A 115343-nucleotide genomic window follows, 5' to 3' on the forward strand; every position below is an offset into this window, starting at 1 on the left:
GCGTCCTTGACCACGAACCCGGCCGCGCCCGCGTCCATCGCCCGGCGCAGGTAGCCCGCGCGGCCGAACGTCGTGAGCATGACGACGCGGCAGTCCGGCACCTGCGCGGCGAGCACCGCCGCGGCGGCGAGCCCGTCCAGGCCCGGCATCTCGATGTCCAGCAGGGCGACGTCGGGCCGGTGCTCGCGCGCCGCGTCGACGACTTCGTCGCCGCGGCCCACGGAGGCGACCACCTCGAAGTCGTCCTCGAGCGCGAGCAGCGCGCACAGCGCCTGGCGGACCAGCTCCTGGTCGTCGGCGAGCAGCAGGCGGATGGTCACACCGTCACCCGCAACCGCCAGCCGCGCGGCCGCACCGGCCCGGCCCGGAACTGCCCGCCGGCGGCGCGGACGCGTTCGCGCAGCCCGGCCAGCCCCGAGCCTTCGTCGGGAGAGCCGCCGACGCCGTCATCCACGACCTCCACAGTGGACTCCGAGAGGGTGACCGTGCAGCGGGTCGCGCGCGCGTGCCGGGCCACGTTGGTCAGGCCCTCCCGCACGACCCAGCCGAACAGCTCCTGGTGGGCCGGGCCCACGACGTCGGCCGCGGTCGGGAGGTCGGCGGCGACGCCGCACGCGCGCAGCAGCTCGCGGCCGCGGGCCAGCTCACCGGCCAGGGTGACTTCGCGGTAGCCGGACACCGCCGCGCGGACGTCGGTCAGCGCCTGGCGGGCGAGGGTCTCGACGGCGGTCATCTCCTCGCCCGCGCGGGCGGTGTCGGCGTCCACGAGCCGCCGGGCCAGGGTGCTCTTGACGGTGATCGCGGTCAGCGAGTGGCCCAGCAGGTCGTGCAGGTCCCGGGCGATGCGGGTGCGTTCGGCCTCCGACGCCAGCCGCGCGACCTCGGCGCGCGCCTCGACGAGGGCGGCGTTGGCGCGGACGGCCTCGGCGAAGGCGTAGACGACCAGCACGGTGAAGACGAGCGCGACGGCCTGCGTCCAGCCCGGGCCGTCCCACAGCACCCACGGGACGACCAGCGCCGCGACCGCTGCGACGACGACGAGCGCGCCGGAGTGGCGCGGCAGCCGCGGCACGGCCAGCGACACGACGACCGTGGCGAGGAAGAACGCTTCGGCGTGGGCGAAGGGGAGCGCGGCGGCGAACAGGACGGCCAATACCCCCAGGAGTGGCCAGAACCGGCGTGCCGCCCGCCGCGCCGCGGCCCGCGCCGCGAGGACGTAGCAGCCGGCGAAAACCAGGACGAGCACGCAGCCGGCGACCGCGGCGCGGCCCGTCGAGTGCTCCAGCACCCCGGGCACGGTCACGGCCGGGTAGACGAGCATGCCCGCGTCGAGCACCATCACCCGCCAGCCGCGCACCCAGCGCTGCACGTCGGCCGGTTCCGTCCTGTCCACGACCGGCACGCTACCGGGCCCGCGCGCGCCGGCCGTTGACGAGCACCGTGACACCGAGCAGCAGCAGCCCGCAGACGGCCTGCTCGATCCGCAGCCATACCGGGAACAACCCCGGCAGGGCGACGATGACGACGATCGCCACGAGCATCACCGCGGCGACGATCCGCAGTCTCAGCAGTCCCTTCCGCGACCCGCGGGCCGCGCTGCGGGCGAAGGCGAACGTCAGCAGCGAACTGGCGACGACGAGGGTGGCGCGCACCCAGACCGCGTCGGTCACCATCGCGTGGTCGTTCCGGAACAGCACGATCACGACGAGCGTGAGGACGCTGAGCGCGGCGTAGCCGCCGGTGAGCAGGAGGACGGGCCGGAAGCCGGTCTCGGTTCGAGAGGTGGTGGTCATGCCGGAAATGCTCGTCTCGCGGGGGTATCCGGGGGCAGTGCCGTCCCACACCGGCCGTCCATGACATTTGTCATCGGCGCGGGACTGGGAGAGCGCTCTCACAGCGTGCTACAAAGAAGGGGTGACGACGCACCCGCCCTCGGCGCCGCCGACCCTGGAGGACGTCGCGCGGGTCGCCGGCGTCTCGCGGGCCACGGTGTCCCGCGTGGTCAACAGCGTGCGCAACGTCGACCCGAAGCTGCGGGAGACCGTCGAACGCGCGATCGCCGCCACCGGGTACGTGCCCAACCGCGCGGCCCGGTCGCTGGTCACGCGCCGCACGGGCGGGGTCGCGCTGGTGGTGTCCGAGCCGGAACGGCACATCGAAGCCTTCGGCGGGGTGTTCGGCGACCCGTTCTTCGGCCGGGTGGTCGAAGGGGTGGTCGCGCACCTGCGCCCGCAGGGGCTGCACCCGCTGCTGATGCTCGTCGACAGCGACGAAGAGCGGGAGAAGCTCGTCCCGAAGCTGCGGCAGGAGCAGGTGAGCGGAGTGCTGCTGATCTCGCTGCACCCGGCGGAGGACCCGCTGCCGCGGATGCTGACCGACGCGGGCGTCCCGACGGCGTTGTTCGCGCGGCCGGGCCGGCCGGCGCCGGTGAGCTACGTCGACGTCGCCCACCAGGACGGCGCCCGCTTGGCCGCGGACCGCCTGGTGTCCCGCGGGTGCCACCGCGTCGCGACGATCGCGGGCCCGGCGGGGACACCGGCGGGCCAGGACCGGCTGGCGGGGTTCCGCGACGCGATGGCCCGCCACGGCCACGCGTACGTGGCGGTCGCCGAGGGCGACTTCACCGAGCACGGCGGCGAGCGCGCGATGGAGCGGCTGCTGGCCGAGGAACCGGGGCTGGACGGGCTGTTCGTGGCCAACGACCTGATGGCGTACGGCGCGTTGACGGTGCTGCGCGAAGCGGGCCGGCGGGTGCCGGACGACGTGGCGGTGATCGGCTTCGACGACAGCAGGGTGGCGCTGAGCTGCCGGCCGAGGCTGACGACGGTCCGCCAGCCGGTCGAGGAGATGGGCGCGGCGATGGCCCGGATGGTCCTGGAGCGCATGGCCGACCCGGCGCGGCGCGCGGAGTCGGTGATCTTCGACCCGGAGCTGGTGATCCGCGACTCGGCCTGAGCCAGCGCGATCCACCCAGTACCACCCCGGTTACCGGTTCGCTCCGCTGCTCCGCCCGCGTGGCCTGCCGGGCACCGACTCCGGCCTGTCCGGACAGTTCCGCTCACCGGTCTGGACACGCGACCGCTCGTTGTGCTCAGATCGAACCGCCTTTTCCAACGTTGTAAAACTGGCTGGGTCCCTCTGACCGGAACGGAGTTCCGCCGTGCGGACGAGAGCAGTGCAAATCCTCCACCTAGCGAGCGCGCTGGCGGTGGCGGCGGCGGTCGTCACCGTCGCGGCACCCGCCGATGCCGGGCCGGCCGCGCGCCAGACCGTCACGGCCGGGAACGCGCGCTTCCAGGTGCTGTCCCCGACCCTGATCCGCACGGAGTACGCGGGCGACGGCCGGTTCACCGACGCCGCCACCTTCAACGCGGTCGGCCGCGGCTCGTTCACGCCGCCGCCGTTCACCTCAACGACGTCGAACGGCGTGCTGACCATCCGCACGAGCGCGACGACCCTGACCTACAAGCTGGACTCCGGCCCGTTCGACTCCGGCAACCTCCAGATCCGCACCACGGCCGGCGCGGCGGTGACCGCGGCGCCCTGGCACCACCTGACCTGCGCGACCGGCGCGCTCTGCGAGGCCGAAGACCTGACGGCCGACGGCCTGGGCGTCGCCACCGACCACACCGGCTACACCGGCGAGGGCTTCCTGGCCGGCTTCGAAAGCACCGGCACCTCGGCCACCGCCGACGTCTCGGCCGCCGCGGCCGGGACGTACAACCTCACCGCCCGCTACGCCAACGGCACCGGCGGGGACGGCCAGCACGTCACGCGCACGCTGAGCGTGTCCGTCGACGGCGGGGCAGCGCAGAAGCTCACCCTCCCCACGACGGCCGACTGGAACAGCTGGGCCACCGCTTCGGTGCCGCTGACGCTCAGCGCCGGGCGCCACAGCGTCCGCCTCGAGCGGACCGCGACCGACTCCGGCAACGTCAACCTCGACGCCGTCGCGGTGCTGTCCGCCGGGGCGCCGTTCCCGCCGTCGTCGGCCCGCGCGTTCACCGGCTGCGCCCTGGACGTCAGCTGTGAAGCCGAATCCGGCCTCCGCACCGGCTCGGCCGTCGTCGCGACCGACCACGCCGGGTACGCCGGACGCGGGTTCGTCGCCGAGCTGAACCGCGGCTCGTCGCTGACCCACCGCGTCGTCGAGGTCCCCACCGCCGGCACGTACCAGCTGGACGTCCGGTACGCCAACGGCGTCGGCGGCGACGGCCTGCACCAGACGCGGACCGCGACCGTCGGCTCGGCCGGTGTGACGCGCACCCTGTCGATGCCGGCCACCGCGAACTGGGACACCTGGGGGACCGCGTCGGTCCCGGTCGACCTGCGCGCGGGCACGAACGACGTCGTCCTCGGCTGCCCGGACGACGCGAGCTGCCACGTCAACCTCGACACCATCGCGGTGACGCGCACCGGAGCCGCCATCCCGCAGCCGCACCTCACCCTCGGCGGTTACCGGCGCGGCCTCGACGGCGTCAACGGCGACAACGGCACGCCGTCGCTCACCGAAGGCCTCCTGCACACCGACGGCTGGTACCTGCTCGACGACAGCCCGTCCGCGCTGTACGAAACCGCCACCGAGAAGGTGACGCCGCGGCCGTCGCACGGCGGGAACCCCTACCAGGACGGCTACGCCTTCACCTTCGGCCACGACTACAAGGCCGGGCTGCGGGACCTGGCGACCCTGACCGGGCCGTCGGAACTGCTGCCGCGCTGGGCGTACGGCATCTGGTACTCCGAGTACATCGACCGCACCGCGGCCGACTACCGCGACAAGATCCTGCCGCGCTTCCGCAGCGAGGGCGTCCCGCTGGACGTCCTGGTGACCGACACCGACTTCAAGGCGCCGGACACGTGGAACGGCTGGCAGTTCGACACGAACAAGTTCCCCGACCCGACGGCGTTCTTCGCCTGGTCGCACTCGCAGGGCCTGCACAACACGCTGAACATCCACCCGAGCATCATGGGTTCGGACCCGCAGTTCGCCCGCGCGCAGGCGACGGCGAAGGGCAAGCTGGCGAAGTCCAACTGCGGCACGGACTGCTACACCTTCGACTGGGGCGACCCCGACCAGCTGAAGGCGTACCTGGACCTGCACGGCCAGATGATGAGCCAGGGCAACGACTTCTGGTGGCTCGACTGGTGCTGCGACGGCTCGAAGTCCAGCCTGCAGGGCGTCACGCCGGACTCCTACATCAACCAGAAGTACGCCGACCTGTCCGCACCGGCGATCGAGCGGGGCTTCGCGACTTCGCGGGCGTACGGCTCGCTGCAGGCCGGCGGCTACGGCGGCCCGGTCGGGCTGTCGACGGGACCGTGGGCCGACAAGCGCAGCACCGTCCACTTCACCGGGGACACCTCGTCGACGTGGGGCACGCTGCGGATGGAGGTCGGGATCACCCCGGCCGAGTCGGCCGCGACGGGCCTGTCGCCGATCAGCCACGACATCGGCGGCCACAACGACACGACCGGGTTGCGCGGCAGCGAGACCTACACCTCGGGCGGGCAGCAGCACCAGACGTTCAAGCTGCCCGACGACCTGTACGCGCGCTGGGTCCAGCTCGGCACGTTCCAGCCGATCGACCGGCTGCACAGCAACCACAGCGACCGGCTGCCGTGGCAGTACGGCGACGCGGCGAAGGCGTCGGCGACGAAGTTCCTGAACCTGCGCGAGAACCTGGTGCCCTACACCTACACGCTGGCCCAGCAGGCGGCGACGACGGGCGTCCCGGTCGTGCGGCCGACGTACGTGGAGTACCCGGACGACCCGGCGGCGTACGCGGCGGCGTCGAGCGAGTACTTCTACGGGCCGGACATGCTGGTGGCGCCGGTGACGTCGCCGGGCACCTCGGCGACGACGTCGGTCTGGTTCCCGCCGGGGCAGTGGACGGACTACTTCAGCGGCCAGGTCTACCAGGGCGGGAGCACCCAGCAGGTGACCTCCGACCTCGGGACGATGCCGGTCTTCGTCCGCGCGGGCGGCATCACGGTGACCCGCACGGCGGACGTGACCAACGACGTCCAGAACCCGCTGGACCGCGCGACGGTCACGGTGGCGCCCGGGGCGTCGGGTTCGTTCTCGCTGTACGAGGACGACGGGAGCTCGTCGAAGCACAGCTCGACGACCTGCATCACGTACACGGAGCGGCGCGGCACCCACACGGTGACCGTCGAGCCGTCCCGGGGCCGGTCGCAGGTCGCTTCGCGCGAGTGGACGGTGAAGTTCCTCGGCGTGACGTCGGCGCCGTCGCGGGTCCGGGTCGGCGAGGGCTGGGCGCCTTCGCAGAGCTGGAAGTGGGACGCGGCGACGCAGACGTTGACGGTCACGGCCCAGGGCGGGAAGGGCCCGGTGACGGTCACGTACTGAGAGCTGCCGGCGGGCGGAGCCGGTGAATGCCGTCGGGGTCACCACGTGGGGTGGTGACCCCGACGGCGCCGGCTCGGCCACCCTGTGGGGAGGTGGCCCCCACGGCCCGGGCTTCGGCTCGGGCCGAGTCGTGTTCCCCGCGTCGGTTCGCCGGTCGTCGCCCGCGTTCCGCCGGCTCAGTCCAGGCCGGTCAGCACCTTCTCCTGCCGCGCCCCTTCGGTGCCGACCTCACCGGCCAGCTCCCGGGTGGCCGCGTCGCCACCGGAGGTCTGTTCACCTTTCGCCAGCACGACCAGCTGCGCCGCGTGGGCCCGCAGCAACGCGACCAGGCGCCGGTCGAACTCCGGGCCGTTCCCGGTCCGCAGGGCCACCAGGTCGGCCGCCGTGACCATCCCCGGCATCCGGTGTCCACTGTGGACATCGGCGGCCGGGAGGCCCGCCCGGTCGCGGGCCGCCGTCAAGCGCGTCAGCAAGGTCTCCGACGGTGCCGCGACCGAGTCCGCGGCCGCGCGCACAGCCGGGCTGCCCGCGTGCGACGGCGCCAGCCGGGCGGCCGCCAGCGCGTTCTCGGTCATCGGCACCACCAGCTGCAGCCACGCCACATCGGTCGGGTTGAAGGGCGAGGCGGCGGGGGTGGGGGCGGGGCCGGTGGTGGCGCAACCGCCCATGATCAGCGCCACCACCGCCGCCCCCAGGAACGGCCGTCTCAAGGACGGCCGGGCAGCCGGTAGTTCGGCCCGAGCACCGTGCCGCGGTCCGGCTTGTAGAGGTCGAACCCGCGCGGGTCGCACTGCAGGCCGCCGTTGATGCAGTGCGTCACCAGCGCCGCCAGCGTCTCGGGGTCCCACGCGTTGAAGAAGTCGTAGTGCCACGAGTACCCGCGCCCGCTGGCCAGGTGCACGCCGGACATGTCCCCGCTGACGGGGAACGCCATCTTGAACTCGAGCATCGGCACCGCCACCGGGTGGTCGGCCGGGCACGTCAGCGTCGCCCGGTCCGGGTACGCCATGTGGCTCTTGTGGTCGGCCGAGTCCAGGTGGACGCCGTCCCAGCAGCTCGGCGCCTGGTAGCGGATGTTGAGCTGGCTGCCGGCCACGCACTGGACGGGGATGTCCCAGTTGTGGAAGCTGTCCCCGCACTCCCAGCCCTCGATCGCGCCGGGCGCGTGCTGGAAGTCGTCCTGCGTCGCCGTGACGCTCCCGGCGACGTACCGCAGGCCGGGTGGGAACGGCACGACCTTCGTGTAGTCGAGGATGCCGGACTTGTAGTAGACGACCTGCGCGAAGTTCGGCAGCACCACCTGGTTCCCGTTGTAGACCGTCGGGAACCAGTACGCCGAAAGGTCGTCCGGCGCCAGGCACGTCGTGTTGCCGACGCCCGCGCCCTGCAGCGACTGCAGGGTGGTCGCCGCGTTGGTGGTCTTGTTGCCGAGGAACGTGTGGTCGTGCGACGCGCCGGGGAGTCCGGGGAAGACGATCGGGTCGTCCGGCTGGTGGTGGCTGGGGGAGCAGTTGACCTGGAACTCGTGGTGGGTCACCAGGTCGTCCGCTCCGGCGGGCGACCAGGTGGCCGTGGTCAGGAAGGCGCCTGCCAGCACGGTGGCGGCGGTGCAGGCGAGGAGCGCGATTTTCGGTGCCAAGGGTCCTCCACGGTGAGGTGCCAAGGATGGGAGAGCGCTCTCCCACAGCATGCGCACCCGGCCGCGGCCCTGTCAAGGAGCACCCGGATCGCCCGTCGGACAGTCATTGTCGGGTTCGCGGGCGAATCTTGACAACGCGGGGGCGCGTGCCGAACCATCGAGCGCGGCGGAGAGCGCTCTCCAATCTCTGTTCCCCTGTCGTACGGGAGTCATCGTGGACCGACCGTCGTTCCTCCGTGCCGTCCCGGCGCTGGTGGCCCTGCTCTTGCTGGGGCTGCTCGCCGGCCCCGCCCCGGCGCACGCCGCCACGCTGCTTTCCCAGGGCAGACCCGCGACGGCGTCGAGCAGCGAAGGCGCGGGAACCCCCGCGTCGGCGGCCGTCGACGGCGATGCCGGCACCCGCTGGGCGAGCGCCTGGAGCGACCCGCAGTGGCTGCAGGTCGACCTCGGCGCGCCCGCCGACATCAGCCAGGTCACCCTGAACTGGGAAGCCGCCTACGCGACCGCGTACGAAATCCAGGTTTCGGACAACGCCGCGACTTGGCAGACTGTATACAGTACGACGACCGCAACCGGCGGCGTCCAGAACCTCGCCGTCACCGGCCACGGCCGTTACGTCCGCTTCTACGGCACCCACCGCGTCGGCGGCTACGGCTACTCGCTCTGGGAGTTCCAGGTCAGCGGCACCCCGGGCACGTCGTCCCCGGGCGGCCCCGGCGTCACGAAGGTGACCGGCAGCCAGGGCAACTGGCAGCTGAGCGTCGACGGCCAGCCGTGGATCGTGAAGGGGCTGACCTGGGGCCCGCCGGTCGGCGAAGCGGCGTCCCGGATGCCCGAGCTGCATTCGATCGGCGTCAACACCGTCCGCACCTGGGGCACCGACGGCAGCAGCCAGCCGCTGTTCGACGCCGCCGCGGCCAACGGGATCAAGGTGGTCGCCGGCTTCTGGCTGCAACCCGGCGGCGGCCCGGGCAGCGGCGGCTGCGTCGACTACACGACCGACACGAACTACAAGAACACCATGCTCGCCGAGATCCAGAAGTGGGTCACCGCGTACAAGGCGAACGCCGGCGTGCTGATGTGGAACGTCGGCAACGAGTCGATCCTCGGGATGCAGAACTGCTACTCCGGCACGCTGCTGGAGCAGAACCGGATCGCCTACACGCGCTTCGTCGACCAGGCCGCGCAGGCGATCCACGCGATCGATGCGAACCACCCGGTCACCTCGACCGACGCGTGGACCGGCGCGTGGCCGTACTACAAGGCGTACGCGCCGAACCTCGACCTCTACTCCGTGAACTCCTACGCCCAGGTCTGCCAGGTGAAGCAGGACTGGCTCGCGGGCGGCTACACGAAGCCGTACATCATCACCGAGACCGGCCCGGCCGGCGAGTGGGAAGTCCCGAACGACGTCAACGGCGTGCCGACGGAACCGACCGACCAGCAGAAGCGCGACGGCTACGTCAACGCCTGGAACTGCGTGCTGGCCCACCCGGGCGTGGCGCTCGGCGCGACGCTGTTCCACTACGGCACCGAGGGCGACTTCGGCGGCGTCTGGTTCAACATCACCACGGGCAACGAGAAGCGGCTCTCCTGGTACGCCGTCCGCAAGCTCTACAGTGGACAGACGGGCGGGAACACGCCGCCGGTGATCTCGTCGATGAACCTCAGCCGCGTCACCGACGTCCCGGCCGGCTCGACGTTCACCGTCACGGCGAACGTGTCCGATCCGGACGGTGACCCGATCACCTACACCATGGGCTACAACAGCAAGTACATCAACGGCGCCGCCGGCCTGATCCCGGCGCAGTTCACCGGGACCGGCCCGTTCACCGTGACCGCGCCGCAGCAGCTGGGCGTCTGGAAGATCTACCTCTACGCCCGGGACGGCCACGGCAACGTCGGCATCGAGACGCGGTCGCTGCGCGTGGTCGCCCCGCCGGTGCCGGGCACGAACCTGGCCCGCGGCAAGGCGACCACGGCGTCGACCTACCAGGCCGACGGCCCCGGCGCGCCCTACCCGCCTCAGGCCGCCACGGACGGCGACACCGCGACGCGCTGGGCGAGCGCGTGGGCCGATCCGCAGTGGCTGCAGGTGGACCTGGGCAGCCGGCAGGCGTTCGACCACGTCCAGCTGATCTGGGAAGCCGCCTTCGGGAAGGCCTACGAGATCCAGGTCAGCGACGACGCGGCGAACTGGCGGACGGTGTACGCGACGACGTCCGGCGACGGCGGCGCCGACGACCTCGCGATCGCCGACACCGCCCGGTACGTCCGGATGTCCGCGACCCAGCGCGGCAGCGCGTACGGCTATTCGCTGTACGAGTTCGGCGTCTACCGCCGGTGAGTCACGCCGGGATCAGGCAGAAGAGGTGACCTTCGGGGTCGGCGAGCACCACCCAGTCGGCGCCACCGGGCTGGAAGCCCGGCTTGGTGGCGCCGAGCGCCTCGAACTCCGCGACGGCGCTTTCGAGGTCGCCGACGCGGAGGTCGAGGTGGGCGTGCTTGGCGTCGTCCGGCCAGGAGGGTCCCCGGTAGCCGGCGACGCGCTGGAAGCCGAGGACGCCGAGCTGGACGGTGTCGTCGTCCTCGTAGGTCACCTCCAGGCCGAGGGCTTTGGCGTAGAACGCGGCGAGCGCGGCCGGGTCGGCGCAGTCGAGGACGATGGTGGTGAGTTCCGCGGGCATTTCCCGACTCCTTTCGTTCGGTGGTCACCCTTCCGGGTGCGCCGGGCCGCGGTCTTGAAGATCCTTGCGGAAACTGTCGGACCCCCGGCGTAGCGTCGGCGATCGTGTTGGAAGCGGTGGAAGTCGCGGCCCGCCCGGGGTACGCGGTGAGCGTGGTGAAGTGCGCGGAGGACCATGTCGGCTGGTCTCCGCCGGAGGTGGCGGACGGCCACCGGATGGTGCTCGTCCGCCGCGGCCGCTTCCACCGCGACGCGCGCGGGATCGTGGCGGACACCGACTCGGCGGTGGGATACCTGGCCGCACCGGGGGACGAGGAGCGGTTCGCCCACCCGGCGGGCGGGGACGTGTGCACGTCGGTGACGTTCGGGGAGGCCGCCTGGGACCGGTTGGCGGGCTCTGCGGCCATCCGCCCGACGGTGTACGTCGACGGCCGGCTCGACCTGGCCCACCGCCGGGTGGTGACGTCGGCGGCGGACCCGGACTACGCGCTGGCGGAGGGTCTGCTGGAACTGGTGGGCCGCGCGATCACCCAGGCGGCATCGGCGCCGACCCCCGCCTCCGGCGGCCGGGGTGACGACGGCACGTTGGTATCGCGCGCCCGTGAGGCGATCGCTTCGGACGATCCTTGCGCGGTGGGATTGTTTCCGCTGGCCGAATCGCTGGGGGTTTCGCCGTATCGGTTGAGCCGGGCGTTTCCGCGTGAGGTCGGGGTTTCGCTGACGCGCTACCGGAATCGGGTGCGCGTCGGCCGGGCGCTCGATCGCTTGGAGGCGGGGGAGGGGGAGCTGGCCAGGTTGGCGGCGGAGCTGGGTTTCGCGGACCAGGCCCATTTGACGAGGACGGTCCGCGACCACACAGGAGCGACACCAGCCGCCCTGCGGCGGTTGCTGGCGGGGGAGCGGAAAGGAGATGCCCAGCCGGTTTGATGGCCCGCCCGCTTATGTGAGAGGTGGCCGCGCGAGTCGCCGGTGACGCGCGATGGCTGCGCGGCCATGTGCCACGCCAGGTGAGGCTGCCCGGCGGCCCAGGCGAGTCGCGCAGGTCGCCCTGCAGCTCGCGCGCAATGGCTCTCCAGCCGCGCGAAGGGCTCGGCGGCCTCTCGCGATGTCTCCTGCGCGGCCCGGCCGATTCCCTCTCCCGCGTCCGGCCGCCGTCGGCCGAAGTCCCTTGCCACGGCGGTACTTTTACCGGGCCACCCCACCTTCGCGGCCCCCTACGCTCCCGGCCATGGCGGACACGACGACCCGAGTGGTCCCGCTCTCCCGCGCCCGCCGTTGGACCTGGGTCCTTGTCGCAGTCGCGCTGGCCTTCGCCGCCTGGCACGGCGACGGCATCACCGTCGCTCCCGAACGGCTTCTTCTGGATCGGGGTGGCGCTCGACCTCCTCGTCGCCGTCGTCGCCTGGCTGCTCGGGCGCACCTGGCCACCCGAAGCGACCTTCGGCCCCGATGGCCTCGCCTTCGACCGGACCCCGGTCCCGTACGCCGCGATCACCGACGTCCGGCGCGGGAGCGTGTCGGCCAAGCCGTTCTGGCTCGCCTTCTGGCTCCCGACCTCGCTGATCGGTGGGCTGATCGTCGCGCTGCGGCCGTCCGGCGACTTCGATCGCGAGGTCGTCGAATTCCGCGCCGGGCAAGACCGGGTGCGGGCCCGGTGGCGCGACTACCGGACCGCCGAAACCTTCCTCGCCGCCCTGCACGACAAGCGACCCGACCTCGAAGTCCGGCACGGCGTCGATCCCGCCGCCTACGCGCGCGACCACTCGCCCCGCCTCGGCGTCGGCGGCGGATTCCTGGCCTTCGGGCTCGGGATCTGGCTGTTCTTCGGCACCTGGTTCGGCCTCCAGCTGCTCGACCAGTCCCTCGACCGCGGCCCCTACCCATCCGGGCCGACGTCGGCGGCGATCAAGCAGCTCACCGCCGGCCGGTCCGGCTTCGCGCCGCTCCCCGGTGTCGCCCGCGACTTCAGCGAATGGCCCTGCGACCGCGCCAACGACCTCATCCTCGGCCCGGACCCCGGCGCCGCCGACCTGCACCTCAAGCTGCAAGGCCGGACCGCGCAGGCGGGCGCCGTGGAAGCGCGGCTGCGGCAGGCGGCCGGAATGGACCCGGACCAGTACCTCCAGCGGGTCGGCCCGGACGACGTCGACTTCGAGGTCGACATCCCCGAGGACGACGACCTCTACATCGAGTTCTCCACCGGCTGCGTCGCCGACGACGCCGTGCCGGGACTGCGCGACGACCTCGCGAAGCTGGCCACGGCCATGGGCGCCGGCTGAGGCGGGGTGGCGCGACGGGAACAGGGTGGGGCGCGTGGCCACCCCCAGCGACCACGTGACGGCACCCCGCGGCCGCTGCGCCACCCCGGGGTCCGGTGTCCTGTTTTCGAAACACCGAACGGGAGTATCGTAGTCTTTCCGGGACAGGCTGTGTCAAGTTTTCGGAACAGCTAGGCTGACGGTTGTCACGTTTCCTGGCCGAAGGTGGTGTGTGGTGAGCGACGAGCGCAGTTTCGCGGAACGGCTGGGGCACCTGATCGCGACCGTGCACCCGCCGGACCGCAAGCCGTACTCCTACCGGGAGATCGCGCACGGCGTCGCGGAGCAGACCGGCGTGACGATGTCGGCGACGCACGTCCAGCAGCTCGCCGTCGGCGCGCGCAAGGACCCGAAGCGCTCGCACATCCAGGCTCTCGCGCAGTTCTTCGGCGTGCCGGTGACGTACTTCTTCGACGACGAGGTCGCCGGGCAGGTCGACCGCCAGGTCGAAGACGTCGTGGCGTGGCGCGACAGCGAGGCCCGCAACCTGGCGCAGCGCGCGATGCGGCTCTCGCCGCGCGACCGCGAAACCGTGACGGCGCTGCTCGACCAGCTGGCCGGCTACGACGAAACCCGGCATCGCGAGGGCCGGCGCCGGAAGCCGGAGTGACCGCGCGCGGTCGGCTACGATGACCTCGTCCGTGATCGCGCCCCGGTGCACCCGGCTGGCGCCCGGTGACCGGGGAGGGCACATCGACGAGCGCGGCTTGACGGACCTCCGGGCCGCCGCCCGCGAGCGGGTGCGCGCGCTGCTCGCCGCCGTTCCGGTGCCGCGCCCGTGGTCGATGAACGCCTGGGTCGACCGCCTCGAGACGTGGCGTGGGCGCGAGATCGACCTCGTCGCAATCGAATACCGGCCCGGCCGCCCGTCCGGCGCGTGGCAGGCCCGCCCGGACTACGACCTGATCGCGTACGTCGAGCACACGTCGGCGCTGCACCAGGACCACATCATCGCCCACGAGCTCGCCCACATGCTGTGCGCGCACACGGGCACCTGCCAGATGTCGGAGTCCGAAGCGGCGCAGCTGGCCCCGGACCTCGCGCCACAGGCGCTGTCCCACCTGCTCACCCGCGTGACGACCGGCACCGACGAGTACGAGGCCGAGCTGATCGCCGTCCTGCTGATGAGCGCCGCGACGAGCGAGCCGCCCGCCGTTCAGCCGGGCGCGTCCGGCCGGGCGGCGGATCAGGCTAGGCGGCTGGCGGCACTCCTGGGATAGTGCCGTCTCGTGATCGACATTCTGTTCGTCGGGGTCGGGCTCTTCGCGTTGGCGGTCGGGATCTGGCGCGCGGTCCGCGCCCGGCGCACCGGCGCGGGGACCGGGCTGGCCGTCTCGCTCATCGCGCTGGGGGCGGCGTTCTGCTTCCTGTCCAACCGGGCGCAGCTGGTCGAGAGCGAGCTCTACCCGAGCCTCGGCCGGCTGCTGTCGAACCTCGCGACGATGGTCGCGGCGTACGGCATCGGCCTGACGGTCGCGGAGATCAGCGGCACCCGCGACCGCGGCGGCCGGCTCCGGCTGGGCGCGCTGGGCGTCGCGCTGGTCCTGCTGACGGCGATGTTCTTCAGCACGGCGGGGCTGCCACGCGGCATCGGCGTGTTCGACGAGCTGTACCGCACGCACCCGACACTGGTCGTCTACGTCTTCGTGTACACGGTCTACCTCGGGTTCGCGGTGCTCGACATCGGCGTGGTGTCGGCGGTGACGATCCGCGCGAGCGGCGGCGCGCTGCGCGCGGGGTTGACGTTGTTGCTGCTGGCGTCGGCGTTCGCGGTCGCCTACCTCGCGGGCAAGGTCGTCGCGACGATCGGTGCTCTTCAGGCGGAGCACCCAGTGAAGGCGTTGTGCCGCGGGCCGTTTTCGACGCTGCCGTGCACGCTCGACGTGGGTTTCCCGGCGGTGTCGGTGCTGCTGATCGTGGTGGGGCTGACGATCCCGTCGGTGCCGGGGTTGGTGGCCGGTCGTCGCGACGCGAAGACGCTTCGCCTGCTTCGGCCGCTGCGGACGCATCTGACGCGGCGGTTCCCGGAGATCGTCCGCATCGACCCGGGCGGGCCGTCGCGCCGGGAGCGGTTGTTGACGGCGATGAGCGAGACGAACGACGGGTTGATCCTGGCGGGGGTGACGCCGGAGCTGCCGGCCGCCGCGGCCGCGCGGTTGGTGCGTGACCTTCCGGACGAGCCGGGGGAGGGGGAGCCGCCGTCGGCCGCGGAGGCGGAGCCGTTCGCCGCTGACGTCGCGCGGTTGCGGGCGATCGCGCAGGCGTACCGGAAGCTGGACGGCACCGCGGTCGGCGAGGTGTCCAGCCCGGCGAGGTGAGCGGGGCTACGCCGCGCCGCTCAACCGCCGAACGGCGCTTCCAGCCGCGGCTCCCACCCACGCTCGGTCAACGCGACCAGCTGCAGCGCTTCGACCCGGCCGGTCACCGGCAACAGCGGCCGGACGTCGGTGGCCACTCGCGAGAGGGTCTCGTCGTCACCGCCCATCGCCACGGTGACGTGGGCGGGCGGCCGAGGTCCGAACCGGCCACCGTAGGGCGGAACGTCCGGCCAGCGGTCACAAACCGCATCGGTGATCCCCTGGAGCGACGGAGCCGGAAGCGCCAGGAAACCCGGCGCCACGAGAACCTCGGACAGTTCGACGGAGGCAGGCGAAACGCCGGCGGCAAGCGACCGAACGGCGGCCAAGACCTCATCGCTCAACGAGGCGTCGGGAAGGAAGGGGTACAACGCGGTGACGTGAGCGGGCAACCCGGGCCGGACCAGGCCGGGATCGACCCGTCGGGCCGCGGTAAGCGCGGGCTCGGCGGCGGGCAGCAGGATTACCAGCGCGGTGGTTCCGGTTTCGGGCACCCCAGCATCATGGCAGCGACGCGGCGGCAGTCAGCCGCGGCCTGGCAGCTCTCGCGGGGCCGACTATCCCCGGCAAGGCGGCGGTCACGCGACCGTGGGATCCGGCAACCGTCGTGCCGCGGCAATCACGCCGCAGCGGACTCCGGGAACCGCCCCGAGCGGGCCAACGCCAAACTCCGCCGGCACAACTCCACCAACTCCAGGTTCGCCCGGCTCCGCGGACTGCGCCCGCACAGTCCGCAGTGGATCGCCACCTCGCCGGTCAGCTCGTCGACCGCCACCAGCGCCTGGTGGTCGCAGCGGCGGCACCAGCGGTACCCGATCGCCGGGTTCGTGTGGACCGGCGACGCCACGCAGTCGTGCAGCCAGCGGCGGTGCGTGCGGCACGTGACCCGGTCGGTCGGGTCGAGGCGGCCCGTGTCTTCGTCGCGGTCCTCACCGGCCAGCGTCGACGCCAGCAGCGGCTGTCTCGCCGCCGCCGGGCGGTCGTCGGGATTCGGGCTGGCCCACGCGTGGTGGTCGCCGCATCGGCACTTCTCGGACATGTCGCCCCCAGTGGTCGGGTGAATCGATCCGTCGAGTGTGACCGGGGCAACAGCGCGGCGACAACCGGGAAAACGCTCAGTTTCGTCCAGCGGCAGGGGTTCCGCGGCGGACGGAACAGCGGACTTCAGCCCCCGCGTATGCGAACATATGTTCTATGACCGTCCCCGAGGGGCCCATCCTGCACGCCGACCTCGACTCGTTCTACGCGTCGGTCGAGCAGCGCGACGACCCGGCGCTGAAGGGGCGCCCGGTGATCGTCGGCGGCGGGGTCGTCCTGGCCGCGAGTTACGAGGCCAAGGCCTATGGCGTGCGCACCGCGATGGGCGGCGCGCAGGCCCGGCGGCTGTGCCCGCACGCCGTCGTCGTGCCGCCGCGGATGTCGGCGTACTCGGCCGCGAGCAAGGTCGTCTTCGACGTCTTCCACGACACCACGCCGTGGGTGGAAGGCCTCTCGATCGACGAAGCCTTCCTCGACGTCGGGGGGTTGACGAGGATCGGCGGGCGGCCCAGTCACATCGCCGAACGGCTGCGCGCCGCCGTCGCCGAGCGCGCCGGGCTGCCGATCACGGTAGGGGTTGCGCGGACGAAGTTCCTCGCCAAGGTCGCCAGCCGCGTCGCCAAGCCGGACGGCCTGCTCGTCGTCCCGCACGACGCGGAGCTCGAGTTCCTGCACCCGCTGCCGGTCGGCGCGCTGTGGGGCGTCGGCAAGGTCACCACCGAGAAGCTGCGCGCGCGGGGCATCACGACGGTCGGCCAGCTGGCCGCGTCCGAGCCGGTCGACCTGGTGAGCATGCTCGGCCGGGCCGCCGGCGGGCACCTGCACGACCTGGCGCACAACCGGGACCCGCGCCGCGTCGAGGTCGGCCGGCGGCGCCGGTCGATCGGCGCCCAGCGGGCTCTCGGCCGCGGCAGGCGGACGCCGGCGGAGCTCGACGTCGTGCTCGTGGCGCTCATCGACCGGATCGCCCGCCGGCTGCGCGCCGCCCGCCGCGTCTGCCGGACGGTGACGATCCGCCTGCGCTTCGCCGATTTCACCAGGGTCACCCGCTCGCACACGCTCAACGACCCGACCGCGGGCACCGGCGAGCTGCTCGCCGCGGCGCGCGAGCTGCTCGTGGCGGCGTTGCCGATGATCTCCGACCGCGGCCTGACGCTGCTCGGCGCCGCGCTGTCCAACTTGGCCGACGAAGACCCGTTCCAGCTGGCGCTGCCGTTCGAGCGGCAGCGGGCGACCCAGCTCGACACGGCGCTGGACGCGGTGCGCGACCGCTTCGGCAAGGCGGCGGTCACCCGGGCGATCCTGCTCGGCCGCCCGGACGACCTCGAAGTGCCACTGCTGCCGGATTGACGGGCGAAATCCCGTCAGCTTCCGGCGGCGGTTTTTCCGGGCGGCCCGGGAATGCGGCCGTGGGCGAGTGCGGAAAGCGCGGCGGGGCGCAGCGCGTCCGTGCGGTTCCACAGCTCGGCGGGGACGCTGTCGCGCTGGCCGGCCTGTTCGACGACTTCGAACCCGGCCTCGCGCAGGAGATCGGCCACGGCCGCGGGGGAGAGGAACGTGCGCCACGGCTCGCCCTGTTCCGCCGCCACCGGGGCGACGGCTTCGGCGTAGCCGTTTCCGGCCGCGTCCCGCAGTTCCGCCGGAAGCAGGTGATCGGTCACGATTTCCGATCCGGGTGCGAAACCGCCGAGATCCGTCAATGTGGTGAGAATCGCCTTCCGGGTCAGGTACATGGTGACACCGAGCCAGCTGACGAACACGGGGCGAAACGGGTCCAGTCCACTCTGGACGAGCCGTTCCCGGAGCGGATCGGCTTCGAAGTCGACCGGGACGAAGGTGACCGACGCGGGCACGGCGACGCCGGCGCGCTCGAGCAGTTCCCGTTTGCCGGCCTGGGTCGCCGGCCGGTCGACCTCGAACACCCGGAATCGGCCGGGTACGCTCCGATACGCGAACGAATCCAGCCCGGCGCCGAGAATCACATACTGGTCTATACCGGAATTGTCGCGGAGGAGCCGGTCTTCGGTGAACCGGCTGCGGCACGCCGCTTGGGCGCGGGCGCCGGCCAGCACGGGATGCGTGCCGTGGAGGTGGTGATAGGCCAGGAGTTCTTCGGCGTGCCGGCCGAGGAGCGGCGCGGCGAGGGGGTCGGAGAAGATGACGGGCGCGGCGTCGACGAGCAAATGTGCGGCACGTGCGGCGGCCGCGGTGAAGGCGGTCCGGCTGATGCCGGGAGCAATACCGGGAAAGTCGGCGGTGGACATGCGGCTACGGTACCGATTCGATTCCAAGCATATCACAAATACAAATCTTCGACAAGATGGCGCGCATTTCAGCTCGGTTGCGGTCACTCTGGACGAGGGCGACGCGGTCGCCCGGGCGGCCATTGTGGACGCTTCACGGGTGTCGCGCGTGCCGGACGGGATTCGACAGGTTAGGGTCTGTCCGACCGTGTTCTGGAGAAGATGAGGAACGACGAACCATGGCGCAACGGGTGCACGTCGAGATGGTGGACGACCTCGACGGGAGCGAGGCTTCGCAGACCGTCCCCTTCAGCCTCGACGGGGTGACGTACGAAATCGACCTGTCCGAGGGCAACGCTTCCGCGCTCCGTGACGAACTCGCCCGCTACGTCGCCGCGGCGCGGCGGACCGGCGGCCGCAAGGTGCGCCTCGCGACCGGTCAGTCGCTGTCGGGCCCGTCGGGCTCGGGCACCGACCGCGAGCGCAACCGGCAGATCCGCGAGTGGGCGCAGGCGAACGGCTACGAGGTCGCCGAGCGCGGCCGCCTGTCGAGCGAGATCATCGCGGGCTTCGAGGCCGACCAGGCCGCGGCGGCCGAGCCGGCGGAGGCCAAGCCGGCGCGCAAGCGCGCGACGCGCAAGAAGGCCTGACGCCGGAACCGGTTGCCGGGGAGGGAATGCCCCTCGCCCGGATCGGGCTGCCGGACGACAGGCCGGTTTCGCGCGCCCGGAGCAGGGGAGCTCCCGGCGCGCGAAATGGGGCCGGCGGGCCGGAGTTCTTGGCCTGCGCGGCCGAATCGGCGCGCCACGGCTGAGCCTTCGCCGGGCGGGCTGTGTTTGTCGGGCACGCCGGGTCGGCCACGGCTGGGATCTCGCGTGCCAGATGGTGTTCGCGGGCAGGCTGAGTCGGACCGACCGTCCGCGGCTCGCTCTTCGCATGCCGTGCGGTGTTCGCCAATCGGGCCGCCGCGCGTTGTCCCCACCCGGCTGAACGCATGTCCCGCCGCTGACCGTGTTCGTCGACAGAGGTGACCTGACCCTCGTCCGTGACTGTCCCAGCCGTTCTGTCCCACCGCGGCGCATTCTCTCCGTCGCATGTGGATCTTCGCGAAACCCGGTCCTATGAGTAGTCGGCGGTCACGCGCCGTCGACCTGGCGCGACGAAGCCGCGGCGCGCGGACATTTCCCGGCCGGTAAAGCTTGTCGGAGGGTGGCTCCGATCGCCAGACTGTCAGTGCTCCGGGCGGCCGGTACCGCGCCGGAGCACGGTCCGGTGGCCGCCTCCTCCCTCGATGGCCACCGGGCCGCCTAACTTCTCGCCCCCTCGGGCCTCTCGGTCGCGAAGCGCTTTCCCCTGGACATTCGATCCCCTCGAGCGCACACTCAGACTACTCCATACTGCATACAATCTTCAGTCGAGGACGAGGTGGTCACGATGGCCGAGGTCCGCGAGCTCCGGGACGTCTACGGACGGCGGTACCGCGTCGGCGAGTCCGACCGGGAGCTGCTCGGGCGGCCGCGGACGTGGATCACCTGGCTGGCCGCGGCGGCGATGCTGGCCGCCGGCGTGCAGCAGTACGGCTTCGGCGCGCTCGTCCCCGCGCTGACCCGGGCGCACGGCTGGACGTTCGGGACCATCGCGCTCTCGCTCGCGGTCTGGGCGATCTGCCAGGCCGGGGCCGCCTTTCCAACAGCGTGGCTGCGCGAACGCGGCCTGCTCCCCGCACCCGCGGCGATGGCGGCCGGCGCCGTGCTCTGCGCCGCCGGGCTCGTGACGCTCGGCCACGCGAGCAGCCTGCTCACCGTCTTCCTCGGCTACTCCGTCCTCGGCGGGCTCGGCACCGGCCTCGTCTACGCGACCTGCGTCGGCGCGGTGCTGGCCTGGTTCCCGGACCGCACCGCGCCCAGCGCGGGCGTCGTGAGCGGCGCGTTCGCCTACGGCAGCGTGCCGTTCGTCGTGCTCGCCGCCGCCCTGCCGGCCGCGCGGCCGGTGCTCCTCGACGTCACCGCGGCCGTCGTCCTCGTCGTGATCGCCGGGTGCGCCTGGCTGCTGCGGTACCCGCCGCGGCACTGGTGGCCCGCGACGCCCGAGCCGCGTGCGTGGGCTCTCGACCGTGCGCACAACCGGCGCCCGGCCGTCCGCCACTACCGGCCGGCCGAGCTGTTCCGGTGCGGGACGACCCTCGCGCTGTACCTGGTCGTCGTGCTCGCGGCCGCCGTGCTGCTGTTCGACCTCGCCTACCTCGCGACGTTCGTCGCCGAGCGCAGCGGGCCCGGGCTCGCCGCGGCGGCGCTGGCGCTGCTCGCCGCGGCGACCGGCAGCGGGCGGGTGCTCATCGGACGGCTCGCCGACCGGCTCGGGCGGCACCGGATCCTGCGGTTCGCGCTGCTCGCGGGCGGGGTCGCCCAGTTCGTCCTCTTCTACTCGGGCGAGCACCGGCACGCCGTCGGGCTGCTGCTGGGTGTCGCGCTCGCCGGGCTCGGCAACGGCTGCTGCTACACGCTGCTGGTCGGCCTGGTGCGCGAGTACTTCGGTGAGGAATCGGCCGCGCAGAACTTCGGGATCCTCTACTCCGCCAAGGCCGTCGGCGCGGTGGTCGGGATCGGGCTCGCCGCGCTCGTCGTGACGTCGCACGGGTTCGTCGGCGCCTTCGCCGCGGCGGGCGTGCTGAGCCTGGCCGGTGCGGTGCTCTCCGGACGGCTGACCCAGCCGGGCCGCCCCAAGTCGCTGCTGCCGGCGGCCTGACGTGGGGCGGATGACGAGCCGGCGCCGCGTGCTGCGCGTCCACGACGGCGTGCCCACCGCGCGGCCGGACACGCTGACCGTCGAAGAACCCCTCGAGATCCGGGTGGCCGGGAAAGCGCTGTCCATCACGATGCGCACGCCGGGCGACGACTTCGACCTCGCCGCCGGCTTCCTGGTCGGCGAGGGCGTGGTGCGGGCGGCCGCGGACATCCACTCGATCCGCTACTGCGCCGGCGCCACGGCCGACGGCGGCAACACCTACAACATCCTCGACGTCGTGCTCGCGCCCGGCGTCGCCCCGCCGGACGCGTCAGTGGAGCGGAACTTCTACACGACGTCCTCGTGCGGGCTGTGCGGCAAGGCGAGCTTGGACGCCGTCCGGACGACGGTGACGTGGCCGGTGGCCGCGGACCCCTTCCGCACCGAGCCGGCGACGCTGGCCGGGCTGCCCGACGAACTCCGCGCGGCGCAACGGGTGTTCGACCGGACGGGCGGCCTGCACGCGGCGGGGCTGTTCGACGCCGACGGCAAGCTGCTGTGCCTGCGCGAGGACGTCGGCCGGCACAACGCGGTGGACAAGGTGGTCGGCTGGGCGACCCGCGACGGCCGGCTGCCGCTCTCGGGGACGGCGCTGATGGTGAGCGGGCGGGCGTCGTTCGAGCTGGTGCAGAAGGCGGTGATGGCCGGGATCCCGTTGCTGGCGGCGGTTTCCGCGCCGTCGTCGCTGGCGGTGGACCTGGCGGCCGAACTGGGGCTGACTCTGGTGGGGTTCCTGCGGGGCACGTCGATGAACGTCTACACGCGACCCGACCGGCTGGGCCTTCAGCCGAGCTGACCGAGCACGGCGGCGACGGCGGGGGAGACGTCGGCCCGGTGCACGGCACCGAGCTGCCAGGGCGGCGGCCGGTCGAACCGCCGGACAGTGAGATCGGGGAACCGCGCGGCGGCCGAGGAGGGCAGCACGCAGGCGGCGAGCCCGGCCCGCAGCAACCCGGCGGCCACGCCCAGATCGTCGACCTCGAGCGAAAGTCGGCGGCCGGGGAAGGCGCGGTCGACGGCCTCCCGGACGGCCCAGCCGGGCGGGAAGTCCACAAGGGACAGCTCGGACAGATCGGCGGGGGCCGACGGCGACCCGCCGGGCGCGGTGGCGAGGACGAGTTCCTCGCACGCGAGGAGAGTGGTGGCCAGCCCGGACACGGCTGATTCGTCATCCCGCGAACCGCCGGACGGTCCGAGAGCCGCGACCACTGTCAGCACGACGTCCACTGTGGACTTCGCCACCGCCCTGAGCCCATCGCAAGCCGGGACCTGCCGGACCTCCACCGCCAGTCCCGGGTGCACGTGCCGCAACGCGGCCAGCGCCCGGTGCCAGTCCGCCAGCAACCCCGGGCACACGCCCAGCCGCACCCGGCCGCTCACCGGCGACACGGCCGCCCGCGCTCGGGCGGCCGCCTCCAGGGCCGCCCGGGCGGCGGGCAGGAACGCCTCGCCGGCGGGCGTCAGCTCCACCCGGTGCGTCGTGCGGCGGAACAACGGTGTCCCCAGGTCGCGCTCCAGCGCGCGGACCACGGTGGACACCGTCGACTGGACCGTCCGCAGCCGGTGCGCAGCCGCCGTGAAGCCGCCCTCCTCGGCGACCGCCACCACCACCGCCAGCTGGCGCAGCTCCATCAGCCGAGCACTTCGCGGACCAGTGCCGCCGTCTCGCTCGGGGTGCGGCCGACCCGGATGCCCGCCGCTTCCAGCGCCTCCTTCTTCGCCGCCGCCGTCCCCGCCGAGCCCGAGACGATCGCACCCGCGTGCCCCATCGTCTTGCCCTCCGGTGCCGTGAAACCCGCGACGTACCCGACGACCGGCTTCGACACGTTGGCCCGCACGAACTCCGCCGCCCGCTCCTCCGCGTCGCCGCCGATCTCGCCGATCAGCACGATCAGGTCCGTCTCCGGGTCCTTTTCGAACGCTTCGACGGCGTCGATGTGCGTCGTGCCGATGATCGGGTCGCCGCCGATGCCGACGCACGTGGAGAACCCGATGTCGCGCAGCTCGTGCATGAGCTGGTAGGTCAGCGTGCCGGACTTGGACACCAGCCCGATCCGGCCCGGGCCGGTGATGTCGGCCGGGATGATGCCCGCGTTGGACTTGCCGGGGGAGATGATGCCCGGGCAGTTCGGCCCGATGATGCGGGTCCGCCCGCCCGCCGCGACGGCGTGGGACCACAGCCGGGCGCTGTCGTGCACCGGGACGCCCTCGGTGATCACCACCGCGAGCCCGATCCCCGCGTCGACGGCTTCGATCACCGCGTCGGCGACGAACGGCGGCGGCACGAACAGCACGCAGACGTCGGCGCCGGTCGACGCCATCAACTCTGCGACGCTGCCGAACACGGGCAGCGAACGACCGGAGAGCTCCACCTGCTGCCCGGCTTTGCGCGGGTTCACGCCGCCGACGACGTTCGTGCCGGCGGCCAGCATCCGCCGGGTGTGCTTGGCGCCTTCGGAACCGGTGATGCCGGAGACGACGATCCGGCTGGTCTCGTCCAGGAAGATGGCCACGGCTCAGACCTCCGCGATCGCGAGCTTCGCCGCCTCGCGGGCGGCGTCGTCCATGGTGGCCACCACAGTGACCAGGGGGTGGGCGGCGTCGGCGAGGATCCGCCGGCCTTCGGTGACGTTGTTGCCGTCGAGCCGGACCACCAGGGGCTTGGTGGCGCGGGAGCCCAGGATCTCCAGCGACCGGACGATCCCGGTCGCGACGGCGTCGCACGCGGTGATGCCGCCGAAGACGTTGACGAACACGCTGCGCACCTGCGGGTCGCCGAGGATCACGGTCAGCCCGTCGACCATCACCTGCGCCGACGCGCCGCCGCCGATGTCGAGGAAGTTCGCCGGGCCGCGCGCGCCCGCCTCCGCGGCGGCCGCCGCGACGACGTCCAAAGTGGACATGACCAGGCCGGCACCGTTGCCGATCACGCCGATGTCGCCGTCGAGCTTGACGTAGTTGAGGTTCTTCGACCGCGCTTCCCGTTCCAGGGGATCGCCGTCGGCGGTGTCGTCGAACGCCGCGGAACGGCGGAAGAACGCGTTGTCGTCCAGGGTGATCTTGCCGTCCAGGGCGACGATCCCGGTCGACGTGCTGGCGAGGGGGTTCACTTCGACGAGGGTGCAGTCCTCGGCGACGAACACGTCCCACAGCTTTTCGACGACACCGGCGACTTCCCCGCGGACGTCGGCGGGGAACGCGGCGGCCACCGCGGCCGCGTCGACGCCCGCGACCGGGTCGACCGGAACGCGGACCAGGGCGTCCGGCCGGGTCGCCGCGACCTCCTCGATCTCCATCCCGCCTTCGGTCGACGCCATGGCGAGGAACGTGCGCCCGGCGCGGTCCAGCAAGAAGGACAGGTAGTACTCCTCGGCGATCTCGCTGGCCTCGGTCACCAGCACGCGGTGCACGGTGTGACCCTTGATGTCCATGCCGAGGATGTCGTCGGCGGCCTGTTCGGCGTCGTCGGCCGTGGACACGACCCGGACGCCGCCCGCCTTCCCGCGGCCGCCCGTCTTCACCTGGGCCTTGACGACCACCGGGCCGCCGAGGGCCGCGGCGGCGGCCCGGGCGGCGGCGGGATCGGCGGCGACCCGGCCGCGGGGGACGGGTACGCCGTGCTTCTCGAAGAGATCACGCGCTTCGTGTTCGAAGAGGTCCATGCGGGGGCGTCCTTTCCGTGGCGGGACAGGGCAAGGGCGTGGAGTGGTGGTCCGCGGGGCGGGATCGAGGCCCGGGAAAAACCCTGCGGATGGCCCTGGACACGGGCTGCTTGAAGAGTGACTATATGCCTACCCCATACGGTATGCAATCTACAGTCTGCCGCGAAGAGGCCGCTGACCTCGACGGACGCCGACAGCGGCGGCGAGCGGACCGGAGTACGCACCGCCGGACAAGAGAGATCCGGCGGCGGACCAGAGGAGTTGAGCAATGGCGCTGACAACGACCGGCACCACCGCGGGGGAGAGTGCCGCGGCGACGAACGGCGCCGAGCCCGCGCCCGCCGAAATCTCGGGCGGCCACCTCGTGGCGAAGGCGCTGAAGGCCGAAGGGGTCGACACGATCTTCACCCTCTGCGGTGGCCACATCATCGACATCTACGACGGCTGCGTCGACGAAGGCATCCAGGTCATCGACGTCCGCCACGAGCAGGTCGCGGCGCACGCGGCCGACGGCTACGCGCGGATCACCGGCAAGCCCGGCTGCGCGGTGGTCACCGCCGGGCCCGGCACGACCGACGCCGTCACCGGCGTCGCGAACGCATTGCGCGCGGAGAGCCCGATGCTGCTGATCGGCGGCCAGGGCGCGCTCACCCAGCACAAGATGGGGTCCCTGCAGGACCTCCCGCACGTGGACATGATGACGCCGATCACCAAGTTCGCCGCCACCGTGCCGCACACCGCGCGCGTCGCGGACTTGGTGAGCATGGCCTTCCGCGAGGCCTACGCCGGCGCGCCCGGACCGTCGTTCCTGGAGATCCCGCGCGACGTCCTCGACGCGCGCGTACCCCTGGAGCAGGCCCGCATCCCCGAAGCGGGCCGCTACCGCGCGTCGACGAAGAACGCCGGCGACCCCGCCGACATCGAGAAGCTCGCCGACCTGCTGGTGCACGCGAAGAAGCCCGCGATCCTGCTCGGCAGCCAGGTCTGGACCACGCGGGCCACCGAGCCGGCCGTCGACCTGGTGCGCACGCTCAACATCCCGGCGTACATGAACGGCGCGGGCCGCGGCACGCTGCCGCCGGGCGACCCGCACCACTTCCAGCTCTCACGGCGCTACGCCTTCGACAACGCCGACGTCATCGTCATCGTCGGGACCCCGTTCGACTTCCGGATGGGCTACGGCAAGCGGCTGTCGAAGGACGCCACCGTCGTCCAGATCGACCTCGACTACCGCACGGTCGGCAAGAACCGCGACATCGACCTCGGCATCGTCGGCGACGCCGGTCAGGTCCTCGCCGCCGTCGCGCAGGCCGCGTCCGGTCGCGGCGACAACGGCGCCGTCGCGCGCAAGACCTGGCTCGAAGAGCTCCAGGCCGTGGAGGAGAAGGCGAAGCAGAAGCGGCTGCCGCTGCAGCACTCCGACGCGAGCCCCATCCACCCGTACCGGCTGGTCCACGAGATCAACGAGTTCCTCACCGAGGACTCGATCTACATCGGCGACGGCGGCGACATCGTCACCTTCTCCGGCCAGGTCGTCCAGCCGAAGTCGCCCGGCCACTGGATGGACCCCGGTCCACTCGGGACGCTCGGCGTCGGCATCCCCTTCGTCCTGGCCGCCAAGCACGCGCGCCCGGACAAGGAGGTCGTCGCCCTCTTCGGCGACGGTGCCTTCAGCCTCACCGGCTGGGACTTCGAGACGCTCGTGCGGTTCGACCTGCCGTTCGTCGGGATCGTCGGCAACAACTCCTCGATGAACCAGATCCGCTACGGCCAGGCCGCGAAGTACGGCCTGCCGCGCGAGCGCGTCGGCAACACCCTCGGTGACGTCCGCTACGACGAGTTCGCGCGGATGCTCGGCGGGTACGGCGAAGAGGTCCGCGACCCGGCCGACATCGGGCCGGCGCTGCTGCGCGCGCGGGAGTCCGGGAAGCCGTCGCTGATCAACGTCTGGGTCGATCCCGACGTGTACGCCCCCGGAACCATGAACCAGACCATGTACAAGTGAGCGGAGGCCAAGGCATGGGTAAGGCACTGGAGGGCGTGCGCGTCCTCGACATGACGCACGTGCAGTCCGGTCCGTCGTCGACGCAGCTGCTCGCCTGGCTCGGCGCGGACGTGATCAAGCTCGAGACGCCCGGCCGGGGCGACATCACCCGCGGCCAGCTGCGCGACCTGCCCGGGGTCGACAGCCTCTACTTCACGATGCTGAACGCCAACAAGCGCAGCATCACGCTCAACATGAAGAGCGACGAGGGCAAGGAAGTCTTCGAGAAGCTCGTGTCCGGAGTGGACATCCTCGTGGAGAACTTCGGCCCGGGGGTCGTCGACCGGTTCGGCTACCCGTGGGACAAGCTCTCGGCGCTCAACCCGCGGCTGATCTACGCCTCCATCAAGGGCTTCGGCCCGGGTCGCTACGCCGACTTCAAGGCGTACGAGGTCATCGCGCAGGCCATGGGCGGCGCGATGAGCACGACCGGCTTCGAGGACGGGCCGCCGACCGCGACCGGCGCGCAGATCGGCGACTCCGGCACCGGCATCCACCTGGTGGCCGCCATCCTCGCCGCGCTGTACCAGCGGACGTCCTCCGGCCGCGGCCAGCGCGTCCAGGTCGCGATGCAGGACGCCGTGCTCAACCTGTGCCGCGTGAAGCTGCGCGACCAGCAGCGCCTGGCGCACGGGCCGCTCGGCGAGTACCCGAACGACCAGTTCGGCGACGAGGTGCCGCGGTCGGGCAACGCCTCCGGCGGCGGTCAGCCCGGCTGGGCGGTCAAGTGCGCGCCCGGCGGGCCCAACGACTTCATCTACGTGATCGTCCAGCCACCCGGGTGGGCACCGCTCGCGCGGCTGATCGGCAAGGAGGAGCTGGCCGAGGACCCGGCGTGGGCCACACCCGAGGTGCGGCTGTCCAAACTGGACAAGATGTTCGCCCTCGTCGAGGAGTGGACCGAGAAGCACACCAAGTGGGAAGTGATGGAGAAGCTCAACGCCCACAACATCCCGTGCGGCCCGATCCTGTCCACCAAGGAACTGATCGAGGACGAGACCCTCGAAGAGCTCGGCTCGGTCGTCGAGGTGGCGCACCCGGAGCGCGGCAGTTTCAAGACCGTCGGCTGCCCGCTGAAGCTGTCCGACTCGCCGGTCGAGATCGAACGGTCGCCGCTGCTCGGCGAGCACAACGACGAGGTACTGACCGAGCTCGGCTACAGCGAAGCGGAGCTCGAGAAGTTCCGCGCGGCGGGGGTGATCTGACGTGGGGGATCGCGCGGCGGTCGAAAAGGTCCTCGCCGAGGCGGCGGCCGAAGGACGGTCCTCGCTGACCGCGCCCGAGGGGCGTGCGGTCTGCGAGGCGTACGGCATCCCGACGCCCGCCGAACGGCTGGCGACCACGGCCGAGGAAGCCGTGACGCACGCGGAAGCCATCGGGTTGCCGGTGGTGCTCAAGATCGTCTCGCCGGACATCCTGCACAAGACCGAGGCCGGCGGCGTGCTCGTCGGCCTGCGGGACGCCGACGCGGTGAAGGCGGGCTTCACGAAGATCGTCGAGAACGCGAAGGCGTACGACGCCGGCGCGCGGATCGTCGGCGTCCAGGTGCAGCAGATGCTCACCGAGGGGCAGGAGGTGATCATCGGCTCGGTCACCGACCCGACGTTCGGCAAGGTGGTCGCGTTCGGCCTGGGCGGCGTCCTGGTGGAGGTGCTCAAGGACGTCACCTTCCGGCTCGCGCCGACGACCACCGGGGAAGCGCTGTCCATGATCGACGGTATCCAGGCGGCGGAGATCCTGCGCGGGGTCCGCGGGTCGGATCCGGTCGACCGGGACGCGCTCGCCGCCGTGATCACCGGGCTCGGGCAGCTGGTCGCCGACTTCCCCCAGCTGTCCGAAGTGGACCTCAACCCCGTGCTCGCGACCGCGACCGGGGCCACCGCGGTCGACGTCCGGATCCTGGTCGACCCGGACGCGGCGAAGACCCCGCACCGGTTCACCCAGGAGGAGATCCTCGCCTCGATGAACCGGATCATGAAACCGGCGTCGGTCGCGGTGATCGGCGCGTCCGCCGAAGCCGGCAAGATCGGCAACTCGGTGATGAAGAACCTGGTCAACGGCGGTTACGCGGGGGAGATCCACCCGATCAACCCCAAAGCCGCCGAGATCCTCGACCGCAAGGCCTACGCCAGCATCACCGACGTGCCCGGCGATGTCGACGTCGCGGTCTTCGCCATCCCGGCGAAGTTCGTCCCCGCGGCGCTGGAGGAGGCCGGCCGCAAGGGCGTGGCGGGCGCGATCCTCATCCCGTCCGGCTTCGGCGAGACGGGCAACATCGAGCTGCAGGACGAGGTCGTCGCGATCGCGCGCAAGCACGGCGTGCGGATTCTCGGGCCGAACATCTACGGCTACTACTACACGCCGGAGAACCTGTCGGCGACATTTTGTACACCGTATGACGTCAAGGGCGGCGTGGCGCTGTCGTCGCAGAGCGGCGGCATCGGGATGGCGATCCTCGGCTTCAGCCGCTCGGCGAAGATGGGCGTGTCCTCGATCGTCGGCGTGGGCAACAAGGCCGACATCGACGAGGACGACCTGCTCACCTTCTTCGAACAGGACGACAACACCCAGCTCGTCGCGATGCACCTCGAAGACCTGAAGGACGGCCGCTCGTTCGCGGAGACGGCCAAGCGGGTCTCGCAGCGCAAGCCGGTCGTCGTGCTGAAGGCCGGCCGGACCTCGCAGGGCGCCAAGGCGGCCAGTTCGCACACGGGCGCGCTGGCCGGCGACGACAAGGTCTACGACGACATCCTCCGCCAGAGCGGGGTCATCCGGGCGCCCGGGCTGAACGACATGCTCGAGTACGCCCGCGGCATCCCGCTGCTGCCGACGCCGAAGGGCGAGAACGTCGTCATCATCACCGGCGCCGGCGGTTCGGGCGTGCTGCTGTCGGACGCCTGCGTCGACAACGGGCTGAGCCTGATGGAGATCCCGCCGGACCTCGACACGGCGTTCCGGGAGTTCATCCCGCCGTTCGGCGCGGCCGGCAACCCCGTCGACATCACCGGCGGCGAGCCGCCCTCGACCTACCGCAACACCATCGCGCTGGGTCTCGAGGACGACCGCATCCACGCCCTGATCCTGGGCTACTGGCACACCATCGTCACCCCGCCGATGGTGTTCGCCGAACTGGTGTCCGAAGTGGTCGAGGAGTACCGCGCGAAAGGGATATACAAGCCTGTTGTCGCGTCGCTGTCCGGCGACGTCGAAGTCGAGGAGGCGAGCGACTACTTGTACGACCGCGGCGTCGTCGCGTACCCGTACACGACCGAGAAGCCGGTGGCAGTGCTCGGCGCGAAGTACCGCTGGGCGCGGGCCGCGGGCCTGCTTTGAACCTGAGTCAACGGTGACGAAGGAGAACTCACATGACCGCAGCCACGTATCAGGAGATCACTGACCAGAACGGAAGAGTTTACCGGGTAGGCGAGTCCCCGCAGGACATCATGGGGCGCTCACGCAGCTGGATGGTCTGGCTGCCCTGGATCGCCATGATGGCGGTCAGCGTGTTCGAGTACGGCTGGGGCGCCGTCGAAGGCACGCTGGAAGAGAAGTACGGCTGGACGCTGTCGGACGCGTTCTGGCTGGCCAGCATCTGGGCGGTGTTCCAGGCCGGCGTGGCCTTCCCGGCCGGGCGGCTCCGGGAACGCAACGTCGTCTCGGCGAAGACGGCGATGCTGTTCGGTGCCCTGTTCAGCGGTATCGGCTACTTCACCATCGCGCACAGCGGGAACCTCACGCTGGCGTTCATCGGGTACTCGGTCCTCGGCGGCACCGGCGCCGGGCTCGTGTACGCGACCTGCATCAACATGGTCGGCAAGTGGTACCCGGAGAAGCGCGGCGCGCGGACCGGGTTCGTGAACGGCGGGTTCGCCTACGGCTCGGTGCCGTTCATCTACCTGTTCAGCGCGTTCCTCGGGCACGAGAACGTCACGGGGGTGCTCGACGGCATCGGCCTGTACATGCTGGTCGTCGTCGGCGTCTGCGGGTTCCTGTTCAAGGACCCGCCGAAGAGCTGGTGGCCGAAGGAGGTCGACCCGCTCACGTGGGCCAAGGGCAAGGCCGGGGTGACGACCCTCGCGAAGAACCCGCCGGCGGTCCGCCAGTTCACGCCGATGGAGGCGATCCGGACCGGCATGCTCCCGCTGATGTGGGTGTGCCTGGTGATCATCGGCGGCGTCTCGCTGTTCGGCATCAACTTCCAGGTGCCGTTCGCCAAGGAAAGCCACTTCGGCGCGTTCGTCGCGGCTTCCTCGGCCGGCGTGCTGGCCATCGTGAACGGCACCGGCCGCGCGGTCGTCGGCTGGGCGTCGGACAAGCTCGGGCGCAAGCAGACGCTCACGCTGGTGCTGGTGATCGCGGCCGGCGCGCAGTTCGGCGTGCTGTACGCCGGGAACACGCACAACCTGGTGCTGTTCATGGTGTTCGCGTTCCTGACCGGGTTCGGCGGCGGCGCGTTCTACCCGCTGTTCGCGGCGCTGGTGCCGGACTACTTCGGCGAGAACAACAACGCGTCGAACTACGGCCTGGTCTACAGCGCGAAACTGGTCGGTGGCGTCGGCGGCGGCGGGCTCGCCGCGGGGGTCATCAGCGCGTGGGGCTACACCGGCGCGTACATCCTCGCCGGGTGCATCGCGCTCCTGTCCGCGGTGCTGACGCTGTTCCTGCGCCAGCCCGGCCGGACACGCCACCAGCTCGCCGAAACCGAGCTGGTGGCGCGGCCATCCGCCGCGGCGGGCGGCTAGTCCGGTATCCCGCTCCCCGGTCCTGCCGAAATCAGGATCGGGGAGCTTCCGGACGTTCGTGGTAGGCCTGGCGGGTCCGTTCGGTGTGCTTGGCCATGATCGCCTCGGCGTCGTCGGCGTTCTGGGCGGCGATGGCCTGGATCAGCTCCTCGTGCTCGTTCCACGCGTCGCGCCCGCGGGGCCGGGCGATCGGCGTGTAGTACCAGCGGACCCGGCGGTCGACCAGGCCGATCAGCTCCGCGAGCACGGCGTTCCCGGACAGCTCCGTGATGAACGCGTGGAGCTCGGCGTTGGCGCTCACCAGGCCTTCGGTGTCCTGCTCGGCGAGCGCCCGGACGCCCGCCTTCTGCAGTTCCCACAGGCGGAACACGTCGGCGGGGGTGGCCCGGCCGGCGGCGAGCTTCGCGGAATGCGCTTCCAGCACGCCGCGGACGCTCAGCAGCTGGTCGGCCTCTTCGTCGGTGGGCAGGTGCACGAACGCGCCCTGGGCGGGCCGGAGGTCGACCCAGCCTTCGCTCTGCAGCCGCTGCAGGGCTTCGCGGACGGGCTGCCGGCTGACGCCCAGGTACTCGGCCAGGTCGGCCTCGACCAGGTGCTGCCCGGGTTCGAGGGTGCGGTTGATGATCAGCTCGGCGAGGGCCTCGTAGACGACCTGCCGCAGCGGCGCGGGCCGTTCGACGCGCTTGGCGGCGGTCGAGCTGAGCGAGCCCTTGGCCGTGCGGCGGCCGGTCGGGCCGCGGTCGGGGAGGGGCGAAGCGGGCTGGCTCACGGGACACCTCGGAAGGGGAGAGGAACGCGATGATCTCTGCTCAGGATACAGGTTTTGGTATGCAAAATCCCAGAATCTCACCCTGTCGGAGTTTCTCGCGCTCTCCCGACCACGAAAACCTGGTTTCCTCAGTGGATCCAGGATACTGTATGCAATCGAGCGACCAGGGAGGCACATCATGAAGGTGGCTGTTCTCGGGGCCGGGGCGATCGGTGCCTACGTCGGGGCCGCGCTGCACCGCGGCGGGACCGAGGTGCACCTGATCGCCCGGCGCGCCCACCTCGCCGCGATGCGCGAGCACGGCGTCCGCGTGCTCAGCCCGCGCGGTGACTTCACCGCCCATCCCCACGTGACGGACGACCCGGCCGAAGTCGGCGAAGTGGACTTCGTGTTCCTGGGCCTCAAAGCCAACTCCTACGCTTCCTGCGGACCCCTGCTCGCCCCGCTGCTCGGCCCGGAGACGGCGATCGTGGCGGCGCAGAACGGCATCCCGTGGTGGTACTTCCACGGCCTGAAGGGACATCCGCTCGAAGGCCGGCGGGTCGAGACCGTCGACCCGGGCGGCTCGGTGACCGCCGTGCTCGAACTGCGGCGCGCGATCGGCTGCGTCGTCTACTGCTCGACCGTCATCGAGGAACCGGGCGTGATCCGGCACCTGGAAGGCACCCGCTTCTCCCTCGGCGAGCCCGACGGCGAGATCTCCGCGCGCTGCAAGGTGCTCAGCGCGGCCATGATCGCCGGCGGGCTCAAGGCGCCGGTCGAACCGCGCCTGCGCGACGACATCTGGATCAAGCTGATGGGCAACGTCGCCTTCAACCCGCTCTCGGCGCTGACCCGGGCGACCATGGCCCAGATGTGCGAGCACGACGACACGCGCGCGCTCGTCGCCACGATGATGACCGAAACCCTCGCGATCGCCCGCGCGGCGGGCAGCGACCCCGGTGTCTCGGTCGAGAAGCGCATCGACGGCGCCTGGCGCGTCGGGCACCACAAGACGTCGATGCTGCAGGACCTCGAAGCGGGCAAGCCCCTGGAGATCGACGCGATCATCGGCGCGGTCGTGGAGCTGGCCGGCCTCACCGGCGTGCCCGCGCCGGCGCTGCGGCACGTCCACGCCGCCATCTCGCTGCTCGACCACACCAGCAACCCGCCCGTCCCCGTCGGGGCGCACTGAACCGGAGGTGCCCGTGAAGCGCAGGAACCCCGAGCCGTACGTGCGGCTCACCCAGCCCCTGGTGCGCGACTCCGGCGTGTTGCGGCCGGCCACCTGGGAAGAGGCCCTCGACCGGGCCGCCGCCGGGATCCGCCGGACCCTCGGAAGCAAGGGCCCCGAGGCGTTCGGGATGTTCTCGTGCGCCCGCGCGACCAACGAGATGAACTTCGTCGCCCAGAAGTTCACCCGCGCGGTGATCGGCACGAACAACGTCGACTCGTGCAACCGCACGTGCCACGCGCCGAGCGTCGCCGGGCTGGCCCGGGTGTTCGACAGCGGCGGCGGGACGTCGTCGTACCAGGAGATCGAGGACGCCGACGTCATCGTCATCTGGGGCGGCAACCCCCGCGAGGCGCACCCGATCTTCTTCCAGCACGTGCTCAAGGCCGTCCACAAGGGAGCGAAGCTCTTCGTCGTCGACCCGCGGCGGACGAGCACCGCGAGCTGGGCGCACCGGCAACTGCAGCTGGAGGTCGGCACCGACATCCCGCTGGCCCACGCGATCGCCCGCGAGATCATCCACTCCGGACTCGCCAACACGACGTTCATCGAGCGCGCCACCGAAGGCTTCGCCGAGTTCGCCGCGTCGGTCGAACCGTGGACCTTGGAGGTCGCCGAGAAGACCACCGGCGTGCCGGCCGAGCTGATCCGCGAACTCGCCCACACCTATGCCCGCGCCGACCGCGGGCAGCTGTCGTGGACGCTCGGCATCACCGAGCACCACAACGGGACCGACAACGTCCTCGCGCTGATCAACCTCGCGCTGCTGGCCGGGCAGGTCGGCCGCTACGGCGCCGGGCTGAACCCGCTGCGCGGCCAGAACAACGTCCAGGGCGGCGGCGACATGGGCGCCATCCCGGACCGGCTGCCGGGCTTCCAGGACGTCCTCGACGCCGGCGTCCGGGCGAAGTTCGACGCCGCGTGGGGCTCGTCGATCCCGCCGCACAAGGGCCTCAACCTCACCCAGATGCTCGACGCGATGGAACGCGGGGACCTGACCTGCGTGTACATCATCGGCGAGAACCCGGTCCAGTCCGAAGCGGACTGTGAACACACGATCAAGCGGCTGTCCAATGTGGACCACCTGATCGTGCAGGACATCTTCCTCACCAAGACCGCGCAGCTGGCCGACGTCGTGCTGCCGGCGTCGGCCGCCTGGTGCGAGAGCGACGGCACCTTCACCAACTCCGAACGCCGCGTCCAGCGCGTCCGCAAGGCCCTCGACCCGCCGGACGGCGCGCGCGACGACATCGAACTGCTGTCGGAGCTGGCGCGCCGGCTCGGCCACGATTGGCACTACACCGGCGGCGAAGAGGTCTGGGACGAGCTGCGTTCGCTGTCCCCGATGCACGCCGGGATGTCGTACGCGCGGCTGGAAGAGCTGGGTGGCATCCAGTGGCCGTGCTACTCCGAGGACACCCTCGAGCCGACGTTCCTGCACGGCCGCTTGTGGGCGGAGGACCCGGCCGAGCGCGGCCGCCCGGCGCCGTTCACGGTGCTCGAGCACAGCCCGCCGGTCGACCTGCTCACCGAGGAGTTCCCCATCCGGCTCACCACCGGCCGGCGGCTGGACTCCTACAACACCGGCGTCCAGTCCGGCGGGTTCCCCTCGCCGCTGCGGCAGGGCGAGACCCTCGACCTCTGCCCGGAGGACGCTCGTTCGCTCGGCGTCGAACCCGATGAGCTGGTCCGGATCTCGTCGCGCCGCGGCGAGATCGTCGCGCCGGTACGGCTCGACAAGGGCCTGAAGCCCGGGCTGGCGTTCATGACCTTCCACTTCCCGGACGAAGTCGACGTCAACGTCATCACCATCGAAGCGACCTGCCCGATCGCCGGCACCGCCGAGTACAAGGCCGCGGCCATCCGCGTCGACAAGCTGGCGGTGTGACGATGGACCTCAAGCTCCTCGACGCCGTCGCCTCCCGGGAGGAACGGGAGGCGGTCGCGGCGTTCGCCGGCGGCGGTCGCGACCAGCTGCTGCCCGCGCTGCACGCGGTCAACGACCGGGTCGGCTGGATCAGCCAGGGCGCGCTCAACCTCATCTGCGAGGCGCTGCACGTCCCGCCCGCCGACGCGTACGGCGTGGCGAGCTTCTACTCGCTGTTCGCGCTGGAGGAGCGCCCCGAACGCGTGGTGCACGTGTGCACCGACCTGGCTTGCCGGCTCAAGGGCGCGGACACCGTGTGCGACGTCCTCACCGAGCACGTCGGCGCCGCGGGGAAGGCGCGCGGCGGGGTCACGTGGCTGCGCAGCCCGTGCCTCGGCGTCTGCGAACGGGCCCCCGCGGCGCTGACGTTCCAGGCCGGCGACCCGGCCACCACCGAACTGCTCGCCCCGGCGACCGGCGCGTCGGCCGTGCTGGGGGCGGGGCGCGGGCCGTCCGCTTCGGACGGTGCGCCACCGGTCATCCACCAGCAGGACGGACTGCGGCTGCTGCGCCGGGTCGGCGTGGTCGATCCGTCCAGTTTGGACGACTACCGGGCGGCCGGCGGTTACGCCGCGCTGCGCAACGCCCTGCGCATGGGCGAGGCCGCGGTGATCCGCGAAGTCACCGACTCCGGCTTGCTCGGCCGCGGTGGCGCGGCGTTCCCGACCGGGCGCAAGTGGGCGGCCACGGCCGCGCAACCCGCCGGGCCGCACTACCTCGTGTGCAACGCCGACGAGAGCGAACCCGGCACGTTCAAGGACCGCGTACTGCTCGAAGGCGACCCGTTCGCGCTGGTCGAGGCGATGACGATCGCCGCGTTCGCGATCGGCGCCCGGCAGGGCTACGTCTACCTGCGTGGTGAGTACCCGCGGGCGCTGCGGTTGCTGCGCAACGCCTTGGCGGTCTGCCGGGAACGGGGGTTCCTCGGCGTGGACATCATGGGCCACAAGGGGTTCTCGTTCGACATCGAGATCCGGCGCGGCGCGGGTGCCTACATCTGCGGCGAGGAGACCGCGATCTTCAACTCGATCGAGGGCTTCCGCGGCGAACCGCGCACGAAGCCGCCGTTCCCGGTCGAGAAGGGCCTGTTCGGCAAGCCGACGGTGGTCAACAACGTCGAGACCCTGGTCAACGTGCCGCTGATCCTCACCGAAGGCGCGGTCGCGTACCGGTCGATCGGGACCGAAGCCTCGGCCGGGCCGAAGCTGTTCTGCTTGTGCGGCAACGTTGAACGGCCGGGCGTCTACGAGGTGCCGTTCGGCACGACGCTGCGCTCGCTCCTGGCCTTGGCCGGGGGAGTACCGGAAGGGCGCTCGCTGCGGGCGATCCTCCTCGGCGGCGCCGCGGGCGGGTTCGTCCGGCCGGACGAGCTGGACCTGCCGCTCACGTTCGAGGACGCGCGGGCGGCGAAGACGACCCTCGGCTCCGGTGTCGTCCTGGTGCTCGACGACCTGGCCGACCTCGGCGGGTTCCTGCTGCGGATCGCGGAGTTCTTCCGCGACGAGTCGTGCGGGCAGTGCGTCCCGTGCCGGATCGGGACCGTGCGGCAGGAGGAGGCGATCCGGCGGGTCCTCGCCGCCGGTTCGGAGGAGCGGCCGTTGCTGCGCGAGGTGGGCGGGGTGATGCGGGACTCGTCGATCTGCGGGCTGGGCCAGACGGCGTGGAACGCCATCGAGTCCGCCATCGACCGGTTGGGAGCGCTGCAATGACCCTTGTGGACATCGGAATTCCCCGTCGGCTGGTCGAGTTCACCGTGGACGGCTCGACCGTGCGCGTTCCCGAGGGATCGACGATCCTCGACGCGTGCACGGCGGCGGGCAAGGAGATCCCGACGCTGTGCTACGGCGACACCCTCGAACCGGCGAACGCCTGCCGCGTCTGCATGGTCGAGGTCGAGGGCTCCCGGACACTGGTGCCGTCGTGCTCGCGCAAGGCGGAGCCGGGCATGGTGGTGCGCACCGATTCCGAGCGGACGCGCACGAGCCGCAAGGTCGTTCTGGAGCTGCTGGCGTCGGCGACGGACCTATCGACCACGCCGGGCGTCGCCGAGTGGATGGATGCGACGGGTGCCGACCCGTCGCGGTTCGGTCCGGACGCGGCGACCGTGGCGCAACCGGCCATTGTGGACAACGAGCTGTACGTCCGGGACTACGGGAAGTGCATCCTCTGCTACAAGTGCGTCGACGCGTGCGGCGACCAGTGGCAGAACTCGTTCGCGATCAGCGTGGCCGGCCGCGGGTTCGACGCGCGGATCTCGACGGAGTTCTCGAACCCGTTGCCGGACAGCGCGTGCGTGTACTGCGGCAACTGCGTCGAGGTCTGCCCGACGGGGGCGCTGAGCTTCAAACGCGAGTACGACAAGCGCGCCGACGGTTCCTGGGACGAGTCGCGGCAGCAGGAGACGACGACGGTGTGCACGTTCTGCGGCGTCGGCTGCAACCTGACGCTGCACGTCCAGGACAACGAGATCGTCAAGGTGACCTCGCCGCACGACAGCTCGGTGACCCACGGGAACCTCTGCATCAAGGGACGCTTCGGCTGGCAGCACGTCCAGAACCGGTAGCGGCAACTGTTCGCTCGAAGGCGCCGTGGCTCGTGGAGCCGCGGCGCCTTCGGCGTTCGGTCGCGGCTCAGGCGGTCTGGCCGGCGCTGAGGTTCCGGCCGTAGTGGGCCGTAGGCGAGCGGTTCGGCTAGCCGCTCGTGCAGGTCTCGCTCACTTCCCGTCGCAGTCGGACCTGCCGCAGTGGCGGCCGCTCGCCGTTGACCGCGAGCCAGCGGACCAGCTATTCTCGATATGCGAAAGAAAAATTCCGCAGAGTGAAATTCGAGGTCGCGATGCCACAAGAAGGGCACTCCCTGCCGTACGTCGCCAACCTGTCGATCCTGTTCAAGGAGGTACCGCTGCTCGAGCGGGCCGCCGCCGCGCGGGAGGCCGGGTTCACCGACGTCGAGTACTGGTGGCCGTTCGACACCGCGGTCCCCGCGCGCGACGAGGTCGACGCCTTCGTCGGGAGCCTGGACGGCGTCCGGTTGCGCGGGCTGAACTTCTACGCCGGGGACATGGCGGCGGGGGAGCGCGGGCTGGTGTCGTGGATCGGCCGGGAGGCCGAGTTCGCCGACAGCCTCGTCGTCGCGCTCGGCATCGCCGAACGCACCGGGTGCCGCAGCTTCAACGCGCTCTACGGCAACCGGCTCGACGGTGAAGACCCCGTCAAGCAGGACGAACTCGCCCGCGTCCACCTCGCGACGGCCGCCGAGGCCGCCGCGAAGATCGGCGCGCAACTGGTCCTCGAACCGCTCTCCGGCGCGGACCGCTACCCGCTCAAGACCGCCGCGGACGCCGTGGCCGTGCTCGACGACCTCGGGCGCGACAACGTGCGGCTGCTGGCCGACCTGTACCACCTGGCAGTCAACGGGGACGACCTGGACGCACTGGCGACGAAGCACATCTCCCGGATCGGGCACGTGCAGATCGCCGACGCACCCGGCCGGCACCAGCCCGGCACCGGCTCCCTGGACATCGACCGGCACCTCGCGAACCTGCAGAACGCCGGCTACGCAGGGTTCGTCGGGATCGAGTACGTCCCGGAACCCGACACCGCCACGTCGCTGGACTGGCTGCCGAAGACCCGAAGGGGACGAGCATGAAACTGGGATTCATCGGACTGGGCGTGATGGGCGCCCCGATGGCCGCGCACCTGGTCGCGGCCGGGCACGACGTCAGCGGCTTCGACGTGCACGCCGCGGCCGGCGAGAAGCTGGCGGCCGCCGGCGGGCGCGCCGCGACGAGCGTCGCGGACGCCGTCGCCGGCGCGGACGTCGTCATCACGATGCTGCCGAACCACCCGCAGGTCGAGGAGGTCGTGCTGGCCGTGGGCGGCGTCCTGGACACCGCCGAGCCCGGCGCGCTCCTGATCGACATGAGCACCATCCGGCCCGAGACGTCGATCGCCGTCGCGGAAGCCGCGCGGGACAAGAAGATCCGCGTGCTCGACGCGCCCGTGTCCGGCGGGCAGGCCGGGGCCGAGCAGGCGTCGCTGTCCATCATGGTCGGTGGCGACGAGGCCGACTTCGAGGCGGCCAAGCCGGTGCTCGACGCGCTCGGCAAGACGATCGTGCACGTCGGCCCGCACGGCGCCGGCCAGGTCGTCAAGGCCGCGAACCAGCTCGTCGTGGGCGGGATCTACGGCCTGGTCGCCGAGGCGATCGTGCTGCTCGAAGCGTCCGGTGTGGACGCCGCCACGGGTCTCGACGTGCTCGCCGGCGGCCTCGCGGGCAGCCGGATCCTCGAGCTCAAGCGCAAGTCCATGGTGGACCGCCAGTTCGCGCCCGGGTTCCGGATCGACCTGCACCACAAGGACATGGGGATCGCGCTGGCCGCCGCCCGGCAGGCCGACGTCGCGCTCCCGCTCACCGGGCTGGTCGCCCAGCTCGTCGCCGCCGGCCGCGCCATGGGCCACGGCTCCCTGGACCACTCGGCCTTGCTGAAGGTCGTCGAACAGTTGTCGGGCCGCGTCCCGGCGGAGGTGTGACATGCCCAGAATCCCCGCGATGCAGGCGGTCGTCGACGTCCTGGAGAGCGAAGGCGTCGACACCGTCTTCGGCTGCCCGGGCGCCGCGATCCTCCCGCTGTATAACGCCCTACAAGGCCGGGCGATTCAGCACCTGATCGTCCGCCACGAAGAGGGCGCGACGCACATGGCCGACGGCTGGGCGAGGACGAACGGCAACGTCGGCGTCGCCATCGGCACGTCCGGCCCGGCCGGGACCAACATGATCACCGGGCTCTACACCGCGCACGCGGACTCGATCCCGATGATCTGCATCACCGGCCAGGCGGCGTCGAACAAGCTGCACACCGAGGCGTTCCAGGCCGTCGACATCGTCGAGATCGCCAAGCCCGTGACGAAGTGGGCGGTGCAGGTCAAGGAGGCCGCGCAGCTGCCGTGGATCTTCCGCGAGGCCTTCCGGATCGCCCGCTCGGGCCGCCCCGGCCCGGTGCTCATCGACCTGCCGATCGACGTCCAGAAGCAGGACATCGAGTGGGACTCGTCGATCGACTCGCCGCTGCCGGTGACGGTCGTGAAGCCCGCGCAGGCCCGGGTCGAACGCGCGCTGGACCTGCTGCTGGCGGCCGAGCGCCCGATCATCCTGGCCGGCGGCGGGGTCGTCCTCGGCGAGGCGAGCGAGCAGCTGCGCGCCGCCGCGGAACGGCTCGACGTCCCGGTCCAGGTGACGCTCATGGGCAAGGGGTCGTTCCCCGAGGACCACGAGCTGTTCGCCGGGATGGCCGGGATCCAGACGTCGCAGCGGTGGGCGAACGCGGCGTTCCTGGAGTCGGACCTGGTGCTGGCGCTGGGCGCGCGGTTCGGCGACCGGCACACCGGCGAGCTGTCGGTGTACCGCGGCGACCGGAAGTTCATCCACGTCGACATCGAGCCCACCCAGCTGGGCAAGGTCTTCGGGCCCGACCTCGGGATCGTCTCGGACACGCGGGAGTTCCTCGACGCGCTGCTGGCGGCGCTGGACGCACGCGAGACGAAGCCGCGCCGGGAGTGGGTCGGGCGCATCGCGGAGCTGAAGGAAGCGCTTCCCCGCCGCGACGACTTCGACACCCTGCCGATCAAGGCGCCGCGGGTCTTCAAGGAGATCAACGAAACCTTCGGCGAGGACACGTACTTCGTCACCGCGATCGGGCTGTACCAGATCTGGTCGGGCCAGTTCCAGACGGCGCACAAGCCGCGGCACTACCAGGTCTGCGGCCAGGCCGGCCCGCTCGGCTGGGAGATCCCCGCCGCGATCGGGGTGAAGAAGGCGCGGCCCGAAGCCGAGGTCGTCGGCGTGGTCGGCGACTACTCGTTCCAGTTCCTCGTCGAGGAGCTGGCGGTGGCCGCCCAGTACGACGTCGGGTTCGTGCTGATCATGCTCAACAACGAGTACCTCGGGCTGATCCGCCAGGCCGAGACCGGCTACGACATGAACTTCGAGGTCGACATCCACTACGACTCGAACGGCACGGACAACGTCAAGATCATGGAGGCCTACGGCTGCTCCGGCACCCGCGTGCTCGAGCCCGGGGAGATCCGGACGTCCCTGGAATGGGCCCGCAAGGAGGCCGAGCGCACCAGCCGCCCGGTCCTGGTGGAGATCATGATCGAACGCGAGGGCAACGCCGCCATGGGCGCCGCGCTCGACGCCGTCAAGGAGTTCGAACCCGCGTAACACCCGCGTGACCACGGCCGCCGCACGAGACCCTGACCTCGTGCGGCGGCCTTTCCGCGCGCCCGCGAAGGCGGTTGTCGGAAAGTACAAACCAGGACCGTAAATTCACCCGTCTTTCAGGGGTTTTGCCGTGGTCCCGGCCACACCCGAGCGTGTGTACTTCTTCACGAAGCAGCCCCGAAAGGACGTCCACAGTGGAATTCCTCCGACCCGCCTCGCTGGCCGACGCGCTCGCCGCGCGTGCCGCGAACCCCGGTGCGGTCCCGATCGCCGGCGGCACGGACGTGATGGTCGAGCTCAACTTCGACCACCGCCGTCCCGGCGCCCTGCTCGACCTCGGCCGCGTCGCCGAGCTCCACGAGCACGGCACCGACGGCGGCCGGATCCGGATCGGCGCGGCCGTGCCGTACACCCGGATCATCGCCGAGCTGGGCACGCGGCTGCCCGGCCTCGCGATGGCCGCGCGGACCGTCGGGTCCCCGCAGATCCGCAACCGCGGTTCCGTGGGCGGCAACCTCGGCGCGGCTTCGCCGGCGGGTGACTCGCACCCGGCGCTGCTGGCCGCCGACGCGGAGGTCGAGATCGCGTCGGTACGCGGAACCCGGACCGTCGCCGCGAAGGACTTCTACGTCGGGGTCAAGCGCAACGTCCTCGAACCGGACGAACTGATCACCGGCGTCCTGCTGGCGCCGGCCACCGGGCCGCAGCAGTTCAGCAAGATCGGCACCCGCAACGCCATGGTCATCGCCGTCGCCGCCTTCGGCCTGGCGCTGCACCCGGAGGAACGCCGCGTCGGCACCGGCGTCGGCTCGGCCGCGCCCACGCCGCGGCGGGCGCTCGAAGCCGAGGAGTTCCTGGCCGGCGAGCTGGACTGGGACGCCCCGAAGGCGCTGAACGACTCGGTCAAGCGCCGCTTCGGCGACCTGGTGGCCGGGGCCGCGTCGCCGATCGACGACGTCCGGGGGAGCGCGGCCTACCGGCGCCATGCCCTGGGGGTCATGGCGCGGCGGACCCTGACCTGGGCCTGGGGCGAATACTGCGAAGGGAGCGCGAAGTGCGCGTGAACGTCACCGTCAACGGCGAGCACCGCCGGGCGGACAACGTCTGGGAAGGCGAAAGCCTGCTCTACGTGCTGCGCGAGCGGCTCGGCCTGCCGGGCTCGAAGAACGCCTGTGAGCAGGGCGAATGCGGGTCGTGCACGGTCTACCTCGACGGCGTCCCGGCCTGCGCGTGCCTGGTCGCGGCCGGGCAGGCCGAGGGCCGCGACGTCGTCACCGTGGAGGGGCTGGCCGACGGGGACGCCCTGGACCCGGTGCAGGAGGCGTTCGTCGAGCGCGGCGCCGTCCAGTGCGGCTTCTGCACGCCCGGTCTGCTGGTCGCGGCCCACGACCTGATCGAGCGCGTCCCGGACCCCAGCGACGTCGAGATCCGCGAGGCCCTGGCGGGGAACCTCTGCCGTTGCACGGGCTACGAGAAGATCCTCGACGCCGTCCGGGACGCGGCCGCGAAGAAGGCCGTCCGATGAGCGCGCCGGCCCGCTCCCCGCAGGAGCTGCACGACACGATTGCGGGCGGTATCGGCGAGAGCCCGTTGCGCCCGGACGGCACGCTCAAGGTGCGCGGCGAGTTCGCCTACTCCTCGGACCTCTGGCACGAGGACATGCTGTGGGGCGCCACGCTGCGCAGCCCGCACCCGCACGCCCGGATCGTCCGGCTCGACGTCTCCCGTGCGCTCGCCCAGCCGGGTGTGCACGCGGTGCTGACCCACGAGGACGTACCCGGTGAGAACGTCTACGGCCTGAAGTACCAGGACACCCCGGCGCTGGCCGCGGACCTGGTCCGCTACCAGGGTGAACCGATCGCCATCCTCGCGGCCGACCACCCGGAGATCGCGCGGCAGGCGCTCAAGGAGATCGTCGTCGAGTACGACGTCCTCGAGCCCATCACCGACCCCGAGCGGGCCGCGCACGACGACACCCTGCCGAAGCTGCACCCGGGCGGCAACCTCGTCCGCCACCAGCGGATCGTCAAGGGCGACCCGGCGGCCACCGCGGACGTCGTCGTGTCCGGCGTCTACGAGATCGGCATGCAGGACCAGGCGTTCCTCGGCCCGGAGTCCGGGCTCGCGGTGCCTGCCGAGGACGGCGGCGTCGACCTCTACCTGGCCACCCAGTGGCTGCACGTCGACCAGCGCCAGACGGCGAAGGCCCTCGGCCTGCCGCTGGAGAAGGTGCGGCTGACGCTCTCCGGCGTCGGCGGCGCGTTCGGCGGCCGCGAGGACCTGTCCATGCAGATCCACTCGTGCATGCTCGCCCTGCGCACCGGCCGCCCGGTGAAGATGAGCTACAACCGCCTGGAGTCGTTCTTCGGGCACGTCCACCGCCACCCGGCGAAGATGTACTACGAGCACGGCGCCACCCGCGACGGGAAGCTCGTCTACGTCCGGGCGAAGATGTACTTCGACGGCGGCGCGTACGCGTCGAAGACGCCGGTCGTGGTCGGCAACGGCACCACGCTCAGCGTCGGTCCGTACGACGTGCCGAACGCGCACATCGAAGGCTGGGGCGTCTACACGAACAACCCGACCTGCGGCGCGATGCGCGGCCTGGGCGCGGTCCAGCCGACGTACGCCTACGAGTCCCAAATGGACAAGCTCGCGTCCGCTTTGGACATGGACCCGGCGGAACTGCGGATCCGGAACGCCCTGAGCGAAGGGTCCACTGTGGTCACCGGCCAGGTGGTCGACTTCCCGGCGCCCGTGGCCGAGCTGGTCCAGCGCGTCCGGGACCTGCCGCTGCCGCCGGAACCGACCGGCGAACGCGACATCCGCGAGCTGCCGGGCGGCGCGTCCAACACCACGCACGGCGAGGGTGTCGTGCGCGGCATCGGCTACGGCGTCACCATCAAGAACATCTCCTACGCCGAAGGCCTCGACGACTACTCGACCGCCCGCGTCCGCCTGGAGGTGCTCGGCGGCGAAGCGGTGGCGATGGTGCACACGGCGGCGGCCGAGGTCGGCCAGGGACTGGTCACCCTGCAGCAGCAGATCGCTCGCACCGAACTGGGCCTGACGCGGGTGAGCGTGCACCCGGCCGACACGAGCGTCGGCGACGCCGGCTCCAGCTCGGCGTCGCGCCAGACCTACGTCACCGGCGGCGCGGTCCGCAACGCCTGCCGCGCGGTCGCCGAGGCCGTCTACGCCCGGCTCGGGGTGCCCGCCGAAGGCATGTCCCTGGTGGGCGGGAAGGTCGTCGCCGCCGACGGCGAAGTCGTCGCGGACCTGGCCGAGCTGCTCGGCGACACCGCGATCGAGGAGACCCGCGAGTTCCACCACCGCAAGACCTACCCCCTCGACCCGGAGACCGGCCAGGGCGACGCCCACGTGCAGTACGGCTTCTCGGCCCACCGCGCGGTCGTCGACGTCGACCTGGACCTCGGCCTGGTCAAGGTCGTCCAGCTCGACTGCGCCCAGGACGTCGGCAAGGCGATGAACCCCGACGCCGTCGTCGCCCAGATCCAGGGCGGCTCGGCGCAGGGCCTCGGCCTCGCCGTGATGGAGGAGATCCTGGTCAAGGACGGGAAGGTCCGGAACCCGTCGTTCACCGACTACCTCATCCCGACCATCCTCGACATGCCGCCGATGCGCGTCGACGTCCTCGAACGCCCCGACCCGCACGCCCCCTACGGCGTCCGCGGCGTCGGCGAACCACCCACGATCTCCGCCACGCCGGCGATCGCCAACGCCATCCGCGCGGCCACCGGCCTCGAGCTGCCGCGCGTCCCGATCCGCCCCGAGCACATCACCGGAGTCTGACCATGACCACATCGTTGTCCGTCGAGCAGGAATGGCTCGACGAAGCCGTCCGCATCGCGGAGACCAACGTCGCGCACGGCGGCGGCCCGTTCGGCGCGCTGATCGTGAAGGACGGCGAGATCGTCGCGACCGGCGTCAACCGCGTCACCGCGAACCTCGACCCGACCGCGCACGCCGAGGTCGTCGCGATCCGCGCGGCCTGCCAGGCGCTCGGCACCTTCAAGCTCGACGGCTGCGTGCTCGTGTCCAGCTGCGAGCCGTGCCCGATGTGCCTGTCCTCGGCGCTGTGGGCACGCGTCGACAAGGTCCTCTTCGCCGCCGACCGCGACGACGCGGCCAAGGCCGGCTTCGACGACCGCGCCTTCTACGAGCTCTTCGACCGTCCGCGCGAAACGTGGACGGTCCCCGTCACCCGACTGTCCGCAAAGGACGGTTTCGCCCCGTTCGCGGCTTGGCTCGACAAGAGCGACCGCACCGACTACTGACCCGCCGACCTCTGACCCACAAGGCCAGCTGACCGGAGCACAACCGAATCGAACGTCCCGCTCGCCAGGCACGGCGTTGTGCCTAGGCCTGGCCGAGCACACCCACCGGCAAGGGCAGGACGCATGACCCAGGTAGAGATCCACGAACCCGAGATCGGCGAAGTACCCGAACCACCCGCGCGCCGATCGCTGCTCGACAAGCTGTTCGAGCTGCGCGCGCGGCAGAGCACGATCGGCCGCGAAGTCCGCGGCGGCGTCACGACGTTCGTCGCGATGGCCTACATCGTGCTGCTCAACCCGCTCATCCTCGGCGCTTCCGCCGACATCACCGGCGCCCGGCTCTCCGCCGCGCAGGTGACCACGGCGACCGCGCTCGCCGCCGCCGTGATGACCGTCCTCATGGGACTCGTCGGCAACGCGCCCCTCGCGCTGGCCGCCGGCCTCGGCATCAACGGGATCGTCGCCTTCCAGATGGCCCCCTCGATGACGTGGGCGCAGGCGTTCGGGCTGGTCGTGCTCGAAGGCGTGTGCATCGTGCTGATGGCGGTCAGCGGCGTCCGCGAGCGGATCATGAACGCCATCCCGCGGCCGCTCAAGATGGCGATCACCGTCGGGATCGGGCTCTACATCGCCCTGGTCGGGCTGGTCAGCGCCGGGTTCGTGACCCGGATGCCGGACGCGGCGCAGACCACGGTCCCGGTCCGCCTCGGGGCGAGCGGGCACCTGCACGGCTGGCCGATCGTCGTGTTCTGCTTCGGTCTGCTGCTGATGATCGTGCTGATGGCCCGCAAGGTCCCGGGCGCGGTGCTGATCAGCATCGGCGTGGCCACCGTGCTCGCGGTCGTGCTGCACGAGGCGTTCGGCGTCGGCGGCTGGGGCCTCACCACCCCGGCGCTGCCCGACCACGTCGTCGCCGCACCGGACTTCGGGCTCTTCGGCCACATCGACCTGTTCGGCGGCTTCGCCTCGGCGGGCGCGCTCGCGGCGACCGTCTTCCTGTTCACGCTGGTGCTGTCCGGGTTCTTCGACGCGATGGGCACGATCACGAGCGTCTCCGACGAGGCCGGACTGTCGAAGAACGGCAAGGTCCCGCGGATGGGCCGGATCCTGCTGGTCGACGGCGCGGGCGCGATCGCCGGCGGCGTGGCCGGCTCGTCGCCGAACACGGTGTTCCTGGAGTCCGCCGCAGGGGTCGGCGAAGGCGCCCGGACGGGGCTCGCGAGCGTCGTCACCGGCCTGCTGTTCGCCGGGACGCTGCTGTTCACCCCGCTCGCCGGGGTCGTCCCGGCGCAGGCCGCGGCGCCCGCGCTGGTCGTCATCGGCGGCATGATGGTCGCCCAGTGCCGCAACATCCCCTGGAACGACCCGGACTACACGATCCCGGTGTTCCTGACCGCGGCGCTGATCCCGTTCACCTACTCGATCACCAACGGCGTCGGCGCGGGCCTGATCGCGTTCGTGCTGATCAAGATCGGCCGCGGCAAGTGGCGCGAGGCCGGCTGGCTGCTTTCGTTCCTGGCGCTGGTGTTCGCGGTGTACTTCGCCGTCGACGGCGTCGAAGCCCTCTTCCGCTAAGGAGATCCCCGTGGCCTTGATGTTCTTCAACGGCGGCGCCATGCGCGGCGAGCCGCTGCACCACCTGCTGGCCGGAGCACCTTTCGTGACCGAGGCGAAGACCGCGCCGAAGTACCGGTTCTACGCCGTCGGCGACCAGTGCCCGGCGCTGTACCCGGTGTCGCACGGCGGTGCCGAGGTGACCGGCGAGGTGTACGACGTCTCGCTGGACGACCTGCGGGACAAGGTGCTGCCGTCCGAGCCGCACGAGCTGGAGCTGGGTGTGGTGGAGCTGGCGGACGGCAGTTCGGCGTTCGCGATGCTGCTGCGGCGGCCGTACACCTCGCACGTCGCCCTGCGGGACATCACCGAGGTGGGCGACTGGCGGGCGTACAAGGCGAGCGCGTGAAGGTCCTGGTCGCGCCGGACAAGTTCAAGGGGTCGCTGACCGCGGCCGAGGTGGCGTCGGCGGTGGCTTCGGGCCTCGCCGACGTCCACCCCGGCGTCGAGGTGCAGGAGCTCCCGGTGGCGGACGGCGGCGACGGCACGGTCGACGCCGCCGTCGCCGCCGGCTTCCGCCGGGTGCGCGTCCCGGCACGCGGTCCGACCGGGGCGCTGGTGACGGCGTCCTACGCGGTCGGCGGGGAGACGGCGGTGGTGGAACTGGCCGAGGCGTCGGGGTTGCACCGGCTGCCCGGCGCCCCGGCCCCGCTCACGGCGACGAGCGCGGGCACGGGCGACGTGATCGCGGCGGCGATGCGGGCGGGGTGCCGCCGCATCGTGCTCGGGGTGGGCGGAAGCGCGTGCACCGACGGCGGCGCGGGCATGCTGGCCGCTCTGGGCGCCCGGCTCCTCGACGGCGAAGGCCGGGAGCTTCCCTTCGGCGGCGCGGCGCTTTCGGAACTCGCGTCGCTGGACGTGTCCGGTCTGTCCGAAGTGGACATCGAGCTGGCGAGCGACGTCGACAACCCGCTCTACGGCCCGAGCGGGGCAGCGTTCGTCTACGGGCCGCAGAAAGGAGCATCGCCCGAGGACGTCGAGACGCTGGACGCGGCGTTGCGGCACTGGGCGATGTTCGCCGGCCCGGAGTTCGCTTCCCGTCCGGGCGCGGGAGCGGCCGGGGGAGTGGGGTTCGCGGCGATGGCAGTATTGGGCGCCCGGATGCGGCCGGGCATCGAGCTGCTGCTGGACTTGCTCGGGTTCGACGCGGCCCTGTCCGGCGCGTCCCTGGTCATCACCGGCGAAGGGTCCTTGGACGAGCAGACGTTGTCCGGCAAGGCCCCGGCGGGGGTGGCCCGGGCAGCGGCGGCGAAGAGCATCCCGTGCATCGCGGTGTCCGGCCGGTGCCAGCTGTCTCCGGCAGAGCTGGCGGAGGCGGGCATCACGGCGGCGTACGCACTGACGGACGTCGAACCGGACCCGGCGCGCTGCATGACGGAGGCGGCACCGATGCTGCGCCGCCTGGCCCACCGCATCGCGGTGGACCACCTGAACCCTTGACGAAGAACGACCGCTACTAACGATTTGTTACCATCGTAACCATGGCAACGAAGACGGCGGTCGACACCCGGGAACGCATCCTCGAAGCGGCGGCGGCACTGCTGGCGGCCGAGGGACGCGACGGTCTGTCGACGCGAGCGGTGAGCGCGGCGGCAGGCGTCCAGCCCCCGGCGTTGTACCGCCTCTTCGGCGACAAGGACGGCCTGCTGGACGCGGTGGCGGCGTACGGGTTCGACGAGTACCTGACGAGCAAGAAGGCATTGGGCACCACGGGCGACGCGGTAGAGGACCTCCGCCGAGGCTGGGACTTGCACATCGAGTTCGGGTTGTCCCGCCCGGAGTTCTACGTACTGATGTACGGCGACGCCCGCCCAGGCCGCACGTCACCGGCAGCACGCGAGGCAGAGGCAATGCTGCGAAGCATGGTCGAGCGGGTAGCGGCAGCAGGCAGGCTGAGGGTGAGCGTCGAGCGAGCGGCACGACTGGTGCACGCAACAGGAATGGGCGTAGTGCTGTCGTTGATCGCGACCCGAGTGGCAGACCGCGACCCAGAGCTGTCAGAGACGGCCCGCGAGACGGTGTTGACGAGGATCCTCACGGGCAGCGAGGAGCCGTCAGGCTCGAAGCTGCCCGAGAGAGCGATAGCGCTCCAAGCGGGCCTGGAAGGTGCGACAGCACTGACAGAGGCAGAGCGAGTGCTGATGCGAGAGTGGCTGAACCGCATAGCCAACGCATAAAAGCGACGGTCCCCGGCAAACACAACCCAACGACAACCCAGACCCCCCGGGCAACCCCGATCCGAAGCCAGAACACGGCCGGCAGCGCCGGGTCAAGGCATCTTTCCCGCCTTGACGCGGTGTTGCCGGCCGTAGTCACAATCACGGCTTCGGGGTTGGCGAAGAAGCAAGCCGAAAGCACGAGGGCTGTATCGATAAAGTCCCATCGGACATTGCTTGTCACCGCCCAGAGGCCCAATATGTTGCCGCCCACAACATATCCACGACACCGCCGTCGGAGGCCCCGAATGATCAGGTGGAAAGCCGCCCTGGCCTGCGCAGGAACAGCAATCCTGCTAACCGGAGCACTCCCGGCACCAGCCCAGGCCACCGGAACGGCAACCGACTGCTGCGGTGGAGGAGCCTCCTGGGCCACAGGCAACAAGTCCGCCCTGGGGACGTCGACCACAACGGCAAGCCCAGTCTGGTTCACCGTCGCGAACGGAGTCACCTCGGAGGTCTTCTACCCCCGAGCCGACGTCCCGAACATGCAGGACATGCAGTACGTGATCACCGACGGCACCACGTTCGTGGACCTCGAGCGAGACGCGACGAACCACGTCGTGACGATGCCCGACGAGAAGGCACTCCAGTACACGGTGACGAACACGGCCAAGAGCGGCAAGTACCGGATAACAACGGACTACGCGACGGACCCGGCCCGAGCCACCCTGGTCACGAACACCCGCTTCCAATCCCTGGACGGCGGAACCTACCGCCTCTACCTCCTGGCCAACCCCTCGATGGCCGGCGGCGGAGCGAACGACAACGCGTGGTGGGACGGCACCGGCCTGGTAGCCGGCGGAACCGAAACGCTGTTCGGCGGCACGGCGACAACGGTCGTCCAAGCCCTGCGCGTCTCGACCGGCTTCACCGCGCACGACAACGGCTACACGGGCGCTAACAGCGACTGCCTCGTCGACCTACGCGCCGACAGAACCCTGAACAACCAGTTCGACAACATCTCCGGCACGGGCAACGTGGTCCAGTGTGGACAGATCCCGGTCGGCACCGACACGACGTTCACGGTCGCACTGGGCTACGGCGACACCGCAGCAGCGGCGACGTCCAACGCGAGCAGCTCGCTGGGCACCGGGTTCACCGCCGTCTCGAGCTCCTACCGCAGCGGCTGGAACTCCTACGTGGGCGGTCTGAAACCCGCCCCGGCCAGCGTCTCCGGCGACACCCAACGCCGTCGCGCCTACTACGTCGCGGCAATGGCGCTCAAGACCGCCGAGGACAAGCAGCACCCCGGCGCGAGTGTCGCGGGCCTGGCGACCCCGTGGGGCGACTACACGAACGGCGACCACCTCAACGACGGCTACCACCGCGTCTGGGGCCGTGACCTCTACCAGCAGGCGACCGGCCTCCTCGCCGCCGGCGACAGCGCGCAGGCCAAGCGGATGGCCCAGTTCCTCTGGAGTTCCCAGTGGATCGGCAGCCCCACGGCCGGCGACGGCACGACGTACCCGGCGGGGTCGTTCCCGCGCTACAGCCCGGTTTCCGGGGTGAGCGGCGCCAGTGCCCAGCAGCTCGGCTGCTGCGAACAGCTCGACCAGGACGCCGACGCGATCCTGCTCGCCTGGCTGACCGGCCTCACCGACGCCTCGACGTACGCCAAAGTCAAGACGACGGCGAACCACATCGTCTCGACCGGCCCGGACACCACCGAGCGGTGGGAGGAGCAGTACGGCAAGTCGCCGTCGTCGGTGGCCGCCGAGATCGCCGGCCTGATCGCGGCGGGCGCCATCGCGCGCGCCAACGGCGACACCGCGAGCGCGACGACGTGGGAGTCCACCGCGGACTCCTGGCGCAACTCGTTGGCCGGCTGGACGGTCACGACGTCCGGCTACTGGGGCGGCCACACCTACTACGAACGCCTCGACCGCTCCGGGAACCCCAACGACGGCGCGACGATCTGCTTCGACGAAGGCTGCTTCTACGAGCACGACGTCACCGACTTCGGGTTCCTCGACCTCGTCCGGCTCGGCATCCGCCCGGCGAACGACCCGACGATCGCGAACTCGGTCGCCCCCACGGCGGCCGCGTCCGACGGCAACTCGGCGGTGCAGGTGACCTTGCCCAACGGTGACGTCTACTTTCACCGCTACCCGCACGACAACTACGGCGAGAGCACGTCGGCCTGCACCGGCTGGCCCGCCGGGGGAAGCCAGCGGTTCGGACGGCTGTGGCCGGTGCTGTCGGGGGAGCGGGGGCAGTACGAGCTCGCCAACGGCCGCTCGGCGGCGGTCTACCTGAAGTCCATGGCGGACTCGGCCAACGACGGCTACTTCGTGCCCGAGCAGGTCTGGGACCGCGCGGACGTCGGTTGCTTCGGCCTCGGGCGCCCGACGGGCAGCGCGGGTCCGCTGATGTGGGCCGAGGGCCAGTACCTGCGGCTCGCGCAGAGCATGGACGCGGGCTACAACCTCGACACACCGTCGATCGTGAAGTCCCGCTATCCCTTCTGAGTGCTCAGCTTCCGGGCCCGGGTCAGCAGCTTCTCGACCCGGGCCCGCAGCTGCGGGGTCTCCTGGCCGAGGTCCGGCAGCAGCTTGGTGTAGTCCGTCACGAGACTCCGGTACCCCTGGGCGAACTTGCTCCGGCCCTTCTGCCGGGCGTACCGCTGGTCCAGGTCGATGATCCGCTGGGCCAGCACGGCCGCGGCCGCCGCCAGCTCGGTCCGCTCGTCGGCTTCGGTCTCGCGGCGGTCCTTCCGCGCCACCGCGACCCGGCCGGTCCGGCGCGCGGCGAGGTAGAGCCCCGACGACCCCAGGAGCACCGCCGCGACCGCGGCCGTGGCGATCAGGTACCGCGGCAGCGAGGGGCTGACCGTCCGGCCGCCGTCCGGGATCGACCCGGTCCGCACCAGCAGGTCGTAGTTGACGACCATAACCTTCAGCGCGTCCACCGGCCGGGCGGCGAAGCCGTCGATGCCGGTGCCGATCATCGACTCGGCGACGAACGCCTTGCCGAAGTTCTCGTCGTCCACGCCGGGCAACCGGGAACAGCTGTACTTCTTGTAGTCGTCACCGTCGCGGCTGAGCATCACGGCGAGGGTGCCGTCGACCGCGCTGCCCAGGCTGTCGCACGCGTCGCCCAGGTCCGCGCCCGGTTCGAGGAAGGCCACGACCAGCCGCCGGTTGCCGATCACGCGTTCCGCGGCCGGCTGGTCGAGCGTGACCCCGGGCGCGACGTACACCGACGCGGACCGCAGCTGCCGGGCCACGGGTGTGTCGAAGACCCCCGCCGACCACACCGCCCAGCCCGCCAGCACCAGGCAGCCGAGCACCGCGACCCCGAACGCGGAGCCGAAGAACCGCTTCACGTGAGCCTCCCGCGCAGGTATTCGGCCGGCCGGTACTCCGGGCGGCGCAGCAGATCGGCCGTGGTGCCGAGCTCCGCCTCGGCCGCGTCGAGCAAGCCGTGGACGTGGTGGTCGGGCAGCTTCCCGGTGAACGCCTCCCTGGCCGCCGTCAGCTGCGTGATCCCGCGGGTCAGGGCCGCGGCCGAAGGGCCGTCGGTGAGGCCCGAGACCTCGACGGCGAGCGCGGTCAGGCCGGCCAGGCGGGTCGGCACGCCAGCACCGGTCGGACGGTCCGGCCGGACCAGCCGGCGGGCCGAGAGCACGAGGAACCCGACCGCGCAGGCGGCGAACAGCCACGGCAGCACGGGCAGGGCGACCCGCAGCGGGTCGAACGGGGTGTAGGGGAGCGGGCGGTCGAACAGCCCGGCGTAGCGGATGGCCGTGACCCGGTCGAGCCACGCGCCCAGCACGTTGCGCTGCGGGTAGGCGTACGTGCTGAGGCGGTCGGCGAATTGGCCGTAGAAGCTGGCCGTCGCGACGTCGGAGAAGTCGGCGGCGAACGGGCCGTCGTACTCCACCCACTGGCCGTACATCGCCACGATCGGCCGGCCGGGGAACTCCTTCGCCAGCGCCGGTCCGAAGTGGACGAGCGGCTGACCGGCCGGCTGCTGCGGGAGAGCCACGTACAACGGCTGCGCGCCGGGGAACGCGGCGGTGGTGGCGGGCGCGTCCTTGAGCGTCGCGCCCGGAGCGATGAACCGGCCGGTGCCGCGCAGCTGCGCCGTGACCTCGGCCAGTTCGGCGGCGGTCGGGTCGCGGCGGGCGAGTGCGGGCTGGTCCGGGGCGTCCGGCTGGTGGTTGAGGTGCGCGGCCAGGGTGGTCAGCGACTCCGTGACGTCGCCGGTGGCGAACTCGTGCATCCACTCGGACGCGCGGTCGGGCGAGGCCTGCAGCATCCCGCCGGTGACCTCGGTCCCGATCACCTGGATGGTCGCGTCCTCGACCTTCGTCACCCGGTCGCGGGCGTCCTTCGGGAGCCCGGGCGGGGCCACGATCACGCGGACCCCCGCCTTGCCGGCCGCGGCCCGCACGGCTTGGTCGTCCCAGGTCGCGATCGCGCCCGGCAGCCGGACCACGGGGGAGTCCTTGACCATCGCCGTCAGCTGCTCGGCCGAGGGGACGGTCGCGCCGCTCAGCTCGCCCGCCGAGCCCTCCGGGATCGGGTCCGCGGCCGCGGGCGCCTGGCCGTAGCTGACGTCGGTGCTCTGCTTCTGCACCAGGAGGAACGTCACCAGCACGGCGACGGCCACGGCCAGCAGAGCCCAGCGAATCCGGTCAACCACGGGCGGCCGCCCGCCAGAGCGCGTCGGCGCGGCGCGCGTGGTCCTCGGCCGACCGGGCCGCTCGCTCGCCGCCGTGGCCGGCCGCGATGGTCTCCGCCCGGGTCAGCAGCTGCTCGGCTTCGAGCAGGGGAGCGGCGGCCGCGTCCCGGCTCACCGCCGCGCTGTCGATCGCGGCGCGCGCGGCCGACCAGGCGGTCCGCCGGCGCAGATCCCGGTCCCGCCACCAGGGCACGGCGACGACCCCGAACCCGGCGGCGGCGATCACCACCGCGCCGAGCACCCACACAAGCCACGTCATCCGGCCACCTTCGCACTTCGATCTTCGGCGAGGAGGTCATTCTGACGGCCGAAGCCCGGCGAGGTGACGACGTTGCCGCATTGTGTCCCGGTCGCTCACCGGACCAACCGGACGGTCTTCGCGGCCGGGACGAACGTCGCCGTCTGGCCGCGGGTGAGCGCGACGCTGTCCGTCTCGAGGCCGTCGCCGAACGCGACCAGGCGGTCGGATTCGACCTCGACCGTCAGCGGCGCCCGCGTCAGGTCCCCTTCGGTGCACGTGGTCCCGGTCGTCGGCGACGGCCAGGCCTCGCGCACGAACCAGACGAGCCGGGCCTCGCCGGGCGCGGGCAACCGCAGTGCGCTCCCGCGTTCGCGCCACACCGAGCCGCACCAGCCGGTGGCGCCGGTGCCCGTCCCGACGAGGATCCCCGACGACGCCTGGCGTTCCGCCGGCCCGCCACCGACCCCCAGCCGGTAGCGGGCCGTCTGGTGCCCGGCGTGCCCCAGGTAGATCTCGTTGAGCGCGAGCAGCCGCTGCCCGTCGTCGGCGGTGAGCTCGGCCATCGTCCGGTGCTCGACGTCGCCGGTGGCCCGCACCAGGTCCGCGACCGCCGCCGGTGGGTGCCGCACGAGCACCCCGGGCGCGCCCGGCGCGATCCCGACCACCGGCTGGCCGTCGAGGTACTTGGCGACGTTCGCGACGAGCCCGTCCTGGCCGACCACGACGACGACGTCCTCCGGGGTGAACAGGAACCGGTCGAGGTCCGCCCGTTCGACCTCGCCGCGGCGCCAGTCGAGCGGGATCGCCGCCGACGCCGCGGCGAGCGCCGCACGCACGGCGGCGTCCGCCTCGGTCACCTCGGCCAGGTCGCGTCCGCGCGTGCGCAGGAAGAACTCGGCCTGGCCGCGCGTGCCGTGCCGGGCGAGCAGCTCGGCCAGCTCGGTGCGCCGGTGCACCAGCACGACGCGCGGGGCGAGGCTCACGACCGCACGCCCAGCTTCGTCAGCAGCGGCGCGAGCAGGTCCGGGGTGACCGTCAGGCTGTCGATCTGCGGCAGGTTTCCGGCCAGTTCCTTCAACGCCAGTCCGGTCAGGACGCCCTCGGGCAGGTCGCGGTACGCGGCCAGCCGGGCGGCTTCCCCGGCCGCCTCCGCCTCGCCGAGCGCGCGCTTGCCTTCGGCTTCCACGAGCGTCAGGCGTTCCTTGCGCGAGGCCTGCGCCTCGGTCTCGATCCGGCTCGCCGCCGCGGCCTCTTCGGCCTGGCGGCGGGCGTTGGCGCCGCGCTGGGAGACCAGCTGCTCTTCGCGCCGGGCCAGCTCGATCTGGTTCTGCAGCTCGTTTTCCCCGATCGCGCGTTCGCGTTCGACGGCCAGCGCGCGCCGCTCGAAGGTCGCCCGGTCGGCCTCCTGCTGGACCTTCTCCCGCGCGGTCGTCTGCAGGGCCTTCTCGACCTCCGGCTCGGCCCGGATCGCGACGACGCGGACGTCGACGACGGCCGAGCCGGTCTGCGCGAGGCGGGTGTCCTCCTCGGCGAGCCCGGCGCGGATCCGGTCGCGGACCGCGCGCACGCCGTCGACCAGCGCGGTCGCCAGGTCGGTGCGGGTCAGCACCTCCACGGCGTACTGCTGGACGTTTTCGGTGAGCAGCCCGCTGATCTGCGCCAAGGGGTCGCTTCTCCAGCGGCCCGTGTCCGGGTCGATGGAGAAGTCGATGCGCTGCGCGGCCAGGGCCGGGTCTTCGATCCGGAACGTCAGCGCGAGCTGCACGGTGACGTCCTGGAAGTCGGCCGTGCGGGCGTGGAACAGCAGCGGCAGCTCGCGGTCGTCGACCGGGACCTCCGAGACGACCGCCGTCAGCGGCCGGTACCAGAACGACAGCCCGACGCCGTCGTGCGCGAGCTTGCCGCGGCGGTAGTGGCGGATGTGCACGGTGGGTGCGCCGCGCAGGTGCCGGAACCCGAAGCGGCGGTCGATGTCGGCCATGAGCCCTCCTCTTATCGTCGAGGTGACGATATGCGGACGGCGGCCTAATCGTCAAGCTGACGATTAGAAGGTAGGGTGGTGGCATGGGTCACCCGCCGTTCGCCGTCACCGTCGACCTCGTCGTGCTCACCCTGACCGGGGACGAGCTGTGCGCCTTGGTCGTGCGCCGGGGGGTCGAGCCGTACCGGGGGGAGTGGGCGCTGCCCGGCGGGTTCGTCCGCGAGGACGAGGACCTCTCGGACGCGGCGCGCCGCGAGCTGGCGGAGGAGACCGGGCTGGCGCCGGGGACCGTCCACGTCGAACAGCTCGCCGGCTACGGCGCCCCGGACCGCGACCCGCGGATGCGCGTGGTCACCGTCGCCTACCTGGCGCTGGCCCCGGACCTGCCGACGCCGAGCGCGGGCACGGACGCCGCGGAGGCGCGCTGGACGCCGGTCCGGTCGCTGACCCGCGAGCACCTGGCGTTCGACCACGACCGGATCCTGGCGGACGGGGTGGAACGCGCCCGCGCGAAACTGGAGTATTCGCCGCTGGCGACGGCGTTCTGCGCACCGGAGTTCACGGTCGCGGAGCTGCGGCGGGTGTACGAGCTGGTCTGGGACACGCGGCTGGACCCGCGCAACTTCCACCGCAAGGTCACCGGCGCCGAGGGCCTGCTGGAACCGACTGGCCGCACGACCACCCGCGACGGCGGCCGGCCGGCGCAGCTGTACCGGCGCGGGAAGGCGGAACTGCTGTACCCGCCGATGTTGCGAGCGTGACGCTCAGGCCGCGCACGTCCGCCGTGCGGCCAGGTGGGAGCGCGGCCACTCGGCGCTCGCGCCCCTACCTCGCGGGCCCGTGCAGCTAGGCGGCGCGGGCCGCCGCGCGCCCGCAACGCACCCGGCGGCTGCGCCTCCGGTCTCGGGGGCCGGTGCAGCTAGGCGGCGCGGGTGGGGGCCAGCCGTCGTGCTGCCACAGTGCACTCGGCGCCTGTGCCCTGACCTCGCGGCTCGTGCAGCTAGGCGGCGCGAGTCGCCTAGCGGCCGCAACGTACTCGGCGCCCGTGCCCCCGACCTCGCGGGCCCGTGCAGCTACGCAGCGCGGGCGGGCGCGAGCCGCCGCGCGGCCGAAACCAGCGGCAGCAGGCGTGTGCCGAAGTTGCGGGCCGCCAGGCCGCCGCGAGTGGCCGGGATCAGGAGCGCCGCCGCCGTGGACACGTTGCGCTGCTTGGGTTCCACCAGCTTTCGATGCTCTGCCTCGTACCGGCGGAACGCCGCGGCCGCGTCACCCGGCGTGCGGCCCAGCTCCTCCGCCAGCGTGTACGCGCCGGCCATCGCCAGTGTCGAGCCGTCGCCGAACAGGGACACGCACGACGCCGCGTCGCCGGCCAGCGCGATCCGCCCGGACGCCCAGGCGGCCATCCGCACCCGGCTCACCGAGTCCAGGTAGAGGTCGTCGGCCTCGCGCACGCGCTCCAGCAGCTCCGGCACCCGCCAGCCCGCACCCTCGTACGCCTCGGCGAGCATTCGCTTGTGCAGCACCGTGTCCCGGTGGTCGAACCCCGGGACGGCGGCACCGCGGAACATGAACGCGGCGATCCCGTGGCCGCGCGACGGGTGCACGGCCACCGCCCGGCCCGGCGAGTTGTACATCACCAGCTCGGTGCGGTCGGCGGGCGGCTCGGCCAGCGGGAGCGTCGCGATGTAGACGCCCATGTGCTCGACGAACGCGTGCTCCGGCCCGAACGCCAGCCGCCGCACGCCCGAGTGCAGGCCGTCGGCGCCGATCACCAGGTCGAACCGCCGGGGAGCGCCGCGCTCGAACGTCACGTCGACGCCGCCGTCGTCCTGGTGCAGTTCGGTGATCGAGTCGTGGAAGACGATCTCCGCGTCCTCGCGCGCGGCTTCGTGCAGGATCGCCGCGAGGTCGGTGCGCGGCAGCTCGATGCCGCCGTCGCCGCCCATCGTGACGCGGCCGGTGCGGCGTCCGGCGTCGTCGACGAACTTCAGCGACGTCACGGCGGTGCTCGCCTCGCGCAGCTTCCCCGTGATGCCCATCCGGTCGGCGACGCGCGCGGCCGGCCCGCGCACGTCGACCGGGCTGCCGCTCGAGCGCAGCCCGGCCGCGCGCTCGACGACGGTCGGCCGGAAGCCGGCGCGGGCCAGCCAGTACGCCAGCGTCGGCCCGGCGACGCCCGCGCCGGAGATCAGTACGGTCTGCTCGGTCATGGTGAAACCCCCATCGAAGTCCTGACCATCGGTCAGCCATGACCGTACGCTCCTGTCCAACGGTCAGGCAAGCGGCTAGGCTCGGGCGATGACCGACGACACCCGCGCCCGGATCCTGCGGGCCGCGCTCGAGGAGTTCTCCGAGCGCGGCTTCCACGCGGTGTCGGTGCGGGAGCTGGCCGAACGCGTCGGCGTCACCAAGACCGCGGTGCTGTACCACTTCCCGGGCAAGGCGGACATCGTGACGGCGCTGGCCGAGCCGCTCCTCGACGACCTCGACACCGCCATGACGAAGGCCGCGGCCGCCGCCGACCCGCGCGCGGCGGCGATAGAGGGACTGCTCGGCGTGTGGCTGAGCCACCGCTACCTGCTCCGGATGAACCTGCGCGACCTCGGGCTCACCGCGTCGAAGCCGGTGTTCGACCGCTTCCGCGACGGCATGCTCAAGGCGAACCACCTGGTCGCGGGCCCGGACGCGGACCTGGCGGGCCGGGTCCGCGCGGCGCAGGCGATCGCGATGCTCAGCGACCCGGTGGTCCTGTTCGCCGACGCCCCGGTGGACGAGCTGCGCGCGGCGGTCCTCGACGGCGTCGACCGGTTGTACACCGCGCCGGAGCCCGAGCCCAGACCGCGTACCCGCCGCGGCCGGCCACCGGTGATGAGCCCGGAGACGATCGAGGCGGCCCGCCGGCTCTACGACGCCGGCCACGCCCCGGCCGACATCGCGACGGCGCTGGGCGTCTCCCGCGCCACGATCTACCGCCACCTGCCCGGCGTCGAATAATGAGACGCATTAATGAGACTTATTGAGACGCGACTTCGATCTCCGGCAACGCCGCCAGCTGGGCGGACGTCAGCTTCGACGCCGCCGCGAACACCTTCTGCTGGTGTTCCTTGATCCGCTCGTCCACCAGCCGGCTCAGCTCGAAGGCCAGCCGCCCGGTCTGCTTCACCGTGACCTCGTCCACCAGCGGCCGCGCGGCCGACGTGATGACCACGCCCGAAGCCTCGCCGGTCAGGGATTGTGAGACGCCGACCGAGTAGGCCTCGCGCGGGTTGGCCGGCCCGTCGATCGAGAAGTCGCGGATCCGGCCCAGCAGCGCGTGCCACTCGGCGACCTCACCCGGCACGCCGGTGGCCTTGACGTCGTCGACCGTCAGGTGCAGGCCGCGGTCGCCGGTGCGGAAGCAGCGGGCGTAGCAGTTGAGCGCGGACACCCACAATGCCTCGACGAGCACCGCGTCGACGCGCGGGCGGGCCAGTTCGGCCACCAGCCGTTCGCAGCACTCGAGGGTGAACTGCAGGTCGTCGAAGAGCGCGACGAGATCGGCGAGGCCCAGTGCGCCCGGCGTGCTGAGCTGCCGGGCGCTCGTGGGGGTCGTCGTGGAAGGGGTCATCCGGGACGCTCCTGTCGGCGGTCGAACCTCAACGAGACCGCATCCGGGCGCGTCCCGGGGTCTCAATTTGCGACACCACCCGCCACGGGCCGGAAGGACAGGGCGAACGACGTCTTCCGCGGCACCAGCCGGTACGCCGGCAGCACGCCGGGGCCGCAGGCCGCCGTCCCGAGGCCGTGGTGGGCCACGTCCAGCGTCACGTGGACCAGCGAACCCGACTCCAGCTCGTCGGTGTGCCGCGCCGCCTCCAGGGCCGCCGACGTCCAGCGGCGGGCCGTGAAGTCGAACGCCGGGTCGCCGTCGATGCGCAGCCCCGTTCCGTCCGGGTTCGTCAAGCGGGCCCAGCGCACGTCCGTCCGGTTGCCGTTCTCCTGCGGGTACACGTACGGCGTCTGGAGGCCGTCGACGCTGCTCGAGAACCGCCCGATCCGCGCCGCCTGGCGGCTGTCCGGGTACGCCTCACCGGGACCACGCCCGAACCACTCGGCCGAGCCGAACGTGCCCGGGAGCGCCATCGCCAGGCCGAGCCGGGGGAGTGTGCCCGGGAACTCGCCGTCGGGGGTCACGTCGACCCGCAGCCGCAGGCCGCCGTCGAAGGCCGTCCAGGTGTAGTCCGCGAACAGGCCGAACGGCTGCGCCGGCGGGGCGACGCGGGTGCGTACCAGCAGCTCGTCGCCGTCGGCGTCCACCGCGATCACCCGGTGCTGCATCCGGTGCAGGCCCGCCGCCAGCCACTGCGACGCCTCGGACGGCCCCGGCGACGAACCGCGGTCGTTGTCCGTCGTCGCGCGCCAGACGCCCAGCCGCGGCCCCCGCACCGGGTGGCCGCCGAGGGTCGTCAGCGTGCCCGTCGCCGGGTCGAACTCGCCGGCACCGAGGATGAGCCCGCCGGACGTGCGGAACACCGGACCCCGCGGCGAAGGCAGAGCACGGGCCGGTGCGGGCGAAACCGGCAGCTGGCCCCACCCGACGACGTGCCCGGCCGGCGCCCAGGCCGTCCCGGACGTCAGCGAAGCGGAGACCGTCAACCACGACTCGCCGCTCGTCACCGGCAACGACGGCAGGGGAACCGACACGCTCTGTCCGGATTGGACGGTGGGTACGTCGAGAACGCCTTGGGTGACAGCGATTCCTTCCTCCTCGAGCACCCAGGTGAACGTCAGGTGCCCGGTGTCCGCGAAGTCGTAGTGGTTCGAAACCCGGATACCGGACGAATCCGCGTCGATCCGGACCGGCTCGATGATCTTCGCGAACTCCGTGAGTCCCGGCGACGGCGTCCGGTCCGGGAAGAGCAGGCCGTCGATGACGAAGTTGCCGTCGTGGAGGAGCTCGCCGAAGTCGCCGCCGTAGGCGAAGTGGCCCGGCGCGGCGAGGCCGTGGTCGATCCACTCCCAGACGAACCCGCCCTGGCAGTTCGGGTACCGCTCGAACAGCTCGCGGTACTCCAGCAGGCCGCCCGGCCCGTTGCCCATCGCGTGCGCGTACTCGCAGAGGATGAACGGCAGGTCGCGGCGACGCTCGTTGTCGTCGTCGCGGCGGCCGATCCGCTCCACTTCGGACGGTGTCGCGTACATGCGGCTGTGGACGTCCACATAGGAGCAGTCGTGGTCGCCTTCGTAGTGCACCGGCCGGCTCGGGTCGCGGTCGCGCACCCACGCCGCCATCCGCGCCAGGTTGTCGCCGGTGTGACTCTCGTTGCCCAGCGACCAGAGGATCACGCTGGGCCGGTTCTTGTCCCGCTCCACCGTGCGTCGCATCCGGTCGAGGTAGGCGTCCGTCCACATCGGCTCGGAGCTCGGGTTGCGGTCCCACCCGAGCGGCCCGAAGCCGTGGGTTTCCAGGTCGCATTCATCGATGACCCACAGGCCGTACTCGTCGCACAGCTCGAGGAACACGGGATCCGGCGGGTAGTGGCTGGTCCGGACGGCGTTGACGTGGTGCCGCTTCATCAGCAGGACGTCGGCCAGCGCGGTCTCCCGCGACACGACGCGCCCGGTCCGCGGGTCGTGCTCGTGCCGGTTGACCCCGCGCAGCAGGATGCGTCGCCCGTTGACCTCGAGCTGCCCGTTCTCGATGCACACCGTGCGGAACCCGATCCGGACGGGCACGCGTTCGGCCACAGTGGACAGCGTGCCCTCGTACAACGTCGGCGTCTCGGCGCTCCACGGCTCGACGGGCAGCTCCAGGGGCTCTCCGGCCGGGTGCCCGGCGACGCCCAGCGACGGGATGTCGAGCACGGCGTCCGGGACGGTCTCGACCCGGACCGTGCCCAGCCCGGTCGTGTGGTCGTATCCGGCATGGATCCAGTGGTCGCCGATGCCGCCGTCCGGCCGCGCCAGCAGCTTCACCGCCCGGAAGATCCCGGACAGCCACCACATGTCCTGGTCTTCGAGGTAGCTGCCGGCCGACCACTGGTGCACGCGCACGACGAGGACGTTGCCGCGCGGCTTCAGCAGCGGCCCGACCTCGAACTCCGCCGGCAGCCTGCTGCCCTTCGTGACGCCGAGCTCGGTGCCGTTGAGCCAGATCCGGCCGCACGAGTCGATCCCGTCGAAGCGCAGCAAAGACGACCCGGCCGGCCAGCCGGCGGGCAGGTCGAACCGCAGCCGGTGGTCGCCGGTCGGGTTCTCCGACGGCACGTGCGGCGGGTCGACCGGGAACGGGTAGTGCACGTTCGTGTAGGCGGGCTTGCCGTGCCCGTGCAGCTGCCACAGCGACGGCACCGGCAGCTCGTCCCACGAGGAGTCGTCGAACCCGGGATCGGCGACGTCCGGGGGAGCGGCGGTGAGGCTCGGCGACAGGTGGAACCGCCAGGTGCCGGCCAGCGACAGCGACGGCGCGTCGGAGCCGAAGGCCGCGCGCGGGGCCACCGAGCCGTAGCCCGGGCCCGGGTCTTCGACGTACCCCATGGCACCTCCCGTGAGCGTTCCCGTGAACGTTCACGGGCGTAGCCGCAGTGTGCTGACCGCCGCCGCGGCGTGTCAAGCGATCAGGCGGATTCACGCAGGTGGAGCCGGGCGCGGACGATCAGCTCACCGGGCTCGAGGGGCGCGGCACCGGTCACGAGCCGCGCCGCTTGGTCGACGGCCAGCGCGCCGAGCGCGCGGGTGTCGATGGCAACGCTGGAGAGCTCCGGGTCGACGAGGGTGCCGAGGGCGAGCCCGTCGAAGCCGATCACCGCGAGGTCGGCCGGGACGCGCAGGCCGAACCGGCGGGCTTCGCGCAGGGCACCGATGGCGATCACGTCGTTGAAGGCGAACACGGCGGTGACGTCGGGGTGAGCGGCGAGCAGGCTCGCGAGAGCCGCGCCGCCGCCGTCGACGGACTGGGCGGCGCGCGCGATCCAGCCGGGCGCGACCGCGATGCCGTGCGCGGCGGCGGCCCGCCGGAACCACAGCTGCCGGACGCTGGGTTCGGGCCCGTCGTCGTCGAGCATCGCGATCCGCCGGTGCCCGCGCCCGACGAGGTGGGCGAGGGCCTCGCGGACGCCGTCCTCGCCGTCGATCGAGATGCCGCTGAACCGCGGCAGGCGCGGCTCGCGGCCGATCAGCACGACCGGGACGCCGGGGGTGAACCGGTCGAGGTCCTCTTCGGACCGGCTGAAGTACCCGACGACGGCGTCGACCTGGGTGCCGATGACCCGCAGCGTGGCGAGCTCCTGCTCGGCGTCGCCGGCGGTGTCGTAGACGACGACGTGCCGGCCGCGCGCCCGGGCGGCCGCCAGCGCCCCGGAGGCGACCTCGGTGAAGAAGGGGTTGAGCAGGTCCGGCACGACCAGGCCGATGGTGGTGGTGTCCGGCCGGACCAGGCCGCGGGCGAACCGGCTCGGCCGGTACCCGAGTTCCCGGGCGGCGTCCAGGACGCGCTGCTTGGTCGAGCCGTCGATCTCGGCCTTGTCGTTCAGCGCACGCGACACGGTCTGCCGCGACACCCCGGCCGAGCGGGCGACGTCGTGGATCGTCACCCGCCGGGGTTCCGTGCTGCTCGAAGACATCCGTCGAGTATGCCCGCCTCGGCCGGGCGCGCCAGCCGCGGAGGCTAGAAGATCGACCAGCCGGTCAGCGTCGTGAACCGGTCCAGCGCCGCCACGCCCGCCACCGAGTTGCCGCGAGCGTCCAGGCCGGGGCTCCACACGCAGACCGCGCACCGGCCCGGGACGATCGCCAGGATGCCGCCGCCGACGCCGCTCTTGCCCGGCAGCCCGACCCGGTAGGCGAACTCGCCGGCCGCGTCGTAGGTGCCGCACGTCAGCATCACCGCGTTGATCCGCTTCGCCGCGCTGAGGTCCAGCAGCCGGGTGCCGTCGTTGCGGATGCCGTGGCGGGCCAGGAACAGCGCCGAGCTTGCGACGTCCGCGCAGCTCATCGCGATCGAGCACTGGCGGACGTACTGGTCGAGCACCGACGGCACCGGGTGGCGCATGTTGCCGTAGGACGCCATGAAGTAGGCGAGCGCGCGGTTGCGGTCGGCGTGCCCCGCCTCGGACGCGGCCACTTCGGGATCGACGTCGATGCCCGGCCGGCCGCTCTCCTCGCGCAGGAAGGCGAGCAGCGCGTCGGCCGCGTCGCCCTGGCGGGCCAGCTCGTCGGTAACCACCAGCGCGCCCGCGTTGATGAACGGGTTGCGGGGGATGCCGTCCTCGTGCTCGAGCTGCACCAGCGAGTTGAACGGGTCGCCGGACGGCTCGCGCCCGACCCGCGTCCACACGCCGTCGCCGCGGGACAGGACCAGTGCGAGGGTGAACACCTTCGACATGCTCTGCACCGAGAACGGCCGCCGCCAGTCGCCGATGCCGTACAGCCCACCGTCCACTTCGGCCACCGCCATGCCGAACGCGCTGGGCTCGATCCGCGCGAGGGCGGGGATGTAGTCCGCGACGGCGCCGCGGCCGACCTCGGGCGCGACGTCGCCGGCGATCCGGTCCAGCAGCGCCGCGAGGTCCACGGCCGCAGCTTAGAAGCCGCGGCCTGCGGGTCGTGCGGCGGCCCTGTCAAATCAGAACGGGGCAGTACCACCGAAAGCGGGTGGTGATCTCCCGCACACCTTAAGTTTTCCTTAGTGTGCTTGGTGACCTGCCGCACAGCCTCTAGCGTCTGGCAACCATGGATTCCTCGCTCCTCACCGAAAAAGGTGAAAGCTACTCGAAAGCGCTGGGCAACCGCCAAGTGCAGATGATCGCCATCGGCGGCGCGATCGGCGTCGGGCTCTTCCTCGGCGCCGGCGGCAAGCTGCACCAGGTCGGCCCGTCGCTGGTCCTCTCCTACGCGATCTGCGGGGTGGCCGCCTACTTCGTGATGCGCGCGCTCGGCGAGCTCGTCCTGCACGAGCCCAGCTCCGGCAGCTTCGTCACCTACGCGCGGAAGTTCATCGGCCCGTGGGCCGGATTCGTCTCGGGATGGATGTACTGGGTCAACTGGGCGATGACCGGGATCGCGGAGATCACCGCGGTCGCGATCTACGTCCACAAGTGGCTGCCGGACGTGCCGCAGTGGTGCACCGCGCTGGTCGCCCTCGGCGTGCTGCTCGCGGTGAACCTGCTGAGCGTCAAGCTGTTCGGGGAGCTGGAGTTCTGGTTCTCGGTGGTCAAGGTGCTGGCCATCGTGGTCTTCCTGGTCACCGCGCTCGGCCTGGTGTTCACCAGCGCGGACATCGGCGGCACGCCGGCCGGCGTGCACAACCTGACCGACCACAGTGGATTCTTCCCGGCGGGCATCGGCATCGCGCTGATGACGCTGCAGGCGGTCATCTTCGCCTACTCGGCCATCGAGGTCGTCGGCATCGCGGCGGGCGAGACGAAGGACGCCCGCAAGGTGCTGCCGAAGGCGATCAACGGCGTCGTGTGGCGGATCGGCGTCTTCTACGTCGGTTCGGTGCTGATGCTGGCGATGCTGCTGCCGTGGCCGTTCTACAACGGTGACGAGAGCCCGTTCGTGACGGTGTTCAGCCGGCTCGGCATCCCGGGCATCGGCGACGTCATGAACGCGGTCGTGCTGACCGCGGCGCTCTCCAGCGTCAACTCCGGCCTCTACTCCACCGGCCGGATCCTGCGCTCGCTGGCCGAAAAGGGCGAGGCGCCGTCGTTCGTCAGCCGGATGAGCAGCCGACACGTGCCCTACGGCGGCATCCTGTTCACCTCGGTCGCCTACCTGCTCGGCGTGGTGCTGAACTACCTGGTGCCCAAGGACGCGTTCGACATCGCCATCGCGATCGCCTCCCTCGGCGTGATCACGACGTGGGCGACGCTCGTGTTCTGCCAGCTGCGCCTGCGCCAGGCCGCGCTGCGCGGCGAGCTCGAGCGCCCGTCCTACCGGATGCCGTGGGCGCCGTACTCGGGCTGGGCGACGCTCGCCTTCCTGGCGCTGGTGGTCGTCCTGATGGGCTTCTCCGACGGCGCGGAGAAGGTCGCGTTCTACTCGATCCCGGTGCTGGCCGTGGTCCTCGCGGTGGGCTGGCGGTTCGTGGCGAAGCGGCGGGAACCCGCCGCTCAGCGCAGGTAGTTGTAGACGCTGGCCCGGGAGATCCCGAGCAGGTCGGTCAGCGCCGGCACCGCGTTCTTCAGCTCGAGGAACCCGCGTTCCTTGAGCGTCCGGACTAGGTCCTTCTTCGCGGCCGCGGGCAGACCGCGCGGGGTGTGCCCGCGCTCGGTCGCGTAGTCCTCGACCAGCGCGCGCAGCTCGTCGCCGGTGCGGGCCCGCAGCGACTCGGTCAGCGGGGCCGGTTCGTCGGTGCGGGCCAAGCGCGTCAAGGCGCGGGCCGCGGAACCCAGCAGGGAGACGTCGAGGTTGAGGCACAGGGCCGCGACGTACTCCCCGCCGGAGTTGCGGATGCCGATCGACGTGCTCTTCGCGGGCCGTCCATCGGGGAAGCGGTTCGGGTAGTTCTGGAGCACGTCCGGGAACTCCGGGTCGGCGATCCGGGCCAGGCCGAGCTCGGTCGCCGGGTCGCCGACGGCGCGCCCGGACAAGCCGCCCTCGATCGCGCGCACGGCGTGGGCCGGGTCGCGCAGGTCGTGCAGCACGACCTCGCACAGTCCCGGGAACATCCGGCCCACGGCGTGGGCGATCTTCTCGGCCTCGCGCAGCAGGAGCTCGTCCTCGGTCATCCGATCAGCTCCCGCAGCCGGTCGCCGGCCTTCAGCCCGGACCCGGTGAGGACGACGACGGTCGTCTCGCCGGGCCGGATGGCGCCCCGCGCGCGGAAGACGTCGACGGCCGCGGCGGCGGTCGCGCTGGTCGGTTCCGCGTACAGGCCGAGGGACGCCAGCCGGCGGGCCGCGGCGGCGATGGCGTCCTCCTCGATCGCGGCGGTGTCGCCGCCCGACCGGCGGATCGCCGCGACGACCTCGGGGAGGCGGACCGGGTGCCGGATGGCGGTCCCCTCGGCGACGGTCGGGGCGAACGGCGGCGGCTGCCGGTCGTGGAAGGCGGCGTCGACGGGGGAGCAGTTGCGCGGCTGGGCGACCAGCAGACGCGGGCGCCGGGTGATCGACCCGGCGGCCAGCAACTCGCCGAAGCCCAGGTCGCAGCCCAGCACGATGCTGCCGGCGCCGGCCACCGTGACGACGGCGTCCGGCGCGCGGAACCCCAGGTCCTCCCACAGTTCGTAGGCCAGCGTCTTCGTGCCCTGCAGGAAGAAGGGGTGCCAGTTGTGGCTGGCGTAGGTCGTGCGCGCCGAGCGGCGGACGGCCTCGGCGGCGGTGTCGTCGCGCGTGCCGGGGACCAGTTCGACGGCCGCGCCGTACGCGCGGGTCTGCAGGACCTTCGCCGGTGACGTCCCCTCGGGGGCGAGCACGGTGGCCGCGATCCCGGCCGCGGCGCTGTAGGCCGCGACCGACGAGCCGCCGTTGCCGGAGCTGTCCTCCAGCAGTTCGGTGACCCCGGCGCCGGCCAGCGCGGAGATCATGACGCTGGACCCGCGGTCCTTGAAGCTGCCGGTCGGGCTGAACCACTCGAGCTTGAACCGCACGTCGCCGTCACCCCACGGCCGCGGGACCAGCGGGGTGCAGCCTTCGCCGAGCGAGACCGGGCGCAGGTCGCCGGGCAGGGCGGCCCGGTAGCGCCACAGCGACCGGACGCCGGTGTCGACGTCGCCCGGGGTGAGGCCGGGCAGCGGACCGACGGTCAGGGGCGCGCCGTCGTCGCCGCGCCACCGCAGCGGGTCGCCGGGGTAGCGCGTCCCCGACCGCTCGTCGGCGTACCAGTACTCCACGACCACCTCCACGCTCTGGACAGAAGGTCCAAGCCTAGACGATGTGTCCATCGTTACCGGCGAGTATGCGAATCGCTTTCAGCTTCTTCTAAGGAAAATCTGTCACCGGAGAGTGGAAAATTCTTGTCGGCGAGCGTCGGACGGGCGACTGGAGGTACCGATGGTGTCCGGCTGAATACCCGGAGTCGTGCTGGTCGGAGCGGTGTCCCCGGCTTGCGGCGCGTCCGGAACCGGAGTGCGCGAGGTCGCGTGAGCACGACGAACCCGGGACATTCGGGAATCCACAGTGGACTTCCGGGTTCCGGTGCCGTGAATCGGGCCGGCCCCGGGCGCTACTTTCGACTGTGGGTAAAAATGCCGGGAGAATAGCGGCCATTCACTCCGGAATTCCGTGGATTGCGCATTGCGGGACCGTTCGTTCGTCGTGGCGCTTTTTACCGGCACGGCGCTTTGCGGGCTGCGCGGAAATCGGCAGGACCGCCGGACGTCGTGGTCCGGTGTGGTCAGTCGCACTGCGTCCGCCGGGTGAGAAGGCTTGCCCCATCTGGTGGTGTGTGCCAGGCGGGCCGCAGGTCCGGGCCACCCTGCCCGGCTCCGGCACGCCTTCCCGACCGGCGGAACGTGACGGCGACGTTAAATTCTTGCGTCTTCCGGCTGGTCCATCCCGAATTTTCTGAACCAGCACGACGAAATCGCGGTGGGTTGTTGACGGCGGCGGTGTGAACCCGCTTAAGTACTCCCCGTTGCCATCACCCTTTCGTGCGTAGCGGGAGTTCCCATGCGTGTCCCGAAAGCCGACCGCGGATCGGCCGGCCTGATCGTCGCCGTCTCCCCGGTGCGGTGGCCGTCGGCGCGCGCGGTCGCCGCCGCGGCGCGCGGCGGCGGGTTCGGCGTCCTCGACCTGACCGGCGGCGGCGCCGCCGCGGACGAGCTCGCGCTCCTCGCCGAGTGGGGCGTTCCGGCCTTCGGCGTCCGGCTGACCGGCCCGGTCGCCGAGCTGCCCGAAGGCGTGACCACCGTCCTGCTGACCGAAGACTCCCCGTGCACCGCGCGGGACTTCCCGGACCGCCGGGTGCTGGCCGAGGTGACCAGCCGGGCGTCGGCCGCGCGAGCCGTCGACGGCGGAGCCCACGGCCTGGTCGCGCGCGGCCACGAATGCGGTGGCCGGACCGGCGAACTGAGCACGTTCGTCCTGCTCCAGGCCCTTCTCGAGCACTTCGACGTCCCGGTCTGGGCCGCGGGCGGGATCGGCCCGCACACGGCGGCCGCCGCGGTCGTCGGCGGTGCCGCCGGGGTCGTCGTCGACACCCAGCTCGCCTTGCTGCCGGAAGCCGAACTGCCGTCGGCGCTCACCCGTGCGCTCACCGGGCTGGACGGCTCCGAAACCACGGTCGTCGACGGCGTCCGCCGCCTCGCGCGGCACGGTTCAGAACCGGTCGAAGCCGGCCAAGACGTCTTCCTTGCCACGCGGTTCCGCGACCGGTGGGGCACGGTGACCGCGGCCGTGCGCGGCTTGGCCGAAGCCATCGGCGACGCTTTGCGCGTCGAGGTTCCGGTGCTCGGTCCTGGCAGCGCGGGCAGCCGCGCGTTCGGCACGGCGCTGCCGATCGCCCAGGGACCGATGACCCGCGTCAGCGACCAGCCCGCGTTCGCCGCCGCGGTCGCCGCGGGCGGGGCGCTGCCGTTCATCGCGCTGGCCCTGTCCGGTCCGGACCAGACTCGCGATGTCCTGGAACGGACGCGCGAAGCCGTCGGTGCCGCGCCCTGGGGCGTCGGCGTCCTCGGCTTCGCCGCGGAAGACGTCAAGACCGCGCAGCTCGAAGTCATCCGCGAGCTGCGACCCACGCACGCCATCATCGCCGGTGGCCGCCCCGCGCAGGCCGCGGCCCTGGAAGACGCCGGGATCTCGACGTTCCTGCACGTGCCGTCGCCGGGACTGCTGAAGCAGTTCCTCGAAGCGGGGGCCCGCAAGTTCGTCTTCGAGGGCTCGGAGTGCGGAGGCCACGTCGGGCCGCGCACGAGTTTTCCGTTGTGGGAAGCGCAGCTCGGCGTCCTCGCCGACTTCGTCGCCGCCACCCCGGCCGCGGCCGGTGACCTGCAGCTGCTGTTCGCGGGTGGGATCCACGACGAGCGCTCGGCCGCGATGGTCGCCGCCCTCGCCGCGCCGGTGGCCGCGCGCGGCGCCGCGATCGGCGTGCTGATGGGCACCGCCTACCTCTTCACCCGCGAGGCCGTCGACGCCGGTGCCGTGCTCCCGCTGTTCCAGCGCAGCCTGCTCGGCGCCGAGCACACCGACCTCCTGGAGACCGCGCCGGGCCACGCCACCCGCTGCGTCCGCAGCCCGTTCACCGAGGAGTACGCGGCGATCAAGGCCGGGCTCGCCGAGCAAGGCGTGCCGAGCCGGGACGCCTGGGAACGGCTGGAGCAGCTGAACGTCGGCCGGCTTCGCCTGGCCAGCAAGGGCATCGAGCGCGTCGGCGCCGAACTGCGGGACGTCGGCGAGGACCGGCAGCTCGCCGAAGGCATGTTCATGGCGGGCGAGGTCGCCGTGCTGCGCTCGGCCGTCACCACGATCGCCGACCTGCACCACGCCGTCGGCGAAGGCGCGAACGAGGTCCTGCGCGAGCGGGCCGCCGCCTTCGCCGTCGAGACGCCGGAGCCCCCGGCGCCCGCGCCGCTCGACATCGCGATCGTCGGGATGGCCTGCATGTTCCCGCAGGCCCCCGACCTGGCGACGTTCTGGGCGAACGTCCTGGCCGGCGCGGACGCGGTCACCGAGGTGCCGCCGCAGCGCTGGGACACCTCGCTCTACTACGACCCCGAAGGCCAGGGCGAGCGGACGCCGTCGCGCTGGGGCGGGTTCCTGCCCGAGATCGGCTTCGACCCGCTGAAGTACGGCATCCCGCCGTCGTCGCTGGCCAGCATCGAACCCGTGCAGCTGCTGGCCTTGGAGGCCGCGCACCGCGCGCTCGTGGACGCCGGGTACGAGGACCGCCCGTTCGACCGGGCCCGGACGTCGGTCGTGTTCGGCGCGGAGGCGGGCAGCGACCTGTCGAACGCGATGTCCCTGCGGACCGTCCTGCCGTCCTATGTGGGCGAACTGCCGTCCGCATTGGACGACCAGCTCCCGCGGATCACCGAGGACTCCTTCCCGGGTGTGCTGGCCAACGTCATCGCGGGCCGGATCGCCAACCGGCTCGACCTGGGCGGCGCGAACTACACCGTGGACGCCGCGTGCGCGTCGTCGCTGACCGCCGTCGACGTCGCCTGCAAGGAGCTGACGGCCGGCACCAGCGACCTCGTGCTGTGCGGCGGCGCGGACCTGCACAACGGCATCAACGACTACCTGCTGTTCGCCTCGGCGCACGCCCTCTCGCCGACCGGCCGTTCGGCGACCTTCGACAGCGCGGCCGACGGCATCGCGCTCGGCGAAGGCGTCGCCTGCGTCGCGCTGAAGCGGCTCGCCGACGCCGAACGCGACGGTGACCGCGTCTACGCCGTGATCAAAGGGGTCGGGGCAGCGTCCGACGGACGCGCGCTGGGCCTCACCGCGCCCCGGCCGGAAGGCCAGCACACCGCGCTGACCCGGGCGTACCGCAACGCCGGCGTCTCGCCCGCGCGCGTCGGGCTGGTCGAGGCGCACGGCACCGGGACCGTCGTCGGCGACCGGACCGAGCTGGGTACGCTGACGAAGGTGTTCACCGAGGCCGGTGCCACGCCGGGCGGCTGCACGATCGGGTCGGTGAAGTCCCAGATCGGGCACACCAAGTGCGCGGCGGGACTGGCCGGGCTGATCAAGACCGCGCTGGCCCTGCACACCGGCGTCAAACCGCCGACGCTGCACCTGTCCGCGCCGAACCCCGCGTGGGACGCCGAGACGAGCCCGTTCGTGTTCCAGACGGCCGCGCAGCCGTGGGCCGCGCCGGCCGCCGAGCGGATCGCCGGGGTGAGCGCGTTCGGCTTCGGCGGCACCAACTTCCACGTCGTGCTCGGCGCGCACGACAGCGTTCCGCCCGCCCTCTCCGCGGACGAGTGGCCGGCCGAGCTGTTCGTCTTCGGCAGCGACGCGGCGGTCCGCGACCTGCTGGCGCTGGCTTCGGACGTCCCGGCGGGACAGCAGCCGTGGCGGCTGCGGGACCTCGCGCTGTCGGCGTCGCTGCGCGCTCAGGGCCGGCCGGTGCGGCTCGCGGTCGTGGCGTCCACTGTGGACGAGCTGACCGGGTTGCTGCGGCAGGCGCTCGCGGGCCAGGACGTCCCGGGCGTGCACCGCGCCGACGACACCGAGCCCGGCGAAGTCGCGGTGCTGTTCCCCGGCCAGGGCAGCCAGCGGCCGGGCATGTTCGCCGAGCTGTTCGTCGCCTTCCCGGAGCTGCAGCGGTACCTGCGGCTGGACCCGCCGACCGCCGACGTCGTGTTCGGCCCGGCGGTGTTCGGCGAAGCCGCGCGGCAAGCCCTTGCCGACAGCGTGACCGACACCCGCGTCGCCCAGCCCGCGCTCGGCCTCACCGGACTGGCCGCGTTCCGGCTGCTGACCCGCGCCGGCGTCCGGCCCGCGATGGTCGGCGGCCACAGCTACGGTGAACTGACCGCGCTCGCCGCGGCGGGCGCGTTGACGCCGGAGGCGCTGTTGCACGCCAGCCACGCGCGAGCGGCGGCCATCCTCGGCGCCATCCCGGCGGGCGACCCGGGCGCGATGGCGGCGGTCTCGGCGTCGGCTTCGGCTGTTGGTTCGGTGCTCACCGGCTCCGCTGTGGTGCTGGCCAACCACAACTCGCCCTCGCAGACGGTGATCTCCGGCCCGACAGCGGATGTCGAAGCCGCGGTCGGGCAGCTGCGCGCGGCGGGGTTCGGCGCCAAGCGGCTCCCGGTCGCGTGCGCGTTCCACAGCCCGCTGGTCGCGGCGGCGGGGGAGACGTTCGGCCGCGACCTCGACGCGATCGGCGTCGTGCGGCCCGCTGTCGCGGTCTATGCCAACCGGACCGCGGCGCCGTACCCGGAGTCCCCGGACGAGATCCGCGGCGAGCTGGCCGCGCAGGTCGGGTCGCCGGTCCGGTTCGTCGAGCAGATCGAGGCGATGTACGCGGCCGGCGCGCGGGTGTTCGTCGAGGCCGGGCCCGGGGTGGTGCTGGCCAGGCAGGTCGGCGCGATCCTCGGCGACCGGCCGCACCGGACGGTCGGGTTCGAGCAGCCGGGCCGCCGCGGCCTGCCGGGCTTCCTGGGCGCGTTGGCGCAGCTGGCGGTGGCCGGCGTCGGCGTCGAGACGGGCTGGCTGTTCCGCGGCCGCGACGCGGTCGACGCGGCGTCCGTGCCGCGCCCGAAGCGTCCCGGGTGGACGGTCGACGGCCACCTCCTCCGCACCGCCGACGGCGCCATCCCGGCGGGAGCTTTGCGGCCGGCTTCGCGCGTCTCGCTCGGGGTGCCGGCTGCCGTGCCGGAGTCGACCGCGGAAGCGATGGTCACCGACTTCCTGCGGACGAGCCGGGAGATGATCGCCGCGCAGCGGGACGTGCTGCTCGGGTACCTCGGCACTGAGGCGCCGATCGCCGTGTCGGCGCCGGTGCCGGTCATCGAGGCCCTGCCGGCGCCAGTGGCGGTTCACGTGCCGGTAGAACGGCCGGTGCTGGAGACGATCGTCGAGGTGATCGGGGAGCGGACGGGCTATCCGGTGGAGATGATCGAGCCCGACCTCGATCTGGAAGCCGACCTGAGCGTGGACTCGATCAAGCGGGCGGAGATCGCGGGCGAGCTGGCCACCCGGCTGGGCTTGGCCGGCGGCGACATCGAGGAGTTCGCTAAGGCCCGCACGGCGGCGGCGATCGCCGAACTGGTCGGTGCGGTGCGTCCCGCCGTGGCGGCTGATGCGCCGAGCACCACATCGGGGCACTCGGTGCTGGAGACCGTGGTCGAGGTGATCGGCGCCCGGACGGGCTATCCGGTGGAGATGATCGAGCCGGACCTCGACCTGGAAGCCGACCTGAGCATCGACTCGATCAAGCGCGCCGAGATCGCGGGGGAGCTGACGGTTCGCCTCGGCGCGGGTGACGTCGAAGAACTCGCGAAGGCGCGCACGGCCGCGGGGATCGCCGAGATGTTCGCCGCGGGCGGCGAGCCCGCGGCGAACCACGGCGAGCCCGCTGCCGACCGCTCCGAACCGCAGCCGGTGATCGTCGCGCCGAAGCGGTACGTGATGACCGAATTCGACCTCGCCCCGGCCACCGCCCCCGACCTCGCCGGGAGCCGGTTCCTCGTGCTCGGCTCCGGCGTGCGAGCCGAAGCTGTCCGCGCGGAACTCGCCGCCCACGGCGCCGAGGCCGAAATCGGCGACGACGTCCGCCCCGGCTTCGACGGCTACCTCCACCTCCCCGGCGGCGACGCCGTCCTGCCCGCCGCCTTCCCGCTGTATCAAGCCATCCTCGCGGAAAAGCCTCGGTGGCTGCTCACCGCTGGACCCGCCGAAGGTCTCCGCGGCTTCCACCGCAGCATTTCCCGCGAGTACCCGGACACCCTCGCCCGGGTCGTCGAACACGCCGACGCCGCCCAGCTGGTCGCCGAGCTATCCACTGTGGACCGCGAACCCGTCGTCATCCGGGACGGCGCGAACCGGCGCGGACTCAAGCCCACCGAGCAGACCCTCGGCCTCCTCGGCAGCAGCGGCGCGGGCCCGGCGGGCGATGGCGCCGCCGAAGCGGCCGCCATCGGCCTGGACCGCGACTCCGTCGTCCTGCTCGTCGGCGGCGCCAAGGGCATCACCGCCCGCTTCGCCACCACCCTCGCCGCGGCGACCCGCTGCCGCGTCGAACTCCTCGGCCGCACCCCCGTCCCGGCCGAGGACGACGAGTTCCCGCACGCCCAGGACGCCAAGGCCCTGCGAGCCGCCCTCATCGAAAAGGGCCTGAAGAATCCCGCCGAAATCGAGAAGACCGTCCGACGCGTCCAAGGCGAACGCGAAGTCCGCACGACCCTCAAGCAGCTCGGAGACCTCGGCAGCCCGGTGCGCTACCAGTCCGTCGACATGCTCGACGCCGAAGCCGTGCACCGCGCCGTCAAGGAGATCCACGCCGAGTACGGCCGGCTCGACGGCATTGTCTACGCCGCCGGCGTCATCGAGGACAAGCTCGTCGCCGACAAGACGCCCGAGTCGTTCGCCCGCGTCTACGGCACCAAGGTCGACGGCGCCCGGACGCTCCTCGACGCCACCGCCGACCTGCCCGACGAACCGAAGTTCGTCGTGCTCTTCGGCAGCATCGCCGCGACGCTCGGCAACCGCGGCCAGTCCGACTACGCCGCCGCGAACGACGCCCTCGAAACCCTCGGCCGCCGGTGGCCCGCCGGGCGCGCGGTGACCGTCCACTGGGGACCGTGGGCGCCGACCGGCGACCACGACGGCATGGTGACGCCGGAGCTGATGCGCGACTACGCCCGCCGCGGCATCGAGCTGATCGACCCGGAGGAAGGCACCCTCGGCCTGCTGCGGGAGCTCGCCTGGGGCCGCCAGGACGTCGCCGCCGTCGTCCACACCGCTTCCGGGTGGTGACGGTGGTGACGGACACGCGGGTGGCCATCGTCGGGATGTCGGTGCTGCTGCCCGGCGCCCCGGACCTCGCGGCGTACTGGCGCAACCTCGTCGGCGGCGTCGACGCCATCACCGACGTCCCGCCCGAGAAGTGGGACGACATCCACTACGCCCCCGACGAGCGGCGCGCCGACCGCGTCTACTGCCGCCGCGGCGGGTTCGTCGACGAACTGGCCGAAGTGGACGTCACCGGCTTCGGGATCATGCCGAACTCGGTGCCCGCCACCGAACCCGACCAGCTGATCGCGCTGCGGGTCGCGGCGCAGGCCGTCGCCGACGCCGGCGGCCCGGACCGGCTGCCCGCCGACCGCGCGAAAGTCGGTGTCGTCCTCGGCCGCGGCGGCTACCTGACGCCCGGCCTGGTCCGGCTCGACCAGCGTGTCCGGACCGCGAGCCAGCTCGTCCGGACGCTCGGTGAGCTCCTGCCGGAACTCGGCGCGGACCGGCTCGACGCCGTCCGCCAGGCCTTCACCGACCAGCTCGGCCCGGAGGCACCGGAGTCCGCGATCGGGCTCGTGCCCAACCTCGCCGCGTCCCGGCTGGCCAACCGCCTCGACCTGCGCGGTCCGGCGTACACCGTGGACGCCGCCTGCGCGTCCTCGCTGATCGCCGTCGACCACGCCGTGCGCGAACTCGCGTCCGGCCGCTGCGACGTCGTGCTCGCCGGCGGCGTCCACCACTGCCACGACATCACGTTCTGGAGCGTGTTCACGCAGCTCGGCGCGCTGTCGCCGTCCGAGCGCATCCGCCCGTTCCACCGCGACGCCGACGGTGTGCTCATCGGTGAGGGCACCGGTGTCGTCGTGCTCAAGCGCCTGGCCGACGCCGAGCGGGACGGCGACCGCGTGTACGCCGTGATCACCGGCACCGGCGTCGCCTCCGACGGCCGGACCGCCAGCCTCGCCAACCCGGACTCCGGCGGCCAGGTCCGCGCGGTCCGCCAGGCGTGGGCGGCGGCCGGGCTCGACCCGGCCGACCCGGACTCGATCGGGCTGCTGGAAGCCCACGGGACGGCGACCCCGGCCGGCGACGCGGCCGAACTCGCCACCCTGGAGGAGGTCTTCGGCCCCGCGGGCGCGGCGGTCCTCGGCTCGGTGAAGTCGATGATCGGGCACACGATGCCGGCCGCCGGGATCGCCGGGCTGGTCAAAGCGGCCCTGGCCGTGCACCACGGCGTCCTGCTGCCCACCCTGCACTGCGACGACCCGCACCCCGCGCTGGCGAAGACCCGGTTCTCCACTTTGGACACCGCGAAGGACTGGGACGCGCCGGTGCGGCGGGCCGGGGTCAACGCGTTCGGGTTCGGCGGGATCAACGCCCACGTCGTCCTCGAGCAGGCGCCCGGGCGTGCCACGCCGGTCGTCGTCCGCGAGCCCGAACGCGTGCTGCGGCTCGCGGCCCGCAGCGTCGACGAGCTGCGCGACCTGCTCGACCGGCCCGGGACGCGGGGGACCGGCGACGGGGCCGTCCGGCTCGGCGTCGTCGACCCGACCGAAAAACGGCTGGCCCTGGCCCGGAAGGCGGTCGGCCGGGGAAAGCCTTGGCGCGGCCGCAACGACGTCTGGTTCGCCGACCGGCCGCTGCTCGGGCCGGGCGGCGGCAAGCTCGCCTTCGTCTTCCCCGGCTTGGAGTCGGAGCTGGCGCTCAACTGCGCCGACGTCGCCCGCCACTTCGGCCTGCCGTGGGACCACGACGACGTCGAGGTCGGCGACGTCGGCCGCCAGGGCACCGCGGTGTTCGAGCTGGGCCGCCTGCTGAGCTCCGCGCTCGGCCGGCTGGGCGTCACGCCGGACGCCGTGGCCGGCCACAGCCTGGGCGAGTGGACGGCGATGGCCGTCGCCGGCGTGCACGCCGAAGAAGAGGTCGACGCGTTCCTCGCCGGCTTCGACCCGGACGCGCTCGTCGTCCCCGGCCTCGCGTTCGCCGCGATCGGCGCGCCGGCGCCCCGCGTGCTCGAGGAGCTGGCCGGGCGTACGGACGTCGTGCTCTCCCACGACAACTCGCCCAACCAGGCCATGATCTGCGGCCCCGCGACGGCGGTCGAAACGCTCGTGACGCGCTTCCGCGACGCCGGGATCGTGGCCCAGGTGCTGCCGTTCCGGTCCGGGTTCCACACGCCGATGCTGCGGCCCTACCTCGGCCCGATCCGCGAGGCGGCCGCCCGCTTCACCCTGCATCCGCCGCGGGTGCCGCTCTGGTCGGCGACCACGGTGTCGGAGTACCCGGCCACCGAGGCGGGGGTCCGCGAGCTGTTCGTGCGGCACCTGCTGGAGCCGGTTCGGTTCCGGCCGCTCGTGCGGGCGCTGCACGCGGCGGGGGTCCGGGCGTTCGTGCAGGTCGGCGCGGGCCAGCTCGGCTCGCTGGTCGGCGACACCCTGCACGGCGAAGACCACCTGGTCGTGGCCGCGCACTCCGCGCACCGGCCCGGCCTCGCCCAGCTGCGCCGCGTCGCGACCGCGTTGTGGGCCGACGGCCTCGACCTCGACTTCGCGCGGCTGCCCGGCGACCGCCCGGCCCCGCACAAGGCCGTCAAGCTCGACCTCGGCGGCCGGCTGATCTCCCTGGACGACGGCGTCCGCGCGCGGATCGCGTTGCCGGCCGTCGGGAAGTCCACTGTGGACGAACTGGCCGCGAAGGGTCCGCTCGCCGCGGAATTCGCGGCCCTGCTGGCCGACACCGCCGAGCTGGCCTCCTCGGTGCTCGCCCGGCCCGGCCGCCGCCTGCCGGCGCCCAAGCCGCTCGACACGACGCTCACCGTGTCGGTCGAGGCGATGCCGTACCTGCTCGACCACTGCTTCTTCAAGCAGCCGCCCCAGGCCGAGCCCGGGGACCGCTGGCCGGTCGTCCCGGCGACCACGGTGATCGACCACCTGATGGGCTTCGCCGAGCAGGCCGCGCCCGGCCGCCGCGCGGTCGCGGTGCACGACGTCCGGCTGACCCAGTGGATCACGGCCGTGCCGGCGGTCACGGTCGGCGTGCGCGTCCGGCCGCTCGGTCCCGACCGCGTCCTGGCGGCCCTCGACGGCTACTCCCAGGCCACCGTCGAACTCGCCCCGGCGTACCCGGCGGGCGCGCCCGCACCCTGGGCGTTCCCGGTGTCGGCGGAGCAGGTGCCCGAGACGACGGCGGCGCAGCTGTACGACGAGCGCTGGATGTTCCACGGCCCGCGCTTCCAAGGCGTCACCGAGCTGACGGCCGTCGGCGAGCGGCACGTCCGGGCCGTCCTGACGACCCCGGCCGCGCCCGGCGCGCTGCTCGACAACGTCGGCCAGGTGCTCGGCTACTGGATCATGTCCCGGCTGCGCGAGCGCACCACCGTCTTCCCGGTCGGCATGCGCGAGATCCGGTTCCACGGCCCGCACCCGGCGCCGGGGGAGCGCCTGGAGTGCCTGGTCAAGATCACCGGGCTGTCCGAGGAGTTCCTCGACGCCGACATGCAGCTCGTCCACGGCGGACAGGTCTGGGCCGAGTTCACCGGCTGGCGCGACCGCCGGTTCGACAGCACCCCGCACATCCGCCAGGCCGACCGGACGCCGGAGCGCTCGACGCTGTCGATCGAGCAGCCGGGCGGCTGGGCGTTGGTGCACGAGCAGTGGCCGGACCTGGCGACCCGCGAGCTGATCATGCGCAACTACCTCGCGGGCGCCGAACGCGACGCCTACGACCGGCGTCCGCCGCGCGGCCGGCGCCAGTGGCTGCTCGGCCGGATCGCCGCGAAGGACGCCGTCCGCCAGTTCCTGTGGGCCCGCGGCGAAGCCGAGATGTTCCCGGCCGAGCTGCGGATCGGCAACGACGAGGCCGGCCGCCCGCACGCGACCGGAGCGTACGGCCGCGTGCTGCCGTCGCTGACGATTTCGGTGGCCCACCGCGGCGAGGTCGGCGTGGCGATCGCCCGCCACGGGCGGTGCGGCATCGACGTCGAAGAGGTCGCCGCCCGCACGGAGTCCACTGTGGACGCGGCACTGGGCGCGGGTGAGCAGGCCCTGTTCGCCGGCCTGTCCGGCGACCCGGAGCGCTGGTTCGCCCGGTTCTGGACGGCCAAGGAAGCCGTGGCGAAGCTGCTCGGCACCGGGCTGCGCGGCGAGCCCCGGGACTTCGAGGTCGTCGCGGCGGCGCCGGACGCGCTGACCGTCCACGCGGCCGGCACCGGCTTCCTCGTGCACTGCACCGACGTCGAGAGCCTGCCCGGCGCACCGCCGCGCCGCTACGTCGTGGCCTGGACCGAAGAGACGAAGGAGACCGCGGAATGAGCATCGAGACCACGGCGACGGACGAAGCGACCGTGCTCACCCAGCTCGGCGGCATGCTGCGGGAGCTGCTCGAGGAGTACGGCCTCGACGACGCCGAAATCACGATGGACACGACGTTCCACGACGACCTCGAGCTGGAGAGCGTCGACCTGGTGGCGTTGTCCGGGCAGCTGCGGGAGCACTACGGCGAGCGCGTCAACTTCGCGACCTTCATCGCCGAGCGCGACCTCGACGAGATCATCGCGCTGACCGTCGGCGAGCTCGTCCGCTACATCGTCGTCTCGCTGCGGGCGACGGCGTGAGCAAGATCCGCGCCGGCGAGCTGGACGTCCACGTCCAGCGGCTCGCCCCCGACGTGCCGCTGGACGGCGACGCCCCGATCGTCGTGTGCGTGCACGGCCTGCTCACCGACAGCCTCGCGAGCTACTACTTCACGCTCGGCCCGGCGTTCGCCGAGCGCGGGCTCGACGTGCTGATGTACGACCTGCGCGGGCACGGCCGAACGACCCGCCCGGAGTCCGGCTACCACCTCGAGGAGTTCGTCGGCGACCTCGTCGCGGTCCTCGACGCGTGCGAGGTGACGCGGCCGGTGCACGTGGTCGGCAACTCCTTCGGCGCGTCGGTCGCGTTCGGGCTGGCCGCGGCCCGGCCGGACCGGGTGGCGAGCGTGGTCGTCATCGAAGGGGAACCGCCGACGGAAGAGTGGACCCGGCACATGGCCGACGGCCTCGCCGACGCGAAGACCCGGCTGGCGATCGACGAGGTGATCGGCTGGATCGCCGACAACCACGGCGCGCACACCGCGCGGCTGTCGAAGGCGGCGAACAAGATCCTCCAGACCACCACGATCGCCGAGGACATCCCGCGCAGCGCGACGATCGCCGCCGACCTCTCGGCCGTGCGCTGCCCGGTGTTCGCCATCTTCGGCGGCGACTCCGGCCTCGCCGAGCAGGTGCCGCACTTCGAGACGCACCTGGAGCGCTGCCGCTGCGTCGTGCTGCCCGACCAGGGCCACTCGGTACTGGTCGAGCGGACCGCCGAGGTGATCGACCTGATCTTCGGCTGGGTCCGCGACACCTCGCGCGTCCCGGTGCGGACGCGGTAGTGGCCCGGTTCCTGTTCGTCGTCCCGCCGCTGGTCGGGCACGTCAACCCGGCCGCCGGCGTCGCGGCCGAGCTCGCCGCGCGCGGGCACGAGGTCGCCTGGGCCGGGCACGAAGAACTGCTCTGGCAGCTGGCCGGCCCGGACGCGCTGGTCTTCTCATGCGGCTTGCCTGCCGGGGCACCCGCGCGGCCGGCGGGGCTCAAGGGACCGGCCGCGCTGCGCTTCCTCTGGGAGGACTTCCTCGTCCCGCTGGCCGACGCGATGGCCCCCGGCGTCGCGGCGGCGATCGACGCGTTCGCCCCGCACGTCGTGGTCGCCGACCAGCAGGCACTGGCCGGCGGCCTGCTGGCCGAGGCGCGCGGGTTGCCGTGGGTCACGTCGGCGACGACGTCGGCGGAGCTGGTCGACCCCCTCGCGGGCATGCCGAAGGTCGCCGACTGGGTCGGCTCGCTGCTGGCCGAGCTGCGCGCCCGGATCGCCGGCGGCCGCGGTTCGGCCGATCCGCGGTTCTCGCCGCACGGCGTCCTGGCGTTCACGACCCGCGAACTGCTCGGCGCGGCCGCGCTCCCGCCGCGGGTGCGGCTCGTCGGGCCGGCGCTGGGCGAGCGTCCGTCCACAATAGACTTTCCGTGGGAGTGGCTCGACCCGCTCCGGCAAACGGTGCTGGTCTCGCTGGGCACCGCGAACACCGAAGCGGGCGCCCGGTTCCTGGCGACCGCGGCCGAGGCGTTCGCCGGCCTGGACGCGCGCGCGGTGCTCGTCGACCCCGGCGGAGTACTGGGCCCGGTGCCGCCGAACGTCCTGGTGCTGCCGCGGGTTCCGCAGCTGGCGCTGCTCCCGCGGGTGGACGCGGTGCTGTGCCACGCCGGCCACAACACCGTCTGCGAGGCGCTGTGGCACGGCCTGCCGCTGGTCGTCGCCCCGATCCGCGACGACCAGCCGATCGTGGCCGCGCAGGTGGTGGCCGCGGGCGCGGGCATCCGGCTGCGGTTCGGCCGCGCCGACGCCGAGCGCGTCGCGGCGGCGGTCGGCGAGGTGCTGACCGAGCCGGCGTACCGGCGGGCGGCGGAGACCGTGGCGGCGTCCTTCCACGCCGCGGGCGGAAGTGCCGCCGCGGCAAGCCATCTGGAACAGCTCGCGTTGGAGAGCCTCGCCCATTTGGGGCCCTGAAAGTTCGTCATTTACTCTGAAAAAACACGCGGTTACGGTGCTGGGTATGACTGTTTCCGTCTGCGTTCCCGAAGACGTCCCCGAACTCGTGAAGTCGGCCGCCGGGTTGTTCGCCGAAGACGCCGGGCAGCACGACCCGCGCATGGACCTGGGCTGGCCGGACCGCGAAGGCGCCGCCTACTACGCGAAGCTGGTCGACGATCCGGACTGCCTGTGCCTGCTGGCCGGCGGCGGGCACCTGATCGGCCGGCTGCGCCCCCCGAACGAGCTGCGGCCCGGCGCGGTGACGGCGGTGCTGGAGAGCATGCGCGTCGGCCCGGCGCACCGCCGGTCGGGCATCGGCGCCGAGCTGGTCGCCGCGTTCTTCGCCTGGGCGCGGGAAAAGGGGGCGAACGAAATCCTCGTCAAGGCCTACGCCGCGAACGAACCGGCGATCGCCTTCTACCGCGCGCAGGGGTTCGAGCCGTTCGAACTGACCCTGCGTCACCGGAACGAGTGGCTATCCACAGTGGACGGCGCGCACTAGCCTCGGAGGCCGAGCGAGGAGGGTGCGGATGACGGCCACCGCGGAGGTCGCCCGGGAGCCGGGGCCCGCGCCGCTGAGCAAGGCCCGGGTCAACGCCGTGTTCGGCGCCGTGCTGCTGGGGATGCTGCTGGCCGCGCTGGACCAGACCATCGTCGGCACCGCGCTGCCCACCATCGTCGGCGACCTCGGCGGCGCCGGGCACCTGTCCTGGGTGGTCACCTCCTACCTGCTGGCCGAGACGATCATGACCGTGGTCGTCGGCAAGCTCGGCGACCTCTTCGGCCGCAAGCTGATGTTCCAGCTGTCGGTGATCGTGTTCGGCATCGGCTCGTTCTGCGCCGGGTTCGCCGACAGCATGGTCTGGCTGATCGTCTGGCGCGCCGTGCAGGGCCTCGGCGGTGGCGGGCTGATGGTCACCTCGACGGCGTTGATCGCCGACGTCGTCCCGCTGCGCGAGCGCGGCAAGTACCAAGGCGTCCTCGGCTCGGTCTTCGGCGTGGTGACCGTGGCCGGGCCGATGCTCGGCGGGTTCTTCGTCGACCACCTGTCGTGGCGCTGGGCGTTCTACGTCAACATCCCGCTGGTCGTCGTCGTGCTGGTGGTGGCGTCGTCGGCGATGCCGAACGCCCGCGCGGCGATCAAGCCGGTGATCGACTACCTCGGCATCCTGCTCATCGGCCTCGCCGCCACCGGCCTCACGCTCGTCACGAGCTGGGGCGGCACGCAGTACGCGTGGGGCTCGCCGACGATCATCGGGATGGCGATCGGGTCGGTGGTGCTGCTGGCCGCGTTCGTCTTCGTGGAGCTGCGGGCGAAGGAACCGATGCTGCCGATGCGGCTGTTCCGCAACCCGGTGTTCACCGTCGGCGGGATCATGAGCTTCGTCGTCGGGTTCGCGATGCTCGGCGCGCTGTCGTACCTGCCGACGTACATGCAGTACGTCCAGGGCACGTCGGCGACGACGTCCGGGGTCCGGCTGCTGCCGATGGTGCTGGCGCTGCTCGTCGCGTCGATCGCGGCGGGCAACGCCGTGAGCCGCACCGGGCGGTACAAGATCTTCCCGCTGGCCGGCGCCGCCGGCATGACGATCGGGCTCTACCTGCTCTCGCGGCTCGACACGGACACCGGGTTCTGGGAGGCGTCGGCGTACATGGCGGTGCTCGGCCTCGGCATCGGGCTCGGCATGCAGGTGCTGACGATCGCCGTGCAGAACACCGTCGACTACGCCGACCTGGGGGTCGCGACGTCGGGGGTGACGTTCCTGCGCTCGATCGGCAGCTCGTTCGGCGCGGCGATCTTCGGGACGGTCTACGCCAACCAGCTGACGCCGAACCTGGCCACGGCGGTGGCGTCGTTGCCGCCGGGCGTCGATCCGCGTGCTCTGCAAGTACCCACCGCGTTGCACGCGCTGCCGGACGCGGTGTCCGCGCCGGTGATCAAGGCGTACAGCGACTCCTTGCACGTCGTGTTCCTCGCGGCGGCGCCGGTCGGGCTGGTGGCCTTGGTGCTGGCGTTCTTCCTCAAGGAGGTCCCGCTGCGCGACACGGCCCGAGCGGCGGCCCCGGACCTCGGCGACGGCTTCGCGATGCCGGAGGCGCGCACGGACGACCGCGAGCTGGAACGCGCGGTCGCGACGCTGTTCTTCCGGGAACGCCGCAAGGTCGCCCCGGCGGTCGTCTCGCGGGCGGGAACCGAGCTCGACGAGGGCGGCATCTGGTGCCTGCTGCAGGTCCACCTGCGCGAACGCCGCGGCGAGCCGGCGACGCTCCGGGCGATCGGCGAGTATTTCGGCGTCCCGGCCCAGGTCCTCGAACCGGCGTTCAACCGCCTGGAACTGACCGGTCACCTGCGCTACGCCCGCGACGGCTGGGAACTGACCCAGCCGGGCCGGGAGGAGTTCGCGAAGGTCGTCGGCGCCTGGCACGACTGGCTCGCCGACCGCCTCGGCGACTGGGGAACGGGCAACCGCGCCGACCTGGACGCGGCGATCGGCCGGGTCGCGGCGAGGCTTCTCGACCAGAGCGCCGAGTCCCGCGCCTACGGCCGGCACGCCCTGGCCTGATCAGCGGCGCCAGAAGTCGTGCGGCGTGCGGCCCGGGCGGAAGCCGCACGACTCCACCAGGGCCGCCGCCTCCGCGAAGCCGCGGCCGACCAGGCCGGGCTCGTGCGCGTCACTGCCGAACGCGACCGCCTCCCCGCCGTCCTCGAACCACCAGCGCACCACCTCACCCGGCAGCGGCACCTGCGTGTTGACCTCCAGGGCACGGCCACTCGCCGCGAGGGCGCGCAGCACGGTCCGGAACTCCTCTTCGAAGTCCCGCACGACGAACGGCGGCCCTTCGGCCGGCCACGATCTGAGCGCGTAGTCGATGTGCGCGAGCACCGCGAACTCCGCCGTCGACTCGACCAGCCCGAGCACCTCGGACAGGTAGGCCCGCAGGATGTCGCCGGGCGGCCGGCCCGACACGACGGTCAGTTCTTGGTAGTGCCCGTTGTCGCCGGGCAGGGAGTGCACCGAGCCCAGCACGCGGTCGAAGTCGTGGGCCGCGAGCAGCGCGTCGGCGCGCGGACGGTGCCAGTGCGGCTCGCTCAGCTCCACCCCCGAGAGGATCCGCAGCGACGGGAACCGTTCGCGGCACTCGGCGACGCACGCCAGGTAGCCCGGAACGTCGAGGTCCGGCGGCTCCAGGACGCCGTCGGGCCGCAACCGCACCCGGAAGTGGTCCGGCAGCAGCGGCCGGACCGGCTCGGGGATCAGCCACGGTGTCAGGTCCGCGTGCTCGGTGAACGCCACCGACGGCAGCCCCAGTTCGAGCGCCCGCTCGCACGACCCGATCATCGACCCGGTGACGGTGTCCCAGGACCACTCGGTGTGGACGTGCCCGTCCGGCGGGAGGCTCACCGGCCCACCGTAACGCGGTTTTTGGGCTACGGTCTGGCCATGGCGCAGAAGTCGGCGGCGATCGAGCTGGAAGTCGGCCCGCACACGGTGCGGATCTCGAACCCGGACCGGGTCTACTTCCCGGCCCGCGGCGAGACGAAGCTCGACCTGGTCAACTACTACCTCTCGGTGGGCGACGGCATCGTCAACGCCCTGCGCGAGCGGCCGTGCATGCTGCACCGGTTCCCGTCCGGCGTGGCGGGGGAGAAGGTCCACCAGAAGCGCGTCCCGAACGGTGCGCCGCCGTGGCTGGAGACCGTCCGGGTGACCTTCCCGCGCTACAACCGGCACGCCGACGAGCTGTGCGTCACCGAGCTGGCGCACGTCGCCTGGGCGGTGCAGATGTCCACTGTGGAGTTCCACCCCTGGAACTCCCGGCGCGCCGATACCGAAAAGCCCGACGAGTGGCGCATCGACCTCGACCCGATGCCCGACTGCGGCTACGACCGCGTCAGGCGGGTCGCGCACGTGGCGCACGAGGTCCTCGACGAGCTCGGCGCGGTCGGCTGGCCCAAGACCTCCGGCGGCCGCGGCCTGCACGTCTACGTCCGCATCGAGCCCCGCTGGGGTTTCTCCGACGTCCGCCGCGCGGCGCTGGCCTTCGCCCGCGAGGTGGAACGCCGCGCGCCCGACGACGTCACCACGACCTGGTGGCGCAAGGACCGCGACCCGCGCACCCTCTTCGTCGACTACAACCAGAACGCCCGCGACCACACGATCGCCAGCGCCTACTCGGTCCGCGGCAACCCGGAGGGCACGGTGTCGACGCCGATCCGCTGGGACGAGGTCGACGACGCCGAGCCGGGCGACTTCACCATCGCGACGGTCCCCGCCCGCTTCGCCGAGCTCGGCGACCTCCACGCCGGCATGGACAAAGCCGTGTTCTCGCTGGATCCGCTGCTGGAGTGGGCCGACCGCGACGGCGTCGAGGAACCTCCCGAACCCGACTGACGTATTTTCCGGACCGGCTCGCCGCTCTGCCCGGGGTGAAAGTCGTGCTGTCGGGATTGGACGCGGGCGCGTGGAGCCTCGTCGCGTTGCAGGTGGTCCTCGAACGCGAGGGCCACACCGTGTGCGTGGCGGCCGAGGCGCTCGACGCCTGCCGCCGCGTGCGCCCGGACTGCCTGGTGCTGTCCACTGTGCACGGCGCTTCGGGCGTCGACGTGCTGCGCCGCGTGCGCGCCGACCCGGCGCTCGCCGGCCTGCCGGTGGTCCTCGGCGGCCGGCTGAAGAACACGCGCGCGGACCTGCTCGCCCTCGGCTTCGACGAGGTGTTCCCGGTCGCCGCCACGGATCCCGGGGGAGCCGTGGCGGCGCTGCGGGCGTACCTGGCCCGTCAGTCCAGGCGCTCGATGATCGTGGCGTTGGCGAGGCCGCCCGCCTCGCACATCGTCTGCAGGCCGTAGCGGCCGCCGGTCTGCTCCAGCACCGACAGCAGCGTCGTCATCAGCCGCGCGCCGCTGCCGCCGAGCGGGTGGCCGAGGGCGATCGCGCCGCCGTTGACGTTGACCTTCGCCAGGTCCGCGCCGATCTCGGCCTGCCACGCGAGCACGACGCTGGCGAACGCCTCGTTGACCTCGAACGCGTCGATGTCGCCCACGGACAGCCCGGCCCGGGCGAGGACCTTGCGGGTGGCGGGGATGACGCCGGTCAGCATGTACAGCGGGTCGTCGCCGGCGACGGCGAAGCTGTGGATCCGCGCGCGCGGCCGCAGCCCGAGCGCCTTCGCCGTCTCGGAGCTGGTGAGCAGCAGCCCCGCGGCGCCATCGTTGATCGGCGAGGAGTTCCCGGCCGTCACGTGCCAGCCGAGCTCGGGGAACCGCTGCTCCCAGACGTCGGCGCGGAACGCCGGCTTCAGCCCGGCGAGGATCTCCGGGGTCGTGGACGGCCGCACGGTCTCGTCGGTCGTGACGTCGACGAGCACGCCGTCCGGGCCCGGCGCCTTGAGCGGCGCGACCTCGCCGGCGAACTTCCCGTCCGCCCACGCCTTCGCCGCCCGCTGGTGGCTTTCCGCGGAGAACTCGTCCAGCTGCGCCCGGCTGAAGCCCCACTTCGCGGCGATCAGCTCCGCGCTGATGCCCTGCGGCACCAGGCCGTCGGGGTAGCGGGCGGCGACCTGGGTGCCGAACGGGTCGCGCCCGGCCACCTGGCTGCCCATCGGCACCCGGCTCATCGACTCGACGCCGGAGGCGATCACGACGTCGTACGCGCCGGCGATGACGCCCTGCGCGGCGAAGTGGACGGCCTGCTGGCTGCTGCCGCACTGCCGGTCCACGGTCACCGCCGGGACCGACTCCGGCAGGCCCGCGGCGAGCGCGGCCCAGCGGGCGGTGTTCATGCTCTGCTCGCCGATCTGGCCGACGGCGCCGCTGATCACGTCGTCGATCCGGGCCGGGTCGACGCCGGTGCGCTCGACGAGCGAGCGGAGCGCGTGGGCGTGCAGGTCGACCGGGTGCACCCCGGCCAGTGAACCGTTCGGCTTGCCCTTGCCGATCGGGGTCCGTACCGCGTCGACGATCACCGCGTCCGTCATGGCGTCTGCCTCCTCGCAGATCGGGGATGTCTTCGGTATACGCCGAGTAAGTTGGATTGCACAACTCACCTGTACGCCAGGTCACACGCGACTGAAGTGCTAGGTTGGATTTTCAACCCCAGGGAGGTGGCATGACCCGGCGTGGTCGCGAATGCTCGGTCGCCGAGGCCCTCGAGGTCGTCGGCGAACGGTGGAGCCTGCTCGCGCTGCGCGAGATCATGCTGGGGGAGCGGCGGTTCAACCAGATCGCCGAAAACACCGGTGCCAGCCGGGACATCCTGGCGGCGCGGCTGCGCAAGCTCGTCGACGCCGGCGTGCTCGAGAAGCGCCAGTACGAAGACCACCCGCCGCGCTTCGAGTACTACCCGACCGAAGCCGGCCGCGCGCTGCAGCCGATCCTGCTCGGCCTGATGGCCTGGGGCGACAAGTACGTCCACGACGGCGAGCCGCCCACGCTCTGGCGCCACGCCTGCGGTGAGGTGCTGGAACCGGCGACCGTCTGCGCGCACTGCGGGGACCCGGTCAACGCCCCGGGCACCCGGGCGATCCGGCTGGGCGCCGTCCACTCCTGACCGACGCCCCCAAGGCCTCCTCGCATCCCCCGCGAGGAGGCCTTTTTCGCGGCCGGGCGTTGACTTGAGACCCCCGTCACGGTAACTCTTGAACGAATCAGTGCAAGAACCTGACAACAGCGCGAGAAATCACAGCAAACGTCAGGAAGATCCCGCCCAGCCCTCGACGAAGAGGTGCCCATGACGGCTGTCCCGTGCTGCCCGCGCGCGCCCCCGGGTCCGGTCCGCGCGTGTCCCGTTCCCTGGTTCTGCCGTCCCCACGCGTCTCCCCTCCTCCCCGGATCCGAGGACCCCCATGAGAACGAAGCGACTCCTGTCGCGCGCGGCGACCTACGCCGCCCTGTCCCTCCTCCTGGCCGCGCCCGCCGTGGCGGCGAGCGCCGCCCCGGCCGCCACCCCCGCGGTCTCCGCCGTCCAACCCGCGGCCCAGGCCGCCTCCGCGACCTACACCGCCAGCAGCCAGCTCGGCGAATACCCGGCTACGAACGTCGGCGACGGCAACCAGGCCACCTACTGGGAAAGCACGAACAACCAGTTCCCGCAGTGGATCCAGGCGGACCTCGGCACGACGTCGGCCATCGCCCAGCTGGTCCTCAAGCTGCCGTCGAACTGGGAGGCCCGCACCGAGACCTTCAGCGTGCAGGGCAGCACCACCGGCACCGGCTTCAGCGATCTGAAGGCCTCGGCCGGCTACCGCTTCGACCCCGCGACCGGCAACACCGTGACCGTGGACGTCACCGGGACCACCCGGTACGTCCGGCTGAACGTCACGGCCAACACCGGCTGGCCCGCCGCGCAGCTGTCGGAGTTCGAGGTGCACGGCCCGGTCGGCGGGGACACGCAACCGCCGTCCGCGCCCGGCAACCTCGCCTACACCCAGCCGGCGAGCGGCCAGATCCGGCTCACCTGGTCCGCGTCGACCGACAACACCGGCGTCACCGGCTACGACGTCTACGCCAACGGCCAGCTCCGCGGCAGCGTCGCCGGGACCGTCCTGACCTACACCGACACCCAGCCGGACGGCACGACCGTCGCCTACTACGTCCGCGCGAAGGACGCCGCCGGCAACCAGTCGGCGAACAGCAACACCGTGACCCGCACCGGCACCCAGGCGGGCACGAACCTCGCGCTGGGCAAGCCGATCACGGCGTCCTCGGCGCAGTTCACCTTCGTCGCCACGAACGCCAACGACGACTCCCTGACGACGTACTGGGAAGGCGGCGGCGGGACCTACCCGAACCTGCTGACCGTCGCGCTCGGCTCCAACGCCGACGTCGACCACGTCACCGTCAAGCTCAACCCGGACCCGGCGTGGGGCCCGCGGACCCAGACGATCGCCGTCGAAGGCCGCGAGCAGAGCTCGACCACGTTCACGACGCTGTCCGCCGCGCAGACCTACAGCTTCGACCCGAACAGCGGCAACACCGTCACCATCCCGCTCAGCGGCCGGGCCGCCGACGTCCGCCTGCGCGTCACCGCCAACTCGGGCGCCGGCGGCGGGCAGGCCGCGGAGTTCCAGGTCTTCGGCGTGCCCGCGCCCAACCCGGACCTGACGGTCTCGGGCGTGTCCTGGTCGCCGCAGAACCCGGTCGAGACCGACGCCATCACCGCGTCGGCGACGGTCCGCAACATCGGTACGGCCGCTTCGGGCGCGACGAACGTGAACCTGTACCTGGGCACGACGAAGGTCGGTACCGCGAACGTCGGCGCGCTCGCCGCCGGGGCGTCGACGACCGTGTCGGCGAACATCGGCACCCGGGACGCGGGCAGCTACCAGCTGACCGCGAAGGTCGACGAGGCCAACGCGGTCATCGAGCAGAACGAGGCCAACAACTCCTACACGAGCTCGACGGCCCTGGTCGTCAGCCCGGTGCAGAGCTCCGACCTCGTCGCGGCCACGGCGTGGTCGCCGACCAACCCGTCCGCGGGCAACACGGTCACGTTCACCACGACCCTGCGCAACCAGGGCACGATCGCGAGCGCGAGCGGCGCCCACGGCGTCACGGTGACGATCACCGACCAGAACGGCACCGTCGTCAAGACGCTGACCGGCAGCTACACCGGGGCCATCGCGGCGGGCGCCACCGCTTCGCCGGTGACCGTCGGCACCTGGACCGCCGCCAACGGCCGGTACACGGTCAAGACGGTCGTCGCGAACGACGCCAACGAGCTGCCGGTGAAGCAGGGCAACAACACCAGCACGCAGGCGCTGTTCGTCGGCCGGGGCGCGAACATGCCCTACGACATGTACGAGGCCGAAGACGGCGTCGTGGCCGGCGGGGCTTCGGTGATCGGGCCGAACCGCACGATCGGCGACCTCGCGGGCGAGGCGTCGGGCCGCAAGGCCGTGACGCTGAACTCGACCGGCTCGTCGGTGGAGTTCACCACCCGCGCGTCCACCAACACGCTCGTCACCCGGTTCTCCATCCCGGACTCGGCGGGCGGGGGCGGGATCGACTCCACGCTGAACGTCTACGTGGACGGCACGTTCCTCAAGGCCATCGACCTGACCTCGCACTACGCGTGGCTCTACGGCGCCGAAACCGGCCCGGGCAACTCGCCGGGCGCCGGCCCGCGCCACATCTACGACGAGGCCAGCACGATGCTCGGCACCACCGTGCCCGCCGGGCACCGGATCAAGTTGCAGAAGGACGCGGCCAACAGCACGAACTACGCGATCGACTTCGTGAACTTCGAGCAGGCCACCGCGGTCGCGAACCCCGACCCGGCGCACTTCGCGGTGCCCGCCGGGTTCACGCAGCAGGACGTGCAGAACGCCCTCGACAAGGTCCGCCAGGACACGACGCTCACCGGCGTCTACCTGCCGGCCGGGAGCTACTCGCTGTCGAGCAAGCTGAACGTCTACGGCAAGGCGGTGACGGTCACCGGCGCCGGGCCGTGGTTCACGAAGTTCTCCGCGCCCGCGGGCCAGGAGAACACCGACATCGGCATCGACGTGCAGGCGAGCGCGAACGGGTCGACGTTCAGCGGGTTCGCGGTGTTCGGGAACTACACGTCCCGCATCGACGGTCCCGGCAAGGTGTTCAACCTGACGAACGTGGCGAACCTGACGATCGACAACATCTGGGTCGAGCACCAGGTGGTCATGGTCTGGGGCACGAACGTGGACAACACCACGATCAAGAACTCCCGGATCCGCGACACGTTCGCCGACGGCGTCAACCTCACGAACGGGAGCACCGGCAACCACGTCACCAACAACGAGGCCCGGTCCACCGGTGACGACAGCTTCGCGCTGTTCGCCGCCACGGACATCAACCAGGGCAACCAGTACGACAACGTGTTCGAGAACCTGACCTCGCTCACCCCGTGGCGCGCGGCCGGGCTGGCGGTCTACGGCGGGTACAACAACACCTTCCGCAACCTCTACATCGCGGACACGCTGACGTACTCGGCGATCACGATCAGCTCGCTCGACTTCGGCTACCCGTTCCTCGGGTTCGGGCCGCAGCCGACGACGGTCCAGAACGCCTCGCTCGTCCGGGACGGCGGCCACTTCTGGGGCCAGCAGACCTTCCCGGCGATCTGGCTGTTCTCCGCGTCGAAGGAGTTCCGCGGCATCCGGGTGTCCGATGTGGACATCCAGAGCCCGACCTACAGCGGGATCATGTTCCAGACCAAGTACGACGGCACCACGCCGGAGCACCCGGTCGAGGACACCGTGCTGACGAACGTGTCGATCACCGGCGCGCACCGCAGCGGGGACGCCTTCGACGCCAAGTCCGGGATCGGGATCTGGGCCAACGAGCTGCCGGAACCGGGCCAGGGCCCGGCCGTCGGGTCGGCGACCTTCACCGGGCTGACGCTGAGCGACAACGACCAGGACATCCGCAACACGACGTCCACCTTCACCATCGTCCGCAACTGAGAAGTGCGTGCGGTGCCCGCCGGGAAGGCGTTTTCCCGGCGGGCACCGCCGTGCCAGGATGGCGCCGGAGGTGGTCGACGTGCGGATCCTGGTCACCGGCGGCACCGGGCAGCTCGGCTCGGCGGTCGTGGCGCGGCTGCGGGCGGCGGGCGAAGAGGTCCGGGTGCTGAGCAGGCGGGCCGCGCCGGACGTCGTCCGCGGTGACCTGCGGACCGGGCGGGGCGTCGACAGCGCCGTGGCCGGCGTCGACGTCGTCGTCCACTGCGCGACCGACTACTTCGGGCGCGAAGCGGAGCTGGCCGCGACGCTGGTCGAAGCGGCCCGCTGGGCGGGGGTCACGCACCTGGTCTACGTCTCGATCGTCGGCGTCGACCGCGTCCCGCTCGGCTACTACCGGACGAAGCACGAGACCGAAGAGCTCATCGCTTCCTCCGGTCTGCCCCACACGATCCAGCGGGCGACGCAGTTCCACGGCCTGGTTCGGACGCTCCTCGCGGGCGCGACCCGGCTCCCCGTGGTGCCGGTGCCGCGGGTCTCCTTCCAGCCGGTGGACGTCCGGGACGTCGCCCGCCGGTTGACGTCGCTGGCGCAGGACGACCCGGCGGGCCGGGTGCCGGACTTCGGCGGCCCGGAGGTCCTGACGGCGACCGAGCTGGCCCAGGCCGTCGGCGAGGCGAACGGGCGGTTCCGGCGGATCGTGCCGCTGAAGGTGCCGGGGGAGACGTTCCGGGCCTACGCCGACGGTGGTCACCTGGCGCCCGAGCACCGCGACGGCGAGATCACGTTCCAGGAGTACCTCACCGAGCATGCTCGGATGTAATCGGATTAATTACGAAGAATCTTGACCTCCGATCCGGATAGGTCATATGTTTGGCGGGCTGCACGCCGGTCCCCGCCTTCAACGCCGAACGGATCCGACATGTCGAACCCTCCCTCTCGCCGTACCTTCTTCAAGCTCGGTGGCGCGGTCGGCGCCGGTCTCGCCTTCAGTGGCATTCCTCCTTTTGTAGCCCATGCGGAGGTCCTGCGTCCGGCCGAGGCGGATCTCGTGCCGGACGGCCGGGCGACGACGCTGTGGTACCCGGCGCCCGCGGCCGAGGACAAGATCATCGAGCAGGGCCTGCCGATCGGCAATGGTCGGATCGGTGCCCTCGTCGGGGGTGACCCGGCCGCCGACTTCCTCTACCTCGCCGACGCGTCGCTGTGGACCGGCGGCGCCAACGACGTCCTCGAGGACGACGGCCAGTTCCCCTACGAACGCGAGAAGTTCGGCACCCTCGGCCTGCTGGCGAAGCTGCGGATCTCGGTGCCCGCGCACACCGGCGTCACCGAGTACCGCCGCACGCTCGACCTGAGCAACGGCGTCGTCGTGATCACCTACCGGCACCAGGGCGTGCGGTACCGCCGCGAGTACTTCGCGAGCCACCCCGACGACGTCGTGGTGATCCGGCTCAGCGGCGGGCCCGTCACCGGCTCGGTGTCGCTGGAGCCCACCCGGGGCGAGACCATGTCCGGCGCGGCGGCGTTCACCGGCACGTTCGCCAACGGCCTGAAGTACGCGTGCACCACGTCCGGAGCGACGTTCAGCGGTAGCCGCGAGGTCGTCATCGTCGTGGGCGGCGGCACCAACTACGTGCCTGACGCGGCCCGGAAGTTCCTCGACACGTCCCTCGACCCCCTGTCCCTCGCGAAGCAGAAGGCGTCGAAGGCCCAGCGCGCCGGGGGCGGCGCGCTGCTGGCCACCCACGTCGCCGACTACCGGCGGCTCTACGACCGGATGACCGTCGACCTGGGCCAGTCGCCGCCGGCGAAGCGGGCGCTGGACACGTGGTCGCGGCTGCTGGCCCGCCACGACGACCCGGCGACGCCGGACCCGGAACTGGAGGCGAGCTACCTGCAGTTCGGCCGGTACCTGACGATCACGGGCTCGCGCGACGGGCTGCCGATGAGCCTGCAGGGGCTGTGGCAGAACACCAACACGCCGGACTGGATGAGCGACTACCACACCGACATCAACGTCCAGATGAACTACTGGCTGGCCGACCGGGCGGCGCTGCCCGGGAGCTTCACTGCCCTGGCCGACTACTGCCTCGCGCAGCTTCCCGTGTGGACGGACAGCACGCAGCGGCTGTTCAACGACCCGAGGAACCGCTTCCGCAACACCAGCGGCAAGATCGCCGGCTGGGCCGTCGCGTTCTCGACGAACATCTACGGCGGCTCCGGCTGGTGGTGGCACCCCGCCGGCAACGCGTGGCTGTGCAACTCGCTGTGGGACCACTACGCGTTCACCCAGGACAAGGCGTACCTCGCGCGGATCTACCCGCTGCTCAAGGGCGCGGCCGAGTTCTGGGAGGCCCGGCTGGTCCCGATGACGGTCGACGGCCGCGAGGTGCTCGTCGATGACCACGACTGGTCGCCCGAGCACGGCCCGCAGGACACCCGCGGGAACACCTACTCGCAGGAGATCGTCTGGGACCTGTTCGAGCACTACCGCGAAGCCGTCGCGGTCCTGGGGCGCGACCGCGCGTACGGCGACCGGATCGCGGGCCTGCAGCGGAAGCTGTACCTGCCGAAGGTGAGCCCGACGACCGGCTGGCTCGAGGAGTGGATGTCGCCGGACAACCTCGGCGAGACGACGCACCGGCACCTGTCCCCGCTGATCGGCTTCTTCCCCGGCGACCGCATCGCCGCCGACACGGCGCCGCCGGAGCTGCTCGACGGCGTGAGCGCGCTGCTCGTCGCGCGCGGGATGGACAGCTACGGCTGGGCGACCGCGTGGCGGTCGGCGTGCTGGGCGCGGCTCAAGGACGCCGACCGCGCGTACCAGCTGCTGCTCACGGTCCTGCGGCCATCGGTCGCGAACGGCAACGGCACCGCGCCGAACTTCTTCGACATGTACAGCCAGGGCAGCTACACGATCTTCCAGATCGACGCGAACCTCGGCGCGCCGGCGGCGATGGCCGAGATGCTCGTCTACTCGCGGCCGGGGGTGCTGGAGCTGCTGCCGGCGCTGCCCTCGGCGTGGGCCGGGTCGGGCCGGGTGACCGGCCTCGGCGCGCGCGGCGGCTTCGAGGTCGACCTGGCCTGGCGCGACGGGAAGGTGACGCGGGCGGTGATCACGAGCGTCGGCGGGACCCGGACGGAGGTGCGCGCCGGACGGTGGCGCCGGGCGATCAGCCTGCGGCCGGGGCAGTCGGTCACGGTCCAGCCAAGTTGAGGAGTAACCTCCGGAAAGAGATGTAGTGTTCAATCACTTTCTTCGGACCGGAGGTCACCGTGAACGTCGTCCTGTGGGTCGTGGCGGGTCTGCTCGCCGCGCTGTACCTAGCCGCCGGCGGCATGAAGCTCGCGACGCCGCGGAAGAAGCTGCTGGAAAACCCGAACATGGGCTGGACGGCGGACTTCTCCGACGCGGCGGTCAAGGGCATCGGCGCCGTCGAGATCCTCGGCGCGATCGGGCTGATCCTGCCGTGGGCGCTCGACATCGCGCCGGTGCTGACGCCGCTGGCCGCCACCGGACTGGCGGTGGTCCAGATCGGTGCGATCATCGTGCACGCGCGGCGCAAGGAAACCAAGGCGCTGCCGATGAACGTCGTGCTGCTGGTACTGGCGGCGTTCGTGGCGGTGGGCCGGTTCGCCGGCTGAGACCCTCGGAGGATCGATGACGCTTCCCGGTTACACCGACCACGGCGGTGACGGGCCGGTGGTCGTGCTGCTGCACAGCTTCCTGATGGACGGCGGCATGTTCGCCCCGCAGCTCGCGGCCTTCGACGGCTTCCGGTGCGTCACGGTCGACGAGCGCGGCCACGGCCGCACGCCTGCCACTGAGCCGTTCGACTACTGGGACGTCGCGCGGGACGTCCTCGGCGTGCTCGACCACCTCGGCGTTTCGCGCGCGGCGGTGGTCGGGACCAGCCAGGGCGGGTTCGTCGCGCTGCGGATGGCGCTGCTGGCGCCGGCGCGCGTGTCCGCGATCGCGGTGCTCGGCACGTCGGCGGCGGCCGAGGACCCCGCCGTCGCCGCCGGCTACCGGGCGGTGCTCGACGCGTGGGTCAGCGGAGGAGCGCCACCCGAGGTGCTCGACGGCGTCGCCCAGATCTGCTTCGGCGACTTCGACGCCTCGGCGGACAAGGAGCGGTGGGCGTCGGTGCCGCCGTCGCAGCTGACGCTGACGATGGGCGCGCTCGTCGACCGCGACGAGGTGCTGTCACGGGCGGGCGAGATCACGTGCCCGGCGCTGGTGCTGCACGGCTCGGCGGACCTCGCCTACCCCGTCGAGCGGGCGGCCGAGCTGGCGGACGCCCTGCCCGCGGCCGAACCCCTGGTCGTCGTCGACGGCGGTGCCCACTTCCTGAGCTACACGCACGCGGAGGCGGTGAACCCGGAGCTGAAGCGGTTCCTCGACGCGCACGCGTAGCCGGTCAGCGGCTAGCCGTGCCGCACCTCGACCCGCCGGGCCGAGAACAGGCCTGTCCACAGCGCCGCCCAGTGGCGCGGTGCTTCCCGCCGGGGCCGGACCGGTTGGGCAGACCCGGCCCGGTACTCCATTTCCACTCGCACCCAGTCGTAGATCCAGTCGCCGCGCATGGCCTTCTCCTCACTCAGGTCTTTCGACGAACTCCACGTTCGTCCTGAGGGGACCGTCGCCGCATGGGGTGAACGCGCACTCTCCGGCGCCGCGATCCCTTACTACGCTGAGGGGCGTGCCCGCGACCACTTACCTGTTCGTGCCCGGCGACCGGCCCGACCGCTTCGGCAAGGCCGTCGCGAGCGGCGCCGACGTCGTGATCCTGGACCTCGAAGACGCCGTCGCCCCGGCCGACAAGGACGCCGCCCGCGCGGCGGTCGCGGCCTGGCTCGAAACCGACCGGGCCGCGGTCCGGATCAACGCCCCCGGCACGCCGTGGTTCGACGCCGACGCCGCCCTGGTGGCCGCGCGCGGCGTCCCGGTCGTCGTGCCGAAGGCCGAAACCCCCGGCGTGCTGGCCGGGTTCCGCGAGGTCGTGGCGCTCGTCGAGACGGCGCGCGGCGTCGAACGCGCCGGTGAGCTGGCCGCCGTCCCGTCGGTGACGCGGCTGGCGTTCGGCAGCGTCGACCTGGCCGCGGAGCTCGGCGTCGCGCCCGAGGACCCGGAACCGTTCGCCTACGCGCGCTCGCGGCTGGTGGTCGCGTCCGCCGCGGCCGGCCTCGCCCCGCCGGTGGACGGCGTCACGACCGACCTGCGCGACGACGACCGGCTGGCCGCCGACGTCCGGTACGCCCGCCGGATGGGCTTCGGCGGCAAGCTGTGCATCCACCCGCGTCAGATCGAACCGGTCCGCGCCGGGTTCGCGCCGACCGAGGCCGAACGGGAGTGGGCGCGCCGGGTCGTCACGGCGGGGGAGTCGGCGTCCACTGTGGACGGCTCCATGGTGGACAAGCCGGTCCTCGCCCGGGCCCGGCGGATCCTGGGGGACTAAGGCACTTCCCGGAAGACGCTGCGGAGTCGCGGGCCGTGGTGCGAGACTGCTGCGATGGCTTCCGAATACACCCAGAGCGACCGGTTCCGCGGTGCCCGTATCCACTTGTGCGACCTCGCGGGCCTCGAGATCCGCGACTGCGAGGTGAACGGCCTGAAGATCGTCGACTGCTACGGCACCGACGTCTACCTCGGTGGCGACTTCGGGCGCGTCGTCGTCAACGACATCGACGTCACCGCGTATGTCGAGGCCGAGCTCGACCGCCGGCACCCCGCGCGGGTGCTGGCGCGGAACGCGGTTTCTCCCGAGGACTACCGGACCGCTTGGGACACCATCGAGAAGGCGTGGACCGCGACGCTCGACCGGGCGAGGTTGCTGCCCGAGGCCAAGCTGCACGAGCGGGTCGACGGCGAGTGGTCGTTCGTCGAGACGCACCGGCACCTGCTGTTCGCCTGCGATGCGTGGCTCGGCAACGCCGTGCTCGAGGAGGAAGCGCCCTACCACCCGCTGGGCTTCCCCGCCGGAGGGACGCCGCCGGAGGAGGCGGCGAAGCTCGGCCTCACCCTCGAAGCCACCCCGACGCTCGACGAGGTGCTCGAGCCGCGCCTCGCCCGCATGGCCGTGATGCGGCGTGTGGTCGACGGACTCACCGAGGCGGAGCTCGACCGGGTGTGCGGCCGCAAGCCGGCCGACCCGTATCCCGAGCAGGAGTACGTCGTGCGCCGCTGCCTCAAGGTGGTGCTGAAGGAGGAAGCCGAGCACCACCGTTACGCGGTGCGCGACCTCGCGGCGCTCGAGGCCGGTGCGTCCTAGGGCGTGTCGTCAAAGCCAGAGGCGCAGTGTGGCCAGGTCGATCATGCTCCGGTAGGAGGCGGCGGTCTTGTCGAAGCGGGTGGCGATGGCGCGGAATTGCTTGAGTCGGTTGAAGCACCGTTCGACGATGTTGCGGCGGCGGTAGGCGGCACGGTCGAAGGCTGGTGGGCGGCCACCGGCCCGGCCGCGGCGTAGCCGGTTGGCTCGTTGATCTCGGCGTTTGAGAATGGTCGCCGGGATGCGTTGCCGACGCAGGTAAGTGCGGATGGCGTGGCCGGAGTAGCCCTTGTCCGCCAGCACGCTGCTGGGCCGGCTCGCCGGTCGCCCCGGACCCCGGCGGCGGAACTCGACACCGGCCATGACCGTGGTGAACTGGGTGCGGTCGTTGACGTTGCCGCCGGTCAACACCACCGACAAGGTCCGCCCGTGGCCGTCGCAGGCGAGGTGGATCTTGGTGGTGAGTCCGCCACGGGACCGGCCGATGGCATGATCACCTGGCTCGCTCTGCCCGCCGCAGGATCCGCTGGCCCCTGTGTGAGACACCGGGACACGGCGAGCACCGGCGGCGTGCTGATGCGCCCGCACGATGCTGGAATCCAATGACACTTCCCGGTCGAGTTCGTCAATCGCCTCGGCCAGCACCTGCACCTTCGCCACCAGCACGGACAGGGTCCCGGTCCGTGACCAGCGCCAGAACCGGCTATAGACCGTCTTCCACGGTCCATACCGCCGCGGCAGGTCCCGCCACGCCACACCCGTCTTGGCCTTGAACAACATCCCGTTGATCACCCGCGAGTCATCCACCCGCGGACGACCCCTCGCACCAGACACCGGTAGCAACGGCTGAATGACCAGCCACTGCTCATCGGTCAGCTCATGCCTACGCACCACGACCAAAGATCAAAGCAGAAGATCACCCGAACCAGCTTTGAGGACAGACCCTAGAGTCGGCGGTCCCGGAAGGTGCGGCGCAGGTCGGCCACCCAGGCGTCCGGGTTCTCCCACGGGATGAAGTGGCCGCCGTGGTCGTGGGCGGCGACGTTGACGTGGTTGAACCACGCGGCCTGCGGGCCGTTCTCGAACGCCCGGACCCGCTCGTCGGCGGTGTGGATGCCCGGCGGGTTCTCGTAGGTGACGAAGGTGAGGCCGGTCGGCGCCTCCACGACCGGCGTGCGGTCGTGCGACGGCGTCCACGGGTAGCGGTTCGCGTTGGCGTAGTAGCGCATCGACGTGGCGATCGAGTTGGTCGCCCAGTAGATCGTCGCGTGGGTGAGCAGGTCGTCCTTGGTGAACACCGACTCGACGTCGCCGCCGTTGTCGCTCCACGCGGTCCAGCGCTCCAGCAGCCAGGCGAGCAAACCGGCGGGGGAGTCGCTCAGCCCGTGCGCGAGGGTGGCGCCGTCGAGCATGTGCACGGTCAGGTGGGCCGCCGAACGGTGGTCCAGCTCGATGATCCGGGCCCGGATGTCGGCGGGCTGGTCGTCGGTGAGGGGCCGGTTGCGCGTCAGGCTCCAGGCGCGCGGGCCGGTGAAGAAGTCGAGCGGCAGGCCCGAGCCGATGTGGATGCCGTAGAGCTCATCGGCGTACTTGTGGCCGAGCTGGCTGGTGACGATCCCGCCGATGTCGCAGCCCCCGGCGGCGTACTTTTCGTAGCCCAGGGTCTCGGTCATCAGCGTGTGCCAGAGGTCGGACACCTTCCAGAAGTTGACGTCCGGGAAGCCGGTGAGCGGGCCGGGGAACCCGAACCCGGGCAGCGACGGCACGATGACGTCGAACGCGTCGGCGGGGTCGCCGCCGGACGCGGCCGGGTCGGCGAGCGCGTCGATCACCTTCGACCAGTGCCAGAAGGTCCACGGCCAGCCGTGGGTCAGGATCAGCGGGATCGGGCGCGGGCCGCGGCCGGGCTTGCGCATGAAGTGCACCGGGACCCCGGCGACGCGCACTTCGTAGTGCTCGTAGGCGTTGATGGCGGCTTCGGCCTTGCGCCAGTCGAAGCCGTCGCGCCAGTGGGTGACCAGCTCGCCGAGGTAGCCGGCCGGGACGCCGTACGACCAGTCCTCGTTGTCCTCGTCCACCGGCGGCCGGGTCAGCGCCAGCCGGGCGCGCAGGTCGTCGAGGACCGCGTCGGGCACGTGGATCGGTTTGGGCGCCAAGGGAAAGGCGGTCATGACGGCCATTCTCGCAGACGTCCGCCCGCAAGATCACCTGCTTTACAGGACGCCCCGGCGGCGCAGGTCCACCGCGTCGAACCCGAACTCCGCCAGCACCGCGTCGGTGTGCTCGCCCAATGCCGGCACCGGGTCCATTCGCGGCGCGCGGCCGGCGACGGTGATCGGCGGCAGCGTGGCCCGGACCGGCCCGCCCGGCGTCGTGACCTCGGCGAACCGGTCGCGCGCCGTGAGCTGGGGGTGCGCCAGGACGTCGGGCAGATCGCGGCGGCGCGCGTGGGCGATCCGGCCCCGGCTCAGCCGCGACTCCAGCTCGGTGCCGGTCAGCCGCGCGAAGATCGCGTCGATCTCGTGTTCCAGCTCCGGCCGGTGGGCGACGCGGGCGCTGCCGGTGGCGTACCGCTCGTCGGTGACCCACTCCGGCCGTTCGACGGCGTGCTCGCAGAACGCCGCCCACTCGCGTTCGTTCTGCACCGCCAGCACGATCTCGGTCCCGTCCCCCGCGGCGAAGGTGCCGTAGGGCGCGATCGCCGGGTGGCTGGTCCCGGTGCGCGGCGGGGGCGTGCCGCCGTAGCCGGCGTAGTAGAGCGGGAACCCCATCCACTCGACCAGCGAGTCGAACAGGCTGACCTCCAGCTCGGTGCCCTGCCCGGTGCGTTCCCGGTCGTAGAGCGCCGACAGGATGCCGGAGAACGCGTACATCCCCGCGCCGATGTCCGCGGCCGGGATGCCGCTCTTCGCCGGCTCGGTCTCCGACCCCGTCACCGAAACCAGGCCGGCTTCGGACTGGATGAGCAGGTCGTACGCCTTCGCGTCGCGGTACGGCCCGCTCGACCCGTAGCCCGAGACCGAGCACGTGATCAGCCGCGGCCGTGCCGCGCGGATCGCCGCCGCCCCGAGCCCGAGCCGGTCCGCGACGCCGGGGGCGAAGTTCTGCACGAACACGTCGGCCCGGTCGAGCAGCGCCGCCATGACCGGCGCGGCGGCGTCGCTCTTGAGGTCGAGCGTGACGCTCTCCTTGGACCGGTTCAGCCAGACGAAGTGACTGGACTGGCCGCGCACGGTTTCGTCGTAGGCGCGGGCGAAGTCGCCGGTGCCCGGCCGCTCGATCTTGACCACCCGGGCCCCGAGGTCGGCGAGGTGGCGGGTGGCCAGGGGCGCGGCGACCGCCTGTTCGCAGGACACGACGGTGACGCCGTCGAGGGGCAGGGAGCGCATGGCCGCATCCTGCCACCCGGGGTCAGACCGCGCGGGCGATGGCGATGTTCCCGGCGAGCCGCTCGCCCGCCTCGTAGATCATGTACTCGCGGCCCTGGTAGGTGCCGAAGCTGGGCGCCGCGGACCGCCCGTTGTCCGGCGCGCCGGCGAGCGGGGTGTGGAACGTCCCGAGGTGGTCGCGCTTCGAGAAGTCATTGCCGACCTCGGTGATCATCAGCTTCCCGCCGTGCGCGATGTCGGTGTTGTAGACGACGTACGTGCTGTTGTTGCGGTACAGCAGGTGCGGGCCGCCGATGTCGTTCGCGCCGACGTCGGTGTGGCGCACGAGCGGCGTCTGCGAGAACGTCCAGTTCAGCGCGTCGGGCGACCAGCCCCAGCCGATGTCGCGGTGGTTCGTGGTGTTGTTGAGCATGAACACCATGACGTACCGGGCGTTCTTCGACGGCAGGTCCTGGCGGAACACCCGCGCGTACGACGTCTCGGTGGTGCCCGCGGGCTGCAGCCGCGTCGAGAGGACTTCCTTCTCGTAGCTGAAGTGGATGCCGTCGGCCGAGCTGGCGAGCCGGGTGACGGTGTTCTCGCCGTGGAAGTACAGGTAGATCCGGTTGACGTCGTCGTTCCACAGCGCGTGCGGCGAGGAGACGTGGCTGACGGAGTACTCGCCCGGCCAGGAGTTCTTGATGATCGGGTTGCCGGCGTACTCGGTGAACTCCTCGTCGAGGGAATTCGCGTAGGCCAGGCAGATGCCGCCCGGGGCGTCGTGCGGCGCGTAGTAGAGGTAATACGCGGCGAGGGCGTTGGGGATCCGGTCTTTCGTGCCGCGGATGCACGGGAAGATCAGCTCGCCGGTCGGGTTGTAGCGCAGCTTGCTCTTGACGAGGGCGAGCCGCTGGTAGCGGTAGTCCGGGAAGCCGGCGGGTGCGGCGGTGGCGACGGCCGGGATCAGCGCGCTCGCGCCGAGCGCGGCGGCGCCGGCCAGCAGGCCGCGTCGGGTGAGGGTCATGACCGCTCCTTCGAGGTCCGGTGTGCGGCGACGGTGTCACGCCCGGACACGCTGGATCAAGGGAGTAATACGTATTAGTACGGTCGGGACAGGTTTGCTGCAGTTTCGGGCAAAACCGTTGACGGCCCCCGGGCGCGCTTGCACGCTGGATCGGATCGGCTGACTCCGAGCGAGGTGGCGATGGGCAGGGTCCGGCAGGCCGACATCGCGCGCGTGGCGGGGGTCTCGCAGGCGACGGTGTCGGTGGTGCTGGGCGGCAACCGCACCGGTGTCCGGCTGTCGGAGCGGACGCGGCTGCGCGTGCTGGAGGCGGCCGAGCGGCTGGGGTACGTCCCCGATCCGGTGTCTTCGCGGCTGACCTCGACGCGCAACAACCTGCTCGGCGTGTACACGTTCACCCCCGCGTTCCCGGACGTCGCCGACGTCTACTACCCGATCCTGGCCGGCGTCGAGGCGGAAGCGGCCGCGCTCGGCAAGGACCTGATCATGTTCACGGCGTCGAGCGCGGCACCCGACCGGATCCGCCGTACCCGGCTCGCCGACGGCTGCCTGTTCCTCGGCCGGCACGTCCCGGTCGACGCGATCGCCGGCCTCCTGGACGCGGGCTTCCCGATCGTCTACATCGGACGGCGCACCGAGCTGGACGGCCGCATCCCGCACGTGGGCGCGGACTACGTGTCGGCGTCGGCCGAGGTGATCACGCGGCTGGCGCGCGCGGGCCACCGACGTGTGCGTTACCTGCGCGAGCCGGACGAGGCGCCGTCGTCGGGCGACCGCGAACGCGGCGTGCGCGGGGCGGCGATCGACGCGGGACTGTCCCTGGCGGTGACCCGCACCGACGGCACGGACCTGGCGCCGGCGACGATCGCGAGCTGGCTGGCCGACGGCGTGACGGCGCTGGTCGTCGAGGAGACCGACACGTTCGCGGCGTTCGACGGGACGCGCCGGGCCCTGCGCGCGGCGGGGGTTTCGGTGCCGGGGGACGTCTCGCTGGCGGTACTGGGACGGCCCCCGGGCGGCACGGCGGGGCCGGTGGTCAGCGGGTTCGAGGTGCCGAGGCGGGCGCTGGGCCGGGCAGCCGTGCGACTGCTGGCCTCGCTGGTCGAGCCGGGGACGGGGGAGCCGCCGCGGCACCGGTTGCTGACGTGCCCGCCGGTGGCGGGCGAAACGATCGCGACCGTCGCCTGAGCCGGCGGCACCCCGTCCCCGGCCGCTAGCGCGGCACCACCGAAAACCGCCGCAGCTCCAGCGCGGGGTTCTTCGCCCGCACCTCGGCGATCCGTTCGGCGGAGACCTCGCCCACGGCCACCCCGGTCTGTTCACCGAGCGACGTGACGACCACGCCCATCGGGTCCACGAGCATGCTGGTGCCCGACCCGGTCGGCGCGGCCTGGCCCGCGGCGGCGACGTACAGCGTGTTCTCGATCGCGCGGGCGCGGACCAGCGTGCTCCAGTGGTACTCCTTCAGCGGCCCGGGCACCCACTCGGCCGGCAGCAGCACGACGTCGGCGCCCGCGTCGGCCAGCCGCCGCGTGACCTCGGGAAAGCGGAGGTCGTAACACGTCTGCAGGCCGAAGCGGAGGCCGTCGACCTCGAACGTCTCCGGCTCGGTGATCTCCCCGGCGCGCACGACGTCGGACTCGCGGAAGCCGAACGCGTCGTACAGGTGGATCTTGCGGTAGCGCGCCACCACGCCGTCCGGACCGGCCGCGACCAGGGTGTTGGAGATCCGCGCCCCGTCGAGCCGCTCGTTCATGCCGCCGACGATCGTGACGCCCCGCGCGGCGGCCAGCGAGAGCAGGCCCGTCACGAACTCGCCGTCGAGCGCTTCGGCGGAGTCCACGAACCGCCGATCCATCGCCGGGACCGTGAACATCGCGTACTCGGGCAGCACGACCACCCGCGCGCCGCGGTCGGCCGCGTCGCCCACGAGCTTCGTGATCAGCGTCAGGTTGGCGGCCTTGTCGTCGCCGGGCGCGTACTGCGCCAGTGCCACGTGCGTCATGCGGGTTCCTTCCGGGGAGGGGCGGGCATGCGGTCGAGCTTGCCGAGCACGACCGTGTAGCAGAAGATCCCGGCGAGCAGCACCACGCCGGTGACGAGGAACGCGCCGGCGAACGAGCCCGTCACGTCCACGACGGCCCCGGTCACGATCGGCGCGGCGATGCCGATCATGTTGGCGACGAAGTTGACCAGCCCGCCGAGGGTGCCGGAGCAGCCTTCCGGCGCGATGACCGCGACGATGCTGGACCCGGCGGGCACCGACACGGCGAGCCCGGCGGCGCCGATCGACAGGAACACCAGGGCCACCGCGACCGACCCGGCGTACGCGGCCCCGGCGACCGACAGCGAGACCAGCATGCTCACCACGAGCACGATCCGCCGCGCCTTGGTCTCGTCGCCGCTGCGGGCGATCAGCCGGTCCAGCACGATCCCGCCGACGAGGAACTGCGCGAGCACCGCGACCAGCCACGGGATCATCGTGTAGAAGCCACCGGCCAGCAGCTTCACGCCGAACTGCTTCTCCAGGTAGCCCGGGAGCCAGGTCAGCAGCACGTAGTAGGCGTAGGTGTAGGACGCGTACCCGAGCGCGAGGCCCCAGGTCTTGCGGCGGCGCAGCAGGTGGCCCAGGCCCGTGAGCGAACTCGGCGCCGGCGCGTCTTCGTCGTCCGCGCCGCCCTCGCGCAGGTACGCGAACTCCTCGGGCGACAGCCGCCCGCGTTCGAGGGCCTGCTTCGGTGTCAGGTAGAGCAGCCACCACACGAGGAGGTAGCCGAGGCTGAGGACGCCGGTGAAGACGAACGCCGCGTGCCAGCTGAACACCGTCACGAGGAACGCCATCACCGGGATGCCGAGGACGTTGGAGATCTTGGCGCAGCCGTCGAAGATCGCGGTGGCGCGGCCGCGCTCGGACCGCGGGAACCACTGGCCGATCGCCTTCCAGCCCGCCGGGATGGTGGGCGCCTCGCCGAAGCCGAGCACCAGCCGCGAGACCAGGAGCAGGCCGAGCCCGCCCGCCGACGCCGTCAGGAACGACGCGATCGCCCACAGGACGGCGGCGGCGCGGTTGACCCAGCGGACGCCGATCCGGTCGAGGATCGCGCCGATCGGCAGCTGCAGCACCGCGTACGTCCACAGGAACGCCGAGGCCACGACGCCGAGCTGGGCCGCGCTGAGGTGGAACTCGCGCATCATCTCGGGCCCGGCGATGGACAGGTTGACGCGGTCGACGTAGTTGACGAACGACCCGACGCCGAGCACGCCGGCGATCGTCCACCGGGTCCTCTTCCGCGTCGCGGCGCGGACCGCGGTCGTCATCGCGCCTGCTTCGCGAGCGACGTGGTCTCCTCGAAGGCGGCGGTGAGCCCGGCCACGAGGGCGCCGTGCTGCATCGTCAGCGCGAGCTGCCCGGCCCCGTGGGCGAGGGCGAACTCCTTCTCCTCACGGCTCCACGCGGGCAGGACCCACGGCTTCCCGGCCGCGCGGGCCGCGTCGGCGACGCGCTTCAGATCGGCGAAGTCGCCTTCCTCGCGGCTGTACGCGCCCCGCTCGCGCCGCAGCGAGAGGTCGGACGGCCCGACGAAGACACCGTCCACTGTGTCCAGTGCGAGGATTTCGGCGATGTCTTCGAGCGCGCCGGCGTCCTCGATCATCGGCAGGCAGCGCGTGCCGCGGTCCTGCTCGGCGACCCATTCGTCGGTGAAGCCGCGGTAGCCGGTGGTGCGGCCGCCGGCGAAGCTGCGGTCGCCCAGTGGCGGGAACTTCGCGTACGCCGTCACGGCCTTGGCGTGCGCCGCGTTCTCGACGTGCGGGATGACGACCGCGTCGGCGCCGAAGTCGAGGGCCTGCTGGATCGGGCCGCGTTCCGGGCCGAGGACCTTGGCGAGCACCTCCAGGCCCAGCGCGCGCAGGAACGGGACGAACCGCTCGAGGTCGGCCAGGTCGAACGCGCCGTGCTCGATGTCGAGGACGGCGGCGCCGTAGCCGATCCCGCGGGCGATTTCGGCCGCGGCGAACGAGGGATCGGAGAGCCAGACGGCGTAGCGGCGGTCGGCGGGGACTGGGGACATCGGGAACCTCCTGCGCACGGACGACGGTAGCTCCGGTCGTTGTGTGCACCGTGTATACACGATGGATATCTGTGGGTCCAGACGCTAAGCTGGCCGCCGGGACGACGAGGGGAGAGGCATGACGACCAGCGCACCGGCCGGGCCGGCGCGGGACCGCGTGTACGCCTGGCTGCGCGACGGGATCATCGCGGGCGAGCTCGAAGGCGGCCGGTTCCTGGACGAGCAGTGGGTGTCCGGCGTGGTCGGGGTGTCCCGGACACCGGTCCGCGAGGCGTTCCACCGCCTGGAGGCCGAGCGCTTCATCAGCCTGCTGCCCCGCAAGGGCGCACAGGTCCGCACGGTCACCGCGCGCGAGCTGGAGGAGGTCTACCAGAGCCGCCGGCTGATCGAGGGGCACGCGATCGGCGAGGTCTGCGCGGCCCGGGCGGGGGCGCCCGCGGAGATGGCCGGCCTGATCGAGGAGATGGACCGGGCCGGGAAGGCCCGCGACTGGTTCGCGGTCTCCGGCCTGGACCGCGCGTTCCACCGCGCGATCGTCAACGCGGCGGGCAACTCCGTGCTGACCGAGCTGTACGACACGCTGCGCTCGCGCCAGCAGCGCGTCGCCGTACGGGCCCTGGAGGCCCGGCCGGAGCGGCTCCCGGTGATCGACGCCGAGCACCGCGCGCTGGTGGCCGCCCTGGACGCGCACGACGCCGAGGAAGCGCTGCGGATCCTGAACCAGCACCTGCGCCCGGTCGCGGAAGTGGTCTCGGCCCTCGACCGCGGCTGATTCGGCGCGGCGCTGCTGCCGGGATCGGCCGCCTGCACGGCGAAAACCGTGGGGACCGGGGTGCCGCACAGACCCGGAAGCAGCGGTGACCGGCTGGGTCACGCAGATACTCAAGGGGGACTACGCCGCGGCCTGCCGATCGAGCGCCGCGGTCGCCGAGGACCAGCGCCTGGTACGTGGGCGACATCGAACTGACGGCGTGATCGGCGCCGGGAGCGACGGTCCCACCAGGCGCGCGGCCAGCGCACCCGGCCACCCGAATGATAGGAATGGCCGGTGACCGAACCGAACCTGATCGAAGCCGCCGCGGCCGAGGCCGTCACGCTGACCAGCGAGCTCATCCGCATCGACACGACCAACACCGGCGACCCCGACACGCTGGTCGGCGAACGGGCGGCGGCCGAGTACGTCGCGGAGAAGCTGACCGACGCCGGCTACGAGATCACCTACGTCGAGTCGGGCGGGAAGAACCGGCACAACGTGATCGTCCGGCTCGAAGGCGCCGACCGGTCCCGCGGCGGGCTGCTCATCCACGGCCACCTCGACGCCGTCCCCGCCGACGCCTCCGAGTGGTCGGTCCACCCGTTCTCCGGCGCGGTCCAGGACGACTACGTCTGGGGCCGCGGCGCGGTCGACATGAAGGACATGTGCGGGATGGCGCTCGCGCTGGCCCGGCACTACAAGATGAACAACGTCGTGCCGCCGCGCGACCTCGTCTTCGCCTTCCTCGCCGACGAAGAAGCCGGCGGCAAGTACGGCGCCCAGTGGCTCGTCGAGAACCGCCCCGAGCTGTTCGAAGGCGTCACCGAGGCGATCAGCGAGGTCGGCGGCTTCTCGATCACGCTCAAGGACGACGTCCGCGCGTACCTGATCGAGACGGCCGAAAAAGGCATCCGCTGGATGAAGCTGCGCGTGCGCGGCACCGCCGGGCACGGCTCGATGATCCACCGCGACAACGCCGTCACCAAGCTGGCCGAGGCCGTCGCGAAGCTCGGCAACCACCGCTTCCCGCTGGTGCTCTCCGACTCCGTGAAGGAGTTCCTCGCCGGCGTCACCGAGATCACCGGCTGGGACTTCCCCGAGGACGACCTCGAAGGATCGGTCGCCAAGCTGGGCAACATCTCCCGGATGATCGGCGCGACCCTGCGCGACACCGCCAACCCGACGATGCTCACCGCCGGGTACAAGTCGAACGTCATCCCGTCGGTCGCCGAAGCCACCGTGGACTGCCGGATCCTGCCGGGCCGCCTCGAGGCGTTCAACCGCGAGCTCGACGAGCTGCTCGGGCCGGACATCGAGAAGGAGTGGATGGAGCTCCCGCCGGTCGAGACGACGTTCGACGGCGCCCTCGTCGACGCCATGACCGCCGCCGTGCTCGCCGAAGACCCGGGCGCGAAGACGCTGCCGTACATGCTTTCCGGCGGCACGGACGCGAAGTCGTTCCAGGACCTGGGCATCCGCAACTTCGGCTTCGCGCCGCTCAAGCTGCCCGCGGACCTCGACTTCTCGGCGCTGTTCCACGGCGTCGACGAGCGCGTCCCGGTGGAGGCGCTGAAGTTCGGCACCCGCGTGCTGGACCGGTTCCTGCGCACGTCCTGATGACCGCGTTCGCGCTCGCCGACGGCACGTCCCTGCAGGTGGTGCGCAGGGGCGACCCGAGCGCGCCGGTCACCGTGGTGTTCGTCCACGGCTACGCGCTCGACCAGCGCAGCTGGGGCCGGATCGCGCCGCTGGTGCCGGACGCCGCCGACGGGCCGGTGGCCGTGCTGACCTACGACCAGCGCGGCCACGGCGGCTCGGGGCGGGCGCGGCGCGGCACCGCGACGATGGCGCAGCTCGGCGACGACCTCGCCGAGCTGCTCGAGCGCGAGGTCCCGGCCGGCCGGGTGGTGCTGGTCGGGCACGACATGGGCGGCCTGGCGATCATGTCGCTGTCCCAGCGGCACCCGGCGTTGTTCGCGGCGCGGGTTTCGGGGCTGGTGCTGCTCGCGACGTCGTCGGGGACGCTCGCCACCGAGGTCTCGGCGGCCTGGCCGAACGCGCTGGGCAAGCTGGCGCGCGACCTCGAAGCGGTGCTCGGCTCGAAGCTCTTCGGCGTGGTGCGGGAGCACACGAGCCGGGCGGTCAGCGCGGGCCTGCGGTGGTGGCTCTTCGGCGACGACCCGGACCCGGAGCTGGTCGAACTGACGGTGAAGATGATCCGCGGGAACTGGCCGCACACGGTGTCGCTCTTCCGCCCGGCGCTGGACGCCTACGCCCGGGACGCGGCGTTGGCGCAGGTCGCGGGCTTGCCGGTGACGGCGATCGTGGGGGAGCGGGACCGGATCGTCCGTGCGTCCGACGTCGAGCAGTGGGCCGCGGGCCTCGACGACGGTACGGCCGTGGTGCTGCCCGGCGTCGGGCACGTCGTGCCGCTGGAGGCCGCGGCGCAGGTGCTGCCGCGGGTGGTCGCGCTGGTCAACACCGGTTACCGACAAGACGAGAGTTCTTGACAACATCTTTGTTCGGCTGGATGCTGGGCGCATGTTCTCCGTGGCGGTGATCGAAGACCCGGCCGCGGCCGAGGTCTCGCTGGACCCGATCCGCGCCCGGCTGCTGGCCGAACTGGCCGAGCCGGCGTCGGCGACCATGCTGGCCGCGCGCGTCGACCTGCCGCGCCAGAAGGTCAACTACCACCTGCGGGCCCTGGAAGCGCACGGGCTGGTGGAGCTGGTCGAGGAGCGGCGGAAGGGCAACGTCACCGAACGGATGATGCGGGCGACGGCGTCGTCGTACGTCATCTCGCCGGCCGCGCTCGCCGCCGTCCAGCCCGACCCGGCGCAGTCGCCGGACCGGCTCTCGGCCCGCTGGCTGCTCGCCGTCGCCGGCCGGCTGGTGCGGGACGTCGGCGTGCTGATCACCGGCGCGGCGAAGGCCGAGCGGCGCGTCGCGACGTTCGCGCTCGACGGCGAGATCCGGTTCGCCTCCGCGGCCGACCGGGCCGCGTTCGCCGAGGAGCTCGCTACCGCCGTCACCACCCTGGTCGGCAAGTACCACGACGAAACGGCCGAGAAGGGCCGCCCGCACCGGGTGGTCGTCGCCGTCCACCCGAGCGTCCCGGAGGAGACCGCCAGTGGGGCATGAGTTCGAGGCGACCGACGTCGCCGAGGTCGACGCGACGCCGGAGCAGGTGTGGGAGGCCATCGCGACGGGGCCGGGCGTCGACTCGTGGTTCATGGGCCGCAACGAGGTCGAGGGCGGCACCGGCGGCGTGGTCCGCGGTGCCTTCGGCGGGTACCAGCCGGAGTACCGGATCCGGGAGTGGGACCCGCTCGAAAAGCTCGTCTACGGCAGCGATCCCGCGCCGGACGGGAGGAAGATCGCCTACGAGTTCCTCATCGAGGGCCGCGAGGGCGGCAGTGCGGTGATCCGCTGCGTCACCAGCGGCTTCTTACCCGGCGACGACTGGGAGGACGAGTTCGAGGCGATGACCGCGGGCAACGCGCTGTTCTTCCGCACGCTGGTCGAGTACGTGACGCACTTCGCCGGCCGCACGGCGGTGCCGGTGACCGCGTTCGGTCCGCCGGTGGGGGACTGGCCCGCCGCCTGGGCTCGGCTGGGCAGCGCACTGGGGCTGTCTTCGCGGCCCGCGATCGGCGACCGGGTCTCCCTCGGCGGAGTCGTCTACGCGGCCAACGACCAGACGGTGGGGATCCGCACGGCGGACGCGATGCTTCGGTTCATGAAGGGCTTCCACGGCCCGATGGTCGCGTCCCACCACCTCTTCGCCCCGGGGTCGGACGCCGAAGCGGAAGAGAAGTCCTGGACCGACTGGCTGAACCGCGTGTTCGGTTAGGTCGGCAGCGCGCCCGGGAGGCTTTCGTTCGTCTTCTTGCGCCGCAGCCAGACCCGGCGCGTGCCGTCGGCGTACAGCCGGACGTTCCGCAGTTCCCAGCCCGCGAACTCCGCGTGGATGGAGAGCTGGATCGCCGCCGCACGCCGGGACACGCCCGGGGGGAGGTGCAGACGGCGATACTCCCAATCCCCTTCGACCACCGCCTCGCTGACCGCTGTCATGGCTGGATCACCTGGGTCCCTTCTCCGGCGGCTGAGCCGACGAGCACCCGGCCGCTCTTCTCGTCCACCCCGACCGAGTCCGGCTGGCGCACGGTGGGGAACCGGTACTTCTCGACGGGCTCGCCGCCGCGGACGTCGAACCCCACCACCTCGTTGCGTTCGGTGAGCGTCACCCAGGCCAGGCTCCGCTGCGAGTCGTAGGCGATCCCGTACGCGCCCCCGGGCACCGGGTAGCGCTGCCGCATGATCAGCGGCGAAGCTGAGAACGCGATCAGCGCGCCCGCGCGCGCGTCCGTCACCAGCACGCGCCCGAAGGAGTCCGCCACCGCGTTCGCGGCGCCGTCGCCCGCGCGCAGGCCTTCGTTGACCTTGCCGGCGGCGACGTCGACCGAGAACACCGCGGTCCGCAGCCGGTCCAGCACCACGACGCCCTTGCCGGTGTCCACGACGTCGTCGGCGCTGTAGAGCTGCCCGCCGATCGTCCGCGCCGGACCCGTCGCCGGCAGCACCTGGATGTCCTTCGCCGGCCCCATCGCCACCAGCCGGTCGGCGCCGTAGGCGATGCTCGACGCGGGCTGCCCGCCCGTCTTCGTCTCCGTGAGCTTCCGGGCCGGCAACGACAGCTGCTGCACCACACCCTGCGCCGGCTCGGCGATCTCGACCCGCCCGGGCGCCACGGTCAGCTTCTCCGCCTTGCCGTATAACGGCATATTCACCGGGGGCGACGCGAGCGCGTTCAAGTCGTAGAGCTGCAAAGACGGCGGTTGAGCGAGAGCCACGACGAGGGTCCCCTGGGCGACGGCCAGGGCCGACACCGATCCGGTGGGGAGCACCTGACCGGCGGGCCGCACGGTCACGGCGGGGGAGACCGCCGGCTTCGCCGCGACGGGGTTCGCGACGATCTGCAGCTCGTCGCTGTCGGACTTGGCCGACGAGCAACCCGAGAGCACCAGGACACCGGCGAGCGGGATCGCGATCCACGACACGGCGGCGAACCGACGCACGTTGCTGCCTCCAGGTGTCCCTCGACGGGCGGTCAACACCAGCATCCTCCACGATCGTCTTGCCGTCACGCGCATGTCACCCAACAGACACCTAATGCGGCCAGCGCTCCGGGTAGCCGACCTCGATGGCGCTGACGTCGTCGAGCGCCGAGCGGATCGCCGGCGGCAGGGTGATGTCCTCCGCCGCCAGCGAGCCGGTGAGCTGACCGGTGTCCCGGGCGCCCACGACCGGGGCGACGACGCCCGGCCGGTCGCGGACCCAGGCGAGCGCCACGGCCAGCGGAGACGTGCCGAGCCCGTCGGCGGCGGTGGCGACCGCCTGCACGATCCGGGCGGCGCGGTCGGTGCGGTGGTGCTCGACGTACCCGGCGTACGCGCTGTTCGCGCCGCGCGAGTCGGCGGGCGTGCCGGTGCGGTACTTGCCGGTCAGCACCCCGCGGCCCAGGGGCGCCCAGGGCAGCAGCCCGACGCCGTGGTGCTCGGCGGCCGGGACGACCTCGCGGTCGACCCCGCGTTCGAGCAGGGAGTACTCGACCTGGGTGGAGACGATGGGAGCGACCGCGGCGGCGCCGGCGGCGGCCGTCGCCAGCTGCCAGCCGGCGTAGTTCGAGACGCCGACGTACCGAGCCTTTCCGCTGGTCACGGCGTACTCGAGGGCGGCGAGGGTCTCGGCGATCGGTACGCAGGTGTCCCAGGCGTGCAGCTGCCACAGGTCGACGTGGTCGGTGCCGAGGCGCTTGAGCGAGCCGTCGAGCGCGGTGAGCAGGGCGCCGCGGGAGGCGCCGCCGCCGAAGGGACCGTCGGTGCGCCGGGCGACCGCCTTGGTCGCGAGGACGACGTCGTCGCGGGGCACGAGGTCGCCGAGCAGGGAGCCGAGCACCCGCTCGCTCTCGCCCTCGCCGTAGATGTCGGCCGTGTCCACCAGGGTGCCGCCGGCGTCCACGAAGGCGACCAGCTGGCTGGCGGCCTCTTCCGCGTCGGTGTCGCCACCCCAGGTCATGGTGCCGAGCGCCATCCGCGAGACGCGCAGTCCCGAGCGGCCGAGCAGTCGCTTTTCCACGACCGCCGAGCCTAGTGGGCTCCCCCGTCCGGACCTGACCAAGGTGAGTCGTGTCGCCCCCAAGGGCCCCCGTTAGGGTCTGGCCCCGTGCGACTCGGACTGAATCTCGGCTACTGGGGAGCGGGGAACGACCCCGCGAACCTGGCCCTGGCGAAACAAGCGGACGACCTGGGCTACGCCGTCGTGTGGGCGGCGGAGGCGTACGGCTCGGACGCCGTGACCGTGCTGACCTGGATCGCGGCGCAGACGTCGCGGATCGACGTCGGCGCCGCCGTGCTGCAGATCCCGGCCCGG

General features: G+C 72.1%; 97 protein-coding genes (2 of these 97 only partly in view). 59 read left to right on the forward strand and 38 right to left on the reverse strand.

Annotated elements, in window-relative coordinates; translation table 11 throughout:
• The 3 genes in view from ACIRSS_RS44305 to ACIRSS_RS44315 are tightly spaced (at most 10 nt apart) and all read right to left on the reverse strand, a layout consistent with a single transcriptional unit that may run on beyond the window.
• Window positions 1-320 carry the 5' portion of a response regulator gene (locus tag ACIRSS_RS44305; RefSeq protein ID WP_400906679.1) on the reverse strand. It extends 289 nt beyond the left edge of the window, so only the first 320 of its 609 coding nucleotides appear in the window; it begins with the start codon at window positions 318-320; the stop codon falls past the left edge of the window.
• Complete coding sequence (locus tag ACIRSS_RS44310; RefSeq protein ID WP_400906681.1) at window positions 317-1393, reverse strand: sensor histidine kinase; 1077 nt, start codon at window positions 1391-1393, stop codon at window positions 317-319. Before ACIRSS_RS44310 ends, ACIRSS_RS44305 begins: the two co-directional genes overlap by 4 nt.
• 10 nt (window positions 1394-1403) lie before the next feature.
• Complete coding sequence (locus ACIRSS_RS44315) at window positions 1404-1793, reverse strand: hypothetical protein (RefSeq protein ID WP_400906683.1); 390 nt, start codon at window positions 1791-1793, stop codon at window positions 1404-1406.
• A 121-nt stretch (window positions 1794-1914) separates the two neighbouring features.
• Here ACIRSS_RS44315 and ACIRSS_RS44320 point away from each other — a divergent pair, with 121 nt between their 5' ends.
• Together ACIRSS_RS44320 and ACIRSS_RS44325 are read left to right on the forward strand one after the other, a co-directional pair.
• Complete coding sequence (locus ACIRSS_RS44320; RefSeq protein WP_400906685.1) at window positions 1915-2955, forward strand: LacI family DNA-binding transcriptional regulator; 1041 nt, start codon at window positions 1915-1917, stop codon at window positions 2953-2955.
• 205 nt (window positions 2956-3160) lie between these two features.
• Complete coding sequence (locus ACIRSS_RS44325) at window positions 3161-6370, forward strand: TIM-barrel domain-containing protein (protein WP_400906689.1); 3210 nt, start codon at window positions 3161-3163, stop codon at window positions 6368-6370.
• A 176-nt stretch (window positions 6371-6546) separates the two neighbouring features.
• Here the strand turns inward: ACIRSS_RS44325 and ACIRSS_RS44330 are convergent, their stop codons facing one another.
• Complete coding sequence (locus tag ACIRSS_RS44330) at window positions 6547-7080, reverse strand: DUF305 domain-containing protein (RefSeq protein ID WP_400906692.1); 534 nt, start codon at window positions 7078-7080, stop codon at window positions 6547-6549.
• Window positions 7077-8009 (reverse strand): DUF1996 domain-containing protein, encoded by a 933-nt coding sequence (locus tag ACIRSS_RS44335; RefSeq protein ID WP_400906693.1) that lies wholly within the window; start codon window positions 8007-8009, stop codon window positions 7077-7079. The genes ACIRSS_RS44330 and ACIRSS_RS44335 overlap by 4 nt, the downstream gene beginning before the upstream one ends.
• Before the next feature lie 214 nt (window positions 8010-8223).
• On the opposite strand from ACIRSS_RS44335, the gene ACIRSS_RS44340 reads away from it, so the two are divergent.
• Entirely contained in the window at window positions 8224-10356 is a 2133-nt protein-coding gene (locus ACIRSS_RS44340) for a discoidin domain-containing protein (RefSeq protein WP_400906696.1), read from the forward strand.
• A 1-nt stretch (window position 10357) separates the two neighbouring features.
• On the opposite strand, the gene ACIRSS_RS44345 is transcribed toward ACIRSS_RS44340, so the two are convergent.
• The gene (locus ACIRSS_RS44345) at window positions 10358-10696 is read right to left on the reverse strand and encodes a VOC family protein (protein WP_400906699.1); all 339 of its coding nucleotides are present in this window, start codon (window positions 10694-10696) and stop codon (window positions 10358-10360) included.
• Between the two features lie 104 nt (window positions 10697-10800).
• Here ACIRSS_RS44345 and ACIRSS_RS44350 point away from each other — a divergent pair, with 104 nt between their 5' ends.
• The 5 genes from ACIRSS_RS44350 (at window position 10801) to ACIRSS_RS44370 (ending at window position 15331) form a co-directional block, all read left to right on the forward strand.
• Window positions 10801-11622: a helix-turn-helix domain-containing protein gene (locus ACIRSS_RS44350; RefSeq protein ID WP_400906701.1), complete on the forward strand. Its 822-nt coding sequence runs from the start codon at window positions 10801-10803 to the stop codon at window positions 11620-11622.
• Window positions 11623-12065: 443 nt separating this feature from the next.
• Window positions 12066-12974 (forward strand): hypothetical protein, encoded by a 909-nt coding sequence (locus tag ACIRSS_RS44355; RefSeq protein WP_400906704.1) that lies wholly within the window; start codon window positions 12066-12068, stop codon window positions 12972-12974.
• Window positions 12975-13188: 214 nt separating this feature from the next.
• Window positions 13189-13623, forward strand: coding sequence for an XRE family transcriptional regulator (locus tag ACIRSS_RS44360; RefSeq protein WP_400906707.1), 435 nt, complete (start codon window positions 13189-13191; stop codon window positions 13621-13623).
• Between the two features lie 19 nt (window positions 13624-13642).
• The gene (locus ACIRSS_RS44365; protein ID WP_400906709.1) at window positions 13643-14233 is read left to right on the forward strand and encodes a hypothetical protein; all 591 of its coding nucleotides are present in this window, start codon (window positions 13643-13645) and stop codon (window positions 14231-14233) included.
• Window positions 14234-14242: 9 nt separating this feature from the next.
• The gene (locus ACIRSS_RS44370; protein WP_400906711.1) at window positions 14243-15331 is read left to right on the forward strand and encodes a hypothetical protein; all 1089 of its coding nucleotides are present in this window, start codon (window positions 14243-14245) and stop codon (window positions 15329-15331) included.
• A gap of 20 nt (window positions 15332-15351) precedes the next feature.
• On the opposite strand, the gene ACIRSS_RS44375 is transcribed toward ACIRSS_RS44370, so the two are convergent.
• Together ACIRSS_RS44375 and ACIRSS_RS44380 are read right to left on the reverse strand one after the other, a co-directional pair.
• On the reverse strand, window positions 15352-15864 hold the full coding sequence (locus ACIRSS_RS44375) for a 2'-5' RNA ligase family protein (protein ID WP_400906713.1): 513 nt from the start codon (window positions 15862-15864) through the stop codon (window positions 15352-15354).
• Window positions 15865-15989: 125 nt separating this feature from the next.
• Window positions 15990-16409 carry a hypothetical protein gene (locus tag ACIRSS_RS44380; RefSeq protein WP_400906716.1) on the reverse strand — a complete coding sequence of 140 codons (420 nt, stop codon included), beginning with the start codon at window positions 16407-16409 and terminating at the stop codon, window positions 15990-15992.
• A gap of 155 nt (window positions 16410-16564) precedes the next feature.
• Between ACIRSS_RS44380 and dinB the strand changes: the two genes are divergently transcribed.
• Window positions 16565-17758, forward strand: a complete 1194-nt coding sequence (dinB, locus tag ACIRSS_RS44385) for a DNA polymerase IV (protein WP_400906719.1) — start codon at window positions 16565-16567, stop codon at window positions 17756-17758.
• A gap of 14 nt (window positions 17759-17772) precedes the next feature.
• Here dinB and ACIRSS_RS44390 read toward each other — a convergent pair whose 3' ends face one another.
• The gene (locus ACIRSS_RS44390) at window positions 17773-18672 is read right to left on the reverse strand and encodes a class I SAM-dependent methyltransferase (RefSeq protein ID WP_400906722.1); all 900 of its coding nucleotides are present in this window, start codon (window positions 18670-18672) and stop codon (window positions 17773-17775) included.
• 218 nt (window positions 18673-18890) lie between these two features.
• On the opposite strand from ACIRSS_RS44390, the gene ACIRSS_RS44395 reads away from it, so the two are divergent.
• The 3 genes from ACIRSS_RS44395 to fdhD all read left to right on the forward strand — a co-directional run bounded on the left by ACIRSS_RS44395 (window position 18891) and on the right by fdhD (window position 22231).
• Window positions 18891-19301 carry an Lsr2 family protein gene (locus tag ACIRSS_RS44395; RefSeq protein ID WP_400906725.1) on the forward strand — a complete coding sequence of 137 codons (411 nt, stop codon included), beginning with the start codon at window positions 18891-18893 and terminating at the stop codon, window positions 19299-19301.
• 784 nt (window positions 19302-20085) lie between these two features.
• Window positions 20086-21396, forward strand: a complete 1311-nt coding sequence (locus ACIRSS_RS44400; protein ID WP_400906727.1) for an OFA family MFS transporter — start codon at window positions 20086-20088, stop codon at window positions 21394-21396.
• A gap of 1 nt (window position 21397) precedes the next feature.
• Entirely contained in the window at window positions 21398-22231 is an 834-nt protein-coding gene (gene fdhD, locus ACIRSS_RS44405; protein ID WP_400906729.1) for a formate dehydrogenase accessory sulfurtransferase FdhD, read from the forward strand.
• On the opposite strand, the gene ACIRSS_RS44410 is transcribed toward fdhD, so the two are convergent.
• The 3 genes from ACIRSS_RS44410 to sucC are packed head-to-tail and all read right to left on the reverse strand — an operon-like array spanning window position 22219 to window position 25097.
• A complete protein-coding gene (locus ACIRSS_RS44410; protein ID WP_400906732.1) occupies window positions 22219-23067 on the reverse strand; it encodes a LysR family transcriptional regulator in 849 nt (282 codons plus the stop codon). The genes fdhD and ACIRSS_RS44410 overlap by 13 nt on opposite strands.
• Window positions 23067-23948, reverse strand: coding sequence for a succinate--CoA ligase subunit alpha (sucD, locus tag ACIRSS_RS44415; RefSeq protein WP_400906735.1), 882 nt, complete (start codon window positions 23946-23948; stop codon window positions 23067-23069). Before sucD ends, ACIRSS_RS44410 begins: the two co-directional genes overlap by 1 nt.
• A 3-nt stretch (window positions 23949-23951) precedes the next feature.
• Window positions 23952-25097: an ADP-forming succinate--CoA ligase subunit beta gene (gene sucC, locus ACIRSS_RS44420; RefSeq protein WP_400906738.1), complete on the reverse strand. Its 1146-nt coding sequence runs from the start codon at window positions 25095-25097 to the stop codon at window positions 23952-23954.
• Between the two features lie 268 nt (window positions 25098-25365).
• On the opposite strand from sucC, the gene ACIRSS_RS44425 reads away from it, so the two are divergent.
• From ACIRSS_RS44425 to ACIRSS_RS44440, 4 genes are read left to right on the forward strand one after another with little or no spacing between them, the layout of a single operon-like run.
• The gene (locus ACIRSS_RS44425) at window positions 25366-27102 is read left to right on the forward strand and encodes a thiamine pyrophosphate-binding protein (protein WP_400906741.1); all 1737 of its coding nucleotides are present in this window, start codon (window positions 25366-25368) and stop codon (window positions 27100-27102) included.
• Window positions 27103-27116: 14 nt separating this feature from the next.
• Window positions 27117-28346, forward strand: coding sequence for a formyl-CoA transferase (frc, locus tag ACIRSS_RS44430; RefSeq protein WP_400906744.1), 1230 nt, complete (start codon window positions 27117-27119; stop codon window positions 28344-28346).
• Between the two features lies 1 nt (window position 28347).
• On the forward strand, window positions 28348-30474 hold the full coding sequence (locus ACIRSS_RS44435) for an acetate--CoA ligase family protein (protein ID WP_400906747.1): 2127 nt from the start codon (window positions 28348-28350) through the stop codon (window positions 30472-30474).
• 32 nt (window positions 30475-30506) lie between these two features.
• Window positions 30507-31883: an OFA family MFS transporter gene (locus ACIRSS_RS44440; RefSeq protein ID WP_400906750.1), complete on the forward strand. Its 1377-nt coding sequence runs from the start codon at window positions 30507-30509 to the stop codon at window positions 31881-31883.
• Window positions 31884-31914: 31 nt separating this feature from the next.
• Here ACIRSS_RS44440 and ACIRSS_RS44445 read toward each other — a convergent pair whose 3' ends face one another.
• Window positions 31915-32652 (reverse strand): GntR family transcriptional regulator, encoded by a 738-nt coding sequence (locus ACIRSS_RS44445; protein ID WP_400906753.1) that lies wholly within the window; start codon window positions 32650-32652, stop codon window positions 31915-31917.
• Window positions 32653-32830: 178 nt separating this feature from the next.
• Here ACIRSS_RS44445 and ACIRSS_RS44450 point away from each other — a divergent pair, with 178 nt between their 5' ends.
• The 16 genes from ACIRSS_RS44450 (at window position 32831) to ACIRSS_RS44525 (ending at window position 52613) form a co-directional block, all read left to right on the forward strand.
• Window positions 32831-33826: a 2-dehydropantoate 2-reductase gene (locus ACIRSS_RS44450; protein WP_400906754.1), complete on the forward strand. Its 996-nt coding sequence runs from the start codon at window positions 32831-32833 to the stop codon at window positions 33824-33826.
• A gap of 13 nt (window positions 33827-33839) precedes the next feature.
• The gene (locus ACIRSS_RS44455) at window positions 33840-35753 is read left to right on the forward strand and encodes a molybdopterin oxidoreductase family protein (RefSeq protein WP_400906757.1); all 1914 of its coding nucleotides are present in this window, start codon (window positions 33840-33842) and stop codon (window positions 35751-35753) included.
• A gap of 2 nt (window positions 35754-35755) precedes the next feature.
• The gene (locus ACIRSS_RS44460) at window positions 35756-37501 is read left to right on the forward strand and encodes an NAD(P)H-dependent oxidoreductase subunit E (RefSeq protein ID WP_400906758.1); all 1746 of its coding nucleotides are present in this window, start codon (window positions 35756-35758) and stop codon (window positions 37499-37501) included.
• A complete protein-coding gene (locus tag ACIRSS_RS44465; RefSeq protein WP_400906760.1) occupies window positions 37498-38355 on the forward strand; it encodes a 2Fe-2S iron-sulfur cluster-binding protein in 858 nt (285 codons plus the stop codon). Before ACIRSS_RS44460 ends, ACIRSS_RS44465 begins: the two co-directional genes overlap by 4 nt.
• 272 nt (window positions 38356-38627) lie before the next feature.
• A complete protein-coding gene (locus tag ACIRSS_RS44470; RefSeq protein ID WP_400907798.1) occupies window positions 38628-39440 on the forward strand; it encodes a hydroxypyruvate isomerase family protein in 813 nt (270 codons plus the stop codon).
• Window positions 39437-40324 carry a 2-hydroxy-3-oxopropionate reductase gene (locus tag ACIRSS_RS44475; RefSeq protein WP_400906762.1) on the forward strand — a complete coding sequence of 296 codons (888 nt, stop codon included), beginning with the start codon at window positions 39437-39439 and terminating at the stop codon, window positions 40322-40324. Before ACIRSS_RS44470 ends, ACIRSS_RS44475 begins: the two co-directional genes overlap by 4 nt.
• 1 nt (window position 40325) lies before the next feature.
• A complete protein-coding gene (gene gcl / locus ACIRSS_RS44480; RefSeq protein WP_400906764.1) occupies window positions 40326-42014 on the forward strand; it encodes a glyoxylate carboligase in 1689 nt (562 codons plus the stop codon).
• A 194-nt stretch (window positions 42015-42208) separates the two neighbouring features.
• On the forward strand, window positions 42209-43078 hold the full coding sequence (locus ACIRSS_RS44485) for an FAD binding domain-containing protein (RefSeq protein WP_400906767.1): 870 nt from the start codon (window positions 42209-42211) through the stop codon (window positions 43076-43078).
• On the forward strand, window positions 43069-43539 hold the full coding sequence (locus ACIRSS_RS44490; protein WP_364595871.1) for a (2Fe-2S)-binding protein: 471 nt from the start codon (window positions 43069-43071) through the stop codon (window positions 43537-43539). The genes ACIRSS_RS44485 and ACIRSS_RS44490 overlap by 10 nt, the downstream gene beginning before the upstream one ends.
• Window positions 43536-45827, forward strand: a complete 2292-nt coding sequence (gene pucD, locus ACIRSS_RS44495) for a xanthine dehydrogenase subunit D (RefSeq protein ID WP_400906770.1) — start codon at window positions 43536-43538, stop codon at window positions 45825-45827. The genes ACIRSS_RS44490 and pucD overlap by 4 nt, the downstream gene beginning before the upstream one ends.
• 2 nt (window positions 45828-45829) lie before the next feature.
• Window positions 45830-46312 (forward strand): nucleoside deaminase, encoded by a 483-nt coding sequence (locus ACIRSS_RS44500; protein ID WP_400906772.1) that lies wholly within the window; start codon window positions 45830-45832, stop codon window positions 46310-46312.
• Window positions 46313-46435: 123 nt separating this feature from the next.
• Entirely contained in the window at window positions 46436-47887 is a 1452-nt protein-coding gene (locus ACIRSS_RS44505) for an NCS2 family permease (RefSeq protein ID WP_400906775.1), read from the forward strand.
• A gap of 10 nt (window positions 47888-47897) precedes the next feature.
• Complete coding sequence (locus tag ACIRSS_RS44510; RefSeq protein ID WP_400906778.1) at window positions 47898-48275, forward strand: gamma-glutamylcyclotransferase; 378 nt, start codon at window positions 47898-47900, stop codon at window positions 48273-48275.
• Window positions 48272-49366 carry a glycerate kinase gene (locus ACIRSS_RS44515; protein ID WP_400906780.1) on the forward strand — a complete coding sequence of 365 codons (1095 nt, stop codon included), beginning with the start codon at window positions 48272-48274 and terminating at the stop codon, window positions 49364-49366. The genes ACIRSS_RS44510 and ACIRSS_RS44515 overlap by 4 nt, the downstream gene beginning before the upstream one ends.
• 41 nt (window positions 49367-49407) lie before the next feature.
• Window positions 49408-50103, forward strand: coding sequence for a TetR/AcrR family transcriptional regulator (locus tag ACIRSS_RS44520; RefSeq protein ID WP_400906783.1), 696 nt, complete (start codon window positions 49408-49410; stop codon window positions 50101-50103).
• Between the two features lie 287 nt (window positions 50104-50390).
• On the forward strand, window positions 50391-52613 hold the full coding sequence (locus ACIRSS_RS44525) for a glycoside hydrolase family 15 protein (RefSeq protein WP_400906786.1): 2223 nt from the start codon (window positions 50391-50393) through the stop codon (window positions 52611-52613).
• On the opposite strand, the gene ACIRSS_RS44530 is transcribed toward ACIRSS_RS44525, so the two are convergent.
• The 5 genes from ACIRSS_RS44530 to ACIRSS_RS44550 all read right to left on the reverse strand — a co-directional run bounded on the left by ACIRSS_RS44530 (window position 52601) and on the right by ACIRSS_RS44550 (window position 57053).
• A complete protein-coding gene (locus ACIRSS_RS44530) occupies window positions 52601-53470 on the reverse strand; it encodes a hypothetical protein (protein ID WP_400906788.1) in 870 nt (289 codons plus the stop codon). The two genes, ACIRSS_RS44525 and ACIRSS_RS44530, sit on opposite strands and share 13 nt — an antisense overlap.
• Window positions 53467-54792, reverse strand: coding sequence for a hypothetical protein (locus ACIRSS_RS44535; protein ID WP_400906791.1), 1326 nt, complete (start codon window positions 54790-54792; stop codon window positions 53467-53469). The genes ACIRSS_RS44530 and ACIRSS_RS44535 overlap by 4 nt, the downstream gene beginning before the upstream one ends.
• Window positions 54785-55090, reverse strand: coding sequence for a DUF6403 family protein (locus ACIRSS_RS44540; RefSeq protein WP_400906794.1), 306 nt, complete (start codon window positions 55088-55090; stop codon window positions 54785-54787). Before ACIRSS_RS44540 ends, ACIRSS_RS44535 begins: the two co-directional genes overlap by 8 nt.
• Window positions 55091-55185: 95 nt before the next feature.
• Window positions 55186-56055 carry a hypothetical protein gene (locus tag ACIRSS_RS44545; RefSeq protein WP_400906796.1) on the reverse strand — a complete coding sequence of 290 codons (870 nt, stop codon included), beginning with the start codon at window positions 56053-56055 and terminating at the stop codon, window positions 55186-55188.
• Window positions 56052-57053, reverse strand: coding sequence for an SPFH domain-containing protein (locus tag ACIRSS_RS44550; RefSeq protein WP_400906799.1), 1002 nt, complete (start codon window positions 57051-57053; stop codon window positions 56052-56054). Before ACIRSS_RS44550 ends, ACIRSS_RS44545 begins: the two co-directional genes overlap by 4 nt.
• 83 nt (window positions 57054-57136) lie before the next feature.
• On the opposite strand from ACIRSS_RS44550, the gene ACIRSS_RS44555 reads away from it, so the two are divergent.
• Window positions 57137-57814 (forward strand): NUDIX hydrolase, encoded by a 678-nt coding sequence (locus tag ACIRSS_RS44555; protein WP_400906802.1) that lies wholly within the window; start codon window positions 57137-57139, stop codon window positions 57812-57814.
• Between the two features lie 312 nt (window positions 57815-58126).
• Here ACIRSS_RS44555 and ACIRSS_RS44560 read toward each other — a convergent pair whose 3' ends face one another.
• A complete protein-coding gene (locus ACIRSS_RS44560; RefSeq protein ID WP_400906805.1) occupies window positions 58127-59263 on the reverse strand; it encodes an FAD-dependent monooxygenase in 1137 nt (378 codons plus the stop codon).
• An 88-nt stretch (window positions 59264-59351) separates the two neighbouring features.
• Between ACIRSS_RS44560 and ACIRSS_RS44565 the strand changes: the two genes are divergently transcribed.
• A complete protein-coding gene (locus tag ACIRSS_RS44565; protein WP_400906807.1) occupies window positions 59352-60047 on the forward strand; it encodes a TetR family transcriptional regulator in 696 nt (231 codons plus the stop codon).
• Between the two features lie 19 nt (window positions 60048-60066).
• On the opposite strand, the gene ACIRSS_RS44570 is transcribed toward ACIRSS_RS44565, so the two are convergent.
• The 4 genes from ACIRSS_RS44570 to ACIRSS_RS44585 form a co-directional block, all read right to left on the reverse strand.
• Complete coding sequence (locus ACIRSS_RS44570) at window positions 60067-60660, reverse strand: hypothetical protein (protein ID WP_400906810.1); 594 nt, start codon at window positions 60658-60660, stop codon at window positions 60067-60069.
• 62 nt (window positions 60661-60722) lie between these two features.
• Complete coding sequence (locus ACIRSS_RS44575) at window positions 60723-63569, reverse strand: glycoside hydrolase family 2 TIM barrel-domain containing protein (RefSeq protein WP_400906811.1); 2847 nt, start codon at window positions 63567-63569, stop codon at window positions 60723-60725.
• Window positions 63570-63649: 80 nt separating this feature from the next.
• Window positions 63650-64654 carry a LacI family DNA-binding transcriptional regulator gene (locus ACIRSS_RS44580; protein WP_400906812.1) on the reverse strand — a complete coding sequence of 335 codons (1005 nt, stop codon included), beginning with the start codon at window positions 64652-64654 and terminating at the stop codon, window positions 63650-63652.
• Window positions 64655-64698: 44 nt separating this feature from the next.
• Entirely contained in the window at window positions 64699-65604 is a 906-nt protein-coding gene (locus tag ACIRSS_RS44585; protein WP_400906815.1) for a glutaminase, read from the reverse strand.
• Window positions 65605-65762: 158 nt separating this feature from the next.
• Between ACIRSS_RS44585 and ACIRSS_RS44590 the strand changes: the two genes are divergently transcribed.
• Window positions 65763-67157, forward strand: a complete 1395-nt coding sequence (locus ACIRSS_RS44590) for an amino acid permease (protein WP_400906818.1) — start codon at window positions 65763-65765, stop codon at window positions 67155-67157.
• Here the strand turns inward: ACIRSS_RS44590 and ACIRSS_RS44595 are convergent.
• Both ACIRSS_RS44595 and ACIRSS_RS44600 read right to left on the reverse strand, forming a co-directional pair.
• Entirely contained in the window at window positions 67145-67762 is a 618-nt protein-coding gene (locus ACIRSS_RS44595) for a transcriptional regulator (protein WP_400906821.1), read from the reverse strand. The two genes, ACIRSS_RS44590 and ACIRSS_RS44595, sit on opposite strands and share 13 nt — an antisense overlap.
• Window positions 67759-68880: a pyridoxal-phosphate dependent enzyme gene (locus tag ACIRSS_RS44600; RefSeq protein ID WP_400906823.1), complete on the reverse strand. Its 1122-nt coding sequence runs from the start codon at window positions 68878-68880 to the stop codon at window positions 67759-67761. Before ACIRSS_RS44600 ends, ACIRSS_RS44595 begins: the two co-directional genes overlap by 4 nt.
• Before the next feature lie 766 nt (window positions 68881-69646).
• On the opposite strand from ACIRSS_RS44600, the gene ACIRSS_RS44605 reads away from it, so the two are divergent.
• Genes ACIRSS_RS44605 through ACIRSS_RS44635 form a run of 7 tightly spaced genes read left to right on the forward strand, consistent with a single transcriptional unit; the run spans window position 69647 to window position 85553 of the window.
• Window positions 69647-76402 (forward strand): SDR family NAD(P)-dependent oxidoreductase, encoded by a 6756-nt coding sequence (locus tag ACIRSS_RS44605; protein WP_400906826.1) that lies wholly within the window; start codon window positions 69647-69649, stop codon window positions 76400-76402.
• Window positions 76403-76404: 2 nt separating this feature from the next.
• Window positions 76405-80691: a beta-ketoacyl synthase N-terminal-like domain-containing protein gene (locus ACIRSS_RS44610; protein WP_400906829.1), complete on the forward strand. Its 4287-nt coding sequence runs from the start codon at window positions 76405-76407 to the stop codon at window positions 80689-80691.
• Window positions 80688-80993, forward strand: coding sequence for an acyl carrier protein (locus tag ACIRSS_RS44615; RefSeq protein ID WP_400906832.1), 306 nt, complete (start codon window positions 80688-80690; stop codon window positions 80991-80993). Before ACIRSS_RS44610 ends, ACIRSS_RS44615 begins: the two co-directional genes overlap by 4 nt.
• Window positions 80990-81796, forward strand: a complete 807-nt coding sequence (locus tag ACIRSS_RS44620; protein WP_400906835.1) for an alpha/beta fold hydrolase — start codon at window positions 80990-80992, stop codon at window positions 81794-81796. The genes ACIRSS_RS44615 and ACIRSS_RS44620 overlap by 4 nt, the downstream gene beginning before the upstream one ends.
• The gene (locus ACIRSS_RS44625; RefSeq protein ID WP_400906838.1) at window positions 81796-82965 is read left to right on the forward strand and encodes a glycosyltransferase; all 1170 of its coding nucleotides are present in this window, start codon (window positions 81796-81798) and stop codon (window positions 82963-82965) included. Before ACIRSS_RS44620 ends, ACIRSS_RS44625 begins: the two co-directional genes overlap by 1 nt.
• Before the next feature lie 46 nt (window positions 82966-83011).
• Window positions 83012-83491 (forward strand): GNAT family N-acetyltransferase, encoded by a 480-nt coding sequence (locus tag ACIRSS_RS44630; protein ID WP_400906840.1) that lies wholly within the window; start codon window positions 83012-83014, stop codon window positions 83489-83491.
• A 28-nt stretch (window positions 83492-83519) separates the two neighbouring features.
• Window positions 83520-85553 (forward strand): DHA2 family efflux MFS transporter permease subunit, encoded by a 2034-nt coding sequence (locus tag ACIRSS_RS44635; RefSeq protein WP_400906841.1) that lies wholly within the window; start codon window positions 83520-83522, stop codon window positions 85551-85553.
• Here ACIRSS_RS44635 and ACIRSS_RS44640 read toward each other — a convergent pair whose 3' ends face one another.
• The gene (locus ACIRSS_RS44640; RefSeq protein WP_400906844.1) at window positions 85554-86393 is read right to left on the reverse strand and encodes a PHP domain-containing protein; all 840 of its coding nucleotides are present in this window, start codon (window positions 86391-86393) and stop codon (window positions 85554-85556) included. It abuts the gene before it with no gap.
• 39 nt (window positions 86394-86432) lie between these two features.
• Between ACIRSS_RS44640 and ligD the strand changes: the two genes are divergently transcribed.
• Complete coding sequence (ligD, locus tag ACIRSS_RS44645) at window positions 86433-87383, forward strand: non-homologous end-joining DNA ligase (protein ID WP_400906847.1); 951 nt, start codon at window positions 86433-86435, stop codon at window positions 87381-87383.
• Between the two features lie 44 nt (window positions 87384-87427).
• Window positions 87428-87838 (forward strand): response regulator, encoded by a 411-nt coding sequence (locus tag ACIRSS_RS44650; RefSeq protein WP_400906850.1) that lies wholly within the window; start codon window positions 87428-87430, stop codon window positions 87836-87838.
• Here the strand turns inward: ACIRSS_RS44650 and ACIRSS_RS44655 are convergent.
• A complete protein-coding gene (locus ACIRSS_RS44655) occupies window positions 87769-88965 on the reverse strand; it encodes a thiolase family protein (protein WP_400906852.1) in 1197 nt (398 codons plus the stop codon). The genes ACIRSS_RS44650 and ACIRSS_RS44655 overlap by 70 nt on opposite strands.
• A gap of 131 nt (window positions 88966-89096) precedes the next feature.
• Here ACIRSS_RS44655 and ACIRSS_RS44660 point away from each other — a divergent pair, with 131 nt between their 5' ends.
• The 6 genes from ACIRSS_RS44660 to ACIRSS_RS44685 all read left to right on the forward strand — a co-directional run bounded on the left by ACIRSS_RS44660 (window position 89097) and on the right by ACIRSS_RS44685 (window position 97843).
• Window positions 89097-89537 (forward strand): winged helix-turn-helix transcriptional regulator, encoded by a 441-nt coding sequence (locus ACIRSS_RS44660; RefSeq protein ID WP_400906855.1) that lies wholly within the window; start codon window positions 89097-89099, stop codon window positions 89535-89537.
• A gap of 295 nt (window positions 89538-89832) precedes the next feature.
• Window positions 89833-93426: a CARDB domain-containing protein gene (locus ACIRSS_RS44665; RefSeq protein ID WP_400906858.1), complete on the forward strand. Its 3594-nt coding sequence runs from the start codon at window positions 89833-89835 to the stop codon at window positions 93424-93426.
• Window positions 93427-93496: 70 nt separating this feature from the next.
• Entirely contained in the window at window positions 93497-94246 is a 750-nt protein-coding gene (locus ACIRSS_RS44670; RefSeq protein ID WP_400907801.1) for an SDR family oxidoreductase, read from the forward strand.
• A gap of 99 nt (window positions 94247-94345) precedes the next feature.
• Window positions 94346-96643, forward strand: coding sequence for a glycosyl hydrolase family 95 catalytic domain-containing protein (locus tag ACIRSS_RS44675; RefSeq protein WP_400906860.1), 2298 nt, complete (start codon window positions 94346-94348; stop codon window positions 96641-96643).
• Window positions 96644-96702: 59 nt separating this feature from the next.
• Window positions 96703-97071 carry a DoxX family protein gene (locus ACIRSS_RS44680; protein WP_400906861.1) on the forward strand — a complete coding sequence of 123 codons (369 nt, stop codon included), beginning with the start codon at window positions 96703-96705 and terminating at the stop codon, window positions 97069-97071.
• Between the two features lie 16 nt (window positions 97072-97087).
• Window positions 97088-97843 (forward strand): alpha/beta fold hydrolase, encoded by a 756-nt coding sequence (locus ACIRSS_RS44685; protein ID WP_400906864.1) that lies wholly within the window; start codon window positions 97088-97090, stop codon window positions 97841-97843.
• A gap of 11 nt (window positions 97844-97854) precedes the next feature.
• On the opposite strand, the gene ACIRSS_RS44690 is transcribed toward ACIRSS_RS44685, so the two are convergent.
• Entirely contained in the window at window positions 97855-98013 is a 159-nt protein-coding gene (locus ACIRSS_RS44690) for a hypothetical protein (protein ID WP_400906866.1), read from the reverse strand.
• Window positions 98014-98129: 116 nt separating this feature from the next.
• Between ACIRSS_RS44690 and ACIRSS_RS44695 the strand changes: the two genes are divergently transcribed.
• Together ACIRSS_RS44695 and ACIRSS_RS44700 are read left to right on the forward strand one after the other, a co-directional pair.
• Complete coding sequence (locus ACIRSS_RS44695; protein WP_400906867.1) at window positions 98130-98885, forward strand: HpcH/HpaI aldolase/citrate lyase family protein; 756 nt, start codon at window positions 98130-98132, stop codon at window positions 98883-98885.
• A 54-nt stretch (window positions 98886-98939) separates the two neighbouring features.
• Window positions 98940-99698, forward strand: a complete 759-nt coding sequence (locus ACIRSS_RS44700; protein WP_400906870.1) for a DinB family protein — start codon at window positions 98940-98942, stop codon at window positions 99696-99698.
• Between the two features lie 9 nt (window positions 99699-99707).
• Here the strand turns inward: ACIRSS_RS44700 and ACIRSS_RS44705 are convergent, their stop codons facing one another.
• From ACIRSS_RS44705 to ACIRSS_RS44720, 4 genes are read right to left on the reverse strand one after another with little or no spacing between them, the layout of a single operon-like run.
• Complete coding sequence (locus tag ACIRSS_RS44705) at window positions 99708-100586, reverse strand: IS5 family transposase (protein ID WP_400907802.1); 879 nt, start codon at window positions 100584-100586, stop codon at window positions 99708-99710.
• A 53-nt stretch (window positions 100587-100639) separates the two neighbouring features.
• Window positions 100640-101866: an epoxide hydrolase family protein gene (locus ACIRSS_RS44710; protein WP_400906873.1), complete on the reverse strand. Its 1227-nt coding sequence runs from the start codon at window positions 101864-101866 to the stop codon at window positions 100640-100642.
• A gap of 42 nt (window positions 101867-101908) precedes the next feature.
• Window positions 101909-103084 (reverse strand): CaiB/BaiF CoA transferase family protein, encoded by a 1176-nt coding sequence (locus tag ACIRSS_RS44715; protein WP_400906875.1) that lies wholly within the window; start codon window positions 103082-103084, stop codon window positions 101909-101911.
• A 22-nt stretch (window positions 103085-103106) separates the two neighbouring features.
• Complete coding sequence (locus ACIRSS_RS44720) at window positions 103107-104087, reverse strand: hypothetical protein (RefSeq protein ID WP_400906877.1); 981 nt, start codon at window positions 104085-104087, stop codon at window positions 103107-103109.
• Window positions 104088-104267: 180 nt separating this feature from the next.
• On the opposite strand from ACIRSS_RS44720, the gene ACIRSS_RS44725 reads away from it, so the two are divergent.
• On the forward strand, window positions 104268-105275 hold the full coding sequence (locus ACIRSS_RS44725; protein WP_400906880.1) for a LacI family DNA-binding transcriptional regulator: 1008 nt from the start codon (window positions 104268-104270) through the stop codon (window positions 105273-105275).
• A 25-nt stretch (window positions 105276-105300) separates the two neighbouring features.
• Here the strand turns inward: ACIRSS_RS44725 and ACIRSS_RS44730 are convergent, their stop codons facing one another.
• The 3 genes from ACIRSS_RS44730 to ACIRSS_RS44740 are packed head-to-tail and all read right to left on the reverse strand — an operon-like array spanning window position 105301 to window position 108157.
• A complete protein-coding gene (locus ACIRSS_RS44730) occupies window positions 105301-106092 on the reverse strand; it encodes a carbon-nitrogen hydrolase family protein (RefSeq protein ID WP_400906881.1) in 792 nt (263 codons plus the stop codon).
• Window positions 106089-107405, reverse strand: coding sequence for an MFS transporter (locus ACIRSS_RS44735; protein WP_400906883.1), 1317 nt, complete (start codon window positions 107403-107405; stop codon window positions 106089-106091). The genes ACIRSS_RS44730 and ACIRSS_RS44735 overlap by 4 nt, the downstream gene beginning before the upstream one ends.
• Window positions 107402-108157: an HpcH/HpaI aldolase/citrate lyase family protein gene (locus tag ACIRSS_RS44740; protein ID WP_400906886.1), complete on the reverse strand. Its 756-nt coding sequence runs from the start codon at window positions 108155-108157 to the stop codon at window positions 107402-107404. Before ACIRSS_RS44740 ends, ACIRSS_RS44735 begins: the two co-directional genes overlap by 4 nt.
• A 118-nt stretch (window positions 108158-108275) precedes the next feature.
• Here ACIRSS_RS44740 and ACIRSS_RS44745 point away from each other — a divergent pair, with 118 nt between their 5' ends.
• The 5 genes from ACIRSS_RS44745 to ACIRSS_RS44765 all read left to right on the forward strand — a co-directional run bounded on the left by ACIRSS_RS44745 (window position 108276) and on the right by ACIRSS_RS44765 (window position 112764).
• The gene (locus ACIRSS_RS44745) at window positions 108276-108929 is read left to right on the forward strand and encodes a GntR family transcriptional regulator (RefSeq protein WP_400906889.1); all 654 of its coding nucleotides are present in this window, start codon (window positions 108276-108278) and stop codon (window positions 108927-108929) included.
• Window positions 108930-109205: 276 nt separating this feature from the next.
• The gene (locus ACIRSS_RS44750; protein WP_400906892.1) at window positions 109206-110528 is read left to right on the forward strand and encodes a M20/M25/M40 family metallo-hydrolase; all 1323 of its coding nucleotides are present in this window, start codon (window positions 109206-109208) and stop codon (window positions 110526-110528) included.
• Window positions 110528-111421: an alpha/beta fold hydrolase gene (locus ACIRSS_RS44755; RefSeq protein ID WP_400906895.1), complete on the forward strand. Its 894-nt coding sequence runs from the start codon at window positions 110528-110530 to the stop codon at window positions 111419-111421. Before ACIRSS_RS44750 ends, ACIRSS_RS44755 begins: the two co-directional genes overlap by 1 nt.
• Before the next feature lie 31 nt (window positions 111422-111452).
• Window positions 111453-112052 (forward strand): ArsR/SmtB family transcription factor, encoded by a 600-nt coding sequence (locus ACIRSS_RS44760; RefSeq protein WP_400906898.1) that lies wholly within the window; start codon window positions 111453-111455, stop codon window positions 112050-112052.
• Window positions 112042-112764, forward strand: coding sequence for an SRPBCC domain-containing protein (locus tag ACIRSS_RS44765; RefSeq protein WP_400906900.1), 723 nt, complete (start codon window positions 112042-112044; stop codon window positions 112762-112764). The genes ACIRSS_RS44760 and ACIRSS_RS44765 overlap by 11 nt, the downstream gene beginning before the upstream one ends.
• Here ACIRSS_RS44765 and ACIRSS_RS44770 read toward each other — a convergent pair.
• From ACIRSS_RS44770 to ACIRSS_RS44780, 3 genes are all read right to left on the reverse strand, one after another.
• Window positions 112761-112985 (reverse strand): DUF5703 family protein, encoded by a 225-nt coding sequence (locus ACIRSS_RS44770; RefSeq protein WP_400906902.1) that lies wholly within the window; start codon window positions 112983-112985, stop codon window positions 112761-112763. The genes ACIRSS_RS44765 and ACIRSS_RS44770 overlap by 4 nt on opposite strands.
• Window positions 112982-113989, reverse strand: coding sequence for a YncE family protein (locus ACIRSS_RS44775; protein WP_400906904.1), 1008 nt, complete (start codon window positions 113987-113989; stop codon window positions 112982-112984). The genes ACIRSS_RS44770 and ACIRSS_RS44775 overlap by 4 nt, the downstream gene beginning before the upstream one ends.
• A 91-nt stretch (window positions 113990-114080) precedes the next feature.
• Entirely contained in the window at window positions 114081-115049 is a 969-nt protein-coding gene (locus tag ACIRSS_RS44780) for an aldo/keto reductase (RefSeq protein WP_400906907.1), read from the reverse strand.
• Window positions 115050-115136: 87 nt separating this feature from the next.
• Here ACIRSS_RS44780 and ACIRSS_RS44785 point away from each other — a divergent pair, with 87 nt between their 5' ends.
• Window positions 115137-115343, forward strand: partial view of an LLM class F420-dependent oxidoreductase gene (locus tag ACIRSS_RS44785; protein WP_400906910.1) — the start only. Its footprint extends 831 nt past the window's final position; the window shows 207 of its 1038 coding nt (coding positions 1-207); the start codon lies at window positions 115137-115139; its stop codon lies off the right edge, out of view.

It is taken from the genome of Amycolatopsis sp. NPDC101161 (assembly GCF_044768185.1).
Lineage (GTDB): Bacteria > Actinomycetota > Actinomycetes > Mycobacteriales > Pseudonocardiaceae > Amycolatopsis.

Bases quoted from the DNA above. Each gene is read 5' to 3' on its own strand.
- ACIRSS_RS44315 (WP_400906683.1), bottom strand. From the start codon at position 1,793: ATGACCACCACCTCTCGAACCGAGACCGGCTTCCGGCCCGTCCTCCTG.
- ACIRSS_RS44345 (WP_400906699.1), bottom strand. From the start codon at position 10,696: ATGCCCGCGGAACTCACCACCATCGTCCTCGACTGCGCCGACCCGGCC.
- ACIRSS_RS44365 (WP_400906709.1), top strand. From the start codon at position 13,643: ATGACCTCGTCCGTGATCGCGCCCCGGTGCACCCGGCTGGCGCCCGGT.
- ACIRSS_RS44380 (WP_400906716.1), bottom strand. From the start codon at position 16,409: ATGTCCGAGAAGTGCCGATGCGGCGACCACCACGCGTGGGCCAGCCCG.
- dinB (WP_400906719.1), top strand. From the start codon at position 16,565: ATGACCGTCCCCGAGGGGCCCATCCTGCACGCCGACCTCGACTCGTTC.
- ACIRSS_RS44390 (WP_400906722.1), bottom strand. From the start codon at position 18,672: ATGTCCACCGCCGACTTTCCCGGTATTGCTCCCGGCATCAGCCGGACC.
- ACIRSS_RS44395 (WP_400906725.1), top strand. From the start codon at position 18,891: ATGGCGCAACGGGTGCACGTCGAGATGGTGGACGACCTCGACGGGAGC.
- ACIRSS_RS44400 (WP_400906727.1), top strand. From the start codon at position 20,086: ATGGCCGAGGTCCGCGAGCTCCGGGACGTCTACGGACGGCGGTACCGC.
- ACIRSS_RS44410 (WP_400906732.1), bottom strand. From the start codon at position 23,067: ATGGAGCTGCGCCAGCTGGCGGTGGTGGTGGCGGTCGCCGAGGAGGGC.
- sucC (WP_400906738.1), bottom strand. From the start codon at position 25,097: ATGGACCTCTTCGAACACGAAGCGCGTGATCTCTTCGAGAAGCACGGC.
- ACIRSS_RS44425 (WP_400906741.1), top strand. From the start codon at position 25,366: ATGGCGCTGACAACGACCGGCACCACCGCGGGGGAGAGTGCCGCGGCG.
- frc (WP_400906744.1), top strand. From the start codon at position 27,117: ATGGGTAAGGCACTGGAGGGCGTGCGCGTCCTCGACATGACGCACGTG.
- ACIRSS_RS44440 (WP_400906750.1), top strand. From the start codon at position 30,507: ATGACCGCAGCCACGTATCAGGAGATCACTGACCAGAACGGAAGAGTT.
- ACIRSS_RS44450 (WP_400906754.1), top strand. From the start codon at position 32,831: ATGAAGGTGGCTGTTCTCGGGGCCGGGGCGATCGGTGCCTACGTCGGG.
- ACIRSS_RS44460 (WP_400906758.1), top strand. From the start codon at position 35,756: ATGGACCTCAAGCTCCTCGACGCCGTCGCCTCCCGGGAGGAACGGGAG.
- ACIRSS_RS44465 (WP_400906760.1), top strand. From the start codon at position 37,498: ATGACCCTTGTGGACATCGGAATTCCCCGTCGGCTGGTCGAGTTCACC.
- ACIRSS_RS44470 (WP_400907798.1), top strand. From the start codon at position 38,628: ATGCCACAAGAAGGGCACTCCCTGCCGTACGTCGCCAACCTGTCGATC.
- ACIRSS_RS44475 (WP_400906762.1), top strand. From the start codon at position 39,437: ATGAAACTGGGATTCATCGGACTGGGCGTGATGGGCGCCCCGATGGCC.
- gcl (WP_400906764.1), top strand. From the start codon at position 40,326: ATGCCCAGAATCCCCGCGATGCAGGCGGTCGTCGACGTCCTGGAGAGC.
- pucD (WP_400906770.1), top strand. From the start codon at position 43,536: ATGAGCGCGCCGGCCCGCTCCCCGCAGGAGCTGCACGACACGATTGCG.
- ACIRSS_RS44500 (WP_400906772.1), top strand. From the start codon at position 45,830: ATGACCACATCGTTGTCCGTCGAGCAGGAATGGCTCGACGAAGCCGTC.
- ACIRSS_RS44505 (WP_400906775.1), top strand. From the start codon at position 46,436: ATGACCCAGGTAGAGATCCACGAACCCGAGATCGGCGAAGTACCCGAA.
- ACIRSS_RS44520 (WP_400906783.1), top strand. From the start codon at position 49,408: ATGGCAACGAAGACGGCGGTCGACACCCGGGAACGCATCCTCGAAGCG.
- ACIRSS_RS44525 (WP_400906786.1), top strand. From the start codon at position 50,391: ATGATCAGGTGGAAAGCCGCCCTGGCCTGCGCAGGAACAGCAATCCTG.
- ACIRSS_RS44540 (WP_400906794.1), bottom strand. From the start codon at position 55,090: ATGACGTGGCTTGTGTGGGTGCTCGGCGCGGTGGTGATCGCCGCCGCC.
- ACIRSS_RS44550 (WP_400906799.1), bottom strand. From the start codon at position 57,053: ATGGCCGACATCGACCGCCGCTTCGGGTTCCGGCACCTGCGCGGCGCA.
- ACIRSS_RS44555 (WP_400906802.1), top strand. From the start codon at position 57,137: ATGGGTCACCCGCCGTTCGCCGTCACCGTCGACCTCGTCGTGCTCACC.
- ACIRSS_RS44560 (WP_400906805.1), bottom strand. From the start codon at position 59,263: ATGACCGAGCAGACCGTACTGATCTCCGGCGCGGGCGTCGCCGGGCCG.
- ACIRSS_RS44565 (WP_400906807.1), top strand. From the start codon at position 59,352: ATGACCGACGACACCCGCGCCCGGATCCTGCGGGCCGCGCTCGAGGAG.
- ACIRSS_RS44570 (WP_400906810.1), bottom strand. From the start codon at position 60,660: ATGACCCCTTCCACGACGACCCCCACGAGCGCCCGGCAGCTCAGCACG.
- ACIRSS_RS44575 (WP_400906811.1), bottom strand. From the start codon at position 63,569: ATGGGGTACGTCGAAGACCCGGGCCCGGGCTACGGCTCGGTGGCCCCG.
- ACIRSS_RS44580 (WP_400906812.1), bottom strand. From the start codon at position 64,654: ATGTCTTCGAGCAGCACGGAACCCCGGCGGGTGACGATCCACGACGTC.
- ACIRSS_RS44590 (WP_400906818.1), top strand. From the start codon at position 65,763: ATGGATTCCTCGCTCCTCACCGAAAAAGGTGAAAGCTACTCGAAAGCG.
- ACIRSS_RS44595 (WP_400906821.1), bottom strand. From the start codon at position 67,762: ATGACCGAGGACGAGCTCCTGCTGCGCGAGGCCGAGAAGATCGCCCAC.
- ACIRSS_RS44605 (WP_400906826.1), top strand. From the start codon at position 69,647: ATGCGTGTCCCGAAAGCCGACCGCGGATCGGCCGGCCTGATCGTCGCC.
- ACIRSS_RS44615 (WP_400906832.1), top strand. From the start codon at position 80,688: ATGAGCATCGAGACCACGGCGACGGACGAAGCGACCGTGCTCACCCAG.
- ACIRSS_RS44630 (WP_400906840.1), top strand. From the start codon at position 83,012: ATGACTGTTTCCGTCTGCGTTCCCGAAGACGTCCCCGAACTCGTGAAG.
- ACIRSS_RS44635 (WP_400906841.1), top strand. From the start codon at position 83,520: ATGACGGCCACCGCGGAGGTCGCCCGGGAGCCGGGGCCCGCGCCGCTG.
- ligD (WP_400906847.1), top strand. From the start codon at position 86,433: ATGGCGCAGAAGTCGGCGGCGATCGAGCTGGAAGTCGGCCCGCACACG.
- ACIRSS_RS44655 (WP_400906852.1), bottom strand. From the start codon at position 88,965: ATGACGGACGCGGTGATCGTCGACGCGGTACGGACCCCGATCGGCAAG.
- ACIRSS_RS44660 (WP_400906855.1), top strand. From the start codon at position 89,097: ATGACCCGGCGTGGTCGCGAATGCTCGGTCGCCGAGGCCCTCGAGGTC.
- ACIRSS_RS44665 (WP_400906858.1), top strand. From the start codon at position 89,833: ATGAGAACGAAGCGACTCCTGTCGCGCGCGGCGACCTACGCCGCCCTG.
- ACIRSS_RS44675 (WP_400906860.1), top strand. From the start codon at position 94,346: ATGTCGAACCCTCCCTCTCGCCGTACCTTCTTCAAGCTCGGTGGCGCG.
- ACIRSS_RS44685 (WP_400906864.1), top strand. From the start codon at position 97,088: ATGACGCTTCCCGGTTACACCGACCACGGCGGTGACGGGCCGGTGGTC.
- ACIRSS_RS44690 (WP_400906866.1), bottom strand. From the start codon at position 98,013: ATGCGCGGCGACTGGATCTACGACTGGGTGCGAGTGGAAATGGAGTAC.
- ACIRSS_RS44700 (WP_400906870.1), top strand. From the start codon at position 98,940: ATGGCTTCCGAATACACCCAGAGCGACCGGTTCCGCGGTGCCCGTATC.
- ACIRSS_RS44710 (WP_400906873.1), bottom strand. From the start codon at position 101,866: ATGACCGCCTTTCCCTTGGCGCCCAAACCGATCCACGTGCCCGACGCG.
- ACIRSS_RS44715 (WP_400906875.1), bottom strand. From the start codon at position 103,084: ATGCGCTCCCTGCCCCTCGACGGCGTCACCGTCGTGTCCTGCGAACAG.
- ACIRSS_RS44720 (WP_400906877.1), bottom strand. From the start codon at position 104,087: ATGACCCTCACCCGACGCGGCCTGCTGGCCGGCGCCGCCGCGCTCGGC.
- ACIRSS_RS44725 (WP_400906880.1), top strand. From the start codon at position 104,268: ATGGGCAGGGTCCGGCAGGCCGACATCGCGCGCGTGGCGGGGGTCTCG.
- ACIRSS_RS44730 (WP_400906881.1), bottom strand. From the start codon at position 106,092: ATGACGCACGTGGCACTGGCGCAGTACGCGCCCGGCGACGACAAGGCC.
- ACIRSS_RS44735 (WP_400906883.1), bottom strand. From the start codon at position 107,405: ATGACGACCGCGGTCCGCGCCGCGACGCGGAAGAGGACCCGGTGGACG.
- ACIRSS_RS44740 (WP_400906886.1), bottom strand. From the start codon at position 108,157: ATGTCCCCAGTCCCCGCCGACCGCCGCTACGCCGTCTGGCTCTCCGAT.
- ACIRSS_RS44745 (WP_400906889.1), top strand. From the start codon at position 108,276: ATGACGACCAGCGCACCGGCCGGGCCGGCGCGGGACCGCGTGTACGCC.
- ACIRSS_RS44755 (WP_400906895.1), top strand. From the start codon at position 110,528: ATGACCGCGTTCGCGCTCGCCGACGGCACGTCCCTGCAGGTGGTGCGC.
- ACIRSS_RS44760 (WP_400906898.1), top strand. From the start codon at position 111,453: ATGTTCTCCGTGGCGGTGATCGAAGACCCGGCCGCGGCCGAGGTCTCG.
- ACIRSS_RS44770 (WP_400906902.1), bottom strand. From the start codon at position 112,985: ATGACAGCGGTCAGCGAGGCGGTGGTCGAAGGGGATTGGGAGTATCGC.